Source organism: Polaribacter sp. Asnod1-A03 (assembly GCF_045063585.1).
GTDB lineage: Bacteria > Bacteroidota > Bacteroidia > Flavobacteriales > Flavobacteriaceae > Polaribacter.
In genome coordinates this window covers 3,217,111-3,332,453 of the sequence record NZ_JBEFOE010000009.1, presented here as the reverse complement: position 1 = coordinate 3,332,453, position 115,343 = coordinate 3,217,111, and the positions used below count along the sequence as shown (strand labels likewise).

At 28.8% G+C, this 115,343-nt stretch carries 112 protein-coding genes (1 of these 112 running past the window's edge); 54 read left to right on the top strand and 58 right to left on the bottom strand.

The annotated features are described in order from the left end of the window. Window positions 1-41: 41 nt before the first annotated feature. Together ACJJVY_RS14900 and ACJJVY_RS14895 are read right to left on the bottom strand one after the other, a co-directional pair. Window positions 42-1,772 carry a T9SS type A sorting domain-containing protein gene (locus ACJJVY_RS14900; protein WP_405610528.1) on the bottom strand — a complete coding sequence of 577 codons (1,731 nt, stop codon included), beginning with the start codon at window positions 1,770-1,772 and terminating at the stop codon, window positions 42-44. Between the two features lie 103 nt (window positions 1,773-1,875). After that, window positions 1,876-3,351, bottom strand: a complete 1,476-nt coding sequence (locus ACJJVY_RS14895) for a Na+/H+ antiporter NhaC family protein (RefSeq protein ID WP_405610525.1) — start codon at window positions 3,349-3,351, stop codon at window positions 1,876-1,878. An 89-nt stretch (window positions 3,352-3,440) separates the two neighbouring features. Between ACJJVY_RS14895 and ACJJVY_RS14890 the strand changes: the two genes are divergently transcribed. Then, window positions 3,441-3,983: a pyridoxamine 5'-phosphate oxidase family protein gene (locus ACJJVY_RS14890; RefSeq protein WP_405610522.1), complete on the top strand. Its 543-nt coding sequence runs from the start codon at window positions 3,441-3,443 to the stop codon at window positions 3,981-3,983. Window positions 3,984-4,033: 50 nt separating this feature from the next. Here ACJJVY_RS14890 and ACJJVY_RS14885 read toward each other — a convergent pair whose 3' ends face one another. After that, window positions 4,034-7,312: a S8 family serine peptidase gene (locus tag ACJJVY_RS14885; RefSeq protein WP_405610519.1), complete on the bottom strand. Its 3,279-nt coding sequence runs from the start codon at window positions 7,310-7,312 to the stop codon at window positions 4,034-4,036. 81 nt (window positions 7,313-7,393) lie between these two features. Here ACJJVY_RS14885 and ACJJVY_RS14880 point away from each other — a divergent pair, with 81 nt between their 5' ends. Further along, window positions 7,394-9,040, top strand: a complete 1,647-nt coding sequence (locus tag ACJJVY_RS14880; RefSeq protein WP_405610516.1) for a glycerol-3-phosphate dehydrogenase/oxidase — start codon at window positions 7,394-7,396, stop codon at window positions 9,038-9,040. Between the two features lie 150 nt (window positions 9,041-9,190). Beyond that, entirely contained in the window at window positions 9,191-9,526 is a 336-nt protein-coding gene (locus tag ACJJVY_RS14875) for a hypothetical protein (RefSeq protein WP_405610513.1), read from the top strand. A 37-nt stretch (window positions 9,527-9,563) separates the two neighbouring features. Here the strand turns inward: ACJJVY_RS14875 and ACJJVY_RS14870 are convergent, their stop codons facing one another. After that, window positions 9,564-10,268: a TIGR04283 family arsenosugar biosynthesis glycosyltransferase gene (locus tag ACJJVY_RS14870; protein ID WP_405610510.1), complete on the bottom strand. Its 705-nt coding sequence runs from the start codon at window positions 10,266-10,268 to the stop codon at window positions 9,564-9,566. A 22-nt stretch (window positions 10,269-10,290) separates the two neighbouring features. Between ACJJVY_RS14870 and ACJJVY_RS14865 the strand changes: the two genes are divergently transcribed. Continuing rightward, the gene (locus ACJJVY_RS14865) at window positions 10,291-11,052 is read left to right on the top strand and encodes a DUF547 domain-containing protein (protein ID WP_405610507.1); all 762 of its coding nucleotides are present in this window, start codon (window positions 10,291-10,293) and stop codon (window positions 11,050-11,052) included. An 11-nt stretch (window positions 11,053-11,063) separates the two neighbouring features. Here ACJJVY_RS14865 and ACJJVY_RS14860 read toward each other — a convergent pair whose 3' ends face one another. The 4 genes from ACJJVY_RS14860 to ACJJVY_RS14845 are packed head-to-tail and all read right to left on the bottom strand — an operon-like array spanning window position 11,064 to window position 15,450. Beyond that, window positions 11,064-12,404 carry a kelch repeat-containing protein gene (locus ACJJVY_RS14860; RefSeq protein ID WP_405610504.1) on the bottom strand — a complete coding sequence of 447 codons (1,341 nt, stop codon included), beginning with the start codon at window positions 12,402-12,404 and terminating at the stop codon, window positions 11,064-11,066. Between the two features lie 34 nt (window positions 12,405-12,438). Beyond that, window positions 12,439-13,707, bottom strand: a complete 1,269-nt coding sequence (locus tag ACJJVY_RS14855) for an MFS transporter (RefSeq protein ID WP_405610501.1) — start codon at window positions 13,705-13,707, stop codon at window positions 12,439-12,441. A 44-nt stretch (window positions 13,708-13,751) separates the two neighbouring features. Then, window positions 13,752-14,411 carry a hypothetical protein gene (locus ACJJVY_RS14850; RefSeq protein WP_405610498.1) on the bottom strand — a complete coding sequence of 220 codons (660 nt, stop codon included), beginning with the start codon at window positions 14,409-14,411 and terminating at the stop codon, window positions 13,752-13,754. Between the two features lie 43 nt (window positions 14,412-14,454). Continuing rightward, window positions 14,455-15,450: an NAD(P)H-dependent glycerol-3-phosphate dehydrogenase gene (locus tag ACJJVY_RS14845; protein WP_405610495.1), complete on the bottom strand. Its 996-nt coding sequence runs from the start codon at window positions 15,448-15,450 to the stop codon at window positions 14,455-14,457. 98 nt (window positions 15,451-15,548) lie between these two features. Here ACJJVY_RS14845 and dut point away from each other — a divergent pair, with 98 nt between their 5' ends. Together dut and ACJJVY_RS14835 are read left to right on the top strand one after the other, a co-directional pair. After that, the gene (dut, locus tag ACJJVY_RS14840; RefSeq protein WP_405610492.1) at window positions 15,549-15,980 is read left to right on the top strand and encodes a dUTP diphosphatase; all 432 of its coding nucleotides are present in this window, start codon (window positions 15,549-15,551) and stop codon (window positions 15,978-15,980) included. 22 nt (window positions 15,981-16,002) lie between these two features. Next, window positions 16,003-16,155 (top strand): PspC domain-containing protein, encoded by a 153-nt coding sequence (locus ACJJVY_RS14835; RefSeq protein ID WP_405610490.1) that lies wholly within the window; start codon window positions 16,003-16,005, stop codon window positions 16,153-16,155. 4 nt (window positions 16,156-16,159) lie between these two features. Here the strand turns inward: ACJJVY_RS14835 and ACJJVY_RS14830 are convergent, their stop codons facing one another. Next, complete coding sequence (locus ACJJVY_RS14830; RefSeq protein WP_405610487.1) at window positions 16,160-16,699, bottom strand: GNAT family N-acetyltransferase; 540 nt, start codon at window positions 16,697-16,699, stop codon at window positions 16,160-16,162. A gap of 75 nt (window positions 16,700-16,774) precedes the next feature. Beyond that, window positions 16,775-17,782: a recombinase RecA gene (gene recA, locus ACJJVY_RS14825; protein WP_405610484.1), complete on the bottom strand. Its 1,008-nt coding sequence runs from the start codon at window positions 17,780-17,782 to the stop codon at window positions 16,775-16,777. Window positions 17,783-17,894: 112 nt separating this feature from the next. On the opposite strand from recA, the gene ACJJVY_RS14820 reads away from it, so the two are divergent. Continuing rightward, window positions 17,895-18,686 (top strand): aldose 1-epimerase, encoded by a 792-nt coding sequence (locus ACJJVY_RS14820; protein ID WP_405610481.1) that lies wholly within the window; start codon window positions 17,895-17,897, stop codon window positions 18,684-18,686. 1 nt (window position 18,687) lies between these two features. Continuing rightward, the gene (locus ACJJVY_RS14815; protein ID WP_405610478.1) at window positions 18,688-19,257 is read left to right on the top strand and encodes a pseudouridine synthase; all 570 of its coding nucleotides are present in this window, start codon (window positions 18,688-18,690) and stop codon (window positions 19,255-19,257) included. 155 nt (window positions 19,258-19,412) lie between these two features. Here the strand turns inward: ACJJVY_RS14815 and ACJJVY_RS14810 are convergent, their stop codons facing one another. Genes ACJJVY_RS14810 through rpiB form a run of 4 tightly spaced genes read right to left on the bottom strand, consistent with a single transcriptional unit; the run spans window position 19,413 to window position 21,551 of the window. After that, the gene (locus tag ACJJVY_RS14810; RefSeq protein WP_405610475.1) at window positions 19,413-19,589 is read right to left on the bottom strand and encodes a hypothetical protein; all 177 of its coding nucleotides are present in this window, start codon (window positions 19,587-19,589) and stop codon (window positions 19,413-19,415) included. Window positions 19,590-19,620: 31 nt separating this feature from the next. Then, window positions 19,621-20,643: a putative zinc-binding metallopeptidase gene (locus tag ACJJVY_RS14805; RefSeq protein ID WP_405610472.1), complete on the bottom strand. Its 1,023-nt coding sequence runs from the start codon at window positions 20,641-20,643 to the stop codon at window positions 19,621-19,623. A 16-nt stretch (window positions 20,644-20,659) separates the two neighbouring features. Continuing rightward, window positions 20,660-21,100: a GNAT family N-acetyltransferase gene (locus ACJJVY_RS14800; protein WP_405610469.1), complete on the bottom strand. Its 441-nt coding sequence runs from the start codon at window positions 21,098-21,100 to the stop codon at window positions 20,660-20,662. 16 nt (window positions 21,101-21,116) lie between these two features. Then, window positions 21,117-21,551: a ribose 5-phosphate isomerase B gene (gene rpiB / locus ACJJVY_RS14795; RefSeq protein WP_405610466.1), complete on the bottom strand. Its 435-nt coding sequence runs from the start codon at window positions 21,549-21,551 to the stop codon at window positions 21,117-21,119. A 569-nt stretch (window positions 21,552-22,120) separates the two neighbouring features. Between rpiB and ACJJVY_RS14790 the strand changes: the two genes are divergently transcribed. Next, window positions 22,121-23,587: a T9SS type A sorting domain-containing protein gene (locus ACJJVY_RS14790; RefSeq protein ID WP_405610463.1), complete on the top strand. Its 1,467-nt coding sequence runs from the start codon at window positions 22,121-22,123 to the stop codon at window positions 23,585-23,587. A 3-nt stretch (window positions 23,588-23,590) separates the two neighbouring features. Here ACJJVY_RS14790 and ACJJVY_RS14785 read toward each other — a convergent pair whose 3' ends face one another. After that, a complete protein-coding gene (locus ACJJVY_RS14785; protein ID WP_405610460.1) occupies window positions 23,591-23,764 on the bottom strand; it encodes a hypothetical protein in 174 nt (57 codons plus the stop codon). A gap of 483 nt (window positions 23,765-24,247) precedes the next feature. Between ACJJVY_RS14785 and rnr the strand changes: the two genes are divergently transcribed. The 3 genes from rnr (at window position 24,248) to ACJJVY_RS14770 (ending at window position 27,492) form a co-directional block, all read left to right on the top strand. After that, window positions 24,248-26,467, top strand: coding sequence for a ribonuclease R (gene rnr, locus ACJJVY_RS14780; RefSeq protein WP_405610457.1), 2,220 nt, complete (start codon window positions 24,248-24,250; stop codon window positions 26,465-26,467). Window positions 26,468-26,552: 85 nt separating this feature from the next. After that, the gene (locus ACJJVY_RS14775; RefSeq protein ID WP_405610454.1) at window positions 26,553-27,245 is read left to right on the top strand and encodes a head GIN domain-containing protein; all 693 of its coding nucleotides are present in this window, start codon (window positions 26,553-26,555) and stop codon (window positions 27,243-27,245) included. Between the two features lie 61 nt (window positions 27,246-27,306). Then, complete coding sequence (locus tag ACJJVY_RS14770) at window positions 27,307-27,492, top strand: twin-arginine translocase TatA/TatE family subunit (protein WP_405610451.1); 186 nt, start codon at window positions 27,307-27,309, stop codon at window positions 27,490-27,492. Window positions 27,493-27,679: 187 nt separating this feature from the next. Here the strand turns inward: ACJJVY_RS14770 and ACJJVY_RS14765 are convergent, their stop codons facing one another. The 6 genes from ACJJVY_RS14765 to gltX form a co-directional block, all read right to left on the bottom strand. Further along, the gene (locus tag ACJJVY_RS14765; protein WP_405610448.1) at window positions 27,680-28,567 is read right to left on the bottom strand and encodes a LytR/AlgR family response regulator transcription factor; all 888 of its coding nucleotides are present in this window, start codon (window positions 28,565-28,567) and stop codon (window positions 27,680-27,682) included. A gap of 10 nt (window positions 28,568-28,577) precedes the next feature. Then, window positions 28,578-29,459 (bottom strand): LytR/AlgR family response regulator transcription factor, encoded by an 882-nt coding sequence (locus ACJJVY_RS14760; RefSeq protein WP_405610445.1) that lies wholly within the window; start codon window positions 29,457-29,459, stop codon window positions 28,578-28,580. Between the two features lie 21 nt (window positions 29,460-29,480). Further along, window positions 29,481-29,798 carry a heavy metal-binding domain-containing protein gene (locus ACJJVY_RS14755; protein WP_405610442.1) on the bottom strand — a complete coding sequence of 106 codons (318 nt, stop codon included), beginning with the start codon at window positions 29,796-29,798 and terminating at the stop codon, window positions 29,481-29,483. Window positions 29,799-29,800: 2 nt separating this feature from the next. Further along, window positions 29,801-30,730 carry an SPFH domain-containing protein gene (locus ACJJVY_RS14750; RefSeq protein WP_405610439.1) on the bottom strand — a complete coding sequence of 310 codons (930 nt, stop codon included), beginning with the start codon at window positions 30,728-30,730 and terminating at the stop codon, window positions 29,801-29,803. Between the two features lie 146 nt (window positions 30,731-30,876). Further along, on the bottom strand, window positions 30,877-31,431 hold the full coding sequence (locus ACJJVY_RS14745) for a hypothetical protein (RefSeq protein ID WP_405610436.1): 555 nt from the start codon (window positions 31,429-31,431) through the stop codon (window positions 30,877-30,879). Window positions 31,432-31,433: 2 nt separating this feature from the next. Then, window positions 31,434-32,954: a glutamate--tRNA ligase gene (gene gltX / locus ACJJVY_RS14740; protein WP_405610433.1), complete on the bottom strand. Its 1,521-nt coding sequence runs from the start codon at window positions 32,952-32,954 to the stop codon at window positions 31,434-31,436. Window positions 32,955-33,047: 93 nt separating this feature from the next. Between gltX and ACJJVY_RS14735 the strand changes: the two genes are divergently transcribed. Beyond that, window positions 33,048-33,605, top strand: coding sequence for a hypothetical protein (locus ACJJVY_RS14735; RefSeq protein WP_405610430.1), 558 nt, complete (start codon window positions 33,048-33,050; stop codon window positions 33,603-33,605). On the opposite strand, the gene ACJJVY_RS14730 is transcribed toward ACJJVY_RS14735, so the two are convergent. After that, window positions 33,602-34,438, bottom strand: a complete 837-nt coding sequence (locus ACJJVY_RS14730) for a hypothetical protein (protein ID WP_405610427.1) — start codon at window positions 34,436-34,438, stop codon at window positions 33,602-33,604. The two genes, ACJJVY_RS14735 and ACJJVY_RS14730, sit on opposite strands and share 4 nt — an antisense overlap. A 111-nt stretch (window positions 34,439-34,549) precedes the next feature. On the opposite strand from ACJJVY_RS14730, the gene ACJJVY_RS14725 reads away from it, so the two are divergent. The 4 genes from ACJJVY_RS14725 to ACJJVY_RS14710 all read left to right on the top strand — a co-directional run bounded on the left by ACJJVY_RS14725 (window position 34,550) and on the right by ACJJVY_RS14710 (window position 41,203). After that, complete coding sequence (locus tag ACJJVY_RS14725; RefSeq protein ID WP_405610424.1) at window positions 34,550-37,894, top strand: DUF4175 family protein; 3,345 nt, start codon at window positions 34,550-34,552, stop codon at window positions 37,892-37,894. Between the two features lie 2 nt (window positions 37,895-37,896). Next, window positions 37,897-38,310, top strand: coding sequence for an rRNA maturation RNase YbeY (gene ybeY / locus ACJJVY_RS14720; RefSeq protein ID WP_405610421.1), 414 nt, complete (start codon window positions 37,897-37,899; stop codon window positions 38,308-38,310). A gap of 45 nt (window positions 38,311-38,355) precedes the next feature. Then, window positions 38,356-40,233, top strand: a complete 1,878-nt coding sequence (gene mnmG / locus ACJJVY_RS14715) for a tRNA uridine-5-carboxymethylaminomethyl(34) synthesis enzyme MnmG (protein WP_405610418.1) — start codon at window positions 38,356-38,358, stop codon at window positions 40,231-40,233. 112 nt (window positions 40,234-40,345) lie between these two features. Then, window positions 40,346-41,203, top strand: a complete 858-nt coding sequence (locus tag ACJJVY_RS14710) for a class I SAM-dependent methyltransferase (protein ID WP_405610415.1) — start codon at window positions 40,346-40,348, stop codon at window positions 41,201-41,203. Between the two features lie 808 nt (window positions 41,204-42,011). Here the strand turns inward: ACJJVY_RS14710 and ACJJVY_RS14705 are convergent. From ACJJVY_RS14705 to panB, 6 genes are all read right to left on the bottom strand, one after another. Then, a complete protein-coding gene (locus ACJJVY_RS14705; protein WP_405610412.1) occupies window positions 42,012-42,410 on the bottom strand; it encodes a DoxX family protein in 399 nt (132 codons plus the stop codon). A gap of 34 nt (window positions 42,411-42,444) precedes the next feature. Continuing rightward, entirely contained in the window at window positions 42,445-42,597 is a 153-nt protein-coding gene (locus tag ACJJVY_RS14700) for a hypothetical protein (RefSeq protein ID WP_405610409.1), read from the bottom strand. Window positions 42,598-42,628: 31 nt separating this feature from the next. Next, the gene (locus ACJJVY_RS14695) at window positions 42,629-43,018 is read right to left on the bottom strand and encodes a VOC family protein (protein ID WP_405610406.1); all 390 of its coding nucleotides are present in this window, start codon (window positions 43,016-43,018) and stop codon (window positions 42,629-42,631) included. 2 nt (window positions 43,019-43,020) lie between these two features. Further along, entirely contained in the window at window positions 43,021-43,479 is a 459-nt protein-coding gene (locus ACJJVY_RS14690; protein WP_405610403.1) for a DUF1801 domain-containing protein, read from the bottom strand. A 25-nt stretch (window positions 43,480-43,504) separates the two neighbouring features. Continuing rightward, window positions 43,505-44,443, bottom strand: coding sequence for a 2-hydroxyacid dehydrogenase (locus ACJJVY_RS14685; protein WP_405610400.1), 939 nt, complete (start codon window positions 44,441-44,443; stop codon window positions 43,505-43,507). A gap of 310 nt (window positions 44,444-44,753) precedes the next feature. Further along, complete coding sequence (gene panB, locus ACJJVY_RS14680) at window positions 44,754-45,572, bottom strand: 3-methyl-2-oxobutanoate hydroxymethyltransferase (RefSeq protein WP_405610397.1); 819 nt, start codon at window positions 45,570-45,572, stop codon at window positions 44,754-44,756. A 268-nt stretch (window positions 45,573-45,840) separates the two neighbouring features. Between panB and ACJJVY_RS14675 the strand changes: the two genes are divergently transcribed. The 3 genes from ACJJVY_RS14675 to ACJJVY_RS14665 all read left to right on the top strand — a co-directional run bounded on the left by ACJJVY_RS14675 (window position 45,841) and on the right by ACJJVY_RS14665 (window position 47,494). Then, the gene (locus ACJJVY_RS14675; RefSeq protein ID WP_405610394.1) at window positions 45,841-46,407 is read left to right on the top strand and encodes a sigma-70 family RNA polymerase sigma factor; all 567 of its coding nucleotides are present in this window, start codon (window positions 45,841-45,843) and stop codon (window positions 46,405-46,407) included. Window positions 46,408-46,410: 3 nt separating this feature from the next. After that, window positions 46,411-46,674, top strand: a complete 264-nt coding sequence (locus tag ACJJVY_RS14670; protein WP_405610391.1) for a hypothetical protein — start codon at window positions 46,411-46,413, stop codon at window positions 46,672-46,674. Window positions 46,675-46,852: 178 nt separating this feature from the next. Next, window positions 46,853-47,494, top strand: coding sequence for an O-methyltransferase (locus ACJJVY_RS14665; RefSeq protein ID WP_405610389.1), 642 nt, complete (start codon window positions 46,853-46,855; stop codon window positions 47,492-47,494). 39 nt (window positions 47,495-47,533) lie between these two features. Here ACJJVY_RS14665 and ACJJVY_RS14660 read toward each other — a convergent pair whose 3' ends face one another. Then, on the bottom strand, window positions 47,534-47,815 hold the full coding sequence (locus ACJJVY_RS14660; RefSeq protein ID WP_405610386.1) for a twin-arginine translocase TatA/TatE family subunit: 282 nt from the start codon (window positions 47,813-47,815) through the stop codon (window positions 47,534-47,536). A gap of 93 nt (window positions 47,816-47,908) precedes the next feature. On the opposite strand from ACJJVY_RS14660, the gene ACJJVY_RS14655 reads away from it, so the two are divergent. Together ACJJVY_RS14655 and ACJJVY_RS14650 are read left to right on the top strand one after the other, a co-directional pair. Continuing rightward, window positions 47,909-49,174, top strand: a complete 1,266-nt coding sequence (locus ACJJVY_RS14655; RefSeq protein ID WP_405610383.1) for a D-alanyl-D-alanine carboxypeptidase/D-alanyl-D-alanine-endopeptidase — start codon at window positions 47,909-47,911, stop codon at window positions 49,172-49,174. Between the two features lie 19 nt (window positions 49,175-49,193). Next, complete coding sequence (locus ACJJVY_RS14650) at window positions 49,194-49,925, top strand: zinc-dependent peptidase (protein WP_405610380.1); 732 nt, start codon at window positions 49,194-49,196, stop codon at window positions 49,923-49,925. Between the two features lie 13 nt (window positions 49,926-49,938). Here ACJJVY_RS14650 and ACJJVY_RS14645 read toward each other — a convergent pair whose 3' ends face one another. Then, window positions 49,939-50,403, bottom strand: coding sequence for an RNA methyltransferase (locus tag ACJJVY_RS14645; protein ID WP_405610377.1), 465 nt, complete (start codon window positions 50,401-50,403; stop codon window positions 49,939-49,941). Further along, on the bottom strand, window positions 50,403-53,012 hold the full coding sequence (gene mutS, locus ACJJVY_RS14640) for a DNA mismatch repair protein MutS (RefSeq protein ID WP_405610374.1): 2,610 nt from the start codon (window positions 53,010-53,012) through the stop codon (window positions 50,403-50,405). The genes ACJJVY_RS14645 and mutS overlap by 1 nt, the downstream gene beginning before the upstream one ends. 88 nt (window positions 53,013-53,100) lie before the next feature. Between mutS and ACJJVY_RS14635 the strand changes: the two genes are divergently transcribed. From ACJJVY_RS14635 to ACJJVY_RS14625, 3 genes are read left to right on the top strand one after another with little or no spacing between them, the layout of a single operon-like run. Further along, a complete protein-coding gene (locus tag ACJJVY_RS14635) occupies window positions 53,101-53,634 on the top strand; it encodes an RNA methyltransferase (protein ID WP_405610371.1) in 534 nt (177 codons plus the stop codon). 54 nt (window positions 53,635-53,688) lie between these two features. Continuing rightward, complete coding sequence (locus ACJJVY_RS14630) at window positions 53,689-55,734, top strand: tetratricopeptide repeat protein (protein ID WP_405610368.1); 2,046 nt, start codon at window positions 53,689-53,691, stop codon at window positions 55,732-55,734. Continuing rightward, window positions 55,724-56,401 carry a response regulator transcription factor gene (locus tag ACJJVY_RS14625; RefSeq protein WP_405610365.1) on the top strand — a complete coding sequence of 226 codons (678 nt, stop codon included), beginning with the start codon at window positions 55,724-55,726 and terminating at the stop codon, window positions 56,399-56,401. Before ACJJVY_RS14630 ends, ACJJVY_RS14625 begins: the two co-directional genes overlap by 11 nt. A 392-nt stretch (window positions 56,402-56,793) precedes the next feature. Here the strand turns inward: ACJJVY_RS14625 and mgtE are convergent, their stop codons facing one another. The 5 genes from mgtE to ACJJVY_RS14600 all read right to left on the bottom strand — a co-directional run bounded on the left by mgtE (window position 56,794) and on the right by ACJJVY_RS14600 (window position 61,454). After that, window positions 56,794-58,146 (bottom strand): magnesium transporter, encoded by a 1,353-nt coding sequence (gene mgtE, locus ACJJVY_RS14620; RefSeq protein WP_405610362.1) that lies wholly within the window; start codon window positions 58,144-58,146, stop codon window positions 56,794-56,796. Between the two features lies 1 nt (window position 58,147). Then, entirely contained in the window at window positions 58,148-58,939 is a 792-nt protein-coding gene (gene rsmA / locus ACJJVY_RS14615; RefSeq protein WP_405610359.1) for a 16S rRNA (adenine(1518)-N(6)/adenine(1519)-N(6))-dimethyltransferase RsmA, read from the bottom strand. 134 nt (window positions 58,940-59,073) lie between these two features. After that, entirely contained in the window at window positions 59,074-59,259 is a 186-nt protein-coding gene (locus ACJJVY_RS14610; RefSeq protein ID WP_405610356.1) for a hypothetical protein, read from the bottom strand. A gap of 2 nt (window positions 59,260-59,261) precedes the next feature. Next, window positions 59,262-59,591 (bottom strand): DUF4286 family protein, encoded by a 330-nt coding sequence (locus ACJJVY_RS14605; RefSeq protein WP_405610353.1) that lies wholly within the window; start codon window positions 59,589-59,591, stop codon window positions 59,262-59,264. A 93-nt stretch (window positions 59,592-59,684) separates the two neighbouring features. Then, entirely contained in the window at window positions 59,685-61,454 is a 1,770-nt protein-coding gene (locus tag ACJJVY_RS14600) for a tetratricopeptide repeat protein (protein WP_405610350.1), read from the bottom strand. Window positions 61,455-61,578: 124 nt separating this feature from the next. On the opposite strand from ACJJVY_RS14600, the gene ACJJVY_RS14595 reads away from it, so the two are divergent. Then, the gene (locus ACJJVY_RS14595) at window positions 61,579-61,722 is read left to right on the top strand and encodes a hypothetical protein (RefSeq protein WP_405610347.1); all 144 of its coding nucleotides are present in this window, start codon (window positions 61,579-61,581) and stop codon (window positions 61,720-61,722) included. A gap of 115 nt (window positions 61,723-61,837) precedes the next feature. Here ACJJVY_RS14595 and serS read toward each other — a convergent pair whose 3' ends face one another. Together serS and ACJJVY_RS14585 are read right to left on the bottom strand one after the other, a co-directional pair. Beyond that, window positions 61,838-63,112, bottom strand: coding sequence for a serine--tRNA ligase (gene serS, locus ACJJVY_RS14590; protein WP_405610344.1), 1,275 nt, complete (start codon window positions 63,110-63,112; stop codon window positions 61,838-61,840). A gap of 59 nt (window positions 63,113-63,171) precedes the next feature. Continuing rightward, entirely contained in the window at window positions 63,172-64,104 is a 933-nt protein-coding gene (locus ACJJVY_RS14585) for a bifunctional riboflavin kinase/FAD synthetase (protein ID WP_405610341.1), read from the bottom strand. A 194-nt stretch (window positions 64,105-64,298) separates the two neighbouring features. Between ACJJVY_RS14585 and ACJJVY_RS14580 the strand changes: the two genes are divergently transcribed. Both ACJJVY_RS14580 and ACJJVY_RS14575 read left to right on the top strand, forming a co-directional pair. Then, window positions 64,299-67,115, top strand: a complete 2,817-nt coding sequence (locus ACJJVY_RS14580; RefSeq protein ID WP_405610338.1) for a TonB-dependent receptor — start codon at window positions 64,299-64,301, stop codon at window positions 67,113-67,115. Between the two features lie 13 nt (window positions 67,116-67,128). After that, complete coding sequence (locus tag ACJJVY_RS14575) at window positions 67,129-68,769, top strand: G-D-S-L family lipolytic protein (protein WP_405610335.1); 1,641 nt, start codon at window positions 67,129-67,131, stop codon at window positions 68,767-68,769. A 78-nt stretch (window positions 68,770-68,847) separates the two neighbouring features. Here the strand turns inward: ACJJVY_RS14575 and ACJJVY_RS14570 are convergent, their stop codons facing one another. Beyond that, window positions 68,848-70,062: an aminotransferase class V-fold PLP-dependent enzyme gene (locus ACJJVY_RS14570; RefSeq protein ID WP_405610332.1), complete on the bottom strand. Its 1,215-nt coding sequence runs from the start codon at window positions 70,060-70,062 to the stop codon at window positions 68,848-68,850. 100 nt (window positions 70,063-70,162) lie between these two features. Between ACJJVY_RS14570 and ACJJVY_RS14565 the strand changes: the two genes are divergently transcribed. Next, entirely contained in the window at window positions 70,163-71,482 is a 1,320-nt protein-coding gene (locus tag ACJJVY_RS14565) for a serine hydrolase domain-containing protein (protein ID WP_405610329.1), read from the top strand. 74 nt (window positions 71,483-71,556) lie between these two features. Here the strand turns inward: ACJJVY_RS14565 and sufD are convergent, their stop codons facing one another. The 6 genes from sufD to ACJJVY_RS14535 form a co-directional block, all read right to left on the bottom strand. After that, a complete protein-coding gene (gene sufD, locus ACJJVY_RS14560; RefSeq protein ID WP_405610326.1) occupies window positions 71,557-72,870 on the bottom strand; it encodes a Fe-S cluster assembly protein SufD in 1,314 nt (437 codons plus the stop codon). Window positions 72,871-72,971: 101 nt separating this feature from the next. Continuing rightward, window positions 72,972-73,721, bottom strand: coding sequence for a Fe-S cluster assembly ATPase SufC (gene sufC, locus ACJJVY_RS14555; protein WP_405610323.1), 750 nt, complete (start codon window positions 73,719-73,721; stop codon window positions 72,972-72,974). A 19-nt stretch (window positions 73,722-73,740) separates the two neighbouring features. After that, on the bottom strand, window positions 73,741-74,592 hold the full coding sequence (locus ACJJVY_RS14550) for an N-acyl homoserine lactonase family protein (RefSeq protein ID WP_091896843.1): 852 nt from the start codon (window positions 74,590-74,592) through the stop codon (window positions 73,741-73,743). A 10-nt stretch (window positions 74,593-74,602) separates the two neighbouring features. Then, a complete protein-coding gene (gene sufB / locus ACJJVY_RS14545; protein ID WP_405610319.1) occupies window positions 74,603-76,051 on the bottom strand; it encodes a Fe-S cluster assembly protein SufB in 1,449 nt (482 codons plus the stop codon). 13 nt (window positions 76,052-76,064) lie between these two features. Further along, on the bottom strand, window positions 76,065-76,394 hold the full coding sequence (locus tag ACJJVY_RS14540; RefSeq protein WP_405610316.1) for a HesB/IscA family protein: 330 nt from the start codon (window positions 76,392-76,394) through the stop codon (window positions 76,065-76,067). A 132-nt stretch (window positions 76,395-76,526) separates the two neighbouring features. Continuing rightward, window positions 76,527-78,437, bottom strand: coding sequence for a M1 family aminopeptidase (locus tag ACJJVY_RS14535; protein WP_405610313.1), 1,911 nt, complete (start codon window positions 78,435-78,437; stop codon window positions 76,527-76,529). A 105-nt stretch (window positions 78,438-78,542) separates the two neighbouring features. Here ACJJVY_RS14535 and thiL point away from each other — a divergent pair, with 105 nt between their 5' ends. Then, window positions 78,543-79,592 carry a thiamine-phosphate kinase gene (thiL, locus tag ACJJVY_RS14530; protein WP_405610310.1) on the top strand — a complete coding sequence of 350 codons (1,050 nt, stop codon included), beginning with the start codon at window positions 78,543-78,545 and terminating at the stop codon, window positions 79,590-79,592. Window positions 79,593-79,660: 68 nt separating this feature from the next. Here thiL and ACJJVY_RS14525 read toward each other — a convergent pair whose 3' ends face one another. Further along, a complete protein-coding gene (locus ACJJVY_RS14525) occupies window positions 79,661-80,440 on the bottom strand; it encodes an alpha/beta fold hydrolase (RefSeq protein ID WP_405610307.1) in 780 nt (259 codons plus the stop codon). A 92-nt stretch (window positions 80,441-80,532) separates the two neighbouring features. On the opposite strand from ACJJVY_RS14525, the gene ACJJVY_RS14520 reads away from it, so the two are divergent. Then, entirely contained in the window at window positions 80,533-82,083 is a 1,551-nt protein-coding gene (locus ACJJVY_RS14520; RefSeq protein WP_405610304.1) for a serine hydrolase, read from the top strand. Between the two features lies 1 nt (window position 82,084). Continuing rightward, window positions 82,085-83,350 carry a branched-chain amino acid transport system II carrier protein gene (brnQ, locus tag ACJJVY_RS14515; protein ID WP_405610301.1) on the top strand — a complete coding sequence of 422 codons (1,266 nt, stop codon included), beginning with the start codon at window positions 82,085-82,087 and terminating at the stop codon, window positions 83,348-83,350. A gap of 128 nt (window positions 83,351-83,478) precedes the next feature. On the opposite strand, the gene ACJJVY_RS14510 is transcribed toward brnQ, so the two are convergent. The 3 genes from ACJJVY_RS14510 to ACJJVY_RS14500 all read right to left on the bottom strand — a co-directional run bounded on the left by ACJJVY_RS14510 (window position 83,479) and on the right by ACJJVY_RS14500 (window position 85,439). Then, window positions 83,479-84,279, bottom strand: coding sequence for a DJ-1/PfpI family protein (locus tag ACJJVY_RS14510; RefSeq protein WP_405610298.1), 801 nt, complete (start codon window positions 84,277-84,279; stop codon window positions 83,479-83,481). Between the two features lie 7 nt (window positions 84,280-84,286). Beyond that, window positions 84,287-84,775 carry a RidA family protein gene (locus ACJJVY_RS14505; protein WP_405610295.1) on the bottom strand — a complete coding sequence of 163 codons (489 nt, stop codon included), beginning with the start codon at window positions 84,773-84,775 and terminating at the stop codon, window positions 84,287-84,289. A gap of 88 nt (window positions 84,776-84,863) precedes the next feature. Then, window positions 84,864-85,439, bottom strand: a complete 576-nt coding sequence (locus ACJJVY_RS14500) for a Crp/Fnr family transcriptional regulator (RefSeq protein WP_405610292.1) — start codon at window positions 85,437-85,439, stop codon at window positions 84,864-84,866. 167 nt (window positions 85,440-85,606) lie between these two features. On the opposite strand from ACJJVY_RS14500, the gene ACJJVY_RS14495 reads away from it, so the two are divergent. After that, window positions 85,607-85,855: a hypothetical protein gene (locus tag ACJJVY_RS14495; protein WP_405610289.1), complete on the top strand. Its 249-nt coding sequence runs from the start codon at window positions 85,607-85,609 to the stop codon at window positions 85,853-85,855. Between the two features lie 286 nt (window positions 85,856-86,141). Here the strand turns inward: ACJJVY_RS14495 and ACJJVY_RS14490 are convergent, their stop codons facing one another. The 4 genes from ACJJVY_RS14490 to ACJJVY_RS14475 form a co-directional block, all read right to left on the bottom strand. After that, window positions 86,142-86,513: a rhodanese-like domain-containing protein gene (locus ACJJVY_RS14490; RefSeq protein ID WP_405610286.1), complete on the bottom strand. Its 372-nt coding sequence runs from the start codon at window positions 86,511-86,513 to the stop codon at window positions 86,142-86,144. Next, the gene (locus ACJJVY_RS14485) at window positions 86,510-86,812 is read right to left on the bottom strand and encodes a DUF3817 domain-containing protein (RefSeq protein ID WP_405610283.1); all 303 of its coding nucleotides are present in this window, start codon (window positions 86,810-86,812) and stop codon (window positions 86,510-86,512) included. The genes ACJJVY_RS14490 and ACJJVY_RS14485 overlap by 4 nt, the downstream gene beginning before the upstream one ends. Beyond that, complete coding sequence (locus ACJJVY_RS14480; protein WP_405610280.1) at window positions 86,813-87,277, bottom strand: hypothetical protein; 465 nt, start codon at window positions 87,275-87,277, stop codon at window positions 86,813-86,815. A gap of 70 nt (window positions 87,278-87,347) precedes the next feature. Beyond that, window positions 87,348-88,262 carry a helix-turn-helix domain-containing protein gene (locus tag ACJJVY_RS14475; protein ID WP_405610277.1) on the bottom strand — a complete coding sequence of 305 codons (915 nt, stop codon included), beginning with the start codon at window positions 88,260-88,262 and terminating at the stop codon, window positions 87,348-87,350. A 181-nt stretch (window positions 88,263-88,443) separates the two neighbouring features. On the opposite strand from ACJJVY_RS14475, the gene ACJJVY_RS14470 reads away from it, so the two are divergent. From ACJJVY_RS14470 to ACJJVY_RS14445, 6 genes are all read left to right on the top strand, one after another. Next, window positions 88,444-89,283, top strand: a complete 840-nt coding sequence (locus ACJJVY_RS14470) for a helix-turn-helix domain-containing protein (protein WP_405610274.1) — start codon at window positions 88,444-88,446, stop codon at window positions 89,281-89,283. Between the two features lie 520 nt (window positions 89,284-89,803). Beyond that, the gene (gene trxA / locus ACJJVY_RS14465) at window positions 89,804-90,118 is read left to right on the top strand and encodes a thioredoxin (protein ID WP_405610271.1); all 315 of its coding nucleotides are present in this window, start codon (window positions 89,804-89,806) and stop codon (window positions 90,116-90,118) included. Between the two features lie 302 nt (window positions 90,119-90,420). Further along, entirely contained in the window at window positions 90,421-90,969 is a 549-nt protein-coding gene (locus tag ACJJVY_RS14460) for a carboxymuconolactone decarboxylase family protein (RefSeq protein WP_405610268.1), read from the top strand. A gap of 35 nt (window positions 90,970-91,004) precedes the next feature. Beyond that, window positions 91,005-91,361 carry a cupredoxin domain-containing protein gene (locus tag ACJJVY_RS14455; protein ID WP_405610265.1) on the top strand — a complete coding sequence of 119 codons (357 nt, stop codon included), beginning with the start codon at window positions 91,005-91,007 and terminating at the stop codon, window positions 91,359-91,361. 151 nt (window positions 91,362-91,512) lie between these two features. Then, window positions 91,513-92,292 (top strand): alpha/beta fold hydrolase, encoded by a 780-nt coding sequence (locus ACJJVY_RS14450; RefSeq protein WP_405610262.1) that lies wholly within the window; start codon window positions 91,513-91,515, stop codon window positions 92,290-92,292. A gap of 79 nt (window positions 92,293-92,371) precedes the next feature. Further along, window positions 92,372-93,376: a sugar kinase gene (locus tag ACJJVY_RS14445; RefSeq protein ID WP_405610259.1), complete on the top strand. Its 1,005-nt coding sequence runs from the start codon at window positions 92,372-92,374 to the stop codon at window positions 93,374-93,376. A 70-nt stretch (window positions 93,377-93,446) separates the two neighbouring features. Here ACJJVY_RS14445 and ACJJVY_RS14440 read toward each other — a convergent pair whose 3' ends face one another. After that, on the bottom strand, window positions 93,447-94,736 hold the full coding sequence (locus ACJJVY_RS14440; protein WP_405610256.1) for an aminopeptidase P family protein: 1,290 nt from the start codon (window positions 94,734-94,736) through the stop codon (window positions 93,447-93,449). Between the two features lie 226 nt (window positions 94,737-94,962). Further along, a complete protein-coding gene (locus ACJJVY_RS14435; protein ID WP_405610253.1) occupies window positions 94,963-96,288 on the bottom strand; it encodes a DEAD/DEAH box helicase in 1,326 nt (441 codons plus the stop codon). Between the two features lie 163 nt (window positions 96,289-96,451). On the opposite strand from ACJJVY_RS14435, the gene ACJJVY_RS14430 reads away from it, so the two are divergent. Continuing rightward, entirely contained in the window at window positions 96,452-99,280 is a 2,829-nt protein-coding gene (locus ACJJVY_RS14430) for a glycosyl hydrolase (RefSeq protein ID WP_405610250.1), read from the top strand. Window positions 99,281-99,339: 59 nt separating this feature from the next. Here ACJJVY_RS14430 and ACJJVY_RS14425 read toward each other — a convergent pair whose 3' ends face one another. Both ACJJVY_RS14425 and ACJJVY_RS14420 read right to left on the bottom strand, forming a co-directional pair. Continuing rightward, window positions 99,340-100,263 (bottom strand): ABC transporter ATP-binding protein, encoded by a 924-nt coding sequence (locus ACJJVY_RS14425; protein WP_405610247.1) that lies wholly within the window; start codon window positions 100,261-100,263, stop codon window positions 99,340-99,342. A 166-nt stretch (window positions 100,264-100,429) separates the two neighbouring features. Next, a complete protein-coding gene (locus ACJJVY_RS14420) occupies window positions 100,430-102,508 on the bottom strand; it encodes a M13 family metallopeptidase (protein ID WP_405610244.1) in 2,079 nt (692 codons plus the stop codon). 216 nt (window positions 102,509-102,724) lie between these two features. Between ACJJVY_RS14420 and ACJJVY_RS14415 the strand changes: the two genes are divergently transcribed. Beyond that, a complete protein-coding gene (locus ACJJVY_RS14415; RefSeq protein ID WP_405610241.1) occupies window positions 102,725-103,777 on the top strand; it encodes a flavin-containing monooxygenase in 1,053 nt (350 codons plus the stop codon). Window positions 103,778-103,797: 20 nt separating this feature from the next. Here the strand turns inward: ACJJVY_RS14415 and ACJJVY_RS14410 are convergent, their stop codons facing one another. Next, window positions 103,798-105,861, bottom strand: coding sequence for a prolyl oligopeptidase family protein (locus ACJJVY_RS14410; RefSeq protein WP_405610238.1), 2,064 nt, complete (start codon window positions 105,859-105,861; stop codon window positions 103,798-103,800). A gap of 126 nt (window positions 105,862-105,987) precedes the next feature. Here ACJJVY_RS14410 and trxA (ACJJVY_RS14405) point away from each other — a divergent pair, with 126 nt between their 5' ends. The 13 genes from trxA (ACJJVY_RS14405) to atpB all read left to right on the top strand — a co-directional run. Next, window positions 105,988-106,347, top strand: coding sequence for a thioredoxin (trxA, locus tag ACJJVY_RS14405; protein WP_405610235.1), 360 nt, complete (start codon window positions 105,988-105,990; stop codon window positions 106,345-106,347). A gap of 299 nt (window positions 106,348-106,646) precedes the next feature. After that, complete coding sequence (locus ACJJVY_RS14400; RefSeq protein ID WP_165731545.1) at window positions 106,647-106,985, top strand: PadR family transcriptional regulator; 339 nt, start codon at window positions 106,647-106,649, stop codon at window positions 106,983-106,985. Window position 106,986: 1 nt separating this feature from the next. Next, entirely contained in the window at window positions 106,987-107,646 is a 660-nt protein-coding gene (locus ACJJVY_RS14395) for a hypothetical protein (RefSeq protein ID WP_405610231.1), read from the top strand. Between the two features lie 4 nt (window positions 107,647-107,650). Beyond that, on the top strand, window positions 107,651-108,298 hold the full coding sequence (locus ACJJVY_RS14390; protein ID WP_405610228.1) for a hypothetical protein: 648 nt from the start codon (window positions 107,651-107,653) through the stop codon (window positions 108,296-108,298). 3 nt (window positions 108,299-108,301) lie between these two features. Further along, on the top strand, window positions 108,302-108,979 hold the full coding sequence (locus tag ACJJVY_RS14385; RefSeq protein WP_405610225.1) for a hypothetical protein: 678 nt from the start codon (window positions 108,302-108,304) through the stop codon (window positions 108,977-108,979). 2 nt (window positions 108,980-108,981) lie between these two features. Further along, complete coding sequence (locus ACJJVY_RS14380) at window positions 108,982-109,689, top strand: hypothetical protein (RefSeq protein WP_405610222.1); 708 nt, start codon at window positions 108,982-108,984, stop codon at window positions 109,687-109,689. A gap of 51 nt (window positions 109,690-109,740) precedes the next feature. After that, window positions 109,741-111,207 (top strand): DUF5687 family protein, encoded by a 1,467-nt coding sequence (locus tag ACJJVY_RS14375; RefSeq protein ID WP_405610219.1) that lies wholly within the window; start codon window positions 109,741-109,743, stop codon window positions 111,205-111,207. A 6-nt stretch (window positions 111,208-111,213) separates the two neighbouring features. Continuing rightward, entirely contained in the window at window positions 111,214-111,909 is a 696-nt protein-coding gene (locus ACJJVY_RS14370; RefSeq protein WP_405610216.1) for an ABC transporter ATP-binding protein, read from the top strand. A gap of 107 nt (window positions 111,910-112,016) precedes the next feature. Continuing rightward, window positions 112,017-114,263, top strand: coding sequence for a tetratricopeptide repeat protein (locus ACJJVY_RS14365; RefSeq protein ID WP_405610213.1), 2,247 nt, complete (start codon window positions 112,017-112,019; stop codon window positions 114,261-114,263). 2 nt (window positions 114,264-114,265) lie between these two features. After that, window positions 114,266-114,685, top strand: a complete 420-nt coding sequence (locus tag ACJJVY_RS14360) for a polymer-forming cytoskeletal protein (protein ID WP_405610210.1) — start codon at window positions 114,266-114,268, stop codon at window positions 114,683-114,685. Further along, the gene (locus ACJJVY_RS14355; RefSeq protein WP_405610207.1) at window positions 114,651-114,869 is read left to right on the top strand and encodes an AtpZ/AtpI family protein; all 219 of its coding nucleotides are present in this window, start codon (window positions 114,651-114,653) and stop codon (window positions 114,867-114,869) included. The genes ACJJVY_RS14360 and ACJJVY_RS14355 overlap by 35 nt, the downstream gene beginning before the upstream one ends. Then, entirely contained in the window at window positions 114,862-115,248 is a 387-nt protein-coding gene (locus ACJJVY_RS14350) for a DUF6168 family protein (protein ID WP_405610204.1), read from the top strand. The genes ACJJVY_RS14355 and ACJJVY_RS14350 overlap by 8 nt, the downstream gene beginning before the upstream one ends. 83 nt (window positions 115,249-115,331) lie before the next feature. Further along, window positions 115,332-115,343, top strand: the beginning of a protein-coding gene (gene atpB, locus ACJJVY_RS14345) for a F0F1 ATP synthase subunit A (RefSeq protein ID WP_405610201.1). It continues 1,122 nt past the right edge of the window; only the first 12 of its 1,134 coding nucleotides appear in the window; it begins with the start codon at window positions 115,332-115,334; its stop codon lies beyond the right edge, outside the window.

Here is a 115,343-nt window from a genome sequence, read left to right as displayed (position 1 = left end):
TACTTTAACTAAAAATTATTGCTGGAATATCTAATTGAAAATTATTTTTTGATAATTTTTAAAGTTTGTTGTTGGTTATTTTCTTTAATTATTTGTAAAAAATACAACCCTTTATCAAGATGATTTATACTAACTTCTTTATTTTCTGTTAATTTACCAGATAAAACGGACTTTCCACTAACATCAAAAATAAAATATCTTGACCCTTTTAAATTTAGTTCGCTAGAAATTAAAATAACATCTTCTGAAGGATTAGGATACACTTTTAAACCGTTTATAAATTTATTGTCTGGGTTACTTAACACTTGGTTCATGTTAGTAGTTACCAAATAATTATCTCTATAACCATTTGAAGTTATTTCTAAATCTTCAGTCTCAAAAGGACTAATATCTACATTGCCGCTAAAAGATCCAGCAAGTAAAATATCATCATTAATATTAATAACCAATGTTTGACCATCTACTGAGTTAAGACCTCCATATTGATAAGCTCCTAAAAATTCGCCTGAATTGTCTAGTGTGACAAGGTAACTTTCTAAAGCTTTTGAAGTATTTCTTGTTAAACTATAATCACCTACTGTTAATGTCTCAGAAAAAAAACCTCCTACATAGATGTTATTATTAGAGTCTGTATCTACTGTATAGCCAAAAACAGAATCTGTTCCACCATCAATTTCTTTAATCCATGATATATTTTCATTTGTAAAATCAACTTTAGCCACATAACCTTCATAATTTGTATCAGAATCTATACTCATTTCATTATCCGTACCTTCATTTATTACTAAAATACCTCCATAGTAACCTGTAACATAAGCATAACCATCTAAATCTAAAGCTATAGATGTTCCTGTATTTTCAGAATCTGCTTCACCAACTTCTACAACATCTATAAAATCACCAGAAGAATCCAACTTTAAGGCAAAAGAACTATTATAACCTTCATTAACATTTATAGTTACTGGATCTCCAAAAAACATAGGAGTATAAAAAGTAGCTGTAGCACTAATTCTACCTGTAACAAATACATCTCCAGAATCAGAAACATCCAAACTCATTCCTAAATCAGCATCTTCACTTCCCATGTGTTTCATCCACAAAAAAGAACCATCTGCATAATACTTCATAACAAAAATATCCGATCCACCGTATGATGTAATAACAGAAGTACCTGCTGCGTGAGAAATAGAAATAGAATCTGAAAAATACCCTGTTAAATAAATATTTCCATTAGCATCAACATCTATTTCAGAAACACTTTCAAAACTATTTGTTGATGAACCAAAAGATTGTGCCCATATAAAATTACCATTTTCATCTAATTTTATAATAAACATTTCATAATTAGCTGCACTAAGTATATATTCCCCTTCTCCTGGATCTGCATCAAACTCTCCTGCGTCAAAATAACCAGCTATAATAATATTACCACTAGCATCAACGGCAATACTTTTTGTGATAACAGAATGGTAATCATCTATATCATCATCATTTGGTTGAGCTAAAGATTTTGCCCAAAGAATTTTACCAGTAGCATCTGTTTTAGTAACAAAAGAATTAAAGTAACCAATAGCATTTAATTCTATATTAGAAAATGTAGAATTTTCTGCAAAATATCCTGTAGAATAAGTATTTCCATTCGCATCAATTGTTGCTGATTTTAAGACATCTTCAGAGGCACCTCCAAAATGTTCTACCCAATTAACAGATTGAGATTGCAAAAATGAAATAAATAAAAAGTAAAATAAATAAAAAGTAATTTTTTGTTTCATGTTATGATATTAAAATTAATAATACACAAATGAAATGTTTTTATTCTTTTAAAGCTTCTTATTGGAAGCAGTGATACTCTTTTTAACTATAAGAAAGATCTTTTTAACCTAAAAATCCAATAACTAAATACAAAATTACCGTAATTACACCACCAATTAAGGCATAAGGCAATTGTGTTTTTACATGGTCTATATGATCACTTGCAGAAGCCATTGACGATATAATAGAAGTATCAGAAATTGGCGAACAATGATCTCCAAAAATTCCTCCTCCTAAAGTTGCGGCAACAACTATTGTAATATCTGCTCCATGAATATTTGCCATCGGTACAGAAATTGCCAACATAATTGCAAAAGTTCCCCAAGAAGTTCCGGTAGAAAATGCAATAAAAGAACTAATGATAAAAACAACCGCAGGCAACAATTCTGGCGATAACCATTCCTTAGTTGCATTGGCAACATACATTCCTGTTTCTAACTCTTTACAAGCATCACCAATAGCAAATGCTAACAACATTAACAACGCCAAAGGCATTAGCTCACTAATCCCTTTTAAGGTTAAATTAACAGCTTCTTTGGGTTTCATAATTCCTTGTATAAAATACATAATCATTGCCACTAAAAGCGATGTAATTACGGCATATAAAACAGAAGAAGAACCAGACCCCTCGCCTATTGCTAACGAAGCATGATTTAAAAATGATGTAGCTTCTTTTACAGCATCCCAACCTGTGTAAATTAAATTGATAGGCATCATACAAACCATTACCATCAAAGGCACAATCATATTATATGCTTTTGCTTTAATTCCTTCTTTTGGCGGATACGATGTTACCTCATCAGAAACCATTGGCTTAGAACCTTCGTTCATTAACAAACCGGTTTCTTTGGTTCTTTGTTCTGCTTTTTTCATCGGCCCAAAATCCTTCTTTGTAAAAATGACAATAAACACAATAGCAATTGCCAACAACGGATAAAAGTTATAGGCAATAGAACTCATCATTACAGAAAAAGGTTTATCAATTCCTTGTGTTAACAATAAGCCCATTATAAAAGCTCCCCAAGCATTAAACGGAATTAAAATTGATGATGGCGCAGAACTAGAATCTGCTATATAAGCTAATTTTTCTCTAGGTATTCCTAATTTATCAAAAATGGGTCTGTATAAAGTACCAACGGTTAACGAACTAATACTAGTTTCTACAAACAAAAACAACCCTGTTAAAGTTGCCAAAACTTGCACCATTATTCTACTATAACCCGATTTCTTATTTTCGAATTTTACCAATTGTTTATTTAAAATATTGATAAAACCTTCTACTCCTCTAGAATATTGTATAAAAATTAGCAACGCTCCTACCAAAGCACTAAACATTATAGTTCTTGTATTTCCTGCAGATTGAAAAACATTTACCATTCCTTCAATCATTGCCAATGTTCCTGATAACGGATTCCATCCTTCAATAATTAACCAAGAAAACCAGATACCAAATAGTAAAGCAATATAAACTTGTTTGGTTCTTAATGCTAAAATGATTGCCACAATAGGTGGTATTACTGATAAAAATCCATATTCCATAAAAAAGTATTTAAGATTGCTAAAGGTAATAATTATTACTTCACATTATCAATCGTTATTTTGTAAATTGTCATCAAATAATTACGATTATGTCAAAATTCTATACTAAAATCACCTCTAGACTTCAAAAATTTATTGAAGCTCAAAAAATATTCTTTGTTGCAACTGCTCCAAAATCTGGTAGAATTAACTTATCTCCAAAAGGTATGGATTCTTTTAGAATAGTTGATGAAAACCGAGTTTTGTGGCTAAACGTTACTGGAAGCGGTAACGAAACTGCTGCACATTTATTAGAAAATAATAGAATTACCATTATGTTTTGTGCTTTTGAAGGTGCACCCAATATTTTACGTTTGTACGGAAAAGGAAAAGAAATAAAAGAAGGAGATGCTTCTTGGAAAGATTTAATTAAATTGTTTCCAGAAACTCCAGGAACACGTCAAATATTTGATATAACTATAGAATCTGCTCAAACTTCTTGTGGAATGTCGATTCCGTTTTACGATTATAAAGGAGAAAGAAACGAGCTAAATAATTGGGCAAGCGAACAAGGTAAAGAAGGCATTAAAAATTACTGGGAGAACAAAAATCAAACAAGTATTGATGGTTTACCAACAAAAATATTAGAATAAAAAAAGCCAGAATTTACATTCTGGCTTTTTAAAATATCAATTAAAAATTTCTATTCAGCAACTATAATCTTTTTAGTTGCTTTTTTATTTCCTTGTTGTATACTTAATAAGTAAACTCCAGAAGAAATGTTATTTGTACTTATTTCTTTATTAAAAACAGTACCAGAAGATTTATCAATAGAAGTAATTATTTTTCTTCCTTGTAAATCAAATAACGAGATAATTACATCATCTCCATTAGCATTGTTTAACTGTACATTTAAAATTCCTCTTACTGGGTTTGGCCATAAAGAAAATTCATTTAAAGAAAATTGATCTACTTCTAATGTAGTTTCTTCTATAGAAACAATTTGGTTTGCTAACCATCCTTTAGCACTATTTGTAACATCAACTTTAAATGTATCTGTAAAAGAATTAGTTTCAGAATTTGTAAATGCTATTATACCAGCAGTAATGTCTGCTTGTGTAAAAGTATCACCTAAAATTAAAGCAGTTGCATCTTTTACAAGGGCTCCCTTACTAGTTAATTCTACTAAAGTATAAATTTGTTCTTCTTCTGTTTCAGAAGCTGTAGATGCATTCATGTTACTTGCAGTAACTACATAATTAGAACTACCACCTAAAACTAGATTTGTACTAGAAAAAGAAGGTACACTTGTATTTTCTACTGTAGAGCAAATTGTTACAGAAGCAGAGTTTATTGCCCCTCCATTTGATTCAACATTATCCACAACTATTAATTTCCACTCTCCAAACGCATTTTCTCCAAGAAATGGATCACTCATATTGTTTTCTGGTGCAATAGTTCCTGTAATTGCAGGATCTGTTGTACTACAAACTAATTGAGCTCCATCATCATCAAAAGTAACATTTGTAAGGTTATCTGTATCGTCACAAGCTCCAGAAAGTAAAACAACACTTGCTCCACTAGGAGATTCTAATGAAATTGTTAAGTCTTGAACACTTGTGTGTGTAATATCTAAAGTAACAATCACCTTATTAATAAATAAGTTATCTGTAACGTTAATTGGTACATAAGCTGTATTTGGTGCTGTAAAAGGATTTATGCTAGCTACAGAAAAATCTGTTGCTGTATATACATTAGAACAATCTGTTATACCTGTTTGAAAGCTATTCGCTGTAGAATAATCTCCTTCTCCACATCTATTAATTGGTTTAATTCTCCAATAGTATACAGAATTTGTAATTAGCCCATCTACACTTGCATTAGTATCTATAACTTTATCAGTAAAAATAATATTACTAAAAGATGCTGAATCTGATACCTCTACTAAATAAGTTTCTGCATTTAAATTTTCTTCCCATTCTAAAGTTACTTTTCTAGAAATACTTTTTTCTCCATTTGCTGGAAATTCTAAAGAAGATGGGTTATCACTAAAATCTTGATGATAAACTACCAATGTAATTTGTCTTGTTTGTGTTTCAGTACCGTTATCACCTATTATTTGAATATCATAAGGGCCAGCAGGTACATTTGCTAAACCATCAATAGTAACATCAAAACTACCATCTTCACTTAAAGAGTTTTCAGAAAAAACAATAGACATGTTTTCATGAGTACCAGAAGTAGTAAATTGAGTTGTTCCTGAAACTGCTTGTCTATATTCAAAATTAAATAAAGCATCAGAATCAGAACAAACTTTTTGTTCTGATGTATCTGCTAAAAAGTTAAACTCACCAGAAATACCTGTTACAATTAAAGAGAAATTTTGAGCTTCTTCTAGAGTTCCTTTGTGAGTAATTGTAATTGTATATTCTCCTGATGCATCAGCAACATCAACTCTTTCAAAAGGATCTACTAAATTATCTCCTTTGTCATTTGTGTCTAAACCTGTAAGTCTCCACGGCATATACTCATTTTCTCCTTGTGTAATTCTAATATCTAAATCATTTACCAGAGCTGCTGTTGGATCATTAGAAACACCTGTATTTGCAACTCCTGGTTTGTCTGTCCAAGAAATAGATGCTAATAAAGGATTAAATCCATCAGATTTAACTTTTAAAGTATAAGTACCTCCGTTTGTTAAAGTTTCTTCAGAAATCCAAGATTCAAAACCTTTTTTAGTAATTGTTTCTGCTGCTACTTTAGTATTCATTAAACCCCAACCAGAATGAGCATCTGGCCCAACCATATCTGCATCATCTGCTGTATGCATTGCTAATCCTTTTAAGGTAGCTGCTTTCATAAAACTACCATAAGTTTCATTATAATATTGTTGTAATAATAATAAAGAACCTGTTACATTAGGTGCTGCCATAGAAGTACCTGTAAGTTCACCATATTCATCATCTGCAGATTCCATAGAAGAATATAACTCTAAACCATTACCCATAATATCTGGTTTTATTCTTAAATCATCTGTTGGTCCTTCGGAACTACTAGGATTTCTTAAAATAGAAGCTAAACTACCATCTGCGTTTATACTTGCATCTTCCCCATTAGCAACAACTAATGTATTTTTAGAAGTTTTATCTCCGTTTAATTTATCAAATAAATTATTGCCTCCTAAAGGGTCTGCATTTGCAGTACTATTGTCTCCATCATTTCCTGCAGAAGCAACTTTTAAATAATAAGGTGCATTATATAGTAATTCATCCCATTCCCTAGCATCTGAACCGTAAGCACCAAAAGTCCAATCGGCAACATCATCTGCACCATAACCATAAGAATGGTTAGATAATAACATACCTGCTGCTGCTGCTGCAGTTGCTTCAGATAAATCGCTATTCCAATCATTACCAATACCTTTTGCTTGTGGTGCCATACCTTTTGCCAGCGGATCAAAACCAGAAGCAATAATAGTACCCATAACATGTGCACCATGATAGTTTAACACTTCAGTACCATCTCCAATAGAAAATCTATCTTCTCCTCCTATTCCATCATATTCTTGGTGTGTTGTTCTTGCCAAACCACCATCCCAAACATAAGCAGTCATTCCTTGGCCTTCTATATCTAAACCTAAACCACCATCTTTATGTAAAAAATTGGTTCTTGTAGATATTGCAGCATCTACATTATCCGTTTTGTAATATAAAGGCTTCCCTTCTTTAGAAACTTTCATTATCTCATAATAAGATCCGTTAGAATCTGTATATGAAATTTGCCAACCTTTTTGTTTTGCTAAAAGAATTGCTTCATCTTTTTCTAATAAAAATTTTGAAGAGTATTCTTCCTTGAGTTCTTGTAATTTTACTAAATTGTAATCTTTAGTAATTTTTTGTTTTTCACTATCATTTTGACCGATTAAAGAAAAACTAATTAAAAATAAAGGTAAAGAGAGGGCTTTAAGGTATTTGTGTTTCATGCTATTATTTTAAACTTTTTTATTGTTTACTAGCAAATATATACTTTTATTTATTTTTTTATTAAAACTTTAACTTTTATAATGAATAGCTTCTCATACATAGACAGAATAAACATCAAAAAAGAATTAAAATCAAATGAATTTGATTTATTAATAATTGGTGGTGGAATTACAGGTGCAGGAATTGCATTAGACGCAGCTTCTCGCGGAATGAAAGTTGCTTTAATAGAAAAAAACGACTTTGCTTCTGGAACTTCTAGTAAATCTACAAAACTTATTCACGGTGGTTTACGCTACTTAAAACAATTCGATTTTTGGTTGGTAAAAGAAGTAGGTACAGAACGTGCAATTGTGCATAAATTAGCACCACATTTAGTGGTACCAGAAAAAATGATTTTACCTTTAATTGAAGGTGGAACTTATGGTTCTTGGTTAACTTCTATCGGACTAAAAGTATATGACGTTTTGGCTTCTGTAGAAGGCGAAGATCAACGTAAAATGCTAGATAAAGACGAGGCTTTAGAAAAAGAACCTTTGTTACCAGAAAGTATTTTAAACGGTGCTGGATATTACGCAGAATACAGAACAGACGATGCACGTTTAACCATAGAAGTTTTAAAAACAGCTTTAAATTATGATGCAAAAATCATCAATTATACACAAGCTTCTGAGTTTATTTATGAAGATGAAATTGTTGCGGGTGCTATTGTAAAAGATAATTTAACCGACGAGTATTTTGGAATAAAAGCCAAATATGTTGTAAACGCAACAGGACCTTGGGTAGATGATTTGCGAAAAACAAATCACTCTAAAACAGGAAAACGTTTACACTTAACAAAAGGAGTGCATTTGGTGGTTGATCATGAAAAATTACCTGTAAAACAATCTGTTTATTTTGATGTTCCTGATGGTAGAATGATGTTTGCTATTCCAAGAGGAAAAGTTACCTATTTTGGTACAACAGATACCAATTATCAAACAGATAAAAACAATGTTGATGTTAATATGGTAGACGTTATGTATTTAATTTCTGCTGTTAATAATATGTTTCCAGAAATTAATCTTACATTAAACGATATTCAATCTTCTTGGGCAGGTTTACGTCCTTTAATTCATGAAGAAGGAAAATCTGCTTCTGAATTGTCTAGAAAAGATGAAATTTTTGTTTCTGATTCTGAATTGATTTCTATTGCTGGTGGTAAGTTAACAGGTTACCGTAAAATGGCAGAACGTATTGTAGATTTGGTTGTAAAAAAATACAAACGAAAATTTGAGGTAGAATTTGATGAAATAAAAACCAAAGAAATAGTACTTTCTGGTGGTAAATTTAAAGACACTAGTGAAGTACAAAGTTATACAGATGCCATTCAGAATCGAATAGCAGAAGTAGATTTTGATAGAAAAGATGCTGAATATTTAGTACATAATTACGGAAAACAAACAGATATTATTTTGCAAAAGTTTGATGATTTAATGCACGATAATATGCAAGAAAAAATGATAAAAGCAGAAGTTTGGTTTGCTATTAATTATGAAATGGCTTGTACACCAACAGATTTTTTTATGCGTAGAACAGGGCGTTTATTTTTTGACACGCACAGCGTGTTTTTATATAAAAAATATGTAACTCAACTATTTGAAAATGAGCTTAATTTAGATGAAATTACCAAACAAAAAAATATTACTGAATTAGATAAAAAATTAGCTTCAATTTTAACATTCAATTAAAAAATAAATTATATTTGATATAGATATTTTTAATCTTAAGGCTTATGAAAATATAGTTCTAGTTACCTCAAAAAAAAGCAACTTCTTTTAAGAAAAAGAAGTGCTACTATATTTATTCAATAAAAAAAACAACCTTAAAATTATAAATTAATGAAAACATTACACAATGTAGCATTTGTGCTATTTATTTCTGCATCTCTATCTTTTACTACAAAAACATCAATAATAGAAAATACTTTAACAGCAACTTATAAAGGAATTTCTGAGCAGTATTTTTATAAATTTGTTGATGAAAAAAAAGTAGAACATCTATTTTATGATTTAGATGAAAATGTAGCGTTTAGTTTAGATGATGATGCAAATATTGGTAAGAAATTTACTTTAACTTGGAAAACGAAACAAATAGAAGAATATGATGATGAAGGAGACGAAACTGGAGAGAAAACTACAGTAAAAACAATCTTATCTATTCAAGAAAAAAAATAGTTTTAAAACCGTTTGTAATAATTACAAACGGTTTTTTTTATACATTTTCTCGTAGTAAACTTTTATATGTTTTTCTCAACTTTACAGGAGAATAACCTAATCGATATTTTAAAAAAACATAGCCATTAATTAAATTTACTTTTAACCAAGAATTATCATCGTATTTTCTTGCACTAACTGTGGCTTTAGATTGTATTATTTTAAAAGGAATTTTCTCTTTTCTAATTCTATCCATCATTTCAAAATCTTCCATAATACAAAAGTCTTCATTATAACCATTAAAACTATTAAAAACCTCTTTTGTAAAAAACTGACATTGGTCTCCTCCTCCTGCAAATAAGCCGTCTTTAACAGTAAACTTACTATTTATGTCTAATAAAAAAGTTTTTCTATCAAAATTATAAGCAAAAAAACCTGCTCTATTTCCATCTTTAATACTCGTGGTAACTTGATGATAAAAATCTTCTGGTAAAATTACATCTGCATGTAAAAACATTAAAATATCTCCTTTTGCTATTGCTGCTCCTGCATTCATTTGAGTAGCTCTACCCTTTTTAATACAGTCTAAATAAATAATATTTTTATATTTTTCACATATTTTTTTACTTTCATCGGTAGTTTCTGGCGAGTTTGCAATAATTATTTCAACAGAAAATTTGTTAGCTTGTTCAGATAAAAACGACAACCTTTTAGAAAGGTTCTCTTGCTCATTGTAAACGGGTATAATAATACTTATCATCATACTTAAACATACGAAATATTTTATGAAACAGTTTTTTATATTACTCATTTTTTTATCGAATACATTTCTTTTTAGTCAACAAAACATTAATTATCAAAAAGTCTCTGAAACTTTACTACAAAATATTATTGATGAAAAATCTTATGAAAAAGAAATAAGAATTTTAGAAAAAAGTACTTTAAATGAATTAGTTACAGAATTAAAAACAGACAAGCAAAAAATTGCTTTTTGGGTAAATATTTACAATGCTTTTATTCAAATATCTTTATCAGAAAACCCAAAATTATATGACGATAGAGGTGCTTTCTTTGGTGATGAAAGAGTTAAAATTGCCGGAGAAACTTTATCTTTTGATGATATAGAACACGGAATTATAAGAAAGTCTCGAATGAAAATTAGCTTAGGTTATTTAAGAAAATGGTTTAGACCAAAATGGGAACGTAAGCTACGTGTAAAAGATATTGATTGGAGAATTCACTTTGCTTTAAATTGTGGAGCAATAAGCTGCCCCCCTGTTGCTGTTTATACTTCTAAAGATTTAGACAGAGAATTCGGTTTTATGACAAAAGAATATTTAAAAGAACAAACTTCTTATGATGAAAAAACAAAAACAGCAAAATCAGTAGCATTAATGTCTTGGTTTAGAGCTGATTTTGGAGGTAAATGTGGTGCCAAAAGAATTCTTTTTGAATATAAAATTACTCCTGAAAAACCAAAAAAATTAGATTTTAGAAGTTATGATTGGACTTTGTCTTTAGGAAATTTTAGAACAATTCCTGAATAAAATTTAACTTGTTATAAAGTTTTAGTATTGATAGGTTCTGTTTTAAAAAACTCTGCTGCTTCAATTGTAAAAAACCCTTTTGATGGGTATTTTCTATATTCATTTATATAATGATAACCACCTATTAGGTATAAGTTTTCATTAAAAAAATGCATTTTAGCATCTTTTAAATTTAAATCTATTGTAAACTCTTTTAGCTCTCTTGTTTTCGGTTCAAAAGTTATAATTTTTCCATTTTCGTTTAAGTAAATAAACTCTTTATCTTTTGTAATTGCTGGGTTTTTCATCCCTTTAAAAAGATTACCTTCTTTTTTCCATCTACCTGTTTTTAGATCATAAGATTCTATATCTGTTAAGTTTTTTTTATTAAAACCACCAAAAAAATACAATTTATCACCAAAAATTATTCCGGTTACTTCTTTAGCTTTTGGCATTTTGGTTAGTAAATACCAATATCCTGTTTTTATATCGTATAAATGAATATCATCAGAATAAAGAATTTTTCCGTTTTTAAGTTGTTTTGTAGAACCACCAAAAACTAATATTTTATCATCATGTAAAACACTACCAAAATTTACTGCTTGGTGAGGATTTGTTTGGTCTTTTGTAATAGATAAATCTTTTAAAGAAACTAACTCAATATCATTAGCCAATAACTCTCTCGTTTTCTTTTTAGATAACTTTTTACCACCAATTAAAAATACAGTGTCTTTATAAGAAACCGCATTGTAATAGGCTCTTTCTAACACCTTTTCTTGTATAATATTCCATCTTTTACTTGTAATGTTATAGATTTGTAAATCGCCTATAAAATTGATGTAATTAGAAAATTTTGGTTTTGTTAAAAACTTCATTATTGCTGCTTCATCTGAAGAAGAAAGTTCGCTTAAAGCTTCTCTATTTTGGTCGTGAAAATTAGTAATATCACCACCAAAAACATAAATTTTATTGTTATTTAAAACAGATGCAAAAGAATAAGTTCCTCTAGGTAGATCTTCTAACCTTTTAAACTGAATAGCATTTTGTAGCTTTTTATTTGCATTGATATTAAAACCTTCTAAAATTTCTTGTTTTTCTTGAAGATATACCAAAAGTGGTTTTGTTGATTTTGTATAGATTACTTTTTTAGTCTCGTATTTAATATGAGAGACCGAAAATTCTATACTTTTTTTACCTTTTAAATCAAATGAAAACTCTCCTTTTTGATTGGTATAAATAGTTTCATCAATAAAAAAAATATGGGCTCTTTCTATTGGTGTTTTAGTTTCTAAATCTAAAATTGTACCTTTAATTTTTTGTGAAAAGCATACAATAGAAAACAGTAAAAAAGAAATTGTAAAAAAAGATTTCATGCTAGTAGTTTGGTTTTATTTTTAAGAACAATAATTATGCCTCTTTATCATTTTCTTCTATATCTTCTGTTAAATCTAAATTTCTTAACGTTGGGTTTAAACTACCAGTTGCAACCACGGTAATTAATGTCATACTTCCACCAAAAACAACTGCTAAAACTGGTCCTAATAATTTTGCTGCTAAACCACTTTCAAAAGCACCAAGTTCATTTGAAGAACCCACAAACATAGAGTTTACAGAAGAAACTCTACCACGCATATCATCTGGAGTTTTTAATTGTAAAATTGTTTGACGAATAACCATAGAAATACCGTCTGCAGCACCACTTATAAACAATGTTAAAATACTTACCCAAAAGATAGAAGATAATCCAAAAGCAATAATACTAAGTCCAAAAACAAATACAGAAATCAACATTTTTTTTCCCGTATTTTTGTTGATAGGAATATAGGTTGTTAAAAACATGGTTACAATACTCCCCATAGAAATAGAAGCATTTAAAACCCCAAAACCTTCTGGACCGACTTTTAAAACATCTTGTGCAAAAACAGATAAAATTGCTACAGTACCACCAAATAAAACAGCAATCATATCTAAAGTTAAAACCCCTAAAATTGCTTTGTTTTTAAACACAAATTTTACTCCCGCTTTTAAACTTTCTTTCATCGGTTCTCCAATTTTTTTATTTAAAATTGGTTTCTTTTGTATTAAAAAAGTAAATATTAAAGATAGAATTACTAGTATAAAAACTAAACAAAGTGTTTTATCAACACCAATCCAACTAATAAAAAAGCCACCAAAAAGTGCACCAGAAACCGAGGCAGTTTTCCAGGTACTTGTGCTCCAGGTTGCTGCATTATGATATATTTTTTTAGGAACTAATAAGGCTACTAAAGAAAAAATGGTAGGTCCGAAAAACGATCGTAAAAATCCACCAAAAAAAACCAAACCATAAATAGAATATAAAATTGAATTTGTAGACCAATTAGCAACAATACTATCAGAAGTTAATAAAAAAAGGCCTAAACTAATTAAAGAGAAAGCAGCTGTACAAATGGCTAATAAGTTTCTTTTTTCGTTTTGATCTACAATATGACCTGCAAATAAAGCCATTGTAAATGCTGGAATAATTTCCATTAGACCAATAATACCTAAAGAAAGTGGATCTTTTGTAATAGAATATACTTGCCATTCTATTACAATAAATTGCATAGACCAACCAAAAACAAGTAAAAATCTAACAAATAAAAATATATTGAATTCTCTTATTCTTAAAGCTGCATAAGGATCTTGCTTTGCCATTTAATACTATTATAAATTAGATTTTAAATGTAGTAAAAATAGTGTTAGCTTAATTTCATATCCATTAAAATTGCAAAGGTTTGGTTAATATCTTCTTCTTTTACAACAATTGTCATTTCGTTAGTAGTAGAAATAATTTCTTGTAAAGGGATATCTGCCCAAGCTAATTGTTTTAATATAAAGTAATAGATACCAGATTGCTCTAAATTTTCTTTTGGTAATTTAATAGTAATCGATGCTAACTCTAACATACTGTTAGTTAACATTTCTTGCTCAAAAATTTCTTCTACAAAAGGTCTTAAATTTTTACTGGTAACAATATTGGTTTCGAAAATTCCTTGAGAAACTGTTAAAAAATAATCAGAATTTTCTGAACATTTTGTTAGAATTTTTGCAATTTCTCTTAATAAAGAAGGTGTATTTTTAAATGTAAAATCACATAAATCAGAACGTACTATAACATCACCTAAATCTAATGCTAGCTTTTTAATATTTCTTCTAATACGTAACTCGCTTGCAGGAGAAAGTCTGTTAATAGCCATCATTACTGCACCTACTTTTATATCTTTCTTTAATACTGCAGATACTTCTGGTAAAATAATTCTTGCTAAAGAAGAAACATTTATCAACTTTTCATTTAAAGCTTCTTCTATAAAAGGTGTTTTTCTAATAGTACTTTCTACAACTTCTTGTATTGTTTTCATGACAAATGTTTAATATTAATTAACAATGTTCAAAATTAAACATTTAATCTAATTTATCAGTCAACTTTTTAAATTCTTTTTTAGGGTTTTTATTTTCATACAAAACATTATAAACAGTATCTATAATTGGGGTTTTTGTATTATTTTCTTCTTTAATAATGTAAGCACTTTTGGTAGCATAATAGCCTTCTGCAATCATACTCATTTCCATTTGTGCAGATTTAACAGTATAACCTTTACCAACCATATTACCAAATTGTCTATTTCTACTAAAAATAGAATAACCTGTAACTAATAAATCTCCTAAATAAGCAGAGTTGTTTATGTTACGTTTCATTTTATGTACTTTTTTAATAAAACGTTTCATTTCTCTAATGGCATTACTCATTAAAACTGCCTGAAAATTATCTCCATAACCCAAACCATGTGCAATACCAGCTGCAACAGCATAAATATTTTTTAACATTGCTGCATATTCTGTACCTATAATATCATCAGAAATCTTTGTTTTTATATACCAACTTTGTAGCGCATTTTCTATACATATTGCCTTTTTTTCATCTTGACAAGCAACTGTTAAATAAGACAAACGTTCCATTGCTACTTCTTCTGCATGACAAGGTCCGGTAATTACACCAATATTATCTAACGGAATATTAAATTCTCTATTAAAATGCTCGCCAACAATTAAACCTGTTTCTGGCACAATACCTTTAATAGCAGAAAAAATAGTTTTATTCTGTAGAGACTCTGTTAGTTTATTAAGCTCGCTAGTTAAAAAAGCTGATGGTATGGCAAAGATTAATATATCGTAATTTTTAACCATAAAATTTATATCATCAGATAAATCTAAACGTTTTGCATCTAGCTCAGCTGAACTTAAATATTTAGGGTTATGGTCATTTTCTTTAATATGCTCTATTGCAAGCGTATTTCTCATATACCAACCAACAGTTTCTAAGTTTTCTATCAACATTTTAACAATTGCAGTTGCCCAACTTCCACCACCTAAAACCGCTATTTTCTTTTGTTTACTCATTAAAATTAGTTTATTGCATCAAAAGTAATAAAACTATTAAGTTATAAAGAATCCATAGTTGATTTATTATATTTGTTAACAATCTATTTATATTAAAAATGAACGTACAAATAATTAATAAATCTAAACACGCAACACCTGCATACGAAACTGAAGGTGCAGCAGGTATGGATTTAAGAGCAAATATAGAAGAGCAAATAACTTTAAAACCTTTAGAAAGAGCCATTGTAAAAACGGGTTTATTTATTGCTTTACCTGTTGGTTTTGAAGCACAAGTAAGACCAAGAAGTGGTTTGGCTGCTAAAAAAGGAATTACTGTTTTAAATGCTCCAGGAACTGTAGATGCAGATTATAGAGGAGAAATTGGAGTAATTTTAGTTAATTTATCTAATGAAGATTTTGTTATAAATGATGGAGAAAGAGTTGCACAATTAGTAATTGCAAAACATGAAAGAGCCGTTTGGAAAGAGGTTGATGTTTTAAGTGAAACAGAACGTGGTTCTGGAGGTTTTGGTAGTACAGGCGTATAATTTATAAACAACAAAAATAATTATGATTTTAGGTGTATGTGAATGGCTAAGTACAAAAACTCAATTTTCAGCAAAAAATATTAGAATACTATTAGTTCTGTTAGTTTTATTTGCAGGTTTAGGTATTGGAGCTTATTTAATTTTATGGTTAGTAAAAATATTATCTAAGGAATAATTTATTATTCTAAAATTTTATAAACTTGACTCATTTTTCTTACTTTATCATACAATAAATCATAAGGTAAAAAAGTATGAGAATGATATTTATACCCTTGTTTTTTATAAAAATTAAAAGCTTGTGGCTGTTCATCCATAGCATCTAACCAGATAATTTTATATCCTTTTTCTTTACATTTATCTTCTAACCAAAGAAGTATTTTTTTACCAATTCCGTTTCCTTGTGTTTTTTTATGAAGATAAATTCGGTGCAATTTTACTTGTTTTTCTTCGGATAAATCCTCTAATTTTTCATCCCAAATAATTCTAAAATTACCAACAATTTCATTATCAAAAATGATAAAATAATAATCGGCAGTTTTAACAGATAACTCTTTTAGAATATTTTCTTTTGAGTATTGAGAGTTTACATACCAAGCTCCTTTATCTTTCCAAAAATGACTGTAAGCCAACGGATAAACTTCTTTCATCAAATTAAAAAGTGTTGATGAATCAGAACTTAAAATAGTTTTTAATTGTATATTTTTAGATAAATAAATCATACTATAAAAAATAAAAAACTGCCATAGATTAGTAAATCTATAGCAGTTTTAATATAACAGTTTAAATTTTACTACTTACTCTTGAGTTTCTATAGCAACTTTAATTTTACCTTCTAGTTCTTCTGCTAACTCTGGGTTGTCTTTTATCAATCCTTTTACAGAATCTCTTCCTTGACCCAATTTAGTGTCTCCGTAACTAAACCAAGATCCACTTTTCTTTACAATACCTAATTCTACAGCAATATCTAAAATTTCTCCTACTTTAGATATTCCTTCTCCATACATAATATCAAATTCTGCAATTTGAAATGGTGGAGCTACTTTATTTTTTACGATTTTAACTTTTGTACTGTTACCAATAACTCTGTCTCCATCTTTAATTTGCGTTCTTCTTCTAATATCTAAACGTACAGAAGCATAAAATTTTAATGCATTACCACCTGTTGTAGTTTCTGGATTACCGAACATTACCCCAATTTTTTCACGTAATTGGTTAATAAAAATAACTGTACAGTTAGTTTTAGAAATTGTACCTGTTAATTTACGCAATGCTTGCGACATTAAACGTGCATGAAGTCCCATTTTAGAATCTCCCATTTCTCCTTCAATCTCAGATTTTGGAGTTAATGCAGCAACAGAATCAATAACAACAATATCAATTGCACCAGATCTAATTAAATTTTCTGCAATTTCTAATGCTTGCTCTCCATGATCTGGTTGAGAAATGATTAAATTTTCTATATCTACACCTAAATTTTCTGCATAAAAACGATCAAATGCATGTTCTGCATCAATAAAAGCAGCAATTCCTCCTGCTTTTTGTGCTTCTGCAATTGCATGTAATGTTAAAGTTGTTTTACCTGAAGATTCTGGACCATAAATTTCTATTACTCTTCCTCTTGGATAACCACCAACGCCCAATGCCAAATCTAGTCCTAAAGAACCAGATGAAATTGCATCTATATCATCAACAGTAACATCACCTAATTTCATTACAGAACCCTTACCGTAAGTCTTATCTAACTTATCTAGTGTAAGTTGTAATGCTTTTAACTTTGCTGTTTTTTCTTTATCTGCTGCCATAAATCTTCCTAATTTTATTTTTAAATAAGTGCCACAAGTTACAAAAATATAAATCTTTTTTCCTAAAAAATAAATTACATTTTTATAGTATTTTTACGTAAAATTTAAAACAATGAGTTCAAAAATTTTATTAAAAAATACGAATAGCAACGTTACAATTGAAAAAGGAGAATTAATAAGTTTTCTAAAAGATAACAAAGAGTACATACACCAAAAAGGAAATAAAGGTTGGCGAAATTCTGATGACGAAATGTTTCCAGTAATTGGCCCAACTGCTAAAAATAATTTTAGAGTTCATACTAAAAATGGCGATGCAATTTTAGATCAGCACGGTTTATTACGCGAATTAGAATATTCTTTAGTTTCTTCGGATGAAAATTCGGCTAAATTCATCAAAAAATACACTAAAAATACACTTGTTAACAATAGCAAATTTCCTGTAAAATCTACTGAAGAAAACCTTTCTTGGCCTTTTGATTTTACTTTTGAAAAGTTTTTTACCTTAGAAAATGATGTTTTAAAGATTGAGTTTATCATCAATTCTGATGAAGGAATGCCTTTTATGTTGGGGTATCATCCTGCATTTATGTTGTCTGATACTGGTAATGAAACGTTAGAATCTGGTACAGAAAAAATTACTTTAAAAGATGTTTATAAAGCGGGTTCTAATGCTTTTCCGGTTTTAGGAACTAATAAAATCACCTTAAAAAATATTAATAGAAACGATTTAGAAATTACAACCAAAGGTTTTAATAATTTTATGTTGTGGACGGAGGTAGATAACATGCTTTGTATTGAGCCAATTACCCAATATACTTCTTATACAGATCAAAAATTTTCTGAAGAAAACATGTCTTTATCAACAGGAAAAAACAGTTTTTCTGTAACTATAAAAGTAGTATAATTTGGCAGAAAAACACCGTCATTTCATAATTCACAAACCTTGGGGAATGATTTCTCAGTTTGTAAATCCCGCAAAGCGGAAAAAAAAATTATTAGGAGAATTATATGATTTCCCAGAAGGAACCATGGCAATTGGTCGTTTAGATGTTCCGTCTGAAGGCTTACTTTTATTAACAACAGATGGCAAAGTATCCGCAGAAATTAGAAGTAATAAATACGAAAAAGAATATTACGTACAAGTTGATGGAATTGTTACGGAAAAAGAAATAGAGCAGTTACAAAACGGGGTAGAAATTGGCATTAACGGTAAAAAATACCTAACAAAACCTGGTAAATCTTTTATAATTGATGATCCTAAATTTCCATTAAGAAGTCAAAAAATTAGAGACGAAAGACACGGACCTACAAGTTGGTTTTCTATTATTATTAGAGAAGGTAAATTTAGACAAGTTCGTAAAATGACGGCTGCTGTTGGTTTACCAACTTTACGTTTAATTCGTGTTAGAATTGGTGAAATAAAATTAGAAAATTTAGAAGTTTCTGGTGTAAAAGAGGTAAATAGTTTTATGTAACATATATTACAAAATTAGAAATAAGATTTTTCTAATTTTGTAATATGAATGATTCTAACACAACTTTATACATTGTAGCAGCAGTAATTATTTTACACTTTTTAGTTGGTTTTGGTTATCTTATTTATAAAATGACCAAAAAGAAGGATAAATAATTATTTGTTCGTTTTCTTTTGATATTTATCAAAATACAAAGCACCTAACAATCCCACTCCTACGATTATACCACCTAAACCATCAAAAAAAACCTGAGTTTTTAAAATAGTATATATGGATAAAAAAATGGATGCAATGCTAATTGCTATTATAAAATACTGAAGTGGTTTACTCATAATTATTTTATTTACAATGTTTTATAAAAAATTAAGTCAAATTTACATTTGTATTAAACAACAAATTATGTATAAATTCTAATTTTTTATAAACTGGTTTTGGTATTACAAAAGGATAAATATCTGGTAAACCCATCGATCTATTCAAACTATTTGCTGCAGATGTTAAAGAGATACTTGCTTCAAATATTTTTTTAAAATTTTTAATTTTATAAGGATTTTTAAACTTTAATACTCTGTTATTTAAAACTAGATTCTTTTTATTTTTAATAGAAAAACCTATATAATTTGCGGTCTCTAAAGTATCCATTATATGTAAATAATGAGCCCAAGTTTCTGCCCAATCTTCCCAAGGATGAGAAGCTGCATAACTACTTATAAACTCTGAATTCCAATTTGGTTTTGCTCCATTTTTATAATGATTTTCTAATGCCACTCCATAATCTAAACGCTCATCACCAAACAAAGACCTAAATTTTTTAATATTGTTTTCTTTAAATAGTAAAGGCCAATAATAATGCCCAATTTCGTGTCTAAAATGCCCTAATAGCGTTCTATAAGGCTCATTCATCTGTTTTCTTAATAGCTCTCTATGTACAGAATCTGCTTCTTTAAGTATAATTGTAACAACTCCATTTGCATGACCAGTTCTTTTATTTTCATCATTATTTTCTGATAAAAAATCAAATGCAAGACCTTTTTCATGTACAATTTTAGAGTCTATCGGTAGTTTTAACTGTACTAATTGATAAACCAAACGATGTTTGGCAAGTTCTAACCTTTTATATTTATCAAAAGCATCAATATCTGCTTTGTTTGGTATTTTTCTATTTAAATTGCAAGCAACACAAAATTTACTATTAGAAGATGTATCTATTACCCAATTACAACTATTATGGTTGTAATTAAAACAATAAGTTAGATTTGATGCAAGATCAGGTATAGAAAAATTATTAATCAAATAATTATAACCTAATTTACTCTTACATTTTTCGCAACTTTCGTTTTCAAAAAATATAATATGATTGCATTTTGGACAATTAAATAGCTTCATAATTTTTATAATTTATTTATTTTCTATACATTCTAATATGCGGAATACCATCTTCTAAATACTCCTTTCCTACTTGAATAAATTGATGAGATTCATAGAACTTTTTTAAATATTTTTGAGCAGAAATGGTAATTTTATCAACCTTAAAATAATTTTTTATCGCTTTTATAGAGGCTTTCATTAAATCGTGACCATAACCATATTTACGCTCAGAAACTGCAACTACTACTCTACCAATACTTGCAGCTTCAAAATAATCTCCTGGTTTAAAAATACGTGTGTAAGCTATAATTTTATCCTCTTTTAAACCAAAAACATGTAAAGATTTTTGATCTTTAAAATCAATATCTTGATACACACAATCTTGTTCTACCACAAAAACTTCTGAGCGTAATTGTAATATTGCATACAACTCTTCTGTAGTTAATTCTAAAAAAGATTTTATTTTGATATTCATTTATAAAAAGAAATTTTTATCCTGCACAAGAAATTTTACCAACTCTGTTTTGGTGTCTTCCGCCTTCAAACTCTGTAGCTAAAAAAATATCTACAAAACCAATTGCTTGTTGTAAAGACACAAAGCGTGCAGGTATTGTAAGTACGTTTGCATTATTATGTTGTCTTGTTAGTGCTACTAATTCATTATTCCAACAAAGTGCTGCTCTTATACCTTGGTGTTTATTAGCAGTCATTTGCGCTCCGTTACCAGAACCACACAAAATAATTCCCATTTCTGCTTTACCAGTCTCTACAGCATCTGCTGTTGGATGTATTGCGTCTGGATAATCCATAGAATCGTTTGTATCGGTACCAAAATTTAGCACTTTATATCCTTTTTCTTCTAAATGTTTTATAATTTCGAATTTATATTCTGTTCCTGCGTGATCGTTACCAATGGCAATTGTCATAATAAATTGATTTTTATTGTATTGTAAGTCGCAAAAATACAGAAACTAAGGGTTATCAACAGTTATAAACAATCAAAAAAATAGCTTTTTTAATAACAGTTTAATTTTTAACTCTTTATCTATATTAAGCAAATGTTAAGAAGTATCAGTAAAGTCTTAAAACTTTTTTTGGTAAATTAAAATATTATTACAATACAAGCTACCTATTGATATATGCAACTTTTTTTATGAGTTTTTGATAAAAGTTTATCAACATAAAATTTACAATTTGTTTACATAGATTTTAATGTTAACTATTAAGAATTTCTGGTTAACTACTGTTTATAACTATTGTTAATAACTCGATATTTTAGTTGATTTTAAAGCTTTTAAACTACTCATAACATGTAAATGCTTTTTAATAACTCAAATATTAAAATAAAAAAGTAAAAATTTATAGTAGCTATTCACAGACTATTATAAACATCATTGTTTTTTAAAAATTTATAAAAGAAAAATTATTATTATATAGAATGTTTATAAGTAGGTAAATTTAAAATTATATTTATCTTCACTTTAAAAATTAAAATATGAAAAAATTATTACTTTTTATTTTATTTCCTTTCTATCTTTTTGGACAAACTCAAATTGGACAAGATATTGATGGGGAATCTGCAGGAGATTTTTCTGGGCATTCTATTAGTTTAAGTTCAGATGGAAATATTTTAGCTATTGGAGCTATTGATAATGATGGAAATGGAATTAGCTCTGGTCATGTGCGTATTTTTAGAAACAATAATAATGTTTGGGAACAAATAGGGAGTGATATTGATGGTGAAGGATCTTATAATCAGTTTGGTGTTTCAGTAAGTTTAAGTTCAGATGGAAATACTTTAGCTGTTGGGGCTCCATTAAATAGTTTAACTGGTGGTGGATTTGAATCTGGTCATGTTAGAATTTACCGTAATAATAATGATGTTTGGGAACAAATAGGAGATGATATTGATGGACCAGAAAGTAGTTATTCAGGTAATTCAGTAAGTTTAAGTTCAGATGGTTCTATTGTTGCTATTGGAATACAAAATTATTCTGATAATACTAATTTTTTACCTAAAGTAGGTCAAGTACGTATTTACCGAAATAATAATAATACTTGGGAACAAATTGGAAATAATATTAATGGTCAAACTGCTTATGATTATTTTGGTGAAGTAGTAAGTTTAAGTTCAAATGGTAATATTATTGCAATTGGAGCAAGTAATAATGATACAAATGGATTATCATCTGGACAAGTTAGGATTTATAAAAATATAGATAATTATTGGACTCAAGTAGGTAATGAAATTAATGGTGATAATATTGGTGCTTCATTTGGATCATTTATTAGTTTAAGTTCAGATGGAAATATTTTAGCTATTGGAGGATCTATGGTAACTGAAAATGGTGATTTTACAGGTAAAGTAAAAGTTTATAAAAATATAGATAATAATTGGGTTCAATTAGGTAATGAATTTATTGGAAGTCCAGCTAATAGATTAGGTTCTTCTGTTGAATTAAATTCAGATGGAAGTATTATTGCAATTAGCTTAGAATATGCTAATTTTTTTAAAGGATTAGTTAAAATTTATAAATTTATAGATAATAATTGGATTCAATTAGGAAATGATATTATTGGTGAGTCAGAATCTGATCAATTTGGTTCCTCATTAAGTCTAAGTTTTAATGGGAATATAATAGCTATAGGAGCTATTTATAATGCGGAAAATGGTACAGATTCTGGTCATGTAAGAGTTTATGATTTAAGTGTAGTATTAAGTACTGAAGAAAGTAATGTGTTTAATTTTTCTATGTATCCAAACCCATCTAAAAATAAATTTAATATTGAGTTATCAAGCGAATTAATAATTAAAAAAATTGAAGTTTTTAATAGTATTGGTCTATTAGTAAAAACTGCACAGAAAAAAGAGATAACAACTTCAAGTTTTGCAACTGGCATTTATTTTGTGAGAATTACAACAAATAAAGGAAAAGCAATAGAAAAGCTAATAATAGAATAAAAATTAAGCAGTTTTCTTTTCTGTTTTTAAAAGATATAGAGTGTCTTTTTGTATTTCTACGCTTTTGTTTACAACTTCACTTTTATTTAAAGAGGTATTTACAGTTATTACAGTAGCATAAATGCCTGCAATAAATATAAAAAGGAATAAAGCAATAATTTTACGTAAATTTTTCATCAGTAATGGTAACTTCTTTTTAATAAAGACGTTTAATTTTATAAAACGTTACAATAAATTTAAGATTTTTTTAACTTTTTTCATTTAATTTTATGGTTTATTATTACTTAAAACCTTTGGATAATAGCCACTGTTAAAGTTTTTTGTATACATTTGCAGTGTTATTTTGTTATTTACATTTTGAATGTAACTTCTTCACCAATTAAAATAACGTTTCTAAATCGTTTTAAGATAGCTTTGTATATCAAGTTTTACTAAAGTATTTAGAAAAATTACATCAAAAAAAAGAAAAGTCTAAACTGTTATTATTAAAGATAAATTTAAAATTTACAGATTTTTTTGTAATTATTTATCACAATAATCAGACTTAAAAACAAACAACTAAAAGAAAACTAAACACAATTTTTATTGATAACTGTTTTTTAATACAGATTAAGATTTAATAATTGTATTTTAGTATCAAATAAATAGAAGTAAGAATTAATGACAAGAAAGAAAAAAAGAATTTTTAAAAAGAAAGGTAATGTTGTAAAAGACTTGACCAAAAATATATTTAGAATTTTAAATGAAGACAGCGAAAAGTTTTATAATTATAAACAAATAGCTGCAAAATTAAAAATTTCTGATACTGATGGAAAAACCCAAATAGTAAAGAAATTGGCAGAATTAACTGCAACCAAAAAAATTAAAGAAATAGATAGAGGTAAGTATCAAATAAATAAAGATAGAAAATATTCTGTAGGAGTTTTAGATATTACATCTAATGGAAACGGATATTTTGTAACGGATGATTACGAAGACGATATTTTTATACCAAATATTAACTTAGGTAAAGGTTTACATAACGATACTGTTAAAGCATATGTATACAAAAAACGAAGCGGAAAAAAATTAGAAGCAGATGTTGTAGAAATTATAGAACGTTCTAAAACTGAGTTTGTAGGTGTTTTACAAAAAAATAAAAACTTTGGTTTTGTTATACCAGATAACAACAAAATGTATGCAGATATTTTTATCTCTCAAAATAAAATGAATGGGGCAGAAGATGGAGATAAAGTACAGGCAACTATTACAGATTGGCCGCAAAATTCTAAAAACCCGTTTGGTAAAATTACTACTGTTTTAGGTAAACCAGGAGATCATAACACAGAAATGCATTCTATTTTATTAGAATACAATTTACCTTATGAGTTTGAGCCAGAGGTAGAAAAAGAAGCAGAAAATTTACCAATAGAAATTACCGAAAAAGAAATTTCTAAACGTAGAGATATGCGTAAAGATTTAACTTTTACCATAGATCCAAAAGATGCTAAAGATTTTGATGATGCATTATCATTCACAAAATTAGAAAATGGTAATTACGAAGTAGGAATTCATATTGCAGATGTATCACATTATCTACAACCAAAAACTATTTTAGATGATGAAGCTTATGATAGAGCAACATCTGTTTATTTAGTAGATAGAGTAGTGCCAATGTTACCAGAAATGTTAAGTAATGGTGTTTGTTCTTTAAGACCAAATGAAGAAAAATTAACTTTTTCTGCAGTTTTTGAAATCAACCAAAAAGCACAAGTAGTAGGGGAGTGGTTTGGTAGAACTGTAACGTATTCAGACCAACGTTTTGCATATGAAGAAGCACAATCTATTATAGAAAATTGTAAACTTTCTGATGATATTCAGCCTTATACAATGCCTTTAGAAACTTCAATTATAGATAAAGAATACCAAGTTACTCCAGAAATTGTAGAAGCAACTTTACAATTAGATAAATTGGCAAAAGTTCTTCGTAAAAAAAGAATGAAACAAGGTGCCATTTCTTTTGATAGAGTAGAGGTAAAGTTTAATTTAGATGAAGAAGCAAACCCAGTAGGTGTTTTCTTTAAAACTTCTAAAGATGCTAATAAATTAATTGAAGAATTTATGTTGTTGGCAAATAGAAAAGTAGCAGAATTTATTGGTTTTTCTAAAGGAAAAGCAACTAATAAAACCTTTGTATACAGAGTACATGATGAGCCAGATGTAGAAAAATTGGCATCGCTACAAAACATTATAAGTAAATTTGGATATAAAATTAATACAGACACAAAAGAATCAACCTCAGAATCTTTAAATCAGTTATTAAATGATGTAAATGGTAAAGCAGAATCTAATATGATAGAAACTTTAACTATACGTTCTATGTCTAAAGCGGTCTATACAACTCAAAATATTGGTCATTATGGATTGGCTTTTGATTATTATAGCCATTTTACGTCGCCTATTAGACGTTATCCTGATGTAATGACACATAGATTACTTCAACATTATTTAGATGGCGGAGAATCGCCAAAAGCAGATTTGTATGAAGAAAAATGTAAACATTCTTCTAAAAGAGAAGAATTGGCATCTAAAGCAGAAAGATCATCTATAAAATACATGCAAGTTAAATACATGCAAGATCATAAAGATGAAATTTTTGATGGTGTAATTACTGGTGTTACAGAATGGGGTATTTATGTAGAAATTTCTTCTAATAAATGTGAAGGAATGGTTAGAATTAGAGATATAAAAAGTGATTATTATATTTTTGATGAAAAGCAATATGCTATTGTTGGGCAGTCTACAAAACATTTATACCAGTTAGGTGATGATGTTAAAGTTAGAGTTAAACATACAGATTTAGAAAGAAAGCATTTAGATTTTTCGTTAATTGAAGATTAAAATTTTAATAGTTTTGTAATAATATATCAATTATATGGTTTATATAATGGTATAAATTTTGATTTTAACCACATAAATATTAATAATGATGAAAAAAATAATTTATATATGTGCTTTATTATTTAGTTTTAATTTATTAGCACAATCAACGGTAACAAAAGTTTTAGGTGATTATTCAGTTTTAAAAGTTTATAACGGAATAAAGGTAGAGTTAATAAAATCTATTGATCAAAAATTAGAAATTACTGGAGAAAAATCTGAAATGGTAAAAATTAAAACTGTAGACAATACTTTAAAATTGACTTTACCTTTTTCTTTAAAGCCAGAAAATAACTCTGCAGATGGTAAAGTTTTAGTAAAACTATTTTATAATAAAGATATTGATGTAATTGATGCTAATGAAGGTGCTACTATTACCAGTACAGGTTTCACACAAAATAAATTAGAAGTAAATGCCCAAGAAAGAGCGCTTATAGATTTATTTGCAACTATAAAGTATCTTAAAGTTAGAACTTCTTCTGGAGGGATTGTTAAATTATCTGGTACAGCAGATAACCAAGAAGTAGATGTAGACTTGTATGGTATTTATAACGGTTATGATATGAAAATTTCTGGTAATTCTAATGTAAAAGCTGGTACAGGTGCAAAAGCAGAAGTTTTAGCAGGAGAAACTTTAAATGCAAAAGTTGGTTTTGGTGGATCTATTTTTTATAAAGGAAACCCAGAAGTTATTAAAGATAAAAAAGTAATAGGTGGTACAATTCAAAAAAGGAATTAGGCTTTTAAATAAATTACTATAATAACCTTTTTTGTATCTTTGTTTTTTAAAATTATATAAAATGAACAGTTTGGCTATACATTTTGGATTTGTAAGTGGTCCTCAGATCGCAATAATAGTTGTTGTAATCTTATTATTATTTGGTGGTAAAAAAATACCAGAATTAATGAAAGGTTTAGGTGGTGGAATTAAAGAATTTAAAAACGCTGCTAAAGAAGATGATGATAAATTAGAAGATAAAAAATAAGAATATTTACTTATTTTTTTAATTATAAAAAGCTCAATTTGTATAAACAAGTTGAGCTTTTCGGTTTCTTAAATTAAAAATTCCCCCAAATTTTCAATTTAATATTTAAGCAGTGCAAATATAGTTTTCAAAACTATATTTATTAAAAATTTGTTATAAATAGGAAGATTTGGGATAAATGGGAAACCTATTTTAGTAAGTTTTTTAAAGAATTTTTAGAAAAACTTCTAGAAACAGGTATTTCGAACGGAATTACATCAGAAATTAATAAATAACCTCTTGCGTTTCCTTTAATATCTTTTATAAACTTAGTATTTATTATATAAGATTTATGACAGCGGATTATATTATTGTAAGTTTCTAACTCTTTATTTATATTAGTCAAAGTTATTCTTAGTATTGTTTCCTTTATACCTTTTTTATGATCTGATAAAAGAAAAAAACTAGCATAATTACCTTGAGAAGTAATATAAACTAAGTCTTTAATTTTAAAATTAATTTGCTCCTTTTTATTATCAGAATATATTGTTATATACTCTTGTAATATTAATTTTTTATGCTCTTTTTTTTGTTTTTTTATTAAAATATTAATTGTTTTTACTGCTTTTTTTTCTCTTTTTTCTCTGATGTTTTTTTCATTTAGAAAAATAAAAATTACTACCGGTAATGTACCTACCAAATAAGAGTAAAATAAATATCGTAAATAACTTATAGTTCCAAAAGAATGAAAGCTTTTAAGTAAACTACCAAAATACCAAAGGCAACTACCAGTTACGAAAATACCTATTATTATTAAAAATAAATTTCTACCAATAGTCCAATTATCTTCATGAAAATAATTTTTAAATAAAATTGGAGGAACAGAAAGAATAAAAAAGATACCTAAAAAGGTAACAAAGCCTATAAAAGCTGTGTATTGTAATACTATACCAACAAATGAAGCTAGATAAAAAGGTTTAAAAATATATAGAAAGAGAAAAACAAATAATCCCATAGATATGCTAACTTTAACCTTAAACTTAAAAGAAGGATTAAAGTAATATGGTGTAGAAAGCCAAGAATATATCTTTTTCATAAAGAATAGATTAGTAAATTAATTTTTCTAAATCTTCTTTTTTAAAATTTCTAGAAACTGGTATTTCTATTAAAATTTTATTAGATTTTAAGAAATATCCTCTTGCATTTCCAGAAATAGCATTAATGAAATAAGTATTTACAATATAAGATCTATGACAACGAATAACATTATTATAACTTTCTAATATTTCATTTATTTTTGTTAATGTTATTCTTAGTATAATTTCTTTTAAATCTTTTTTATATTCCGTTAAAAGAAAAAAACTAGCATAATTTCCTTGAGAAGTAACGTAAACTAAATCTTGAATTTTAAAATTAATAGTTTCTTTTTTATTTTCTGAGTATATAGTAATAGATTCTTTTATGATTATTTTTTGCTCTTTTTCTTTACTCTTTTTTAAAATATTAATATCCTCTGCTCTTTTTTTTCTTTTATCTCTAACATTTCTTTCATTAAAAAAAATGAATAAAATAACAGGAAATGTACCTAAAAGATAAACAAAAAGTAAATATCTAAAATAAGCGATACTACCAAATCCATAATAACTTCTGTATAAGTTACCTAAATACCAAAGAGCACTTCCATTAATAAATAATCCTATTTTTATTAAAAATAGATTTCTACCAATAGTCCAATTATCTTCATTAAAATAATTTTTAAAAAATAGAGGAGGTATAGTGAGTACAAATAATATTACTAAAAAACTAATAAGACCTATAAATGAAGTGTATTCTAATATTAATCCAACAAATGAAGCTATGTAAAATGGTTTAAAAAGGTATAAAAAGAGGAAAACAAATAACCCCATAAATACACTTACTTGAAATTTAAATTTTAAAGAAGGATTAAAATAATAAGGTGTAGATAGCCAATTAACTATTTTTTTCATAAAAAACTAATAATCAATATACTATATTTTTACCGCAGTTCCAGAAGCTGTTACCATCAACATGCCACCATTAGGTCCAACAGTTTCGTAATCTAAATCTACACCTACAATAGCATTTGCACCTAAAGACAAAGCTATTTCTTTCATTTCTTTTAAAGCAGAATCTTTGGCTTCTCTTAAAACCTTTTCATAAGAACTAGATCTACCACCAACAATATCTCTTATCCCTGCAAAAAAGTCTTTAAAAATGTTAGCACCTATAATTGTTTCACCAGTTACAATTCCTAAATATTGGGTAACGGGTTTATTTTCTATAGTAGGAGTTGTTGTAATAATCATAATTAATCGTTTTTTTCTTTAAGTTTTGCATTTTTCATAGCTTCTCCTATTTGATTACTTGCGGTAAAACTAGCAACCATATCGTTTAACATTTGGCTACCTGCTTGTGGTGAATTAGGTAATAATATTAAATTACTATTTGTTTCTTGTCCTATAGATTGTAAGGTGTCATAATGTTGTGTTACAACAATTAAAGCAGAGGCTTCTTGACTATTTATACCTACTTTATTTAATACTTCTACACTTTCTTCTAAACCACGTGCAATCTCTCTTCTTTGGTCTGCAATACCTTGTCCTTGTAAGCGTTTGCTTTCTGCTTCTGCTTTAGCACGCTCTACAATTAAAATACGTTGTGCATCTCCTTCATATTGTGCAGCAGTTTTTTCTCTATCAGCAGCATTAATCCTATTCATAGCTTCTTTTACTTGAGCATCAGGGTCTATATCTGTAACTAATGTTTTAATAATATCATAACCATAAGTCATCATTGCATCGTTTAATTCTGTTTTTACTGCAATAGCAATATCGTCTTTTTTTACAAAAACGTCATCTAATTTCATTTTTGGTACTTCTGCTCTTACAACATCAAATACATAAGAAGTTATCTGATCGTGCGGATAATCTAATTTGTAAAAAGCATCGTAAACTTTGTCTTTTATCACTTTGTATTGTACAGATACTTTTAATTTTACAAATACATCGTCTTTAGTTTTTGTTTCTATAATTACATCTAATTGTTGAATTTTTAAACTTAATCTACCTGCAATTCTTTGTACTCCCGGAATCTTTAAATGAAATCCAGATTGACGAATACTTGTAAACTTACCAAATGTTTCTATGATTGCCGCAGTTTGCTGTTTAACAATAAAATAAGAAGCAAAAAGTACAAGCCCAATAAGAATTATTACGATAATAGGTACTGTCATAGTCATTTTTTTTAAGTGAAAAATTTATTATTTGTAAATATAGTAATTTTTAATCTGTTAATTATTTAACCAAATTTTACCAAAGTGTTATTTTTTCCACAAAAAAACCTGTTAATATTATTAACAGGTTTTTTTAAATATAGATTATATAGTTATTCTATTTCAGGTTCAAAAATTTTATAGATTTTTTTATTGTACTTAATCCATTTATTATATTTTTTTTCTGAAAGTAAACTTTTCATAGAAGCAATTAATTTATCGTCTTCTACTTTAAGTGTGTTAGAAAATGGTTTTAAATCTTCTATCATTTTCTTTTGAACGTTTACTTGATCGGAATAATCTCCAGTTTTTCTTGCATTTTTCTGAAAATTATCAATCATATCTTTACTACTTTTAATTAAGAAACTATTTATTCTAGTAATATCTTTAGTGTCTTTATTATATTTAGTTAAAATTTTAGAAAACTCTTTTCCTTCTTCTGATGATAATTTTACTCCAGATTTTTTAGCAGCTTTTTCAATATCATAAGTAACAATACCTAAGTATTTTTCTATAGGAAAATCTGGTTCTGCTGCTTTTTGCTCTATTTGTGGTTGCATCATTTGTCTTTGACGCTGTCTGCTGTTATTTCCATAACCATATCCACTATATTGTGCTTGAATATTAAAAGCAAAAAATAAAATTAAAAGAAGGATTAAATTTTTCATAATTATAGTTTTTCGATTGCGTTTTCTAGTCTTTTTAAAGTTTCTTCTTTACCAATCATTGCAATAATATCAAATAAATGTGGTCCTGCTAATTTACCAACCAAAGATAAACGTAAAGGTTGCATTACTTTACCAAAACCAATTTCTTTAGCAGTAATCCATTCTTTAATTTCTTTTTCTGTGTTTTCTGATGAAAAATCTTCTATATTAGAAATTATGGTAATTAATTCTTGCATTAATTCAGGTGTTCCTTCTTTCCAGTTTTTCTTACTTGCTTTTGCATCGTAATCTGTTGGAGTTTCAAAAAAGAAACTAGATAAATCCCAGAAATCATTTACAAAAACAGCTCTTTCTTTTATAGATGAAACTACTTTTAAAACAAATTCTTTGTCTTTTGTAATTCCTTTTTTAGCTAAAATAGGTAAATATAAATCTGTCAATTCTGCATCAGACTTTGTTTGCATATATTGTTGATTGAACCATTTTGCTTTATCTGGACTAAATTTTGCTCCTGATTTACTAACTCTTTTTAGATCAAAAGATTGTATTAATTCTTCTAAAGAAAAAAGTTCTTGTTCTGTACCAGGATTCCATCCTAAGAAAGCTAACATGTTTATAAAAGCATCAGAAAAATAACCATCTTCTTTATATCCACGAGAAACATCGCCAGTAACTTCATTTGTAAATTCTAAAGGAAAAACAGGAAAACCTAATTTATCTCCATCTCTTTTACTTAATTTACCTTTACCAACTGGTTTTAAAATTAATGGTAAATGTGCAAATTTTGGTGCATCCCAACCAAAAGCTCTGTATAATAAAACGTGTAATGGCATAGAAGGTAACCATTCTTCTCCACGAATTACGTGTGTAATTTCCATTAAATGATCATCAACAATATTTGCTAAATGATAGGTTGGCATTCCATCTCCTTTAAATAAAATTTTATCATCTAAAGTATTGGTATCAATTTTAATATTACCACGGATTTCATCTTCCATTCTTAAAAGCTCATCTTGTGGAGATTTAAAACGGATTACATAATTTTCGCCAGCGTTTATTTTAGCTTGTACTTCATTTTCAGTTAAAACTAAAGAATTTACTAAATCTCCGCCATTTCTATTATGCCAATTATAAATAAAGGTTTTTCCTTCTGCTTCATGTGCTTTTCTGTGTGCATCTAATTGCTCAGAAGTATCAAAAGCATAATATGCCCAACCAGAATTTATTAAAATATCCGCATATTCTTTGTATAACTCTTTACGTTCTGATTGTCTATATGGACCAAATTTTTCATTGGTGTTTGGTCCTTCATCAAAAGGAATATTACACCATTTTAAGGCATCAATAATATATTGTTCTGCATTTGCAACATAACGAGTTTGGTCTGTATCTTCTATACGTAAAACAAAAGTTCCGTTATTTTTTTTAGCAAATAAATAATTATATAAAGCTGTTCTTACACCACCAATATGCAAAGGTCCTGTAGGACTTGGGGCAAAACGAACACGAATGTTAGATTCCATTTTTTTCTATTTTTTGATAGCGCAAAGATAGTTTTTAAAAGAGAAAACAGAAATTAGAGAAAAGAAAAAAGATTGTATTTTTATAAGATGAAAATGAAAAACCATTGTGATTTATGTGATCATCAAAAATTAAGTTTACAAAAAGGTAATTTATGTGGTTTAACTGATAAAAAACCTGAATTTAATAAGACTTGTACTCAAATAAAATTTTGTGATAATTTATTAGATATTTTAGAAAATATTATTGTTGATATTGAAGATTACAAACTTTCAAAAAAAGATGTTTTTAATAATCTTATTTTAGGAAGTATTATTGGTATTTCTTTGTTGATATGTGGTTATTTAGTTTTTAATTATTTTTTTAATAATAGTTATAGAGTTTCTTATGATCATAGTCCTAGAGCTTTTTTTAATTATATAGCTTTTCTAATAATTACCTCTGGTAGTTTTATTTTTTCAGGTTATTCCTTTATTAAAAAAGCAATAGTTAATTTTCGTGAACATAAAAAATATTTAATAATTTTAGAAAATTCTAAACTAAAAATTGATAAAGTTCTAAATTTATACAATCAAAAATATAAGTATAAAATCGAATTTGATAAAGAAGTTCATGGAATTCAAGAAATTGAAGTCAATATTGAATTAATCTAAAACTTTTTATAAATCCCCACAGATAAAGCAACTTGTTTAGCAACATTATTCCCAAAAAAAGCGGCTGGTAAACTTGCAGTAAGTCCAAAATCGTTTTTTAACTCTCCAATAGCTTTTACTCCTACAACTCCGTATTCTTGATTATTAACATATAAAGAAGTAATTAAGTTTTTATCAGATAAAAGAACTTTTCCATTTTCAAAAGACTTTTCTATATCTAAGAAACCTATCAACCAAATATTTTTAAAAATTTTATTACCAAATTCTCCTCCAATTTTAAAGTTAGAACTGTAATTGTTAGTTCTAATTTTAGCTCCGATAAAAGTTTGTAAATAAGAGTTACCAAAACTTTTTCCAACAGAAAATAGGGGAGTAAACGTAATTGCATTGTAACCAGTTCTTATACCTGAGTCTTCATCAAAAGAACTTGTATTAGTTTCTATAGATAATTGACCCGAAAGCAACCAATCTTTTTTATAGAAATTATGTTTTACACCAATTTCTATATTTCCTAAAGCAGTTTTATTGTTTTCAATTGAATTACATGGAGTAGTTATGCAATTTATATTTTGTTCAAAAGAAATTGATTTTAAAGGAATATTTACTAATAAAGTTGTGTTGTTTGTAATTCCGTATTCATTATAAAGTTGTACTGTATGGTCTGATATTTTTCCGTTTATTGAATAATCAGGATCACCAAAAAATTCATCATAATTACTTATTGACGTAAAAGACAATTGTGTGTAAAATTTTCCTTTTTCTTGTGTCCAAGGTCCTTGCGCAAATGCAGATATACTAATTAATAAAAAAAGAAGTTTAGTTATTTGTTTCATTTTAGTTAATTTTTAACTTTAGTTGTACTTATTATTAATTACTTACAAAATTGGTTTTAACAATTATTTGGTTGTGTATTTATGTAAAAATGGTACTTTTAATTATTAATGATGACAGAATTTAAGAGAATAGAGGAGAAGTTACATCAATTTACCAGAAAATATTACACTAGTGAATTGATAAAAGGAAGTATTTTATTTATTTCCTTTGGATTATTGTATTTGTTATTTACCCTATTTCTAGAATATTTTTTATGGTTAAAGCCATTTGCTAGAACTGTTTTATTTTGGCTTTTCTTATTAGTAGAATTATTTTTATTAGTACGATTTATTTTTATTCCAATTTCTAAATTAATAGGTTTAAGAAAAGGAATTAGTTTTGAAGATGCGTCTAAAATTATAGGGAGTCATTTTCCTGAAGTAGAAGACAAATTATTAAATATTTTACAGTTAAAGAAAAGTAGCAATCAATCAGATTTATTATTAGCAAGTATCAATCAAAAATCAGAAGAATTAGCACCAATTCCTTTTGTAAAAGCCATTGATTTTAAAAAGAATAAAAAATATTTAAAATATGCTGTAATACCAGTTTTAATCTTACTAATTAACTCATTATCAGGTAATAATAATAATTTAACTCAAAGTTTACAACGTGTTGTAAATCATAATATTAGTTATAATCCACCTGCACCTTTTTCTTTTTTATTAAAAAATGAAGATTTAAAAGTTGTTCAAGGAAAATCAATTTCTATTTTGGCAGAGACTTATGGAAATGTATTACCAAATGAAGCTTCTATCAATTTTAATAAAGAAAAATATTTTTTACAAAATAATGGAAACGGAACTTTTTCTTATGTATTTTCTGATGTACAAAAACCAATTCATTTTTTTATTGAAGCAAATGGTATTGTATCTCAAGAATACATTATTAAAGTGATTAATACACCTACTATTAATACCATTTATTTAGATTTAAATTATCCTAAATATCTTAAAAAAAAGAATAATAAAATAGAAAATTCTGGTAATATTTCTGCTCCTGAAGGTACAACTATTACGTGGAACGTTTTAACAAATCAAACTGATTCTTTATCATTTATAAAGAATGATAAAAGAGAATTTTTTAAATTGATTGACAAGAATATTTTTAAATTTTCTAAAAATATTTATAATAACTTTAATTATAAAATTACTTCTTCTAACAAAGATTTAAAAGATTTCGAAAATTTAGATTTTTCTATATCTGTTATAAAAGATGAATTTCCTTTTATTTCTGTTGAATCAAATTTTGATGAAACAAAAAGAGGAACATCGGAATTTGCTGGACAGATTTCTGATGATTACGGAATACAAAAATTACAGATTTTTTATTATGATGAAAATTATCCTGAGGTTAAAAGTGATTTTCAATTAGCTATTTCCAAAGAAAATATTCAAACTTTTTTTTATCAATTTCCTGATGGTTTAAATTTAAAAGAAGGAATAGAGTATGAGTTTTATTTTCAGGTTTCTGATAATGATGCTGTAAATGGAAGTAAGAAATCTAAGAGTAAAATATTTAACTATAGAAAAAGAGATAAACAAGAAATAGAGCAAGAGCTTTTACAAGAACAAAAAAATACTATTAATAATATAGAATCTTCTATACAAAAACAATTAGAGCAACAGAAGAATTTAGAAAAAGTTCAGAAAGATTTACAAACTAAAAAGAAGATTAATTGGAATGATAAAAAGAAAATTGATCAATTTCTTAAACGTCAGAATGATTATAATCAAATGATGGAAAAACAAACAGACCAATTACAAGAAAATCTTGATGAGCAATCTGAAGAGAATGAAAATCTACAAAAGAAAAAAGAAGAATTAAAAAAGAGAATAGAAGAACTTAAAAAACAAGATAGACAAAAAAAGCTATTAGAAGAAATTGATAAAATGGCAGAGAAACTAAATAAGGAAGATTTAGTTAAAAAAGCAAAAGAATTATCGCAACAAAATAAACAACAAGAAAGAAGTTTAGAAAGAATATTAGAGTTAACAAAACGGTTTTACGTAGAGCAAAAGACAATGCAAATTGCTAATAAAATTGAAAATTTAGCAAACAAGCAACTAGGTTTAAGTAATCAAGAAGATGAAAATATTCTTAAAAAACAAAAAGAAGTAAACAAAGATTTTCAAGATATTAAGAAAGAACTAAATGATCTTAATAAAGATAATGAGAAGTTAAAGTCACCTATGGAACTTCCGGATGTTGATGAAGAAAAAGATAATATTGATTTAGAATTACAAAAATCTGAAGAAAATTTATCAAAAGAAAATAAGTCTAAAGCAAAAAAAAATCAGAAATCATCTTCTCAAAAAATGAAAAAGATGAGTAGTAAAATGCAACAATCTATGTTAGAAATGGAAGCAAACTCTATTGAGGCTAACATAGAAGATTTGCGTAAAATTTTAGAAAACTTACTAAATTTTTCTTTTCAACAAGAAAACTTAATGAGCAAGTTTCTAGAAATATCTACTACACATCCTGACTTTGGTAAAGATTTAAAAAAGCAAAATGAGTTAAAATCTTACTTCGAACATATAGATGATAGCTTATACGTTTTGTCTATGCGTGTACCCAAAATATCATCAAAGATTAAAGAAGATCTTTCATCTGCACATTATAATTTAGATATGTCTTTAGATAATTTTTCTGAAAATTTATTTCCTAACGGAGTTTCAAATCAACGTTATGTGATGAATTCTGTAAATAGTTTATCTGATTATTTGAGTGATATTTTAAATAATATGCAAAACTCTATGTCTATGAAAAAAGGACAAGGAAAACCTGGAAAAGGAAATGGTTTTAGTTTACCAGATTTGATAAAGAAACAAGAGGGTTTATCAAAAAAAATGAAAGAAGGAATGCAAAAAGGAGAAGGAGAAAAAGTAAATAAACCAAATAAAAATGGTAAATCAGGAGAAGAAGGTAAGTCTGGAAAAAATGGAAACAAAAAAGGAAAAGGCGAAGGTGATCTAAAAGATGATTTAAATGGTAAATTATTTGAAATTTTTAAACAGCAAAGTCAATTAAGACAAGAGTTAGAAAATGCAATAAGAGAAGGAGAGAAGGGTAATTCATTACCAAACTCATCAGCAAAAAAGGCATTAAAAACAATGGAAGAATTAGAAAATGAAATTCTAGAAAAAGGATTTAATTCTAATACAATTCAAAAAATGCAAGATTTAAACTATCAATTATTAAAATTAGATAAATCAGTTTTAGAACAAGGTGAAGATAAAAAAAGAAAATCTAATACCAATTTAAAAGAAATAAATAGACAAAATATCAAGGCTCTTCAATTTAAAAAGCTGTTTTATAATCAAACAGAGATATTAAACAGACAATCATTACCTTTGCAGCAAAATTATAAAAATAAAGTTAGAGAGTATTTCTCTAATTTCAAGACATATTAGATATGATTACTTTTAATTACGAGACCGATTTTAAATTAGAAGAAGAAAATATTTTAGAACATTGGATAGATTCTGTTGTGGAAAATAACGAGTTTACTATTGGTGAAATAAATTATATTTTTTGTGATGATGAGTATCTTCATAAATTAAATGTAGAGTTTTTGCAACATGATACACTAACTGATGTTATTAGTTTTGATAATACTTTAGGTAAATTGATTAGTGGAGATATTTACATTTCTATTGAAAGAGTAGAGGATAATGCTAAAGATTTTAATGTTTCTTTTAAAGAAGAATTACAAAGAGTAATGATTCATGGTGTTTTACATTACATGGGTTACAAAGATAAATCTGTAGAGGAAAAAGAAGTAATGAGAAATGCGGAAAATAATGCATTATTGCTAATAAATAATTGATATTCAGTTTAATAATATAAAAAGTTTCACGTGGAACGTTAAGTAATGAGTTTATTTACAACAACATATGATGTAATTGTAGTAGGAGGAGGGCACGCTGGTAGTGAAGCCGCTGCTGCTGCTGCAAACATGGGTGCACATACTTTATTGATTACAATGAATTTGCAAAATATAGCGCAAATGAGTTGTAATCCTGCAATGGGAGGAATTGCAAAAGGACAAATAGTTAGAGAGATTGATGCTTTGGGTGGTTACAGCGGGATAGTAACAGATAAAACTGCTATTCAGTTTAAGATGTTAAATAAATCTAAGGGGCCTGCAATGTGGAGTCCGAGAGCTCAATCTGACAGAATGCAATTTTCGGAATGTTGGAGAACTATGTTAGAGCAAACTGAAAATTTAGATTTTTATCAAGATTCTGTAAATGGATTATTGTTTGATGAGAATAAAATTATCGGAGTTAAAACAACTTTAGGTTTAGAAATAAAAGCAAAGACTGTGGTAATAACTGCAGGTACTTTTTTAAATGGATTAATCCATATTGGTGATAAAAGTTTTGGTGGTGGTAGAGCAGGAGAAGGAGCATCAACAGGTATAACAGAAGACTTAGTTGCTAAAGGTTTTGAATCTGGAAGAATGAAAACAGGAACTCCACCAAGAGTTGATGGTAGATCTTTAGATTATTCTAAAATGATAGAACAACCTGGTGATGAAATTACAGAAAAGTTTTCTTATTTGCCAACTACAAAACCATTACAAAAACAACGTTCATGTTGGTTAACGTATACCAATTTAGATGTTCATGATTTGTTACGAACAGGCTTTGATAGATCGCCAATGTTTAATGGTAGAATCAAATCTACAGGTCCAAGATATTGTCCTTCAATAGAAGATAAGATAGATCGTTTTGCAACAAAAGATAGACACCAAATGTTTATTGAACCAGAAGGATGGACTACTTGTGAAATGTACGTAAACGGATTTTCTACATCACTTCCAGAAGATATTCAAGACAAAGCCATTCGTTCTGTTGCCGGTTTTGAAAACGTAAAATTCTTGAGATATGGTTATGCTATAGAGTACGATTATTTTCCACCAACACAATTAACACATTCTTTAGAAACTAAATTAATTGATGGTTTATTTTTTGCTGGTCAGATTAACGGAACAACAGGTTATGAAGAAGCAGCTGCACAAGGTTTGATGGCGGGTGTAAATGCAGCTTTAAAAGTGCAAGAAAGAAAACCTTTTATTTTAAAAAGAAACGAAGCATATATTGGTGTTTTAGTTGATGATTTAATTACAAAAGGTACAGAAGAGCCATATAGAATGTTTACTTCTCGTGCAGAATATAGAACTTTATTAAGACAAGATAATGCGGATTTAAGATTAACACCTATTGGTTTTAAGTTAGGTTTGGCGTCTCAGGAGCGATTAGATAGAGTTATCAAAAAGCAAGAAAAGGCAGATTTGTTAGTTCAGTTTTTAGAGAAAACAAGCGTTAAGCAAGAAGAGATAAATCCTATTTTAGAAGCAAAGAATTTAGCTTTGATTAACCAATCTATGAAGCTTTATAAAATTGCAGCAAGACCACAATTAGAATTTTCTGATTTTAAAAATATAGAAAAATTAAAAACTTTTTTATTAGAAAAAGAGATTGATAAAGAGGTAATAGAACAAGCTGTTATTCATTTAAAATATTCTGGTTATATCGCGAAAGAAAAGAGCAATGCAGATAAATTAAATAGGTTAGAAAATGTAATGATTCCTGCTACGTTTGATTATCAAAAAGTAAAATCTTTGTCTTTTGAAGCTAGAGAAAAACTAACGAAAATACAACCAACATCTATCTCACAAGCTAGTAGGATTAGTGGAGTTTCACCAAGTGATATTTCTGTTTTATTAGTTTATATGGGTAGGTAATAATATTTTTTCATAAGATGTTCCTCGTGGAACATCTTATGAAAAGTTAAAGTAAAAACACTAATTATAATTCCTGCTTTGGCAGGAATTTCATTTTTTGAGATTAATATAAATGAATAAGAAAATCGATTTTTATAAAGATTTACAACCTTTTTTAGCATGTAAAGATTATACCGTTTCTAAAGAAATTTATGAACTTAAAAAGAATGTAGAGTTTGATATGTTGGTTACAGTTCCTGTGCCAAGAAACTTAGGAGATTATTATAAAAGTGAAGACTATATTTCTCACACAGATTCTAAAAAATCGTTGTTAGATAAAGTGTATCAATCTGTAAAAAACATCACTTTAAAAAGGAAATTGAAATTGATTAATTCTTTTAAAACATCATCTAAAAATATTTTAGATGTAGGAGCAGGAACAGGAGATTTTTTAAAAGTTTGTAAAAATAATTCTTGGAATGTTAATGGAACCGAACCAAGTTTAGAAGCTAGAAATATTGCTTCTATAAAAGGCGTTTTATTAAAAGAAAATTTATCAGCATATAAAAATGTAAAGTTTGACGTAATTACACTTTGGCATGTTTTAGAGCATGTAGAAAATTTAGAAGAATATATTTCTACTTTAAATAATTTACTTGCAGAAGATGGTAGATTGATTATTGCTGTTCCAAATTATAAAAGTTATGATGCAATTTATTATAAAGAATTTTGGGCTGCTTTTGATGTACCTAGACACTTATGGCATTTTTCTCAAACATCAATTTCTAAGTTATTTTCTCTAGAAAATATGACTGTAGAAAAAACACTGCCAATGAAATTTGATGCGTATTATGTTTCTCTTTTAAGCGATAAATATATGTCAGGAAAAATGAATCCTATTAAATCTTTTTATAGAGGTTTCTTATCAAACTTAAAAGCAAAAAGAACAAAAGAGTATTCTTCTTTAATCTATATTCTTAAAAAGAAATAGAATCTTTTTCTTGTATTGATGCTTAAGTTTAGAACATAATAGATCGTTTCAGAACATTTTTTTAATCTTTTCAAAATATTACCTTTTATTTGTAATAGTAAGAATAGATTTATTTACTTTAAATTAAAAGTTTGCTACTATTAAAAGAATAAGTTGTTTTAAAATTTTATTTAAAACCAGTTGTAAATTTATTTACAACTGGTTTTTTTGTTTTAATTATATCTTTTTCATCAAAATAATAGGCGTTGTTCCTCGTGGAACAATATTTTTTTATTTGGAATATTAGATAAATTTAGTTTAGATTTTTTAAAATGTATCTAGGAAGTGGAGTAGAGGAGAACAGTTTTTACTACGCTTTTTCTAAAGGCAAATTTTAAAATCAACTTTAAAGAATTTATATTTTATATAGAAGAATTTTTTTTAAAAGTAAATCTAATTTAATTTTTGTTGTTTGTAGAAAATAAAATAGATTCTAAAATCATGAATTAATTTTCATCAGTATTTCTTTTTTGATATTTTTTATAGATAAATATTTTTTGGATCGATTTTTTGTAAGGAGAAATCTATTTCTGAAAAAAAATCTAAAAAATGATTTATGACGATAATTTAGAGTGAAAAGCTAAAAAGTTTTACTTCTTATAATTTACAAGCTTAAAAAGTAATAAAAATGATTTTAAAAAGCGCTGTTAATAGTTAAAATAAGTAATAAGATAAATACCTTAGAGAAAAAAGAAAACCTCTTAAAATTAATGTTTTAAGAGGTTTTTTAATAAATTATGTTTATTGAAGCTTTATTTTATTATCAATATTATTTATTTAATAAATAAACACCGAAAACGGTTATCAAAAAATAAACACCTAAAGACATCGCTCCTGGATAATCTTTTGCAAGTCGTTGACCAATGAGCATAAAAATTAAACTGACCGCAGAAAGCTCAATTCCGAGTAAAGCGATTTTTTTTACTTCTGTTGTGTAAATTTGATAAACTCCAATAATCATTAAAATAGATGCAACAATTTCTAGAACTAAAAGAACTGCTAATAAAAAAGGAACATTATTTTTTAAAGGTGAATTTTTAAAATGACCTTTTATAAAAATTACATTTCCATTCCAATCAGAAATTTTTTCAAAAGAAGAAATTACATAAGTGATAATTAAAAAGATTAAAATTAATATTTCTGTCGGATGATTAGAAAGTAGTTTCATTTTGGATGCTTTTTAATTATTGCAAATATTCTTTTTAAACCGTTTCTAAAGCTTCGTATGCATATTCTGCATTCTCTTTTTGCTTTTCTTTTAAAGCTTTATCAAAATTTTCTCTTGCTATTTTTCTAACTGCCGAAAATGAATGTTGTCTCTCTCTGTCGTACAATAATGTTTTTTTGTAAATCATAAGTATTTGTTTTTTCTGTTAATTAATTGTTTTACTCACTAAAAGCTTGGTCAATTGGTTCCCATAGCTCTATTTTATTTCCTTCGTTGTCTAATATCCAACCGAATTTACCATAATCGTATTCTTGTATTTCTCCCACAATTGTAACTCCTTCTTTTTTTAGTTCTTTTAATAATTCAACTAAATTTTCTACCCTATAATTAAACATAAAGTCTTTTTTAGAAGGTTCAAAATAATTAGTATCATTAGAAAACGGACTCCATTGTGTAGAGCATTTATTACCATCTTTATCTTTCCACCAAAAAGTACAACCCCAATAATCTGTATTAAAACCTAAATGATTTCTATACCACTCTTTAGATGCTTTAGAATCTTTAGACTTAAAAAATATTCCACCAATCCCTGTTACTCTATTTTTCATCTTTATTTCTTTTTAATATTAGTTTCGTAAATATCTATCCATTCTTTAACCGAAATTTTTTGACACAATTCTGTAATTAAATCAAATGGAATTTCTTCTATTTTTTTAAATCGAATACAACTTTTACCCATATCTAATTTTCGTTTGCAATGTTTTGGATATTCGTTTACAAACCAATTATGAATCTCTGGTACAGCATAAATGCCATTATGATATAAGTTAATGGAGTTTTTTTGTGATGCAAAACTCATAAAAGGCAAAGGTTCTTCTGGTTTACAATGATAACCATTAGGATAAATTTCATGTGAAACATAATAGCCTATTATACCGTATTGAATACCTTCTGTAAAACCCTTTGGTAGGTTTTCTTTAATTGTTTTTCTAAGTTGATTTAAAGTGTTTTTACGCGCTTCTGGAGCTTGATTGATATAATCTTCTGGAGAAATAGCTTTGTATTGCATAACATCTTATTTTGATATCTACAAGTTAGCAAAAATTTGCCTTAATTTTATCTACAATTGTTTGTGCAAGTCTTGCTTTACTTTCAATGGTCCAACCTGCAACATGCGGACTTAATAAAACATTTTCTGAATTGATTAAATATTGAAAAGCTTCTGGCATTTTATGATCGGAAAATAAGTTTTCGAAAGAAGATTTTTCGTACTCTAAAACATCTAAACCAGCTCCTAAAATTTTACCACTTCTTAAAGCAGTAACTAAATCTTTGGTAACTACAGATGTTCCACGTGCAGTATTTATCAACCAAAAATTCTTTTTAAAATTGTTGATAAAACCTGTGCTTATCATGTTTTTTGTTAATTCTGTTTGTGGCGTATGTAAACTTAAAACATCTGCTTTTTCTTGTAATTCAGCTAAAGAAACTTGTTTGCAATTAGCATCACCAATATTTGGTTTTAAATCGTAACATAAAACTTCAACATTAAAACCACGTAACTTTTTAGCGAATGATTTTCCCATATTTCCATAACCAATTAAACCAATAGTTCTTCCGTCAAGTTCAATTCCGCGGTTTTCTTCACGTAACCATTTTCCGTTTCTAACTTCGTTATCTGCTTTATTTAATTTATTAAAAAGTGATAATAACATTCCTAAAGAATGTTCTCCAACAGCATTTCTATTTCCTTCTGGAGCAGCAATTAGTTTTATGTTTTTTGATACTGCGTAATCACAATCAATATTTTCTAATCCTGCACCAACACGTCCAATAAATTTTAGGTTTATGGCTTTGTCTAAAAAAGCTTTATCAATTTTAAAACGACTTCTAATGATAAATCCATCATACAAATGAATTTTGGCTTCAATTTCTGGTTTAGTAGATGTATAATCTTCATCATTTGTAAAACCTAAACTATTTAATTGATTTATTAAAAGTGGGTGATTCGTATCTAAATGTAGAATTTTCAAATTATAAATATTTAAACAATTAGAGTTAGAATAAAAATTTAGCTAACCCATTTTGTAATTAATAAAAATAGCGCCATTAATGGTAAAATGAAATACACCATAAAGCTAAAAACTTTTAAAACTAAATCAAATAAGGGTAAAAGATTTTCATTAATTTTTTAGATAAAGTTTCTGACATATTTTTTTAGAACAAATACGTATGAGTAAAATAACGAAAGTGTAAATAAAATATAAAAAGTAAACTTTATTTTTTCAAATAAACTCATTTGATAAACTTTATTCTTTCCCTACAGAAAGACTAGAATGAGTTTTAATACTGTTCTTTCTCATTAGGGAAATCGCCACTTTTTACATCTTCAATATAAGTTTCAAAAGCCCCCGTCATATCCTTATATAAATCTAGATATCTACGTAAAAAACGTGGATGAAATTCGTGTGTCATTCCAATCATATCATGGGTTACTAAAACTTGTCCGTCAACACCATTTCCAGCACCAATTCCTATTACCGGAATCGAAATTGCTTCAGCTACTTTTTGTGCTAATTTAGCAGGTACTTTTTCTAAAACTAGCGCGAAACAACCTAAACGCTCTAACATTAAAGCATCTTCCATTAATTTTTCTGCTTCTTCTTCTTCTTTTGCTCTAACAGTATAAGTTCCAAATTTATAAATAGATTGTGGTGTTAAACCTAAATGTCCCATAACAGGGATTCCTGCATTTAAAATACGTTTAATAGATTCTTTAACTTCTTTACCACCTTCTAATTTTATAGAATGTCCGCCAGATTCTTTCATAATTCTAATTGCAGAACGTAGCGCTTCTTTAGGATCCGATTGATAACTACCAAAAGGTAAATCTACCACAACTAAACATCTACTAATTGCTCTTACAACAGAACTTGCATGATAAATCATTTGATCTAAAGTAATTGGCAAAGTAGTTTCATGCCCCGCCATAACGTTAGAAGCAGAATCACCAACTAAAAGAACGTCTATACCAGCACCATCTAATATTTTTGCCATCGTAAAATCGTAAGCAGTTAACATGGAGATTTTTTCTCCATTTTTCTTCATATCCACAAGAGATTTTACGGTAACCTTTTTGTATTCTTTCTTTGCTGCTGACATATTTTTTTATGTTTTTTTGTGGGTGTAAATGTACGGATTATCCTTAAATATTTTAGAGGTATATATTTAGTTAATCTTAAATTAAGAATAATAAATTATTTATTTAAAAATATTTAGTCTTAAAAATTGTAATACTTGTAAATATTAAGAGAAATTGGCCTTTTTCTAAGCCATGTTTGTAATATTTATCAATTATAATAGTTGTAAGACTATAAGCTGAGTAATAAAGAATAAAAAATAACGTTATATTTGGTTTTTATTATTGAGTATGATGGAAGAGCAAATTGTATTAAATACAGACAAATGGATTGATAATTACGCAGATTATATGTATAATTATGCTGTTGTTCGTGTTAATAATAGTGATTTGGCAAAAGATTTGGTACAAGATACATTTTTTGCAGGATTAAAATCTGCTAAGAATTTTCAAGGAAAATCAACAGAAAGAACTTGGTTAGTTTCTATTTTAAAAAGAAAAATTATAGATCATTACAGAAAAATAAATTCTAAAAAAGGGAAAGCTGAAGTTAGAATGAATTTTTATGATGAAGGAGAAAATGAAGGAAATTGGTTAGAAGAAAGAGTACCACAAAGTTGGGATAATCAATCGGAAAAATCAATTGAAAATGAAGAGTTAAAAAGTCAGTTAGAATCCTGTATAGATGGTTTGCCAGAAAAATATGGCATGGTATTTAGAATGAAAACCATACAAGAGTTTGAAACTGAAGAAATTTGTAAGGAGTTAGATATTACAGCGTCAAATCTATGGGTTATCATACACAGAGCAAGAACACAACTTAGAAAGTGTATGGAAGATAATTGGTTTAATATTTAGAAAATGTTTAAAAGATTAAAACTTACTTGCGACGAAGCAACTACCATATGTGATAAAAATCAATATGGAGAAGCAACATTATTAGAAAAATTAAAACTGAATATTCATTTTATAACATGTAAAATTTGTTTTAAATACACTAAACAAAACATGACGTTGACTAAGATATATAAAGGGCATGCTAAAAGTTGTAAAGAATTAAAATCTTGTTTGAGTACAGAAGAAAAAGAAGTTTTAAAAAAAGAATTACAAAATATAAAAGTATAAAGATTTTTTAGTGATTTTGTAAAATCACATTTTTTTGATTTTTTGTTAGATTGAAACGGAATTTATAGAAATATAGATTCCGTTTTTTTGTATTTTTGATATTCCTCTACTCTCGAGCGCAGTTGAGAGTTTTTATAGAAATTTAAAAAGGTTTTGTCTGCGCACAACCAAATAAAAAATGCATTTTTTACCAGAAAATATAGATAATTACGCTGTAAATCACTCTCAAGAAGAACCAAAAATTTTACAAGAATTAAGTAGAGAAACTTGGCAAAAAGTACTTAACCCAAGAATGTTAAGTGGTGCTTTTCAAGGACGAATTTTATCTATGATAACCAAATTAATTCAACCAAAAAACATTTTAGAAATTGGTACTTACACAGGTTATTCTGCACTGTGTTTGGCAGAAGGTTTATCATCCGAAGGAAAAATTATAACTATTGATAAAAACGAAGAACTAGAAACTCTACAAAATAAATACTTTGAAAAATCTGGTTTTAGAAATCAAATAGAACAATATGTGGGTAATGCTCTAGAAATTATACCAACTATTGATAGAAAATTCGATTTGGTGTTTATAGATGCAGATAAATCTAACTACATTAATTATTTTCATTTAATTATTAATAAAATGAATTCTGGTGGAATTATTTTATCCGATAATGTTTTATGGAGCGGAAAAGTAGTAGAAAAATTAGATCCAAAAGATAAAGACACAAAAATACTTTTAGAATATAATAAATTATTAAATTCTGATGATAGAATAGAAACTGTTTTATTGCCAATTAGAGATGGCTTAACAATAAGTAGAGTAAAATAAGTTTAGAAAATAAGGGATAAAAAAATAAACGATTACTTATTATCTATTACGTTTTATAGGACCTGTAAGATCATCAATATTATCTTTTACTTCAGAAATTTGTTTGTTAATATCTTTAGTAAGGTCTGTATCAATTCCGTTTTTAGTAGCGCTATCGTTAATTTCTTTTTTAATGTCATTTGTAGCATCTTTAATTTGACGCATACCTTTACCTAAACCTTTAGCAATTTCAGGAATCTTATCTGCACCAAAAAGCATTACCACAATTAACATGATAACCATAATTTCTGGACCACTAATAAATAAAAAAGTTGTGCTCATACAATTACAAAGGTAAATATTTATTCAAGATATAAAGTTCACAAATTAAATTATTTGTAATTTAGAAATTATAATTATTAAAAAAGTTAACGTATGCTTAAAAAAGTACTCATTTTTCAATTATTACTTGTTTTTTTAATAAGTTGTAAAACAGCTAAAATTACTAGAAATATTGATAGAAAAATAAACACTTCTTTTTTTGATAATCAATTTACAGGCATTTATATTTATGATGTAGAGGCAGATAAAGTTTTATATAACTACAATGGAAACAAATACTTTACACCAGCAAGTAACACCAAAATATTTACACTTTTTACAGGTTTAACTATGTTGCCAGATTCTATTCCGGCTTTTAAATATGCTGTAGATAAAGATACAATTACGATACAAGGTACAGGAGATCCTACTTTTTTACATCCATTTTTTAAAGATAGTACAGCTTTAAAAATGGTAAGAAAATATAAAAAAGTAAATATTTTAATGAATAATATTGTTGATAAACGCTATGGACCTGGTTGGGCTTGGGAAGATTTTGATAGCTATTTTAGTCCAGAAAGAAGTGCTTTTCCTATGTACGGAAATGTACTAGCAATCGAAAATAAAGATTCTATAAATATAGCACCGAACTTCTTTAAAAAAGACTTAAAAATTACAGAAAAAGGATATGGAAGAAAAGAACTTTCTAATAGTTTTTATTTTGATAAAAACCGAACTAAAGAAACCGAAATTCCGATGATTATAGATAGTAAATTAATCAGTAATCTTTGGAATGATATTTTGCCTAATAAAGTTGACATCATTTATAAAACGCCTTTAAAACCTAGTACAATTGAATATAGTATCCCTACGGATACTTTGTACAAAAGGATGATGGAAGTAAGTGATAATTTTTTAGCAGAACAGATTTTAATTTTGGCAGCATCCACAATTTCTGATACTTTAAATACTACTTCTGCCAAAAAATTTGTGTTAGAGAATCAATTAAAAGATTTAGAACAAAAACCACGTTGGGTAGATGGTTCTGGGTTGAGTAGATATAACTTATTTACACCAAATTCTTTTGTTGAAGTATTGACTAAAATGTACCAAAAAATACCCGAAGAAAGATTATTTCAATTTTTTCCTATTGGTGGCAAATCTGGTACTTTAAAAAATTGGTACGCAGGAAACCCAACACCATATATTCACGCAAAATCGGGTACTTTGGGTAACAATTATAATTTAAGCGGATATTTAATTACAAACTCTGGCAAAGTTTTAATTTTTAGCTATATGAATAATCATTATATGCATTCTAATTCTGATGTAAAAAAGAAAATGCAAACTGTTTTTGAAGAGTTAAGAGAAAATTATTAGTATTTTATAAAAGTTAAATTTGAAAATAAAGTATAAAATATTAGCTCCTCTTTTTAGAAAAAAATCTAAACTTGAATGTCATCAGGTTTTATTGAAATCAAATTCATATTACAGAAACCTATCTGATGTTCACAAAGCCAATTTTCAATTAAGAACATTGTTATTTATTTCTACCACAAATTTCAGTTCAGAACCTGGTTTTTTGGTAAATAAAAAAATGAAGATTATTATTTCAAGTGCTTTTGTTCAAATTACATTTGGACTAAAAACAGATACTTTAAAGAAGTTTAATGATGTATTTGTTGCACCAAGTGCTTACTCTTATAAGAATAATAAAGCAGTTTTTAAAGGTGATGTAAATATTGCAACTAAAAAGGTAAATATGTCTTGGCCAGCGATAGAAAAAGGTTTTAAAATTACGGATGATGCACTTAATTTATCTATTCATGAATTTGGACATTGTTTAATTTTTGAGAATCACACAAGATCTTATTTTTCTAAAATATTTAATAATAGAGATTTTGAAAATTGGAAAAATCATGCAGAAACTAAATTCAAAAAAGTAAAAGCGAAAGAAAATAAAGTTTTAAGAGATTACGCAGGCACTAATCTTATCGAGTTTTTTTCAGTTTCTTTAGAAACATTTTTTGAACAAGCAGCACATTTTGAAAAAAATGAACCAAAATTATATGCAAGTATGACTCAATTATTAAAGCAAGATCCAAGAAATAAAAAGGATCCTATTTTATAGAATTCGTTGAGGTTTAATCCACTTTAAAATTAAACTTCGCTTGTCTATCGTACATAATAATACTTCCTGCTACAGAAACGTTTAAGCTTAATTCAGATTTAAATTTCACTAAATGATGCGATTTTTCAATAGCTAATTTAGACATTCCATGATCTTCTGCACCTAACAAATAAACGCAACGTCTTGGATGTGTAAAGGTTTCTAATTGTACCGCTTTTTCATCTAACTCTACACCAACTAACATAGCACCTTTGGGTAAGTTATTAAAGAAATCATCGAAAGTTTCGTAATGAAAATAAGGCATAGCACCAGTTGCTTTATGCGTATCGCAAGCTTGTTTTGCATAACGATTGCCAATGGTAAAAATAAAACTTGCACCCATATTTTGTGCAGAACGCCAAAGAACTCCTAAGTTTTCAGGTGTTTTTCCATTCTGAATTCCGATACCGAAAAAACCTTGTTCTAAATTATTTACCATTATTTTTTAATTAGCATTCGCTTAATTTCATTCAATTTCATCAATGCTTCAATAGGTGTTAAAGTATCAATGTTAGTAGCTAAAATTTCTTCTTTAATATTTTCTAACAAAGGATCATCTAACTGAAAAAAGCTCAATTGTATTTCTTCATTTTGTTCTTGTTTTAAAACATCTTTAACTTCGGCACTTTTGTTATTTTTTTCTAGTTTGGCCAAAATTTTATTCGCTCTATGAATTACCATATTTGGCATTCCAGCTAATTTTGCAACATGAATACCAAAACTATGATCTGAACCACCAGGAATTAATTTACGCAAGAAAATAATGGTGTTTTCTAACTCTTTTACAGACACATTAAAGTTTTTAATGCGCTCAAAACTGGTAGTCATTTCATTTAATTCATGATAATGCGTAGCAAATAATGTTTTGGCTTTGGTTGGATGCTCGTGTAAGAACTCTGAAATTGCCCATGCAATCGAAATTCCGTCATAAGTAGACGTTCCTCTACCAATTTCATCTAAAAGAATTAAACTGCGCTCAGAAACGTTATTTAAGATAGATGCTGTTTCGTTCATTTCTACCATAAAAGTAGATTCTCCCATAGAGATATTATCACTTGCACCAACACGTGTAAAAATTTTATCTACAATTCCAATTTTTGCATTTTGTGCAGGAACATAACTTCCCATTTGTGCTAATAAAACAATTAATGCTGTTTGCCTTAAAATTGCCGATTTACCAGACATATTCGGCCCAGTAATCATAATTATTTGTTGCTGGTTTCTATTCAACACAACATCGTTTGCAATATAGGTTTGATCAATTGGTAGTTGTTTTTCAATAACAGGATGACGACCGTTTTTAATTTCTAAATCAGTGCTTTCATCCATAATCGGACGCACATAATTGTTGTCAATTGCCAAAACAGAAAAAGACAATAAACAGTCAATTTTTGCAATAATTTGCGCATTTTCTTGTACTTTTTGTACAAATTGAATGATATATTGTAGTAATTTAGAGAAAATCTCTTGCTCTAATTTCGCTATTTTTTCTTCAGCACCCAAAATTTTAGTTTCGTATTCTTTTAGTTCTTCTGTAATATATCTTTCTGCAGAAACCAAAGTTTGTTTACGAATCCATTCTTCTGGAACTTTGTCTTTATGTGTATTTCTAACCTCAATATAATAGCCAAAAACGTTGTTAAACGCAATCTTTAAACTAGAGATTCCAGTTCGTTCCGTTTCACGTTTTAGCATGTTATCTAAATATTCTTTTCCGGAGTTAGAAATTGCGCGTAAATCGTCTAATTCTTGATGAACGCCAGTAGCAATTGCATTTCCTTTGTTGATGTTTACAGGAGCTTCATCAAATAAAGTTGTTGTAATTTTTTCAATTAAATCTTGGCAAGTATGTAATTGATTTCCTAAATCTTTTACCGCTTTATTTTTGCTATTTTCTGCGGATGCTTTTATCGGTAAAATTGCTTTTAAAGAATCTTTTAAAAGTACAATTTCTCTTGGAGATGCTTTACCAGTGGCAACTTTAGAAATTAATCTTTCTATATCTGAAACTTGTTTTAATTGATAGGTTACAGTTTGAGAAAATTCATCAGAATCTATAAAAAACTTTACCAATTCATGACGATTTTTAATCTCGTCAATATTTTTTAAAGGAAGTGCCAACCAACGTTTTAATAAACGTCCTCCCATTGGAGAAATCGTTTTATCAATAACATCTAAAAGTGTAACTGCATTTATAGAATTTGGATTGTAAAGCTCTAAATTTCTGACGGTAAAACGATCCATCCAAACATAATTATCTTCAGCAATTCTGCTAATATGTTGAATGTGTTTTAGTTGATTGTGTTGTGTTTCAGACAAATAATACAATACTGCACCAGCAGCAATAATTCCGTTTTTAACATCCTGAATTCCAAAACCTTTTAAACTTTTTACTTCAAAATGATTGTGTAAAGTTTCGTTTGCATATTCTTTTTGAAAAACCCAATCGTCTAAGTAAAACGTATAATATCTGTTTTCAAAAAGTTCTAAAAATTGTTGTTTGTTTTGCTTTTGAACTAAAACTTCACTCGGACTAAAATTTTGCAACAATTTATCGATGTATTCTGCATTTCCTTGCGCCACTAAATATTCACCAGTAGAAACATCTAAGAACGAAATTCCGAGTTGTTTTTTATCAAAATGAACTGCAGCTAAAAAGTTGTTTGTTTTGGTTTGTAAAACTTCGTCGTTTAAAGAAACTCCTGGAGTTACTAATTCTGTAACACCACGTTTTACAATGGTTTTGGTCATTTTAGGATCTTCTAACTGATCGCAAATGGCAACACGCATTCCTGCTTTTACTAACTTTGGTAAATACGTATTTAAAGAATGATGCGGAAAACCAGCCAAAGCAGTTTCAGTTTCACTTCCGGCCCCACGTTTTGTTAGTGTAATTCCTAAAACTCCGGCGGCTTTTTTAGCGTCTTCACCAAAAGTTTCGTAAAAATCTCCTACTCTAAAAAGTAACATTGCATCAGGATATTTATTCTTGATTGCATTGTATTGTTTCATTAAAGGAGTTACCTTTTTTGGTTTCGGTTTTGCCAAGTTTTTAGAAATTTTCAGTTAGTTTTGCGAAGATAAAAATTAGTAAGCAGTTATCAGTAGCAGTTTACAGTGAACTTATTCACAAGATATGAGGAAATTAAAAAATAATGAGTTAGGTAGAATTTCGGTTGATGAATTTAAAACCGTAGAAAAAACGCCTTTAATTGTCGTTTTAGACAACATTAGAAGTTTAAATAATATTGGTTCTGTTTTTAGAACTTCGGATGCTTTTCTAATTGAAAAAATATACTTGTGTGGTATTTGTGCAACGCCGCCAAATAAAGACATTCATAAAACTGCTTTGGGCGCAACAGAATCTGTAGCTTGGGAATATGTAGAAGATACATTGACTTTAGTAGAAAAATTAAAAGCTGAAAACGTAAAAGTTTTGGCTATTGAACAGGCTGTAGATTCTACAAAATTAGATACTTTTTATCCGAAGAAAAATGAAAAATATGCTATTGTAATGGGTAACGAAGTAAAAGGTGTGCAACAAGAAGTGGTAAATGCTTCAGATTTTTGTATTGAAATTCCGCAATTGGGTACCAAACATTCTTTAAATATCTCTGTAACTACAGGTGTTGTTATTTGGGATTTATTTCAAAAAATGGGAAAATTATAACTTGTTTTCAATATTAAATTCTATTTTTAGAATTAAATGAAAATCACCTATAAAATGATAATTAAAGGTAGGGAATTTAAAGAATTTATTAAAAAAAGTAACTATTTTAACAATAAGAAAAGAATAATTCTTTTTTTCTTACTAACTACAAATATTACTGTTTCTGCTCAAGATAAAGTTTATAGTAAAATAAAAGATTCTACAATTACTTTATTAAATGAATATGTAAAAACAAAACAACAAGATATACCTAAAAAGGCATTTTTATTAGCAGAACAAACAAAGGCAGATACATTACTTAAAAATACATACATAAACTTTGGTATGAAAAGTTTTTTTGCCAAAGATTTGCCTATTTTAACTTTATCAGAAAAAAAATTAAAACAATTTTATCTTAGAACAAAAGATACAGCTGCTTTAGCAAAACACCTTTATTTTAAAGGGCTTTATTATAAACTTCAATTTAAGCCAGATAGTAGCTTTTATTATTACAATGAATCTAAAAACCTTTCTGTAAAGTTAAAAGATTCTTTAGAAGCAGCAAGAAGATTACTTTCTATGGCTGCACTTCAGTACGACGAGAGAGATTATTTAGGTAGCGAAAGTTCTATTATAGAAGGTTTACGTTTTGTAGAACCTAATATTAAAAGTAAAGATTTTAAAGAACCTCTTGGTAAAGTTTTTTTTACAGGTTTATTATATGAAAGATTAGGTAATGTTTTATACCTAACAGATAGACAAGAAGAGGCTAGAAAAAATTATTTAAAATTTTTCAAAATTCAAAGTAAAACTCCTGGCTTAGTAATAAAATACGAAAAAGCTAGGTTATACAATCATTTGGGTAATACTTATGAGTTAGAAGGAGATTATGAAAAGGCAATAGAATACTTAAAAAAAAGTCTTGCTATAGATAGTTTAAAATTTAAAAGTTTATATAGATATGAGGCTGCTTTAGGTAGTTTGTCTTACAATAACTTAATTTTAGGTAACAATCAATTAGCTTTAAAAGGTTATTTAGAAGTTTTAGAATCTAGAAAAAAAAGAAATTATAAAAGAGGTTTGGTTATTACTCATTCTAATTTAGCAGAATTTTATGATGTAAATAACAATACTAAAAAAGCAATATATCATGCTAAAAAAGGACTAGAAGTAGCTAAAAGTATTAGTTATAATAGATATACTTTAGAGAACCTTGTAAGATTATCTAAAATAATAAAAGGAGAAAAAGGAAGATTATTTTTAGAAGAACATTATATTTTAAATGATAGTCTTTTTAAAAGAGAACGATTTTTAAAAAATCAATTTGCAAAAGTAAGATACGAAACAGAAAAAAAAGAGGCTGAAAATATTTATTTAAAAGAAGAAAATATTAGAAAAGAACTAGAAGTAGAAACAGAAAGACAACATAAAACAATAGGTTGGTTAATAACTAGTTTTTGTATTATGTTGATGGTTTTTGGTGTTAGTATTGTTTTTAATAGACGAAAAAAAATGTTATTTAACGCTAAGTTAAAACAAGTAGAAGTAAGAGAGAAAGAACGTAAACAGATAGCAAAATCTTTGCATGATGAGGTTGCTGGTGATATTAGAATGTTGCATTTAAAACTATCTAAATCTAGCCAACTAGAAGAGGCAAAAAGTTTAGATATTATTAAAGAAAATGTTAGAAATTTATCACATCAATTAAGTAGTGAAAGCTTTAATGATGTTTCTTTTAAAGATCAAGTGATTAATTTAGTTTCTGATTTTTTTGAAATTAAATTTAGAGTTTTAATAGAAAAAATAGATGATATTAATTGGAAAACAATTGACAATTCTATAAAGAGAATCTTATTTTTATCAATAAGAGAAAGTATTCAAAACACAAAAAAACACTCTGAGGCTACAAAAGTTATTGTATCATTTTCTGAAAGAAAGAAAAGTCTTATTTTAAAGATAAAAGATAATGGTAAAGGTTTTGATGTTAACGAAAAGAAATCTGGAATTGGATTAAAAAACATGAAGGAAAGGGTAGAGGAAATAAATGGTGCATTTACAATAGATAGTATTTTAGATGAAGGAACCGAAACTGTAATTGAAATTCTTAAAAATGGAAACTAGAACAAGAATTTTAGTTGTTGATGATCATCAATTGGTAATACAAGGTATTTTATGTTCCTTAAAAGAAGTTGGTGATTTTGATGTAGTTACAACTAATAATTGTGATGATGCTTTTCAATTAATAAAAATGCATCAAAATAATAATCCGTTTCATTTATTATTTACAGATTTAAGTTTTGATAATTCTACGGAAGAAACCAATTTAGATGGAGGAGAAGAGTTAATAAAAGCAATTAAAAATAATGATTTTGATATTAAAATTGCTGTTATTACTGGCCATACAGAAACTAATAGAGTCTATAATGTTATCAGTAATTTAAAGCCAAATGCATATTTATTAAAAAGTAAATGCGATGCTGTAGAAATAGGTTTTGCTGTAAAAAAAATGTTAGCAAATGACTATTATTATACACACGAAATTCATCAGAAAATAATGCGTAGAAACATCATTCAAATTCAAATGGATGATGTAGCAATACAAATATTAAAAGAATTACCTAACCATCCTAAAATAGGAAATTTAGAAGGAATTATTAAAAAAGATGATGGGACGCTTATAAAATTGAGATCTATAGAAACAAAATTAAGTAATTTAAGAACAGATTTAAATGCAAATAATAATACCGATTTGGTGTTGAAAGCTAAAGAGTTAGGTGTTATAGATTGATTTTTTATTGCGGAAATTTTCGTTTTAAATTACGGTTATTTACAAACTAATTTTTTTTAGTTTATTAATTTAGCATTGTATTATTTCCCTCAATAATGCGATAAAACTTAATTGTAGATGTAAACCAAGTTAGGTTTATAATCAAAGATTAGAAGAAAAGCCTTTCTGATATTTTCAGTAAGGCTTTTTAAATTTTAAAATTTCATTTTGCGGAAATCTTCGTTTTAAAATACGGACTTTAACAAAGTATAAGTATTTAACCCTTTTATATTTGTAGTATACTACTGCTAATAGTATAAAAAAAAGGGATCAATTGCAGACATAGAAAGGGTTGTGTCTAAAATTAGAAGAAAAAGAAAAAAAGTCTAACTGAAAATTTAGTTAGGCTTTTTTTAAAACCCTAAAACTAATCTTGCAATACTAAAGTAAATTATAATTCCTAAAATATCATTACTTGTAGTAATAAATGGCCCCGTTGCTAAAGCAGGATCAACACCTCGTTTATCTAAAATAATCGGAATAAAAGTACCAATAATAGAAGCGATAATTATTACTGAAATTAGAGATATTGCTACCGTAATTCCTAAATTTAAAGGAAATCCTAAAACTAACATTCCTGCAGACATTAATAAAGCTGCTAATACCACACCGTTTAATAAACCTTGTGCTATTTCTTTTAATAATCTTTTAAATAAAGAACCTTTTAAACTATCGTTAGCCAAACCTTGTACAATAATTGCAGAAGATTGCACACCAACATTACCAGCCATTGCAGCAATTAAAGGAGTAAAGAAAAATAATTCTGGAAAACGATCCATAGCACCATTAAAACTACCTAATACAGAAACAGAAACAAAACCACCAAAAAGAGCTAAAATTAGCCAAGGTAATCTTGCTTTTGTAAGCTCCCAAATAGTATCATTCACTTCTACGTCTTGAGAAAAACCTGCAGCCATTTGGTAATCTTTATCAGCTTCGTCTTTTATTAAATCTACAATATCATCAATAGTAATTCTTCCTAATAGAACATGGTTATCATCTACTACAGGTATGGCTTCTAAATCGTATTTAGCCATAACTTTAGCAACTTCATCATCATCTTCATTAACATTTACATAGGTTACTTTAGGTATGTATATTTCAGCAATTTTTTGTTCGTTTTTTGCTGTAATTAAATCTTTTAAAGAAAGACGTCCAATTAATTTTTCTTCTTTGTCTACAACATAAATAGAGTGTACTCTGGTAACTTCTTTAGCTTGTCCTCTAATTCTTCGTAAGCAACCTGCAACGGTCCAAGTTTCATAAACTTTTACTAGTTCTTTTGCCATTAAAGAACCTGCAGAATCATCTTCATAAGAAAGTAATTCTTTTATATCTGCCGCATGCTCAACATCTTCTAAAGCATTTATTACACGTTCTTGGCGTTCCTCTGATAGTTCTCCAATAATGTCTGCAGCATCATCGGTATCCATTTCTTTAATTTCTTCTGCAATTTCTTTTGCAGAAAGGTTTTCAAGAATTTTTTCACGAATATCTTCATCTAATTCTGTAAGAATTTCTGATGTTTTTTCACTGTCTAAAAGCTTAATAATATAGATAGCATCATCAAAAGAAAGCTCGTGTAAAACTTCGGCAATATCAGCATAATGGACTTCCTTAAAAATCTTTTTTATTTTGGAGTCATCATTAGAATTAATGAGTATTGTTAAGTTTTCTAGAAATTCTGGTGTGATATCAAATACCATTTTATGCTAGTTTTTTTGTCAGTTCTATAAAATCATTTACTGATAATTGTTCTGGTCTTTTGGTAAATATAACTTCTTCTTTTAAAGCATCAGAAAGTTGAAAAGATTTTAAACTAGAACGCAACATTTTTCTACGTTGATTAAATGCGGTTTTTACAACTCTAAAAAAAAGTTTTTCATCAACAGGTAATGTATAGTTTTCTTTTCTAATTAATCTTATTACACCCGAATCTACTTTTGGTGGTGGATTAAAAACAGTTGGCGGAACCGTAAAGAGATATTCTACATCATAAAAAGCTTGTGTTAAAACAGAAAGTATCCCATAAATTTTACTTCCTTCTTTTTCTGCAATTCTCATAGCAACTTCTTTTTGAAACATGCCTGCAAATTCTGGTACAAACTCTCTATTTTCTATCGCTTTAAAAACAATTTGTGTAGAAATATTGTAAGGAAAATTACCAATAATTGCTACTTGTTTTTTATTAAAAATATCTTGAATATTTTTCTTTAAAAAGTCGCCTTCTAAAATGGTAAAGTGGTCTTTAGAAGTGTCTAATTTTAGATGTTCTAACCGAAAAGTATCTTCTAAGTAACTTACTGATTCTCTGTCTAATTCCATAACAGTAACCTTCGGTTTTTTCTGTAATAAGTATTTTGTTAAAACACCCATTCCTGGGCCAATTTCCAAAACATTATCATACCCATTTTCTGTTAAAGCATCAGCAATGTTTTTTGCAATAGTTTCATCAGTTAAAAAATGTTGCCCTAAGTGTTTTTTTGCTTTTACTGTCACAGTGATAGTTTTTATCCTTCTTTAACAAATGTACTGTAAATTATGCAGAATAGTAGGTTGCATAGCTGTTTTAAAAATGAATGGAAAGTGTTTATAAAATATAGAGATATTTAATAAAATTAAGTTTAAATATCTTATGTGTTTTTAAGACTAAAAGGAAAAATTATTAAAGACAATCCTATTCCACACAGAAGGCCAGCAATGGTTTCTTGTGGCTCAATTCCCCATTTTAAATAAGTTAATAAAGCTCCAAAAAACAATAATAGAAAGCCAAGTAGCATTAATTTTTTTCTGTTTTTATAGATCTTTTGGTTTAACATAATTAATTGCTAATGTTTGTAGGATAAAATTCTTTTATCAACTTTAATTCGGTTCTAAAAGATAACATTTTATCACCAAATTTCTTAAGACTTTTTAGTTGTAAAGTTTCTGCATGTTCTTTATAATACTCTTCTAAATCTTCTCTTGTATTTGCGGTGTATTGTACAGAATAAGTTTTACCACCCATTTCTTCATTAACTAGAACTTCGGTAAGTTTTGCTGAGGTAAATTTCCCCGTATTTAATACGTTTAAAATTTGAGTTTCCATCCAAGTTAACCATTCTTTATGTAAAGAATCTTCGATATTTATTGTTACATTATATATATACATTGTAATCTTTTTTAGTGATTTGTTTTAACTGTATGCCAAACTGTTTCTTTTTGGGTAAATTTTACACAGTAAAGAGTTATAGTATCATTAAAGCTAAATTGTATCTCCTCTTATTTTTCGATACTTTTTTCTGGCATCCACCAAAAAAATACTAGAAGAATAATCAAAAATAATCTTTTGATAGTATTCTGATGCTTTTTCTGGATTATTTAGATGATTATTATATAATTCTGCCAATTCAAAATAAGCATCATCAATTAAAATACCATCGGGTTTTAATAAAATTACTTTTTCTAAATTAGAAATTGCTGCATCGTATTGGTTAAGCTTTATAAAAAGTTTTGCTTGTTCAAACAGTGCTTCATCTTCAATTGGTTGCCCTTTAAAGTTTTGATTAATAATATTTAGAGTGTCTACTGCTTGTTGTGTTTTATTTTGAAAAGCTAATAGTGCAGCTTTAGAATATTGAATAAGCCCAGATGGAATAGAGTCTACCGGTTCGTTATCTGTTATGGTTAAATACAATTCTAACGCGTCATTGGCAATTAATTGAGTTGTAGAACCTTTTAATATTTTTAATTGTGCTTTAGCCCAAGTAAAATCTCCTTTAAAATAACTTGTTTGTGCAACTTTAAAACGTGCTTGTTGTGCTAATTCATGATTTTTTAATTGGGTTTGAATTTGAGAAAAATAGATTAATGCTTTGTTATATTTCCCTGTAAATACTAAAATATCTCCTAATTTTAGCTTAATTCTTGCTTTATCAAACTTAGAATTCGTAAAGTTTAATGCTTCTTCTAAAACGGATTTAGCTTCGGTTGGATTGCCTTTTTTAAAAGTTAAAAAATCTGCATATTCAACTTGTATATTTATTGTTGATGTATTTTTTCCGAATTGATTAAAAAGCGATAAAAACAATTTTTCTGTTTCGGGATTGTTAGTAGCAACAGCTATTTTTACAAGAAATAAAGACGCTTCAATTTTTTCTGTTTGTAAGGTTTCTTCTTTAAGAATAAAAGTAAAAGCCTCTTTTGAAGTATTATAATCTTTGTTTTCAAAAGCTATTTCTCCTAAATCAAAAATAGTATTTAGGTTTGTAGGATTTCTTTTGTACAAAGCTTTTTCTTGAATAAAAGCTTTGTTATAATCTTTCTGTTGTATAAAAAGCCAACTCAATAAAACATTCCAAACATCTTTTGGGTTACTTGCAGATTTTCTTAAAAGTGCTTTTCTAAATAAAATATTTGCTTCATTTTCTGTATCATCTGTAATATATCTGCTTGTAAACCTTTTAACTAAATTATAATTTTCTATGTTTTTGTCTACCAGGTTAAGATAAGATTCAAACATTTTTTTTAAATCACCTTTTTCTCCATAAATCTGCCCAATTCTAAAGCTGTAATCAGCTTTATCATTTTTAGCCATTGTTTTTTCATACGCTAAAATTGCATTGTCTAAAAGATTATAATCTTTAAAAATTCTACCAATAAATCCACCGTAATAACTGTTTTTATCAATAGAATTTAGTGCTTTAGTATAGTTTTTTTGAGCTAATTCTGGTAATTGTTGTTTTTGATAATTATAACCTAAATAAACATAAAAAAATGTTTGATCAGGATTTTTATCAAGTGCATCTTTAACAATTTTTTCTACTTCGTTAAACTTATCGGTTTCTTGATAACAAGAAATTAATCTAGTTAAGTAAGTAGTGTTAAAGGGATTTTTAGCATATAAATTTTTAAAAATTTGAGTCGCTTTTTCATATTCTCCTTCTCTGTAATAATCTTCTGCCAAAAAATAATCGTTTTGAGAGAAGCTAATACCAGTTATAGTAAGAAAAATAAGTAAAAAAAGTTTTTTCATCAATATCAAAGATAATCAACCTAAATGTTAAATTTTTATTAAACAAGCTGTTTTAGAAAGTTTTAGTGTAACGTTTTGGCACGGAACTTGTCTATAGTTTAAACAACTAATAAAACTTAAAATTATGAATACATTTTCTAAACAATACGAAATTGCAAAACAAAACTCAATTGAGTTTATGAAAAATGGACAAATTAGTGCTTATTTTAATGCACTTTTAGAAATGAATAAATATAAGAGATTAATGGTAGCTGTGGTTGCTAACTAAGTTTGGTTTGCAATTAACAGTTGCTGCTTGCAGTAATATTAGAACTGCAAACCGCTACTGAAATCTATTTTTACAAACTTGAGTACTGAGTACTGTTGTAAACTGAATACTAGAATTAATTTATAATATCAAAACCACAATAAGGGACTAATACTTCTGGAATTTTAATTCCTTCTGCTGTTTGGTAGTTTTCTAAAATTCCTGCTAAAACACGTGGTAAAGCCAAAGAACTACCATTTAATGTGTGTGCTAATTCACTTTTACCCTCTTTGTTTTTAAAACGAAGCTTTAATCTATTTGCTTGAAAAGTTTCGAAATTAGAAGCAGAGCTAATTTCTAACCATCTATCTTGCGCAGTAGAAAACAATTCAAAATCGAACGTTAAAGCAGACGTAAAACCTGTATCACCACCACACAAACGTAAAATTCTATAAGGTAATTTTAACTCTCTTAAAATATCTTTAATATGTTCCACCATTCCGTTTAAGGCTTGGTAAGAATTATCTGGATGTTCTATTCTTACAATTTCTACTTTATCAAACTGGTGTAATCTATTTAAACCACGTACGTGTGCACCATAACTACCAGCTTCTCTTCTAAAACATGGCGTATAACCTGTAACTGTTATAGGAAAATCTGTTTCTTGTAACAAATTACCACGAAACATATTAGTAATAGGAATTTCTGCAGTTGGTATTAAATACAAATCATCTACTGTAGAATGATACATTTGCCCGTCTTTATCTGGTAATTGCCCAGTTGCTGTTGCAGAATCTGTGTTTACCAAATGTGGTACTTGTACTTCTGTATAACCGGCATCGGTATTTTTATCTAAAAAATAGTTAATTAAAGCACGTTGTAATCTTGCTCCTTTTCCTTTATAAACCGGGAAACCAGCTCCAGAAATTTTTGTACCTAATTCAAAATCGATGATGTCATATTTTTTTGCAAGTTCCCAATGCGGTAATGCATTTTCACCTAAATCAGGTATAATTCCTTCACTAAAAATATTTTCATTATCCTCTTCAGATTTTCCTGCTTTTACAGAGGTGTGAGGTACGTTAGGTATTTGATATAACAAACCTTGCAACTCTTCTGCAAAACCATTTAAAGCTTCAGATAATTCTTTAGACTGATTTTTAAGTTGACCTGTTTTTTCTTTTAAAATATTTGCTTTTTGTACTTCTCCAGATTTAAAAAGACCACCAATTTCTTTGGATAATTTATTAGACTCTGCTAAAACATCATCTAGAGAAACTTGTGTTGCTCTTCTATTTTCATCAGCATTTAAAACTTGCTCAATAATTGTTTCTGCATCTGCAAAATTACGTTTTGCTAACCCTTGTAAAACGGTTTCTTTGTTGTCTCTAATAAATTGTACTTGTAACATTTTTTTGTATGTTTTAAAGGACAAATATACAGTAAGCTTAAGACTTGGGCAATGTAGAATTATAGATTGTTTTTAATATAATTTCTGGCTATTTCTTCGTCTTTTTTTAATTGATTAATTAAAGTTTTTAAAGAACTAAATTTTTCTTCGTCACGTAAAAAATAAAGCAATTCTATGGTAAGATTTTTATCATACAAATCTTGATTAAAATCAAAAAAATGGACTTCGATTGTTTGATGCTTTCCATCTACCGTAGGTCTATTTCCAATATTCATCATACCAAAAATAGTTTTATTATCAATGCTAGATTTTACAACATAAACACCTGTTTTAGGGATTAATTTATAAGTTTCTTTAATATCTATATTTGCGGTAGGGAAACCTATTTTGCCACCTAATTTTTTACCATTTACAACATTGCCATTTAGCATAAAATTATACCCTAAATAATCATTGGCAGTTTTTAAATTTCCGGTTGCTAAAGCACGTCTAACTTTTGTAGAACTTACAGAAACATCATCTATATCTTGTGCCGGAATTTCTTCTACTACAAAATCGTATAAATGACTGTATTCTGTTAATTGAACAATATTTCCTTCTCTATTTTTACCAAAATGATGATCGTAACCAATAATTAATTTTGATATATTTAATTGATTTACTAGAATATTACGCACAAATTCTAAAGCAGTCATTCTAGAAAATTCTCTGCTAAAAGGATGAATGATTAAATAATCTAAACCAGTTTTTTTAAGAAGAGATGCTCGTTCTTCTATGGTATTAATTAATTCTAAAGAATTGTCTTTTTGGAGCACCATTCTAGGGTGTGGAAAAAAAGTTAACAGAACAGATTTTCTATTTGCCTTTTTTGCCTCTTTAACTAATTTTTCAATTATCTTTTGATGTCCAAAGTGTACTCCATCAAAAGTACCAATAGTAACAAATGTTTTTTCTTTAGTAGAAAATTTAGAAATATTTTGAATTGTATTCAAGAAAAATAAAATTAATTGCCTTACAAATGTACAATAAGTAATTGTTTAATTTTATGAAGAAAAGTAGAGTTTTATGGGTTTTGATATGATAATTTTAACCCTATATTTTATCAATAAAACAAAAAAACGTACAAAATATTAAATAATTCAAAAAAAATTGTATTTTGCATAATAGTTAACAAATAATTTACATTATGATAAAAAAGATTTTACTTATAGCATTTATAGCTTTTAGCAGTTTAACAATGGTTGCGCAAACCGTAGTTACTGGTACGGTTAAAGATGCAAAAACAGGAGAGTTACTTCCTGGAGCAAATATTAAAATTTCAAGAAAAGCAGTTGGTACAACAACAGATTTCGATGGAAATTTTATCTTAAAAACAGAAGATAATCCTCCATTTATATTAGAAATTTCTGTGTTAGGTTTTCATACAGAAAAAGTTGAAATTACTAAGAATGATCAAAAAGTAACAATAAATTTAGTAGAGAATGAAACATCTTTAGATGAAATTGTAGTTTCTGCTTCTAGAACACCAGAACGTATTATGGAGTCTCCTGTTACTATAGAAAGAATGGATTCTAGAGCTATTAAAAATACATCAGCTCCATCTTTTTATGATGGTTTAGAGAATTTAAAAGGTGTAGATATTAACACCAATAGTTTAACATTTAAATCTGTTAATACACGTGGCTTTGCAACATTTTCTAATACAAGATTTATGCAGTTGGTAGATGGTATGGATAATTCATCACCAGCATTAAATTTTGCTTTGGGTAATTTATTAGGAATGTCTGAGTTGGATGTAAAAACGGTAGAATTATTGCCAGGAGCTTCATCTGCATTATATGGAGCAAATGCTTTTAATGGAATTATGTTTATGACAAGTAAAAGTCCTTTTGAAGATCAAGGAATAAGTGTATCTTTAAAAGGAGGAATTACTAGCCAAGAAGCTGCGGGTAACAACGAATTTTATGATTTAAACATTAGAATGGCACATGCTTTTTCTGATAAATTGGCTGTAAAAGCTACAATTGCTTATTTAAAAGGAGAAGAATGGCATGCAACAGATTATAGAAATACCCTAAATGGAAAATATACTTCTGGTGATAGAGATTCTGATAGAAATTACGATGGTTTAAATGTTTATGGAGATGAAGTTTCTACAAACTTAAAAGGTGTTGCAGAAACATTAGAAGGTTTAGGAATTTTGCCAACAGGAGCAGCTGCTTTAGTACCCAGTGAAAATGTAAGTAGAACAGGATATAATGAAAGAGATTTAATGACTTATGAAGCTAAAAGTTTAAAATTTGTTGGTGCAATAAATTATCGTCCTTTTGGTGATGATCGTTTAGAACTTATATGGAATTCTAAAGTTGGTATTGGTAACACAATTTATCAAGGAACAAATAGATATAACATAAAAGATTTTTTAATGGAGCAACATAAATTAGAAGCAAGAGGTAAAAACTTTTTTGTTAGAGGATATATGACGAGTGAAGATGCAGGTAATTCTTATGATACTCGTTTTGCTGCCATTAATGTAAACAGATCTTGGAAAGATGATAATACTTGGTTTGGGGAATATACAGGTGCTTATGTACAAGGTACTTTAGCGGGTTTAACTTCGGATGAAGCACATGCAGTTGCAAGACAAACAGCAGAAACTGGTAGATTATTACCAGGTACAGAAGCCTTTAAAGAAGCTTTTGATAAAGTTATTGCAGACCCAGATTTAACTACTGGTGCAAAATTTCAAGATAACACAAAATTATATCATGCAGATGCAAATTATAATTTAAGAGATTATATAAGTTGGGCAGAAATACAAATAGGAGGTTCTTATAGATTGTATTCTTTAAATTCTAACGGAAGTATTTTTACAGATTATGATGGAGCAATTGATTATAATGAATACGGTTTTTACTTGCAATCTCAAAGAAAATTTTTAGAAGAAGAACGTTTAAAAGTAACAACTTCTATACGTTATGATAAAGCACAAAATTTTGATGGTAATTTTTCTCCGAGAATTTCATTTGCATATGCAGCCGGCGAAAACAAAAATCAGAATTTTAGAGCATCTTTTCAAACAGGTTTTAGAAACCCAACAACACAAGATCAATACATTGGTTTAAATGCAGGTAGAGGGTTTTTAGTAGGTTCTGCTCCAGATAATTTAGATAGATATTCTACTCCAGAATTAACTGTAAGTGGTTCTGGACAAGCTTTTACGGGCTCAAGTACAATATCTTTAAGCGGAAGGTCTGCTTACGAAAATGCATTTTCTCAAACCTCTGTAGAGGCTTTTGCGGCAGATCAATCTAGTTTGCCAACAGATGCTAATATAGCTTTAGTAAAACCAGAAAAAGTAACTGCTTTTGAGGTTGGTTACAGAGGTATTGTAGCAGCAGCAGATTCTAACATTGCTATAGATTTAAGTGTGTATTATAATAGTTATGAAGATTTTATTGCTAATAAGAATGTGGTAGTTCCTTTTTATGGTGAAGTAGGGGATAATTCTTTATCGCTGCTCGCACTTGGTAATGGAGATTATACCGGTTTTCAAACATATACAAATTCAGCTGCAGATATAAGTTCTTATGGAGCAACAATCGGTTTAAATACTAAGGTTTTTAAAGATTTTAATTTAGGTTTAAATTATACGTATGCTAAATTTGATTTTGATCAAGCATCAGATCCAGATTTTGAAGCAGGTTTTAATACACCAGAACATAAAGTTAAATTACAATTTGGTAAAATAGAATTATTTAAAAACTTTGGTTTTAATATTAATGCTAGATGGCAAGATAAATATAGATGGGAATCTACTTTCTTAGATGCAACAATAGTTGCTAGAACTGTAATAGATGCACAAGTTAACTATAGTGTGCCATCAATAAAATCTATATTTAAATTAGGTGGAGCAAATTTAACAGGTAAAGAATATTTAAGTGCACCAGGTGTTGGAGCAATAGGTTCTCAATACTACCTATCTTGGACAATTAATAATTAAAAAATAAAATTTCATGAAAAATTATAAATATATAGGCTTGTTTCTTTTATCATTAAGCATTATTTCTTGTGATGTAAATAATGAATTAGGAACAATTGCTGCAGAAGAAGAAACACAAGTAGAATTAAACACAAATGGTTTAGATTTTTCTAATTACATTTCTATTGGAGCTTCATTTACAGCAGGTTTTACAGATAACGCTTTGTTTATAGCATCGCAAGAAAATTCTTTTCCTAATATTTTAGCCAGTAAATTTGAAACTGAATTCAATCAACCTTTAATGAATGATAATATTGGTGGATTGCTTTTAGGAGGATATCTTGTTCAGTCTCCAAGGTTATATTTTGATGGTTCTGGTCCTGTAACATTAGATGCAACACCAACAACAGAAATTACAAATTCTGTAAGCGGAAGTTTAAATAATTTTGGAGTTCCAGGAGCAAAAAGTTTTCATCTTGTAGCAGAAGGTTATGGAAGTGTAGCAGGAGTTGCTTTAGGTTCTGCAAACCCTTATTATGCAAGATTTGCCTCCAGTTCAACAGCAACAGTTCTTGGAGATGCATTGGCTCAAAACCCAACATTTTTTACGTTGTCAGAAATTGGAGGAAATGATGTTTTAGGATATGCCCTTTCTGGTGGAACAGGAGTTGATCAAACAGGTAATTATGATCCTACAACTTATGGTGTATCAGATATTACAGATCCAAACATTTTTGCAAACGTTTTTAATAGTATAATAACTAATTTAACAGCTAATGGAGCAAAAGGTGTTGTAGCAAATTTACCATACATAACAAATTTGGCTCATTTTACAACAGTACCTTATAATCCTTTAGATCCTAATAATGTAGATTTTGCAGCTCAAATACCAACATTAAATACTGTTTATGGAGCTTTAAATCAAATTTTTAATGGATTAGGAGAAACAAGTAGAGTAGTAGAGTTTTCGACAACAAGTGCCAATTCTGTGGTAATTAAAGATGAAGCTTTAACAGATTTATCAACAACTATTACTGCTATTTTAGCAGATTCTTCAAATACCACTTTTATTGGGTTTGTACAATCTATGGGTTTACCTGCAGAAGCGGCTCCGCTGGTGGCGCAGTTATTAGGAGCTCAATATGGACAATCTAGACCAGCAACAGAAGACGATTTATTAGTTTTACCAAGTAGCGCTGTAATAGGAGAAATAAACCAAAGTTCTGTAGAAAGTTTAATGGCTATTAACCCGCTCGTTACAGAGGCTTTAGCGGGACAATTTTCTGCTGAAGGGGTAACATTACCTTTAGAAGATAAATGGGTAATTACACCAGAAGAACAATTAAAAATTAAAACAGCTACTGATGCTTATAATTCTATTATAGAAACCACAGTAAATGCGAATGATAATTTGGCTTTAGTAGATTTTAAAGCGATCTTACAAGAAGCTTCTGATGGTATAGCTTTTGATGATTATACTATGACTACAAATTTAGTTACTGGTGGACTTATAAGTTTAGATGGCATACATTTAACGGCAAGAGGTTATGCGTTAATGGCAAATAGATTTTTAGAAGCTATTGATACTGAGTTTGGATCTAATTTTACATCTGCCACAAATGGTTTGGCAAAGGCAGGTGATTATCCAACAAATTATTCTCCTGCGTTGAGGTAATTTTACATAAAGTTTTATAAACTAAAAAAGGTTGAGAATTAAATTCTCAACCTTTTTTTTAATTATATCTAATCATTTTTAAGACAACATCATTGCTGCTCTTTTAACACCAGCTATTAAAATATCAATTTCTGCTTTGGTATTGTAAAAAGAAAAAGAAGCTCTAATTGTTCCTGGTATTTTGTAAAAATCCATAATAGGTTGTGCACAATGATGACCAGTTCTTACAGCAATACCTAATTTATCTAAAATAGAACCCATATCATACGGATGAATTTTATCAATATTAAAAGAAATTACTGCTGTTTTTTCTTTGGATGTTCCGTAAATTTTTAAACCTTCAATTTTTAACAACTCTTGTGTTCCGTATTCTAAAAGCTCATTTTCATATTCAGCAATATTATCAAAACCAACAGCATTCATATAGTCTATTGCAGCTCCAAAAGCAATTCCTCCACAAATATTTGGTGTTCCTGCTTCAAACTTATGAGGCAAACCAGCATAGGTAGTTTTTTCAAAAGTTACCGTATCAATCATTTCTCCACCACCTTGGTAAGGAGGCAATTTTTCTAACCATTCTTGTTTTCCGTATAACAACCCAACACCAGTTGGTCCACATAATTTATGAGCAGAAGCTACATAAAAATCAACATTTAAAGCTTGTACATCAGGTTTAATATGCGGTGTCGCTTGTGCACCATCAATTAAAATAGCTGCATTTACTTTGTGTGCCGCATCAATAATTTCTTTAATCGGATTTACCGTTCCTAATGCATTAGAAACATGATTACAAAACACCAATTTTGTATTTTCATTCAATAAATCACGATACACATCCATTTGTAAAGAACCGTCTTCATTCATCGGAATTACCTTTAAAATAGCTCCTGTTTTTTCGCACAACATTTGCCAAGGCACAATATTAGAATGGTGTTCTAAAGCAGAAACAATAATTTCATCATCTTTCTTTAGAAGTGAAGCAAATCCTGATGCAACCATATTTATACTATCGGTTGTACCAGAAGTTAAAATAATTTCATAAGCTTCTTTTGCATTAAAATGATGCTGAATTTTAATACGCGCTTCTTCGTACTTATCGGTTGCTTCTTGACTTAATGTATGCACACCTCTATGAATATTGGCATTGTAATTACTGTAATAATCTACAATGGCATCTATAACAACTTGAGGAGTTTGAGAAGTGGCAGCATTATCAAAATAGACTAAAGGTTTACCGTGAATCACTCTTTTTAGAATCGGAAAATCTGCTCTAATTTTATCAACATTTATCATACAAAATCATTTTAAAACACAAAGATAAAGGTTGATTTTTTAAACTTGTAAAAAAGCCAATATGATTTTCTTATTTTTACATAACTAAACCCTTTTTCTGATGAAAGCAATTAAACGAATTCTTCTTCTATTACTTATAGTTGTTTTAATAGCAATAATTTATAATTATCCAAAGTTGAATATGTTGTCTGGTTATTCTGCTAAAAATATGGCTTCTTCTGTTTTTGTTGCTGATAGAAGTTTAGCGTTTACAGATGCAACCGATAATAATTTTTCTCCCGTTAATTTAGCTTCAGATGAGGTTGATATAGAAAATAAAATTGCTACTTCTTCTGCTTTTGGGTTATTAACTAGAAAAGCGGTTTATAGAAAAGGATTAGGATCTGTTTTAACGTTGACCGCTGAAGATGAAACTGCCGATTATTTAGTTCCTAAAAGAGCAAAACCAGATAATTTAACACCGTATCCTTATGGAAATGCGCCACAAAAAGATACCGTTTTCGTAAATTTAGATTATGATAAAATAGATAAATCTGTCAATTTTTTGTTTGATTCTATCAACAAAACGAGAGCAGTTTTGGTTATTTATAAAGATAAAATTGTTTTAGAAAAATATGCAGACGGATTTACAAAAGATTCAAAATTATTGGGTTGGTCTATGACAAAGAGTTTGTTAAGTACTGTTTTTGGCGTAATGCAGCATCAGCATAAAATAAATGTGTTAGATAAAGCACCAATTACTTCTTGGCAAAATGATGAACGAAAAAACATTACCATCAATAATTTATTACAAATGAATTCTGGTTTAGAGTGGGATGAAAATTATACCACAATTTCTGATGCGACTAAAATGTTGTTTTTAGAACGCGATATGACAAAAATACAAGAAGAAAAACAGTTGGTTGGTAAACCAAATGAAAGTTGGAATTACTCTTCTGGAACTAGTAATTTATTATCAGGAATTTTAAGAAGTCAGTTTAAAACACATCAAGAATATTTAGATTTTTGGTACACAGATTTTATTGATAAAATAGGAATGAACTCTATGCTTTTAGAAGCCGATTTAAGCGGAAATTACGTTGCTTCTTCATATTCTTGGGCAATTACAAGAGATTGGGCAAAGTTTGGTCTTTTATACTTACATAATGGAAATTGGAACGGAACACAGCTTTTTACAAAAGATTGGGTAAATTATATTACCACGCCAACACCAACTTCTAACGGAACATATGGAGCGCAATTTTGGTTAAATACAGAAAATGAATTTAAAGATGCACCAAAAAACATGTATTTTGCTGATGGTTATCAAGGGCAAAGAGTGTACGTTTTACCAGATCAAGAAATGGTAATTGTACGTTTTGGATTAAAAAACTTTGATGAAAATACTTTTTTGAAAGGTGTTATAGAAAGTGTTAAATAGATAAAACTGCTTTTAAACACAAAAAAACCACGCAATTTGCGTGGTTTATATTTATTAAAAAAGTAATGATTTATTTACAAATCAAAACCAATATTTACGTTTAATTTTTCTGCAATTAACTTTGTAATTCTAGATTTAACTTCGGGTATTTTTACACTTTCTAAAACAGTATTAGCAAAAGCAAACATCAATAAAGCTTTACCTTCTTTTTGAGGAATACCACGTTGTTGCATGTAAAATAAAGCATCATCATCTAATTGACCAATAGTACAACCGTGAGAACATTTTACATCATCAGCAAAAATTTCTAGTTGAGGTTTTGCATTTATCGTTGCTTTATCACTCACTAAAATATTATTGTTTTGTTGATAAGCATTTGTTTTCTGTGCTTCTTTATCTACAATAACTTTTCCGTTAAAAACAGCCGTAGAACGCTCGTCATAAATACCTTTGTAATCTTGGTGAGATTCGCAATTTGGCTCTATATGATGCACTAAAGTATGATGATCTACATGTTGTTTTCCTTCAATAATAGTAACTCCTTTTAAAATAGAATCTATATGTTCTCCGTTTTGATAAAAGTTTAAGTTGTTTCTTGTAATATTTCCTCCAAAAGAAAATGTGTGTACAGAAACAATACTATTCGATTTTTGATCTACATATGTATTATCAACCAAAGAAGCGTTTATGTTATCATTTTGAATTTTGTAAACATCTACAGTAGCACTTTTTGCAGCAAAAATTTCTGTAACTGCATTAGATAAAACTGCGTTTGATGTTAAACTTTGATGACGCTCTATAATTTGTACATGTGCATTTTCTTCTACAACAATTAAATTTCTTGGCTGTACCATGGTAGAAATATCTGCACAAGTAGAAAAATTAATAATTTGTATAGGTTTTTGTACTTCTACATTTTTAGGAATATGTATGTACGCTCCTTCTTTTGCAAAAGCGGTATTTAAAGACGTTAAATTGTCTTGTTTAGCCACTTTGTTAAAATACTTTTCTATTACAGGTTTGTATTTTGGTTTAGAAAAAGCTGCAGACATTAAACAAACGTCTATGGTATCGTGTGTTGTTTCAGATAAAAACGGACTGTATTTACCATCAATAAAAACTACTTTATAAGTGTCTATATCGTGTATAAAATACTTTTTTACATCCGCTAATTCTACTGCAGTACATTTATTAGGAAAAATACTGTAATCTTCTTTTAAAATTGAGTTTAAAGAAGTGTATTTCCAAGCTTCCAACTTTTTGGTTGGAAAACCTAACTTTTCAAAATTTTCTAAAGCTTCTGTTCTAATTTCATGAACATCAGAATTGATGTCTACTTCATTTTCAAAAGCTACGTATGATGATAATAATTTATCTTTTAATCCCATTGTTTTTTAGTTTGAAAGTTGAAAGTTGAAAAGTTTTAAACGTTAATTACTCAACCTTTTAAACTTTAAGAACTTTATAAACTTTAGGAACTTTTTTACTTCTAAACTAATTCCTGTTTAATCCAATCGTATCCTTTTGCTTCTAATTCTAAAGCTAAAGATGCGTCACCAGTTTTTACAATTTTTCCATCGTATAAAACGTGCACAAAATCAGGAACGATATAATCTAATAAACGTTGGTAGTGTGTAATTACAATTACTGCGTTGTCTTTAGATTTTAACTTGTTTACACCGTTTGCAACAATACGCAAAGCATCAATATCTAAACCAGAATCAGTTTCATCTAAGATGGCTAATTTTGGCTCTAACATTGCCATTTGAAAGATTTCGTTACGTTTCTTTTCTCCTCCAGAAAAACCTTCGTTTAAAGAACGCGATAAAAATTTACGGTCTATTTCTAATAATTCAGATTTTTCGCGAATCATTTTTAACATGTCTTTTGCAGGCATGTCTTCTAAACCTTTTGCTTTTCTAGTTTCGTTAATAGCCGTTTTAATAAAGTTTGTTACAGAAACTCCAGGAATTTCTACCGGATATTGAAAAGATAAAAACACCCCATTATGTGCTCTTTCTTCTGGTGCTAATTCACTAATGTCTTCACCATTTAATTCAATATTTCCGTCTGTAACTTCGTATTCTTCTTTACCTGCAATAATGTTTGCTAAAGTACTTTTTCCGGCACCATTTGGTCCCATTATTGCATGTACTTCACCTGCTTTAACTTCTAAATTCAATCCTTTTAAAATTGATTTATCTTCTATATTTGCGTGTAAATTGTTAATTTTTAACATCTTTTTTATGCTATTTGCTTTAAGCTTTAGGCTCTAAGCTGTTTAATAATTCTTCTAATTTTTTGTATGCTATTGGTGAGTGTTGAATAATAATTTCTGCATTTTTTTCTTTTGCAAAAGTTTCAAACTTATCCATACTTTCTAAGGTTTCTTTTGCATCATAATTAAATGAAGGCACCCCTTTTGTTGCTCTGTTTTCTTCAAAATGATATAAATCTCCTGTTAATAAAACTGGTTTTTCTAAACCAGCAACTTCAACATATAAAGATTGATGTCCTATTGTATGACCCGGAGTATATTTTATAACTACCGTTCCGTCTCCAAAAACATCATAATCTCCTTTAATTTTTTGTACATTTTTTAATGCTGCTAACGCAGGATTTTTAGCTTTTAATGTATCACCAAGGTTTGCATTGTATTCGTTTTCTTGTACAATCCATTTGGCATCTTTCATATAATTTGCATGTCCTGTATGATCAAAATGAGAATGAGACATGGCAAAATAGTTGAAATCTTCAATCTTAAAACCAATTGTTTTTAATTGATTAACCAAAGAATCTGGTCTTTGAATTCTAAAAACACCACTTGGTTCATCAAAAGGTTCTGGTTGTACTAATTGTTCTGGCAAACCAGCATCCCACATTAAGTTTCCTTTTGGATGAGAAATTACATAATAAGCGTCTGTAAATTGTTTTGTTTGCCCAGTGTATGTTGTGTCTTGAGAAAAAGCTTCTAATTTTTTTACAAAAATAGAACCACCTACTAATTGATATAATTTTACATCAGCTTTAGCGGTTTCTTCTACTTTTTTCTCAGTTTTTTTACAACTTACAATTGCTAAACCTAAAAATAATATGATTATTTTTTTCATGATTTTTATTTTATCCTACAGAACCTTCTAAAGAAATTTCCAATAATTTTTGAGCTTCCACAGCAAACTCCATTGGTAATTTATTTAAAACTTCTTTACTAAATCCGTTTACAATTAGTGCGATTGCTTTTTCTGTATCGATACCACGTTGGTTACAGTAAAACAATTGATCTTCACCAATTTTACTTGTAGTTGCTTCGTGTTCTATTTGTGCCGATTTATTTTTAGCTTCTATATAAGGAAACGTGTGTGCTCCACATTCGTTACCCATTAATAGAGAATCACACTGAGAAAAGTTACGTGCGTTTTCTGCTCTAGAATTTATCTGAACCAAACCTCTATACGAGTTTTGAGATTTTCCTGCAGAAATACCTTTAGAAATAATGGTAGATTTTGTGTTTTTACCAAGATGAATCATCTTAGTTCCTGTATCTGCTTGTTGATAATGATTGGTTACTGCAATTGAATAAAATTCTCCTACAGAATTGTTTCCTTTTAAAATACAAGAAGGATATTTCCAAGTTACCGCAGAACCTGTTTCTACTTGTGTCCAAGAAATTTTTGCATTTGTTTCGCACAAACCTCTTTTGGTTACAAAATTAAAAACACCACCTTTTCCGTTTTCATCACCAGGAAACCAGTTTTGAACCGTAGAATATTTAATTTCTGCATCGTCCATTGCAATTAATTCTACAACGGCAGCGTGTAATTGATTTTCATCTCTTTGTGGCGCTGTACATCCTTCTAAATAAGAAACATAACTACCTTTATCTGCAACAACTAATGTTCTTTCAAACTGACCAGTTCCTCCTTCATTAATTCTAAAGTAGGTTGATAATTCCATTGGACAACGTACACCTTTAGGAATGTAGCAGAAAGATCCATCAGAAAAAACAGCTGAATTTAATGCTGCATAAAAATTATCTGAAGTTGGTACAACAGTTCCTAAATATTTTTTAACCAATTCTGGATGTTCTTGAATTGCTTCTGAAATTGGCATAAAAATAATACCTTTTTCACCCAATGTTTTCTTAAAAGTAGTGGCTACAGAAACAGAATCCATTACAATATCAACCGCAACATTGGCTAGTTTTTTTTGTTCATCGATAGAAATTCCTAATTTCTTAAAAGTTTCTAATAAATCTGGATCTACTTCGTCTAAAGAATTTAATGTTGGCTTCTTTTTAGGAGCAGAGTAATATGCTATTTCTTGAAAATTTGGTTTTGGGTAATTTACATTTGCCCAATCTGGTTCTTCCATTTTTTCCCAAACTCTAAAAGCTTCAATACGCCAATCGGTCATCCATTGTGGCTCATTTTTCTTTTTAGAAATTGCACGAACTACGTCTTCATTTAACCCTTTTGCAAAGGTTTCACTTTCTATATCTGTATAAAAACCATATTCGTATTCTTTGGTTTTTAATTCTTGTTCTAAATCTTCTTCTGTATACTTTGACATGTTTGTCTAATTTTTAAAGTGAAAATGATTCTCCACATCCACAAGTTCTGTTGGCATTTGGGTTGTTAAAAACAAAACCTTTTCCGTTTAAACCTCCAGAATATTCTAATGTTGTTCCTACTAAGTATAAAAAACTTTTTTTATCTACAATGATTTTTACATCATTTTCTTCAAAAACTTTATCGTTTTCTTCTTTTTTATTATCAAAAGTTAAATCATATGACAAACCTGAACAACCTCCACTTTTTACGCCAACGCGAACAAAATCGGTTGCTGCGTTAAAGCCGTCATCAGTCATTAGTTCTATGACTTTCTTTTTTGCTGTGTCTGAAACTTTTATCATAATTTTATAATAGATTAAATCTAAATTGTGTGCAAATATACGATATAAGTCGTATAAATTCAGTAAACTTTCATTATGATAGTTAATAGATTAATTAGTTTTATTGATGATGTTTTTTAAGTTGATAGAATATCAATTTTTGATAATTTTTTTACGAAAAATTCCAGAAGAAGTTTCTACAGTAACTATGTATACTCCTTTATTTAATTCTGATAAATTTACTTCATTTTTTGTAGACTCTAACATTTTTTGGCTTAACAAATTGTAAACTTTTACTTTATGGATTGTTGTTGTGTTTACAGTATTTATACTAAGAATATCATCAACAGGATTTGGATAAATGGTTAAAAAATCAGAAGTATGATTGGCAGGAGTGTTTAAAGTTGAGCTATTATTTTTAGATATTAAATGAGAATCAGGATCAAAATCAACAGAATCTACTGTAAAAGAAACGTCTTCAGTAAAAGTTTGTTCATTTTGTGTATTGTCTAAAATTAAATCTAAAATTTCTCCGTTTGTTCCGTTTAGACGGATAGGAACATTGGCTTCAAAAAACGAAACAGAGGCATCACTTTGAGTTTGATTTAAAGTAATATTTACCGAATTTGTTTCTGTTTGATACCAATTTAAATTATAACTTGGGTAACCTTCGTTGTAAATCCAATCATTAAAAAATTCAGTTAAATTAAGATTACTTTCTGTTTCTAAATGTACAATTAAATCTGGCGTTTTTGCATAGCCATACGCTAGATTTTCATCAGAAAGATAATTTTTTAATCCTTTAAAAAAAGCAACATCACCTAGTTTTTTACGCAACATGTGTAAAACCATTGATCCTTTATTATAACTTAATCTGCTATTAAAAATTCTGCTAACACTTGTGGTATCAGCATCAGAAAGATAAACCGCACCATTTGTAGAAGTGGTAATGGAATTAATTTTATTGTAACGCCAGTTTTTAAAAGCGTCATCGCCATCTAAATTTTCTACAGTTAAACCCGTAAGATAAGTTGCAAAACCTTCGTTTAACCAAATATCTTTCCAGCTTCCGCAGGTAACTTTATTGCCAAACCATTGGTGTGCTAATTCGTGTGCAATTAAATCTCTATTAAAACTTCCCATAAAAGAAACAGTTGTATGTTCCATTCCGCCTCCCCAACCAAATTGAGCATGTCCGTATTTTTCATTATCAAACGGATAATTGCCAAAAAGGTTGATAAAATTATTCATAATATCAACCGTAATTTCTGTGCTGTTTTTTGCGTAAGTTATATCTTCTGGATACACATAATTTACAATCGGAAACGGATTTCCGTTATTAGAAACTGAGTGAGAATAAGTTTCGTAATTGGTAACTGCAATGGCAATTAAATAAGCCGGAATTGGATATTGATGTTTAAAATGTGTTGTCTTTTTTCCGTTATTAATTGTTGCACTTTGTTCTAATCCGTTAGAAACCGAAGTGTATGTTTCTGGAGCAGTTATGTATACATCAATGGCATCAATTTTATCATTCAAATCTTGTTTGCAAGGCCACCAACCTAAAGCTCCGTATGGCTCAGAAAGAGTCCAAAGAACAGGTGTTCCGTTATGTGTATTTACTTCAAAAGAACCAAAACCGTTGCTTGTTGGGTTTCCACTGTAAGTGATGGTAACAGAAGTAGATTCATTGCTATTTATAGTGTTTTGTAGTGTGATGATTAATTCGTCATCAGAATTTTGAGTAAACGCTAAAGTATTGTTGTTTTGAGTAACATTACTTACCGTCATATTATCATCCAAATCAAAAATAACAGTATTCATATTTTGTAAAGCGGTAAAAGTTGTGGTTACTTTTCCGGATATTGATGCGATTGCAGGATCTACAGAAAACTCTAATTTATGATAGGAAATGTCGTAATTAGAAGTATTAGAATTTGCTTTAAACTCCATTTTTTTAGAAGCCGATTTTGCTTCTGCTTCAGAAATAAGTGTTGTTTTTTGAGCCTTTATGGATAAAAAACCAATTAAAAAAACAAGTAGCGTTGTGGTAAATTGATTCATGCTTAGAAAGATAGATTCTCAAAAATACCATTAAAAAGACAAAATAATTAAATATCGATGTAAAAGTAATTCTGTCCTTTTTTAGAATGTAACTATCTTTGCAAAATGTTAGAAGATAAGAATACAGAAAAAACATCGTTAGCCCAACTAGGTGAGTTTGGTTTAATCAATCATATTACACAATATTTTAAAATCAATAATCCATCTACAATTAAAGCTGTTGGAGATGATGCTGCGGTTTTAGATGCATCAGAAAAACAAACTTTAGTAACTACAGATTTGTTGGTAGAAGGAGTGCATTTTGATTTAAGTTATATGCCGTTAAAGCATTTAGGTTACAAAGCCGTAATGGTTAATTTATCGGATGTGTATGCAATGAATGGAGTTGCAGAACAAATTACCGTTTCTATTGCAGTTTCTAATCGTTTTCCTTTAGAAGCAATTGAAGAATTGTATGCCGGAATTCAGTTAGCTTGTGAAACTTACAATGTAGATTTAATTGGTGGAGACACGACTTCATCAACCAAAGGAATTTTAATTTCTGTAACTGCTATTGGTAAGGTTGATAAAGGAGAAGCTGTTTATAGAAACACCGCAAAAGAAACTGATTTAATTGTGGTTTCTGGAGATTTAGGAGCTGCTTATTTAGGTTTACAGGTTTTAGAAAGAGAAAAACAAGTTTTTAAAGTAGACCCAAATAATCAACCAGATTTAGATAATTACACGTATTTAATTGAACGTCAATTAAAACCTGAAGCACGTAAAGATATTGCTGGTTTGTTAAAAGAGTTAGAGGTAAAACCAACTTCTATGATTGATATTTCTGATGGACTTTCATCAGAACTTTTTCATATTTGTACACAGAGTAAAGTTGGTTGTAAAATTTATGAAGATAAATTGCCTTTAGATCCTCAAGTAATTTCTACATCAGAAGAATTTGATATGGATTCTACGATGATTGCTTTAAGTGGAGGAGAAGATTACGAATTACTTTTTACATTACCAATTGCAGATTTTGATAAAATAAAAGGGAATCCTAATTTTTCTGTTATCGGTCATGTTACTCCAGAAAACCAAGGTTTAAGTTTAGTTACAAGATCTGGTCAAGAAATGGAATTAAAAGCACAAGGCTGGAATCCTTTAAAAGGAGAATAAAGATATTTTATAAAAGGTGAAAAGGCGCAAGTTTTAAATTTGCGCTTTTTGGTTTTATAAAGTTTATTTTAGCACTTTTTTACAAAATCTTTTAAAATGGTAATTAATTCGTCTTTGTTTTCTATGTGCGTCATATGTCCGCAAGGTAAAACAACAAAATCAGAATTAGTTTCTTTGGCTTCTTTAATAGAATTTTGATAGTTTAAAACCGGATCTTTTTCGCCAATAATTAATAATTTTTTAAAAGTACTATTTTTTAAAAAAAAGGTTGAATCTGGGCGGTTTTTCATACCTTCTTGTGCTGCAATATAACCTTGTAAAGAAGTTTTTAGTGCTTCGGTTTTTACTTTGGAAATTTCCTCTTTAAATTTTGCTGAATTTTTTTGGTAAAACAAATTTGAAACAGACATGTTTACCATATTTTCAAAATTATTTTGAACTAATTTATTTGCTCTAATTCTTATTTTTTTACGTTCTTCAGAATCTTTATAAGAAGTTGAATTTAATAAGCACAAACCCTTTATATTATTAGAATTAATTTTGGAAATAGATAAAGAAATATACCCTCCTAAAGAATGGCCAACCAAAATATATTTTCTAATTTTTAAATTCTTTAAGACAAAATTAATTGTTTCAGAAAATAATTCCATAGAATGGATGTAGCCCAAACAATCAGACTGTCCATGACCTAACAAATCCAAAGTAATTACTCTGTTTCTCTTAATTAATTCTGGAGTAATTTTATCCCACATGGAGGCATTTTCTAAAAAACCATGAATTAGAATAATTGCAGTTCCTTTTCCTTGATCTGTATAAAAAATATTAGCGTTTTTGTAATTTAAAATCATGCGAACAAAGATACTGTTTGATTCGTTTTTTGAAATCTAAAATATGATAAAGTATTTACTATATTTGGTGTAAATTCAACACAATACATCTTATGTTTTTTAAAAAAGTAACACTTCTTGTCCTTTTCGTTATTTCATCAAATTTACATGCACAAATATCAGAAAAGAAACTCGATCATTTAGTAAAAGAAACGTTGTCAACTTTTGATGTTCCGGGTATTTCTGTAGGAATTTTAAAAGACGGAGAAATCGTGTATGCGAAAGGTCACGGAGTTCGTTCTTTATCCAACAAAAAAGACATGAATGACAATACTTTGGTTGGTGTTGCTTCTAATAGTAAGGGTTTTACCTGTTTTGCTTTGGCAATGATGGTAAATGCAGGAAAATTAAATTGGGATGATAAAGTAAGAAAATACATTCCAGAATTTCAAATGCACGATGCTTGGGTAACAGAAAATTTTACGGTTAGAGATTTGGTTACACACAGAAGTGGTTTGGGTTTAGGTTCTGGCGATTTAATGTTTTTTCCTGAAGGAAATGATTTTACGGTAAGAGATGTTATCAATAATGTAAAATATTTAGCGCCTCAAAGTAAATTTAGAACCGATTTTAAATATAATAACAACATGTTTATTATTGCGGGTGAAGTTTTAAAACGTGTTAGCGGACTTTCTTGGGAAGAATTTATTGAAACTAAAATTATGAAACCTGTTGGAATGACGAGTAGTAAAGCATCTTACAACAGAGTTACAAACAGAACAAATATTATTGATGCGCATACAAGAGCAGACGGAAAAGTAATTCAAATTCCGCATGATTGGAGCGAAACAGCAAACGCAGCTGGCGGAATTATGAGTAACGTAAATGACATGCTTACTTGGGCCAACTTTTTAATGAATGATGCCGTTACTAAAAATGGAAAACGTTTGTTAAGTGAAACTCAATTTCATGAACTTTGGCAGTTACAAACGCCTTTAAAAGTGGCTAAAAACGATCCTTATAATTCAAATTTTAGAGGTTACGGTTTAGGTTGGTTTTTAACGGATGTAAAAGGCGGACACAAACAAGTATATCATACAGGAGGATTAATTGGTACCGTAACGCAATTTACGATGATTCCAGATTTAGATTTAGGGATTATTGTGTTAACAAATCAAATGAATGGAAACGCTTTTAACACCATTACAAATACCATTAAAGATGCTTATTTAGGATATAAAAATAGAGATTGGCTAAAAGATTACGGAACAAAAAACGCCAATTTTTTAAAATATAATGATAGTATAAAAGCAAGTGTTTTTAGTAAAGTTGCATTAGCTAAAGCTGATAAAAGTTTGCCAAATCCAAAACAGATTGTGGGTACTTATAAAGATGATTGGTTTGGAAATATCATTATTACTCATAACGGAACTAAATACACTATAAAAAGCGAACGTTCTTCTACCTTAGTTGGTGAGTTGTTGCCATATAACCAAACAACTTATGTTGCAAAATGGAACAACAGAAGTTATGATGCGGATGTTTTTGTACAATTTTCTTTTGATGAAACAGGAAATGCTACTGGTGCAAAAATGAAATTTATAGCACCAATTACAGATTTTAGTTTCGATTTTCATGATTTAGATCTTAAAAAAGTAAACTAATTTGAACAAAACAAAAGAAATTTGGATAGCGGGTTTTGCACTTTTTTCGCTTTTTTTTGGAGCAGGAAATTTAATTTTACCGCCAACTTTAGGGGGTAAATCGGGTGCAGATTGGTGGATTGTTGTTTTAGGTTTTATTTTAACCGCAATCGTGATTCCTATTTTTTCCATTTTTGCACACGCAAGATTACAAGGTACTTTGTACGATTTTGGTAAAAAAGTTTCTCCGGTTTTTAGCACCATCTTTTGTTTTTTAATATACATTATTGCAGCTGCAATTCCAGGTCCAAGAACTGCAGCAGTTACACATGAAATGGCAATTCAGCCGTTTTTTGATACACCGCCAATTTTAACAAGTATTATTTACTTTAGTTTGGTGTTTATTTTTGCGGTAAATCGTTCAAAAATTATCAGTTTAATCGGTAAATTTTTAACGCCAATTATAGTTACAATTCTATTAGTTATTATTGCAATTGCTACATTTACTTCTCCAGGAACTGTAAATCCATCAACCTTTAAAAATCCTTTTATAGATGGAGTTTTAGAAGGATATCAAACTTTTGATGCCATTGCTGGTGTTGTTGTTGGTGCGGTAATTATTATTTCTTTAGACTTGCGCGGTCACACTACTTTTAATGCTAAAAAAGAGTTGGTTACCAAAGCAGGAATTATCTCTGGAGTTGGTTTGTTATTAATTTACGGAGGCTTAATTTTAAGTGGTTCTTTATTCTCTTCAACTTTTGCAGAAAATGCTTCTAGAATCGAAGTTTTATCAGGTTTAAGCACACAAACTTTAGGAAACTTGGGCACCACATTTTTAAGTGTTTTGGTAGCTTTGGCTTGTTTTACAACGGCTGTTGGTATTGTTACAGGAACAGCAGATTATATAAAAGGAATTTGCAACGATTCTAAAATTGCCTATATAATTACAGCTACAACTGGCTCAATTGTAGGAATTATTGTTGGTAGTTATAATGTTGGTTTTATTATAGATGTTGCTGTGCCAGCATTAATGTTTGTGTATCCAATAACTATTGTATTGATTTTACTAAATGTTGTGCCAGAAAAATACGCTTCTAAATTGGTTTTTAGAGGAGTTGTAATTGTTACGTTTATTTTTAGTATTCCAGATTTTTTAGGATTTATTATTCCAAGAGAAAATTTAACCGGAATTAAAAGCATTATTCCTTTAGCAGAACACAGTTTGGGTTGGGTAATTCCTGCCTTGTTGGTTTTTATTGGGTTGAATTTGAGGAAAGTTTGCTAACAATTAGTATATAAAAAGTAGCGGATTTAACTCACCTGATTTTCGATAGGTAAGATAATTAATTAAAAGAAAAAACGGTTTAAGGCATCACGCCTAAACCGCTATTTTATATATTATTATGTGGCGCTTTATCTTTTCATTGTTTCTAAATATCCTGTTAACGCTTCTAAATAAAGGATGTTAAAAGCGCTACTTGAAAATGGATTCTGACTCGTAACCAAATATCTATCCTTTATAGCAAAGCTAGCTTTTGGCAAACCGCTTCTGTATTTCAACCCTAATTTTCTTAGTTGTTTGGCTATTTTCCTGTTTTTTGGTTTTCCTTTCATTATAAATTTTTCAATTACAAATTCTTCAAAAGGTGATACAGCATTAACTTTATATCCAAGGTATGGGTTTTCTTCTTCTGTAATTGTCAAAATAAGGATAGGAGCGTGACAAATAAGTCCAGTTGGTTTGTTTGCTCTTGCAAAATGTTTTAAAAGAATAGGAATATTTTTATCTTCTATTAAATCTATCATTAAACCTTGTCCACCCGGAATAATAATTCCTACATAATTACTTTGGTTTTCAATTGCATTTTCAAGTGTAATGGGATTATTATATAAACTGTCTTTTTCTATAAATGCTACGGCTTCATTCTTAACTTCTAATAGTTCTTTCCAATATTTATTGTTAATACTTTCTTCATCAATCGTTGCTACAATACCATTTGGTGTGGCAAATTCCACACTATACCCATTTTCAGAAACAGATTTATATGCCAAATAAAATTCATTTAAAAAGACTCCTGTTTGTCGTAGTTTTTGTCCTTTATTCAGTTCTAAAGTGTCTGCTGCGCTCAAAACAAAAAGAATTTTTTTGTTTTGAGCTGAAAGTGAAGTGTTCGTAATCATTGTAATTGTTATAATTAAAATTAGTTTTTTCATTTTAAGATTATTTAGCTGCGATAATTTCGATTTCTATCTGGCAATTTGGTGCCGTAGCTAATAAAGGTAGAGGGACAATTGTACTGGCAGGAAAGTCTTTTACTCTCCATTCTTTAGATGCTACATCTATAAGAATCTGTTTTTTTTCGAGTGTAAAATCTACAATATAAACAGTTTGTTTCACCACATCATCTAATGATAATCCGGCCGTTTCTAGTGCTGTTTTAACATTAGAAACAGTCTGTTTAACTTGTTCTTCAAAATCTTCTGAAACCAATTTACCTTCTATATTTGAAGCCCATTGACCTGAGAAATAATACATTTCTTTCCCTGCTGGAACTTTAACAACATGAGAGAAGCCATTGTATTTAGGATTGAATAATCCTTTTGGATTAATAAAACTGTTTTTTTCTTGAGCCATACTATTATTTTTTTGAGTGTTTAAGTTTTCTGATTTCGTGCACGAAAACAATATTGACAATATTGCAAACGACATTATTTTTCCTATCATTATTTTAGTGGTTTAATTATGATACAAAGGAAGTACACATAAGATTTGTATACATTTACATATGTCGATAAAATTAGCTCTTGTTATTTTTGGTTCTAATTCGACTTAGTTGTGTTGGTGTTATACCAAGGTATGAGGCAATATGATATTGAGGAATTAATTGTTCTAATTGAGGATGTTCTTTTTGAAAAATAGCATATCGTTTGTTTGCTTCTAACAATACAATTTCTACTTCTCTTTTTTCTTTGTCAACAAAATAGTTTTCAGCAATTTTTCTTAAAAGTCTTTCTAAATCTTGATGTTTATCTAATAAATCAGTTAATTTTCTATAGTTTCCTATTAGTAAATCACAATCAGTTAATGCTTGCTGATTTATAGTATTAGGTAGTTGTGTAACCAAAGAAGAATAACCACCGATCATATTGTTTTTCGTGAAGAAATGTTTGTTATATTCTACTCCTTCATTATTACGATAGAATGCTCTAACAACACCTTGTTTAAGAAAACCAAAGTTTTTAGCTACTTCACCTTCTTTTAAAAAAAACTCACCTTTTTTTAATGAATGCTCTGTAAAAAGATTTTTTATTTCATTCCAAGTATTTTCTTGAATAGGAGAAATAGTATTAAGAAAATTATAGAGGTCTTTCAAATTAGATTTCGTATTTTTTTAATGACACATAATTTAAGACGATTTTATTTTCTATGACTTAAAATCGGTGTTAGCGAAGTTATTCTAAAATGAGTTTATGAACAAAATAAATTATTAAGATAAGTTTCCACAATTTTTTACGACCAACAAACAAAACAGTATAAAAATTGGCAGTACAAGACATTACCAAGTATTCTTTTAAAGACACTTTTTCTGTAAGTACCGTAGCTTTTGAAAAAGCTTGTACTATAGAGCATTCTGTACAACAAAATGTCTATTCTATTTATTGGATTCAAGAAGGAAAAGGAACCTATAACATCGATTTTGAAAGCTATACTTTTGAAGATAATGTGCTGTTTTTTTTATCATCAGGACAAGTTTTTACGGTAGATTCAGAGCAAATAAAAACCGAATAGAAAATCTGCTAGGATTTTGTAAGTAAGCTGGAAAGTAATAAATTAAATACATTGTTACCCACTGGATTTATTCTAATTCCTCGCAATGAAAATCGAATACTTTGAATAAGAAAATAATTAAATTAGGGATACTTTCCTTCATCTCAATTCTAAAAATATGGTCACAATCCTCAAGGTCAAAATTCCATTTTGAAAATGGAAAAAGTTTGTCAATATATGGTTTTAACTCCTGAATTTCTATTTCAGTATTTACAGAGGTTTTAAATACATAAATCATTCCTTCAAGCTATATTTTTTCAATTATGGTCTCTAAGTCAGACATCGAACCACCATTAAAAACTTTTTTAAAACCTTTATCTTTTAAAATGTTTTTTACCTCCACACTACTCAATCCGTGTGAGCAATATGTAATATATGTTTTGGTTGAATCTAATTCAATATAACGTTCTCTCATTGTCCCCAAAGAAATATTTATCGAACCTTCAATATGACTTTTTCTATATTCACTAACTGTTCTCACATCAAGAATAATAGCACCTTTTGTAATCTTTTTTCTTAAACCTTTGTCTATAGTATTGTAGCGATAAATTCTATTGAAGACAAAGAACAACATTATAACTGCGAGAAAAACACTGATTATTATATAAACTGTTTTCATAATTTACTTAAAATTTTATAATCAATATAAAAAGTTCCAAATGGTATAAGGCATGCAATTAACACTTTCCAGGTGGTGGTTTTAAATTTCCAATTGTACTCTGTACCTACACTTATGGTGTTAAAGATGAATAATAAGAACAATAAACCGTGAATTGAACCTAAAACTGAAGATATTGAGGTTATTCCGTATATGCTTTTGAGCGGTATTGACACAAAAACTAAGATTAACAAGGAAAAGCCTTCTAAAAATGCGAGCAAACGCAATCTGCCTAAACTTGAATTGAAAAATTGTTTCATTTAAAATGTTCTTAAAAGTGGTCTAATAGCCAAAGGAGAAAATGGCCAAGGAATTGCAACAAAGATTATAATTAATGCAACTAAAAAGTAAGTTAACATTGTTTTGAATTTTTCCAGATCTGTTTTCTTTCGTTTTGCTTTTGCTGAACCTATCGTAACAATAACAATTGCAGAAATCATCAGAAAAAAATGAAACAGTCCAAAAAATGTCAAATTCCAATTATGGATTAAGTTTTTAAAATCTGAAAAGTAATAGTTTACAATAGGACTTTTGATATATACAAGTATACCCAAACTAAGCTGAATATGAGCTATTGTTGCTGTGTAATGACGTACTTTATCATCTATTTTTGTAAAGTTGGATTGAGAACGAAACCCTTTGTACGCTCTAAAAATTGCATAGCATAAAGACAGAATGACCAACCACCTGAAGAGTGAATGCAATACAAGAACGGTAGAATACATAACCTTTAATTTTATTGTTGCAAAGATCGTAGGTTACGCTATGTTTTAAATAGAAGTATTTATTCCGTTGTTAGGACTTTTCAATCAAAATTCTAAAAGCCTTAGGTGAAACACCTTCACTTTTTTTAAAAAACCGTATAAAATAGGATACATCTAAATATCCCATTTCATAAGATATTTCACTAATAGATAACTTAGATTGATAGAGCAGGTATTTAATTTCTATGAGTTTAATTTCATTGATAATTTCGGATGCAGATTTAGAAGTGATTGCTCTTACTGATTTGTTTAAGTGGTTGGGACTTATGTTCATCAGTTTTGCAAAGTCAGCTACCTTTAGATTATCCTTTGCCTTTTCATTTGCTAGAATTCTAAATTGGGCGGTAATGTGATAAGGTGCATTCTGCTCAGGGTGATTTTTTAATCCGTAAAAGGTTTTCAATTCTGTTAATAATGCATAAAGGTAAGCGTGAACAATATCAGGATTGGTTTTTTCATTTCTTTTAAATTCGGTAGCTAACCTTTCAAATACATTGACAATGGTATTCTTTGAATTTTGATCGATTTGAACAATTGGATAATTACCGTTATTTAAAAAATGGAAATCAGTAACTAACGAACGATTTCCAAACTCTCTAACAAGTATATCAGGATGAAAATGACAGGTATAGCCTTTAACATTTTTAGAAATATCTTCTGTTGAAAATACGGCACCTGCTTGTATAACTAAGATATTGTTGGGTAAGATTGTATATTCTTTAAATCCAATTTTAGTTTTATATGAGCCTTCTGTGACAAAAATAAAAGTGTGACTTTCTTCCCTTGAAGGAGGTATTGGTTTAAAAACTCTTTCAATTAGTTCTTCAATTTTTAAACAAAAAAAATCTTCAACACTCTTTTCAAAAAGCTTATTAAGTTCCGGACTTGCGTTGAAGTATTCTTTTCTGAAATCTTCTGAGTTGTATGTTTTTATTTCAGACTTCACATTTTCTATTTTAGTGAGATATTTTTCTTAGCTTGTGCCTAAGTTAAGACGATTATGTGTTGTTTTAATGACTTATAATCGACAATAGCGAAGTTATTTTAAAATGAGTTTATAAACAAAATAAATTATTAAGATAAGTTTCCACAATTTTTTACGACCAACAAACAAAACAACATAAAAATTGGCAGTACAAGACATTGTAAAATATTCCTTTAAAGAAACCTTTTCCGTAAGCACTGTACAGTTTGAAAAAGCGTGTACTATAGACCATTCTGTACAACAAAATGCGTATTCTATTTATTGGATTCAAGAAGGAAAAGGAACCTATAACATCGATTTTGAAAGCTATACTTTTGAAGATAATGTGTTGTTTTTTTTATCACCAGGACAAGTTTTTACTGTAGATTCCGAGCAAATAAAAACTGCCTATAAACTTACCTTTGTAAGAGATTTTTACTGCATACAAACCCACGATACAGAAGTGGCGTGTAACGGAATTCTATTCAACAATATTTACGAAACTCCGTTTGTGAAACCTTGTAAAAAAGACACGGTAAAACTCAATTTTATTTTAGAAAGTTTAATCGAAGAATTCCAGCAAAACGAAACCGCGCAATACGATATGTTACAATCGTATTTAAAACAATTTATTATTTCTGCAGTTCGTGTAAAAAAAGAAAATCATGTTATAAAAGAAGACACAGAAACCCGTCTTTTTAAAGATTTTAGTTTGTTGGTAGAACAGAATTTTAAAACCATGCACGCTGTAACCGATTACGCAAATAGATTAGGCCTTTCGCCAAAATCGATTACCAAACACTTTCAGAAATTAGGCGCAAAAACACCCTCAGATTTTATTAAAAATCGTATTTTGTTAGAAGCAAAACGCTTGCTTATTTACACAGATAAAACGGTAAAAGAAATTGCTTTCGATCTTGGTTTTAACGATCCTGCGTATTTTACACGCTTCTTTACCAAAGCAATTTTAAAATCGCCACTTCAGTTTAAAAAGGAGTATTAGCTGTTTATATTTCACCTCAACTTCATTATAAGATTTCTCTTAAATACTAATTAACAGTGTTCATTTCGTTTTTTTTCATCCAGCTTTGTCATTTCGACCTTTTGAGAGAAATCTCATAAAGTTTGGTTGGTCTTGTATTATCACTGTTATGAGATTTCTCCTATTGTCGAAATGACAAGTCTGTGGTTTATTGTTCTAGCTTCACTCAATATTTTTTTAATTTACTTGGGCGTGCCCTTTCAGGTCAGGCTTTCGCAACTCGCTTTTTTTACTTTGTTTTCGATACAAATTTGTTCATCCTTCACAAATTCACTCAAACTAACAGTAAAAAAGAGCTCAAACAACTTGCTTTATCCTTCACGCGTGCTTATTTGCCAACTATTTTTTTCTTGTCCAAACAGTAGGAACTTTTGTCCATTTTTAAACTTGTGTTTGGGTTGCATCTTTGTAGTGTGTAACAAGAACAACACAATAATAAATTATTCATCCTGCGTTAGCAGCAACTAAAAAATAAGAAAAAATGGAAATTCAATTAGATCAAATAAACGTAAAAAATATCTTAGAAAATAACAGTAATGTATTGTTCGATTTTTATGCAGAATGGTGTGGACCTTGTCAAACTTTATTGCCAACAATACACAAATTAGCAGACGAATTAAAAGATGATGTAACCATCAAAAAAATAAATGTTGATGAATATCCAGAATTAGCTGCAAAATTTAATGTAAGAAATATACCAACTCTTATTTTCTTTAAAAACGGAGAACCTAAAGATAGACATACAGGTTTAATTACAGAAAGAAATTTAAGAAGTAAAATAGATAGACTAAAATAAGTACTGCAATCATCAAAAAAAAAGCAACTTTTTAAAGAGTCCAAATCAAAGGAACTTTTGTCCAATTTTTGAAGTCACTATCGGTTGCATCTTTGCAGTATCAAACAATAACAAGTAAAAATTATCAATTATGAAAACAATAGAAAACGCACATTGCCCAAATTGCTGGGGATATCAAACATATGATGAACAACATCCAGAACAACAATTTTGCGAATTAAAAGCGTAATAAAAAATAAGATTTAAAAATAGTAATAATTACAAGATGCTGAAACAAGTTTAGCACTAGAAAAATAGAAATTATGAGCACATTTAACGTACCAACAAAAAACGAAGTATCAGAAAATAATCAAGCAATCTTTAATCAATTAGAAAAAGGATTAGGTTTTGTACCCAACTTATATGCCTCTTTTGCACACAGTGAAACTGCATTAGGTAACTTTTTAGCAATAGGACAAGGTAAAACAAGTTTTTCTGCCAAAGAAAAAGAAGTAATCAATTTAGCGGTAAGTCAAGTAAACGAATGTGTTTATTGTTTATCTGCACACACGGCAATTGGTAAAATGAATGGCTTTACAGAAGATCAAATTTTAGAATTAAGAACAGGAAATGCTTCTTTTGATTCAAAACTAGATGCTTTATCAAAATTTGCAAAATCTGTAGCTATTAATAGAGGAGCTGCAACAGCAGAAACTGTAGAAAACTTTTATGCAGCAGGTTATACAAAAGGAAGTTTAGCAGATGCAATTTTATTAATTGGCGAAATTACAATTACCAACTATTTTCATAAAACAACAGAAGTTCCTGTAGATTTTCCGGTAGCACAATCATTAGAAATAGCAACAATATAATTAACAAATAGTACATAAATTAAACATTAGAAATTATGAGAAAATTAGTAGCAGTAGTAGTTTTAGTATTAGGTTTTGCATTTAACACAAATGCACAAGAAGTAAAAACAGTTTCTTTAGAACAAACAAAAGGAGAGTTTACTCAGAAACAAATTACATTATCTGAAGGAACTTATATTTTTGAAGTTGCAAACAACAATGTTGGTCATAATGTAGGTTTTGTTTTAGCGCCAAAAGCAGATGTAAAAGCACACATTAAAAATGCATATGTTACTGCACAAGTAAAAAATAACACCAAAGAAACTTCTAAAAAAGTAGCACTTAAAAAAGGAGAATATGTGTATTTCTGTCCTTTAAACCCAACACCACAATATACTTTAATAGTAGAATAATTTTTTTAATTCAAATGATGATTGGCGAGCAGAAATGTTCGCCTTTTTTTGTTTTTATGTAGATTATTTTAAATTATATAAGGACAATAAAAGGTGAAAAAAACAATCAAAATTAATTGTACTATTTTAGCATTCTAATTTTATATATATTTTGTTAAATTACTATTCATATCCGCATGCAACTTCTAAAGAATGGGTTACGTTTGTTCATGGAGCAGGAGGTAGCAGTTCTATTTGGTATAAGCAAGTAAGAGATTTTAAAAAACATTTTAATGTTTTAATTTTAGATTTAAGAGGTCATGGCAATAGTAAGCCAAAATTAAAAGACACGTTTAAAACAAAATATACTTTTGATTCTATTACGCATGATATTGTTGAGGTTATAGATCATTTAAAAATTAAAAAATCGCACTTTATAGGTATTTCTTTAGGTACAATTTTAATTAGAAATTTAGCAGAAAAAAGAGCAGACTTAGTACAAAGTATGATAATGGGAGGCGCAATTATAAAAATGAACTTTCGTTCTCAAGTATTAATGAAAGTGGGTAATATTTTTAAATCTGTTGTGCCGTATATGTTACTTTATAAGCTTTTTGCTTTTATAATAATGCCTAAGAAAAATCATAAAAAGTCTAGATCTTTGTTTGTAAACGAAGCAAAAAAATTATATCAAAAAGAGTTTTTACGTTGGTTTAAGTTAACATCAGAAATAAATCCGCTTCTAAGGTTTTTTAGAGCAAAAGACATAAAAATACCAACTTTATATATTATGGGTGCAGAAGATCATTTGTTTTTACCTTCTATACAAAATATTGTTTCTAAGCATATTACTTCTTCGTTATTTGTTGTTGATAATTGCGGACACGTAGTAAATGTAGACCAACCAGAAGTTTTTAATAAAAAAACTATCAATTTTATTACATCTTTATAAAATAATATAAATTTTTAATAATAAAACATTTATTTAATGATTTTTTATAAAGTATATTTGTTTTACAAAACAATTTCATATGAATCAGATAATTACTTTTGGCGAAGTTTTAATGAGGATTTCACCACGTGGTAACAAAAAATTTATCCAATCTAACAATGTTGAATTTTATTTTGGAGGTACAGAATTAAACGTAGGAATTTCTATTGCAAATTTCGGTGGTGATGTGAAGCATATATCCGTTATTTCTAATGATTTTATAGGAGACACAGCTATTTCTTATCTAAGAAAGTTTGATGTTAGTACTTCTGCAATTGTGCGATCAAATAGACCTTTAGGTGTTTATTTTTTAGAAGTAGGTGCAGTAATGAGACCAAGTTCTATTTCTTACAATAGATCTCATTCTTCTTTCTCTGAAATTCAACCAGAAATGGTAGATTGGGAAAAGGCTTTAAAAAAAGGGAAATGGTTTCATTGGACAGGTATTACACCTGCACTTTGTAAAGGAGGTTATGAAACTTTAAAAGAGGGATTAATTCTTGCGCAAAAAAAAGGAATGTCTATTTCTGCTGATCCAACGTATAGAAGTGGTTTGTGGAAATGGGGAGGAAACCCAAGAGAAGTTTTATCTGAATTAGTTAGTTATTCTACTGTTTTTATTGGTGGAGTTAATGAAATGAATGAGCTTTTAGACACAAATTATTCGTTTTCTAACGAAGATTTCATTGAAGCAAGTAAAGAATTGATGGAAAAATTTCCGTCTATAGAAAAAGTATTCGATAAGATTAGAACTTCTATTAATTCTTCTTGGCACAAGATAAGAGCAAGAATGTGGAATGGTAAAGAGTTTAAAGAAACTCAAGATTTAGATATTACACATATTATTGATAGAATTGGTACAGGTGATGCTTTTGCTGCCGGAATAATACATGGTTTACAACATTTTGATGATTATAAAACGATGGAGTTTGGTAGTGCTGCTTGTGCTATAAAACACACCTATATGGGAGATGTAAATTATGCGAATGAAAGAGATGTTCTTAGCATTTTAGAGGGAAATACTACAGGAAGATTAAATAGATAATCTTATTAGAGAAATTATAAAAAAAGCGAGTTTTTTAAAAACTCGCTTTTTTTATAATTTAGATTGTAAATTAGTTCATTAAATCTTCAATTTCATCAGCTTCAATAGGTATGTTGCCCATTAAGTTAAAAGGTTCTCCTTTTTCTTGTGTAACAACATCATCTTCTAAACGGATACCAAAACCTTCTTCTGGAATATAAATTCCTGGTTCTACTGTAAATACCATATTTACTTCCATCGGTTTGTGTAATAAACCATAATCATGCGTATCTAAGCCCATATGATGAGAAGTACCGTGCATAAAATATTTTTTATATGCTGGCCAATCTTTGTCTTCATTTTGTACATCAGCTTTGTCTAATAAACCTAAACCTAGTAATTCAGAAGTCATAATTTTACCAACTTCAACATGATATTCTTTCCAAAAAGCACCGGGAACTAACATTTTTGTAGCTTCCTTTTTAACTCGATTTACAGCATTATAAACCTCTTTTTGTCTAGCAGAAAACTTACCAGAAACAGGTACAGTTCTAGATAAATCACTTTTATAATTAGCATATTCTGCAGCAATATCAAACAAGATTAAATCGCCAGTTTTACATTGTTGGTTGTTTTCTATATAATGTAAAACATTGGCGTTGTTTCCACTTGCAATAATTGGAGTATAAGCAAATCCTTTAGATCTATTTCTTATAAACTCGTGTAATAATTCTGCCTCAATTTCATATTCCCAAACTCCAGGTTTTATAAAAGGCAAAATTCTACGGAAACCTTTTTCTGTAATATTACATGCATGCTGAATTAAATCAATTTCAATTTGATCTTTAACAGAACGTAGTTTTTGTAAAATAGGGTTACTTTTAGCAACAGAATGTGCTGGATATTTAGCTAATAACCATTTTGTAAAACGATCTTCTCTAGTTTCTGTTTCTACATTTGCTCTATAATGCTCGTTGGTATTAATATAAAAAGTATCTGCATAAGTAGACATTTCAAACAATACTTTTTCTAAGTCTTGTAACCAATAAACAGTTTTAATTCCAGAGGTTTTAAAGGCAGCTTCTTTAGTTAATTTTTCCCCTTCCCAAACCGCAATATGATCATTAGTTTCTCTTACAAATAAAACTTCACGTAAGTCTTCATTAGGGCAATCAGGAAACAAAAATAAGACACTTTCTTCTTGGTCTACACCGCTTAAATAGAAAAGATCTCTATGTTGTTCAAAAGGCATTGTGCTATCTGCACTTATTGGGTAAATATCGTTAGAGTTAAAAATCGCGATACTATTTGCTTTCATTGCTGAAGCAAAATTTTTACGATTTTTTATAAATAATTTTGAATCTATTTTATCGTATTTCATACTGTAAAATTTATGTTGAAACACAAAGGTAGCAATATTTTTGTAGCAATTATTTTAATTACAGAACTTGTTTTTTTGGCGTTCGAGCGGGCTTTTCATTATATCTTTTTGCAAAAAAGCAAAAAGGATATCATTACAATCCCTAACGCAAGGTTAGTTACGGACAAAAAAAATCCTGCAAAGTTTTTGTGACTTTACAGGATAATAATGAATTATAAGTTCGTTTTTAGAAACGTTTCTTTTTAGGAGCTCCTGTTCTTCCTCTTCCAGAAGTAGAACCTGCAGGTTTATTTCCTTTAAAATGAGGTTTTTTCTTTGGTCTATCACCTTGTGAAGAACCACCACCAGAATTAGTCGGTCTTTTTTTCTTACCAAAAGAACCTTTACTTTGCGTTGCTGCTCTTTTTGGAGCTGCAGTATCTGTAGGTTCAAAACCTTCTACAATGTTAGATTTTAATTTTTCTTTTAGTAATTTTTCAATTTCGTTTTGGTACTCTGTTTCTTCGCTACAAACTAAAGAAATTGCTTCTCCAGCTGCTCCAGCTCTACCAGTTCTACCAATTCTATGTACATAATCTTCTGGTACATTTGGTAATTCAAAATTAATTACATGAGGTAATAAAGGAATATCTAAACCACGGGCAGCAATATCTGTAGCTACTAAAATTTTAATTGTATTGTCTTTAAAATTTTTTAGAGCTTTTGTTCTTGCTCCTTGACTTTTATTACCATGAATAGCAGCAGCAGAAATACCTGCTTTTATCAATTTTTCTGTTAACTTATTAGCTCCGTGTTTTGTTCTTGTAAAAACTAAAACCTGATTCCAATTTCCGTCTTTTATCAACTTAATCGTAAACTCAGTTTTTTTGCTTTTGTCAACCTTAAAAACTTTATGAGTTACTTTTTTTGCTGTAGAATTCTGTGGTTCTGCCTCTACAGAAACAGGATTGTTTAAAATACCTGAAGCTAATTTTTTGATTTCAGTAGAAAATGTTGCAGAAAACATTAGGTTCTGGCGTTTTGCAGGCATAAAACTAATTAACTTATTTAAGTCTCTTGCAAAGCCCATATCTAGCATTCTGTCTGCTTCATCCAAAATCAAAACATCAATTCTTTTAAAAGAAACTGCTTTTTGATCATGTAAATCTAACAATCTACCAGGTGTTGCTACTAAAATATCTACACCTTGTTTTAATGTTTTTATTTGTGAAGCTGCTTTTACGCCCCCAAAAACTACGGTAGATCTTATGTTTACGTATTTACTGTATTCTCTAACGTTGTCATAAACTTGTGCTGCTAATTCTCTTGTTGGTGTTAAAACCAATGCGCGTAAAGGTCTATATTTAGGGTGTTTAGTGTCTGCTAAATAATGCAAAACAGGTAATGTAAAACCTGCTGTTTTTCCTGTACCTGTCTGTGCAGAAGCTAAAATATCTTTACCTTCTAAAATATGTGGAATTGCTTTTTCTTGTATTGGTGATGGTTTGGTATATCCTTTCTCTTCAACTGCTTTTACGATTGCCGGAGATAAACCTAAATCTTTAAATGTCATAATAATAATTTTTGAAAGCAACTTTATGTAGTTGTTTCAGCCTGCAAAGATACGTCGTTTAAAATTGTAGTAGAATTTTCTTGTAAATCCTTTTTATGTTAATTTTTTTGATATTGATTTTACAAGTAGTAATTTCAGCTTTTCAAACCAAATTCAAACTCTTATGAAATCTATTTTTACTTTTTTATTACTCTGCCTTTCAGGAGCTTTAGTTGCGCAGTCGCCAACAAACTCAGATGTTATTCAACAATCTTTAGAGAAAAAATCTCAAATGATGCAATCTTCTTTGGTGAAGAATATTGAGTTTACAAATATTGGCCCAATAGTAATGAGTGGACGTGTTGTTGATATGGCTGTAAACCCAGATAATACAACAGAATTTTATGTTGGTTATGCTTCTGGAGGTTTGTTTTACACAAACAATAACGGAACAACACTTACACCAGTTTTAGACAATGCAGCAACTTTAAATATTGGAGACATTGCTGTAGATTGGCAAACCGGAACAATTTGGGTAGGTACAGGAGAAAATAACTCTTCTCGTTCTAGTTATGCTGGTATCGGAATTTTAAAATCTACAGATAAAGGACAAACTTGGACAAATGTTGGTTTGCCAGATACGCATCATATTGGTAGAATTTTAATCAATCCTAACAATGCTGATGAAGTAATTATCGGTGCAATTGGTCATTTATACTCTCCAAATGCAGAAAGAGGAATTTTTAAAACGACAGATGGCGGAAAAACATGGTCTAAAACATTATTTATTGATGAAAATACAGGGGTTATAGATGTAGCTTTTGCGCCAGAAAATTTTAATGTTATGTATGCCGCCTCTTGGGAAAGAGAACGTAAAGCATGGGATTTTGATGGAGACGGAGAAAATTCTGCCATTTATAAAAGTACAGATGCTGGTAATTCTTGGACAAAAATTGCTGATAAAAGCGGTTTTCCTACAGGAAGTGGTGTTGGTAGAATTGGTTTAGCTGTTTTTAATGAAAATACTGTTTATGCTTTGCATGACAGTCAATATAGAAGAAAAGCAAAAGGTAAAAAAGTAGCTTCTTATAATTTATCAAAAGAAGAATTTAACAAGTTAACTTCTGCAGAAGTATTAGCACTTAGAAACGAAACTTTAAATACGTATTTAAAAGAATATGGTTTTAGAGAAAAATTTAGAGCAGAAGGTGTAAAGCAATTATTAAGACCTGGCGGAATGAAACCAAAAGAATTAATGGCTTTTTTAGATGATGAAATGGCTGTAGCTTTTGAAGAGCCAGTAATTGGTGCAGAAGTTTTTAAAACGACTAACGGAGGTAAAACTTGGAAAAAAACACACACGAATTATTTAGACGGAATTTATAGTTCTTACGGATATTATTTTGGTGAAATTAGAGTGGATTTACAAGATGAAAACGGAATTTATATTTTAGGAGTTGGCATTATAAAATCTAAAGATGGTGGTAAAACATTTACTTCTATTAGTAAAGAAAATGTACACTCAGATCATCAAGCATTATGGGTAAATCCTAAAAAATCGGGTCATTTAGTAGAAGGTAATGATGGTGGTTTAAATATTTCTTATGATGATGGAGAAAACTGGATTAAGTTAAATAACTTTCCGGTTGGGCAGTTTTACTACGTAAATGTAGATAATGAAAAAAATTACAATGTTTATGGTGGTTTGCAAGATAACGGTGTTTGGTTTGGTCCAAATAATGCAAGCATAGATAAAAGATGGAAACAATCTGGTCAAAATCCTTTTAAATCTATAATGGGTGGAGACGGAATGCAAGTTCAGATTGATAATAGAAACTCTAATATTGTATATACAGGTTCTCAATTTGGTAGTTATTTTAGATTAGATTTAGAAACAGGTAGCAGAAAATACATTCAGCCAAAACCAGCTAAAAAAGCAAAACCATATCGTTTTAATTGGCAAACACCGATTCTTTTATCAGAACACAATCAAGATATTTTATATTTAGGAAGTAATAAATTACACCGTTCTTTAAATAAAGGTGATGATTGGGAAGAAATTTCTGAAGATTTAACACAAGGAGGAAAAAAAGGAAATGTTGCCTACGGAACGTTAACCACAATTTCTGAAAGTCCGTTTCAATTTGGTTTGATTTACACAGGTTCTGATGATGGAATTATCAGTTTAACAACTAACGGAGGTGGAAGTTGGACAAAGGTTTCTGATAATCTTCCACAAGATTTATGGGTTTCTAGAGTAATTGCATCAAAATTTAAAAAAGAACGTGTTTATGCAACTTTAAATGGGTATCGTTATGATGATTTTACACCATATATTTATATGTCTGATGATTTTGGAAAAACGTGGAAAAATATTGGTACATCAATACCAACTTCTGCAGTAAATGTAATAAAAGAAGATTCTGAAAACGAAAATATTTTATATGTTGGTACAGATAACGGTTTGTATATTTCTTTTGATAAAGGAACTTCTTGGCAAACGTTTAGTAAAAATTTACCAAATGTTGCGGTACACGATTTAGTGATACAGCCAACAGCAAAAGATTTAATTGTAGCAACGCACGGACGTAGTTTGTACAAAACAAATGTTGCAGCATTGCAAAAAATGACATCAGAGGTTTTAGCAAAATCTATAACACTTTTTGATGTAAATGATATTAGACAAAACAGAAGATGGGGAGTTTCTAGAAGTCCGTGGAGAACAGCAAGTACACCAGAAGTTGTAATTCCTTTTTATGCAAATTCTGATAAAAAATTAACAATTGATGTTTATGCTGAAGATGTAAAAATAAATTCAATTTCTGTTGATGGAACAAAAGGTTATAATGAAGCAATTTTTGATGTTTCCTTTTCTAAAAATGGCTTAAAAGACTACAAAAGAGTAAATAAAGAAGCAAAACTTAAGAAAGCAGGTAATGATGCATATTATTTACCAAAAGGTAAATACACTGTTAAAATTGGTGATGAAAAAAGTACGTTTGAAGTAAAATAAAAAGATTATAATTATAGTAAAAGCAGAAACCTATGTTTATTGGTTTCTGCTTTTTTTATTTATAGAAAATGTAGATTGATTATAGAACCTTCTACTAAATTAGAAGAGTGATTAAAAAAAACTTTTTGTTCATTAAAACCTGCTTCAATTAACCAATAAGAACCTTTAAAATAGGTATTTAAAACGGTTGCTTTTGTTTCTGATTTTTCAACAACTTTTATTTGATGTGGATAAAATAAAACGGTTTTATTGTTGATTATAATTTCGTTTACATCATCAAACAAAGCAGCAATGTATTTTTCTTTTGGATGCCTATAAATTTCTTTTGGATTATTGTTCTCTAAAATTTTATTGTCTTTGATGATAATTAGTTGGTCCGCAAAAGAAAGTGCATCGTCTTTATCATGAGTTGCAATAATACAAGCAATATTTTTCTTTTTTAAATAACTAAATAGTCTTCTGCGTAGAGAATTTTTCTTAAAGTTATCTATTTGGCCAAAAGGTTCGTCTAAAAGTAATAGTTGAGGTTCTTTTGCCAAAGCTCTAGCAATGGCAACACGTTGTTTTTGTCCGCCGCTTAAGTTTTTAACCTTTATATCTGCAAAAGCTTTCATTTCTATAACATCAAGTAACTCTTGTGTTCTAAGTTCACTTTCTTCTGGATAAAAACGAGATAAGAATTTTTTAATGTTTTCTGATACAGAAATGTATGGCATTAAATCAAAATCTTGTGCTACATATTTAAAGTTTTTAAAACCAGGAACTAAAAAATGTTCTGGACCTAAAATTTGGGTGTCTTTCCAAAATATTTTGCCTTTATTTAAATCCATTAAACCATAAATAATTTTTAAAAGTGTAGATTTCCCACAACCACTTTCTCCCATTACACAAAGGTGTTCTCCTTGTTGTAATGTAAAATTAAAATCGTTTAAAACAGGTTTGTTTTTATGATAAGAAAAAGAAATATTCTCGACTTTTAACATCTTACAAAAATAAGGTTTCTATTTAGAAAATAGTTCTAGATACATTTTTTTTCGTTCTTCAAAAAATTACTCGAAGAGATATAAAAAAACCGACACTTTCGCATCGGTTTTAATTTTAAAATATAATTTTCCACAAAGAGAATCATACAAAAAAGATCTGCTTACCTTACCAAATCCTTACTCTTTCTTCTGGTTTTAAATACATTTTATCGCCTTTTTTAACATCAAACGCTTCGTAAAAAGCATCTACGTTTTTAAGAGGCATGTAAGCTCTATACATTCCTGGAGAGTGTGTGTTTGTCATGATTAAGTTTTTAAGTGCTTCATCACGCATTTTTGTTCTCCAAATAGTTCCCCAAGAAAGGAAAAAACGTTGTTCTGGAGTATAACCATCAATATCTGCAGGTCTTCCATTTTTGTTTAAGAAAATTTGTAAACCTTCGTAAGCAGCTTGTACACCACCTAAATCTCCAATATTTTCTCCTAATGTATATTCTCCGTTTAAATGCATAGAATCTATTGCAATAATGTCTGAATATTGTTTTACTAATTGTTTACCAATTACAGCAAACTTTTCAGAATCTGTATCTGTCCACCAGTTTTTAAGGTTTCCATCACCATCAAAACGAGCACCAGAATCATCGAAACTATGAGAAATTTCGTGACCGATAACCGCTCCAATTCCACCATAATTTACAGCTTCATCGGCTTTATAATCATAAAAAGGAGGTTGTAAAATTGCAGCAGGAAAAACAATTTCATTATTTACAGGGTTAAAGTAAGCGTTTACAGTTTGTGGAGACATTCCCCATTCTGTTCTGTCTACTTCTTTACCTAATTTTGCCATGTTTTTGTTATAATTCCATTTTGTAACATTTATAGCGTTTTCAAAATAAGAACCACCTTCTTCTAAACCTTTAACTTGTAATTCAGAATAATCTTTCCAAACATCTGGGTATGCAATTTTAACAGTTAATTTGTGTAGTTTTTCTAAAGCTTTTTCTTTAGTAACTTCACTCATCCAAGGTAATTGTGCAATTCTTGCTTCGAAACCAAGCATAACATTGTCAATCATTTCCTTAGCTTTTTCTTTAGCTTCTGGTGGAAACATTTTTTCTACATATAATTTACCTAAAGCTTCTCCAACTGCACCGTTTAAGCTACCCAAAGCACGCTCATCTCTTGCGCGTTGTTTTTTAGCACCACGCATTTCTTTACTATAAAATTCCCAATTTGCAGTTTCTAAATCTGTAGATAAAGAACCTAAAGAACTATTAATAGTGTTCCAACGTAATAATAATTTAATGTCTTCTACAGAACGTTTTGTAAAAACAGTACTCATGGCTTTAAAGTAACCAGGATCTGTAACAATAACTCTGTCTACATCTCCAACACCAATTCCTTCTAAATGTGCTTTCCAATCTATTGCAGGTGCTAATTCTGTTAACTCTGCTACAGACATTGGGTTGTACATTTTACGAGTATCTCTACTCTCTTCTTTGGTCATCATTGGTTCTGCTAAGCTAGTTTCAAAAGCAACAATTGTAGCAGCATTTTTCTTAGCTGTAGCTTCATCGTCTCCAAATTCTTGAAACATTTTACCAACAAATTCTTGGTATTTAGCTAATTTATCTGCAACTTTTGCATCTACGTAGTAATCTCTAGACAAGCCTAAAGAACCACCACCCATATAACCTGCATATTGGCTACTGTTTTTTAAATCGTTATAAACACCAAAACCATAAAAACCACCACCACCATAAGGCGCCATATTTGTAATGTAGTTTTCTACATCTTTCTTAGTTTTAATCTCGTCTATTTTTGCTAAAAATGGCATAACTGGTGCTTTACCTTGTTGGTTTCTAGCAACAGTGTCCATTATTGTTTGGTAGTAATTTACTGCTTTCTCTTGATCTGAATCTATTTCATTTCCGTTTGCATCTTTTACTTTTGGAAAATTTCTTTCTTCAATAGCATTATTTAAAATCGTTAAAACATCTGCATCTGTCTTTTTACGAAGTTCATTAAAACCTCCCCAAGAAGTTTGATCGTCTGGTATTTCTGTTTTGTCTAACCAAGTTCCGTTAACGTGTCTAAAAAAATCGTCTGTAGGCTTTACAGATTTATCCATGTTTTCTACAACAATACCGGCAGGTTTCTCTTCTTTTGGTTTGTCTTGTTTACAAGCTACCATAGTTAAAGAAGCAACGGCAGATGCAAAAAATACTTTTTTAATTGTTTTCATTTTTTTTTTTGATTTAATTAACTTAATTAGTAACAAAAAGTATAATTTGTTACATGTTTTGGTTCTTAATTTTTTGATAATTTAATTATTACTAACAACTGATTATCAAAGGTAAGGAAATGTTTTTTGTATAATGTGTTGATAAAACACGAACTAACTTAATATTTGTATTGTCATTTTTGTAATTATAGTAGCTTTGTTTTTATAAAATTGTTTATGAAGGATTATATAATTATAGGAGCAGGACAATCTGGACTTGCAATTGCTTACCATTTAACCAAACAAAACGCAAATTTTTTAATTGTTGATGCAAATAAAGAAACTGGCGCACCTTGGTTAAAAAGATGGGATTCTCTAAAATTATTTACACCTTCGGAGTTTAATAGTTTACCTGGAATGGATTTTCCGCATAAAAAAGGACATTATGCAAACAAATATGAAGTTGCCGATTATTTGAAATCTTATGTTACTAAATTTAAGATTCCTATTGAATTTAATCATCGAGTAACTTCTTTAAAAAAAGAAAACGATTTTTTTATCTTAACATGTAAAAACAAAAACTTTAAAGCTAAAAATGTAATTATTGCCACAGGTCCTTTTCATAAACCATTTACACCTAATTGTCATAAAAAAGTATCAAAAGATATTTTTCAAATTCATAGCGAACATTATAAAAGTCCAAATCAACTACAAAAAGGTGCAACTTTAGTTGTTGGTGCTGGAGATTCTGGCGTTCAAATTTTAAATGAAATTTCTAAAACGAATAAAAAAGTCTATTTTTCTGGTAACACAGATATTGTTTCGCTACCGCAAGAATTTTTAGGAAAAACATTATGGTGGTGGTTTCGTAAAATTGGTTTTTTAACAGCTAATAAATATTCTTTTATAGGAAAAAAATTAAGCAATAGCGGTCAGCCAGTTATTGGTACAGATGTAAAAACCTTGTTTAAAAAAGAGAATATTACTTGCGTGGGTAGAACGTTAGACGCAAATGAAGAAACGATTATTTTTGAGAAACAAAAAGTACACGACATTAAAAATATTGTTTGGGCAACAGGCTTTAAACCTAACTTTAATTGGATTGAAAATATAGAGTTAGATGAAAATCAATATCCTAAAAATTATAGAGGTGTAAGCGAAATGGAAGGTTTGTATTTTATTGGTTTGCCTTGGTTGTACACAAGAGGTTCTGCTACTTTGGGAGGCGTAAAAAAAGACGCAAAATATCTATGTAACTATATTGCTAAAAAAGAAAAAGATAGTCAATAATGTAGCTACCTTTTTTAAATTTATTTTTTCGCCTTTGGCGGATTTGGTAATTCTTTAAATCCCATATTGAATAACGTAAATCCAAAAATATCTGCAAATTGCTCTATGGTTTTTGCAACCGGAGTTCCGGCTCCATGGCCAGCATTTGTTTCTATTCTTATTAAAGTAGGATTTTTCCCCGTTTGTTTTTCTTGCAATTCTGCTGCAAATTTAAAACTATGTGCTGGTACAACTCTATCATCATGATCTCCTGTGGTTATTAAAGTTGCCGGATATTTTATACCCTTTTTTACGTTATGTACTGGCGAATATCCTTTTAAATATTCAAACATTTCTTTATTGTCATTTGCGGTTCCGTAATCATAAGCCCATCCTGCGCCAGCAGTAAATGTATGATAACGCAACATGTCTAAAACACCAACTGCTGCTAAAGCAACTTTTGCTAACGTTGGTTTTTGTGTTAAAACTGCGCCTACTAAAAGTCCGCCATTTGAACCGCCACGAATTGCTAAAAATTCTGATGAAGTATATTTTTTGTCGATTAAAAACTCGGCAGCAGCAATAAAATCATCAAAAACATTTTGCTTTTTTAATTGCGTTCCGGCATCGTGCCATTTTTTACCATATTCTCCTCCGCCTCGTAAATTTGCAACTGCGTAAATTCCGCCTTGTTCCATCCAAACTACGTTTGCAATGCTAAAAGAAGGAGTTAAACTGATGTTGAAACCTCCATAACCATATATAATAGTCGGATTTTTTCCATCCAAATTCAATCCTTTTTTGTGAGTAATAATCATTGGTATTTTGGTTCCGTCTTTAGACGAATAAAAAACTTGTTTACTCACATAATCATCCGTATTAAAAGCAACTTTTGGTTTCCAATAAGATTGATACGTGCCATCTTTTGGGTTGAATTTATACGAAGAATTTGGCGTATTATAATTGGTAAAAGAAAAATACAATTCTTTGGTTTTTGTTTTTCCGCTAAAACCATTTGCAGAACCAATTCCAGGTAAATTGATTTCTCTAATCAATTCTCCATCAAAATTATATTGTAAAACTTTAGAAACTGCGTCTACCATATAATGCGCAAACAAATAATTTGCACCAGTAGAAATACTTAAAACATGGTCTGTTTCGGGTATAAAGTTTTGCCAATTTTCTGGAGTAGGGTTTGCAAAATCTACGATAACAATTTTTTTATTGGGTGCATTTAAATTGGTTACTAAAAACAGTTTATGGTCTTTGTTATCAATAATATAGGTGTCACTTTCTACGGTTTCTATAATTGGTTTTAATTTACTGTTTTCTTCGGATACATCTTTAATAAATAACTTGTTTCCAGAAGTAGAAACTTGTGCAGTAACTATTAAATATTTGTAGTCTTCTGTAAGATAACCGCCAACATATCTGTGTTTTTCTGATGGAATTTCACCAAAAATAACAATATCTTCTTTTTGAGAAGTTCCTAATTTATGATAATATAATTTGTGTTGATCTGTTTTTGCAGACAACTCACTTCCGTCTGGTTTATCGTAACTAGAATAGTAAAAACCTTCGTTCTTAAACCAAGAAATTCCAGAGAATTTTACATCAACCAAAACAGCTTCTTTTTGCGTTTTAGAAACAACATCAATAATGATAATTTTACGCCAATCAGAACCTCCTTCAGAAATAGAATAGGCAGCTGTTTTTCCATCCTCAGAAAAACTTAACGCACCCAAAGAAGTTGTTCCGTCTTCAGAAAAAGTGTTTGGATCTAAAAAAACTTCGGGTTCTGCATTGTCTTTTGTTCTGTAAATAACATTTTGATTTTGTAATCCATTATTTTTAGAAAAATAAGTGTAATTTCCTTCTATAAAAGGAGTTCCTATTTTTTCATAATTCCATAATTCTGACAAACGATTTTTGAGTTGTTTTCTGTATGAAATCTGATCTAAATAGTTAAAAGTAACTTTGTTTTGCGCTTTTACCCAAGCTTCAGTTTCTGGACTTTTATCATCTTCTAACCATCTGTAATTGTCTACAACATCAACATCGAAATAAGAATCTACAACTGGTTTTTTATTTGTTTTTGGATACATAACTTACTTTTATCAAACATTAAAAGTAAGACAACCTTTTTTAGATTTTGTCTTTTTAGTCAATAATTAACAGTTTGTAATTATCAACCTAAAAAAACGACTACTTTTGTGTAAAACAGATTTATTATGACAGAAAACTTAACGAAAGCAACCTTTTTAGAAAAGGTGTTTAATTTTGAAGAAAATAAAGATTGGAAATTTGAAGGAGATAAGCCGGTTTTAATCGATTTTTATGCAGATTGGTGTGGACCTTGTAAAGCATTGGCTCCTGTTTTAGAAGTTTTATCGGAAGAATATAAAGGTAAAATAGATATTTATAAAATTGATACCGAAGCAGAACAAGAATTATCTGCTGCATTTGGTATTAGAAGTATTCCGTCTATGTTATTTTGTCCTGCAGAAGGGCAGCCACAAATGGCAAACGGCGCTTTACCAAAAGCTGAATTAGAACGCATTATTGCAGATGTTTTAAAAGTAGAAAAGTAAGAAAAAGTACTTTTAAAAGTTTATAAAAAAAATCCTGAGTTTTTAAAACTTAGGATTTTTTTTATTTAAAAACTTATACATAAGATTCTAATGTATAAGAAAATTATGTATATTTGGTGGCAAGGTTAAAGGTAATTGTCAGTTCGAGTGATTTTAAGTAGAAATGAAAACGGAGATTTAAAATTGTATCGAGAACACAATGGCTTTTAAAAGACTTCTCGATACAATTTCGATATAAAATCGAAATCACTCGAAGTGACATTGAAAATAAAAAATTAAATACGATTACACATCAAAAAATGGGAAATCAGAAATTATATAAAGGTTCTTTACAAACCATCATTTTAAAATTATTAGAAACCAATGATAAAATGTATGGCTATGAAATTACGCAGAAAGTAAAAGAATTAACAAAAGGCGAATTAAAAATTACCGAAGGTGCTTTGTATCCTGCATTGCACAAATTAGAAGCCGATGGTTTGCTAGATGTAGAGGTTGCAAAAGTGGGTAACAGACTAAGAAAATATTACAAACTTACAGAAAGTGGTACTAAAGAAACCGCCAACAAGTTGGATGAAATGCAAGAATTTTTAAGAACCATGCAGCAATTGGTGAATCCTAAATTAAGTTTGGAGTAATATGGAAAAGCGCTATGAAATAACCCAAAAACAATTGAATTTTTTAAATGATTTTTTAAAAAGAAAAAAAAGATTCTCTGACCCGGAAGATTTATATGAACTTATGGATCATGTAATTTTAGATTTTGAAGCAACTACAAGAAATGGAAATTTATCTCAGTATTTAGGAGAGCACTCTAGTTTTATTTATAATTATAAAGGAAGTTGTAAAAGCAAAGAAAGTACTATTCATTGGAGATATCAAAAAGAATTATGGCAAATATTTTTTAGTTTCTTTTATCGATTAAAGTATCTTCCAATAACAATTTTAACAATTCTGGTATTTTATTTTTTATTTTTAAAAATTAACCTGTCAACTAAAACTTTAGGAGTAACATTTATTTTAGTAATTACTGTTCCTGCAATTTTTGGGATTATTCTAACATATCATAAAAATAAAACGGTAAGAAAATTAGTACCTTTTAAGTACTTGGCTAATGTAATGTCTTTGCCAAGTATGTTTTTATATCTTTTTTCACCCATTTCAGATTTTTTAAAGGAGAATAGAATTTTATTTTTTTTATATGTTTTAATAGCTTTTGGATTGCATATTTCTGGTGTTTTATTGATTTCTGAAAAAAGAAAAAACATTTTAGAAAAATACAAACACTTGTTAAACTAATGTTATGGAATTAACAAAAGAACAATTACAAAAAGTAGAACATTATTTATATGTAAAACACATTACTTATATAGATTTAAGGATGGAGGTTTTAGATCATGTTGTGACTGAAATTGAAGAAATAATGCGTAAAGAAAATGTTACTTTTCACAATGCATTTGCAACTACAAAACAAAACTGGAATCCACAATTAAAAGAGACAACAAGTATGTTTTTTGGTTTGGGTTTTTGTGCACCTAAAATTGTAATTCAAAAAGCAAAAAAAGTGTATTGGAAACAATATGTGTTTTTATTAGCATCTTATTTTTTACCATTCTTGCTGTTAACTCATTTTAAATTTAAAATAGAAAACCCAACAGAATATAGTTCTTTTATTCTTTTTAAAGGAGTTGTAGTTTTAAGTTTTATGGCTTTTATTTATATGTTGATTTTTAGAAATTATAAAATAGAAACTACTTATGGTTTTATTTTAAAAGCTCAAAGTTTGGGAGCTTTTACAGGTTTAATTGTTTTGGCAATGTTTTTTACACGATTAAGAGAGTTAAACGGAATTAATATAGGTATGTTTTGTTCTTATGTTTATATGACTATTAGTTATTTCCATTTCTACGAAAAACACAAAGAAGCTATCAAAAAATATAAAATTTCATAAACGATGGAATTATCAAAAGAACAACTTTTACAAATAGACAATTACATTTTTTCTTGCGGCATAAAATATTATGATGTTAAAGCAGAAATTGTAGATCATTTTGCTAATATTTTAGAAGAAAAGTTAGAGGCAAATCCTTATTTAGATTTTAAAAGGGAAATTGAAAATATTCATAAGAATTTTAGCGATAGCGGTTTTAGCAAACTTTTAAAAGAGAAAACAAAATCTGTCCACAAAAAGTTTTACAAACAGTCTTTAAAACATTTAATTACGTTTTTTAAACTTCCTAGAATTTTAATTTCTGCAGGTTTATTTTATACTTTGTTTTTGTGGATGAATTTGTTTGAGGATAAAAAAGATTTTTTCTTTTGGGTTTATTCCTCTTTACTATTTGTTACAGTACTAATTTTTTATCAAAATTGGAAAACAAGCAGACAAAATAAAAAGACTTTTTTGATTTTAAATAAAACTAATAACTTTTTACAAATAATAAACTTTTCATCAATATTATTTAATTCAATTACAAATTTTAGAAGTGAAGAGAGTTTTTTAAATCCAATTTATAATAATATTCAGTTAGCAATTTTTGTCTTGTTATTGTTGTTTTATTGGTCTGGAGAATATGTTTTTTATCAAAACAAAAAATTGGTAAAAGAACAATATCCAAATGTAATTGTATAAAAATGAAACTAACAGAAAGTCAAATAGAAGAACTCTACAAGTTCACGAGAAAACACTACGTATATCATTATGATGTACAAACAGAATTGGTAGATCATTTAGCAAATGATATTGAAGAAATTTGGGAAGAAAACCTCAATTTGTCATTTGATGATGCTCGTGATATATCGTTTAAAAAATTCGGAATTTTTGGTTTTATGGATGTAATTGAAGCCAAACAAAAACAAATGAATAAACGTTATTTTAAGATAATGTGGCGTTTTTTTAGAGAATGGTTTACGTTTCCAAAAGTGGTAACAACCTTAGGTCTTTATTTTTTATTTTTTTGTATCCTTAAAATGCCATATGCTAAATATATTTTGTTGAGCTTATTACTTATTTTGGTGATTTTTGATTTAAGAAAACAAACTATTGCTAGAAAAAATCAGAAAAGGAAAACTAATAAAGAGGAAAAGATATTTTTGTTAGAAGAAATGATTAGTGGAGCAAGAAACAGTTTTTCAGGACTTTTATTTATTAACGTTTTTAATATGATGAATGCTTTTAGAGTTTCTTTTAATTCTATGGAAAACCATTGGTTATTTCTTATTTCATTTTCTTTAACTGTAGTTGTTCTTTTGTTTTATGTAACTGGTTTTTTAATTCCTCAAAAAGCAGAAGAACTGTTGCAAGAAACGTATCCAGAATATAAATTGGTAAAAAATTTGTAACAAAATCTATTTTTAAACTACTTATTATCAATCAAACTAAAAAACCTACTTATGATTTCTCGTTTTTTAAATTTAGAATGGAAACAGTTTTTTCGATCTGCTTCTTTCGGAAAAAGTATTTTTCTAAATATTCTTCTGGTGTTCTTTGCACTCTATTTTATAGTTTCTTTTTTAGTACTTGGTGTTGGTGGTTTTTACATTCTTAAAGAACAATTTCCAGAAAAAGATCCTTTAGTTTTGGTGAATTCTTATTTGTTGTTTGCTATTGTTGCCGATTTAATTTTTAGGTACATCATGCAAAAATTACCAGTAATGAATATAAAACCATTTCTTATTTTGCCAATAAAAAGAGACAAAATTGTTCATTTTATTTTAGTAAAATCATCCGTTTCTTTTTTTAACATTATGGGATTGTTCTTTTACGTTCCGTTTGCGATTGTTTTAATTAAAGAAGGATACAATGTTGCAGGAGTATTGGGTTGGTTAGCAAGTATGGTTTTAATTATTCAATCATCTAATTTTTTAAATTTTTTAATCAATAAAAATAATATCGCCTTTGGCGGATTAATAACTTTATTAGTTGGTGGTTATTTAGTAGAACATTTTCAACTTTTTAATTTAGCAGGTCTTGTTGGTAAAGGTTTCGATTTTGTTTATCAAACCCCAATTGTAGCTCTAGTGTTTTTAATACTCTTAATTGTACTTTATATTACAAATTACAAACAGTTAAAAAATGAAGTGTATTTAGATGCTTTAATCTCAGAAAAAGTAGAACAAGCAAACGCATCAGACTTATCTTTTGCGGATAGGTTAGGAGATTTAGCACCTTTTATTAAAAATGATTTGCGTTTAATGTGGCGTAATAAACGTACAAAATCTTCTGTTTGGATGGTTGCTGTAGGTTTGCTTTATGGTTTGTTTTTCTATCCAAACCCAATGTATGCAGATAAAGAGTTTATGTTTGTTTTGGTTGGTATTTTTTCTACAGGAACTTTTTTAATCAATTTTGGACAATTTATTCCTGCTTGGGATAGTAGCTATTACAAAATGTTAATGAGTCAAAATTTTAAATACGAACGTTATTTGAAATCAAAATTTACTATTATGAGTATTAGTGTTGTTGCACTTTTTGTATTGGGTATACCTTATGTTTATTTCGGATGGAAAGTTTTAGCGGTTCATTTTGCTGCCATGATTTATAATGTTGGTGTAAATACACATGTAATTTTATATGGAGGAACTTTTAATAGGAAAAAAATAAATTTAGATGAAAAAGCAGCCTTTAATTTTCAAGGAACAGGAGCAGTGCAATGGTTAATTGGTTTACCTCTAATGATTTTTCCAATGGCAATTTTTGGTTTAATTAATTGGTTAGTTAGTTTTGAAATAGCCGCATTAATTATAGCTGTTTTAGGATTTATAGGTATTGCTTTACACAAAAAAATAATGGCTTTTATTACAAAAAAATACATTACAAATAAGTATGTAATGATTCATGCATTTAATCAAGAAAATTAAAAAAAGATGATACAAACTACTCAGCTTTCAAAAAAATACGGAAAAACAGAAGTTTTAAATATAGATACTTTACAAATTCCTACAGGTCAAAGTTTTGGTTTGGTAGGTAACAATGGAGCGGGAAAAACAACCTATTTTAATATTTTGTTAGATTTGGTTAGACCGTCTTCTGGGGCAATTGTGAGCCATGATATTCAGGTGAATGAAAGCGAAGATTGGAAAAATTTTACAGGTTCTTTTATTGATGAATCTTTTTTAATTGGATATTTAACTGCAGAAGAATACTTTGATTTTATAGGAGATTTAAGAGGTATGAATAAAGCAGATATTACAACATTTATTGCTCAATTTAAAGAGTTTTTTAATGATGAAATTATCGGAAAGAAAAAGTATTTAAGAGATTTAAGTAAAGGAAATCAGAAAAAAGTAGGAATTGTTGCTGCAATGATGGGGAATCCTAAAGTGGTAATTTTAGATGAACCTTTTGCAAATTTAGATCCAACAACACAAATTAGACTAAAAAACATCATTAAAACGCTTACAGAAAATAAAGATATTACTGTTTTAATCTCTAGTCACGATTTAACGCATGTAACAGAAGTTTGCGAGCGAATAGTTGTTTTAGATAAAGGGAATTTGGTTAAAGATATTGTAACATCTTCAGAAACTTTAAAAGAATTAGAAAGCTATTTTTCTGTATAAGCCATCGATTCTTATTTTATTGCTATTTTTACGCTTTATTATACTATTTTTAATAGAAATTAGTTTTAAACAATAGTTCTTAAGTCGTTTAATAAAGATATATCTGTGTGAAATACACCAATAAAATAATTTTAGTCACTGTTACTTTTTCAATATTACTTTCTTGTAGCACAAAAAAAGATACCTTAATTAACAGAAATTGGCACGCTCTAAATACAAAGTTTAATGTATTATTTAATGGTAAAGAGGCTTTTAAAGAAGGTGTAAATAGTATCAATGAAAATTATGAAGAAGATTGGTTTCAGCAATTACTTATAGAGCCAATTAAGTTTGAAGAAGACAAGATTTCAATTCCAACATTTAATTCTAAAATAAAATCTGGTGTAGGTTTTAATAAAAATAGCACTAAGAACCAGAAAGAGCAAGAAGAAAATAAGGCAACTACACCGTTTGGTATTGCAGAAGAAAAGGCTATAAAAGCAATCCAAAAACATGGTATGAATATAGAAGGTATAGAGCGTAATAGTCAGATTGATGACGCATATCTTCTATTAGGAAAAGCCCGTTATTACGATCAACGTTTTATACCAGCAATAGAAGCCTTTAATTATGTTATAGCTAATTATCCTTATGCAAATTTAATAAACGAAACTAAAATTTGGCGAGCAAAAGCAAACATAAGAATAGATAATGAAGAGTTTGCAATAGAATCTATGAAATTGCTTTTGCACACAAAAGATACTGTAGAGGTAGATTTACCAGAAGAAATTAAAGAACAAGGTTATACAGCTTTGGCTATGGCTTATTTAAAAGCAGATAGTTTACAACAGGCTAAAAAATATCTTGCAAAATCTACAGAAACTTTAAATAATAGAAATCAGGGAGCAAGAAATTTGTTTGTTTTAGGTCAGATTTATAGTTCAGAGAACAAAAAAGATTCCGCCTCAATTGTCTTTAAAAAAATTATCGATTTTAAAAAAGCACCATACAAGTATAAAATGCATGCCAATATAGAGTTGGCAAAAAATGCAACAACTGATTCTTCTTCTGTGGCTGTTTTAAAAAAATTGCAGAAATTAATTAAAGAAAGAGAAAATAAGGAGTATTTAGATGAATTGTACTACCAGGTAGGGACTTTGTATGAGAAAAAAGATAGTATTGGTTTAGCTGTTAATTATTACAAACAATCATTAAGAGCTGTTTCTGGTGGTGTAAAACAGAAAACTTTTACTTACGAAAAACTTGGTAACATCAATTTTAAACATTCTAATTACTTAGACGCAAGTGCTTATTACGATAGTATTTTAAGAATTGCTAAAGATACTTTAGATTTAAGAATAAGAAGAATTAAGAGAAAGCATAGAAATTTAGCATCTTTAATTCGTTATGAAAATAAGGTTATAGAAAATGATAGTATCTTAAGAATTGCTTCGCTTTCTAGAGAAGATCAAGAGGTGTTTTTTCAAAATTATATAAATAATTTAAAAAAGAAAGATGAAGAAGCTGCTCAGTTAAAATTGAATCAGCAAGCATTTGGAGGCTCTTTTGGAGGTAGTTCTTTGCAGTCTAATAATAAAGGGAAATGGTATTTCTATAATTCGCAATCATTAAGTTTTGGAAAAACTGAATTTCAAAAAATTTGGGGAAATAGAACGTTAGAAGATGATTGGAGGTGGTCTTCTAAAGTAAGCTTAGGTGTAGCTAATAAAGATTCATTGCAAGTAACTCGAAGGAATTCTCGGTATGATTTAGTAAGTTATCTTGAAACTATTCCTACAAGTCAAGGTGAGATTGATACCTTAAAATTAGATAGAAATAATGCTTTATATGAGTTAGGAGTAATTTATAAAGAACAATTTAAAGATGTAAAATTAGCCATTGAAAGATTAGAAAGAGTAGCTAGTTTAAAGCCTGTAAAGGAATTAATTTTACCAATTAATTGGCATTTATATCAAATATATACTGGCTTAGGGCAAAATATATTGGCAATTAAACACAAAGATATAATACTTACAGATTATTCTAATACTAAGTTTGCGCAAGTCATAAGAAATCCTGATCAACCAATAGAAGAAGAAATATCTGTTAATGAATTAGAAAATATATACAAAGAGATTTATTATTTATACAAACAAAATAAGTTTGAAGAAGTTGTATTAGAAATAGATAAAAAATTGCCAACAATACAGGATTCAAAATTAATTCCTAAATTTGAATTATTAAAAGCTTATGCTATAGGTAAATATAAAGATAAAGAAACTTACAAAATTGCAATGGATTTTGTAGCTGTTAGCTACGCAAATACAGAAGAAGGAAAAAAAGCAAAACAAATAGTTAATCAATTAAGTAAGTAAAAATGTTTGGGGGTAAAAACAAAGAGCCAGAAAAGAAAACTGTTACAGAAAGAAATGTTGTAGCTAAAAATACAGTAATTGTTGGAGATATTAAGTCTGACGGAGATTTTAGAATTGATGGAACTTTAGAAGGTACATTAAAAACAAATGGCCGTGTAATTATTGGTGTAAATGGGTTAATAAAAGGTAAGGTAGAAGCTGAATATGCCGATATAGAAGGTAAATTTATAGGAGAGTTATTAGTTTTAAATACACTTACAGTTAAAGCATCTGCCAATATTTCTGGAGACGTTATAATAGAAAAACTTGTTGTAGAAGCAGGGGCTGCGTTTAATGCCTCATGTGCAATGAAAGGCATCGGTGCGGTAAAAGAATTGAATTCTAATAATGACCAAGAAAAACAATCAGAAAAAATCGCTTAATAAAGCAATACGACTTTCAGGCGCAGGCTTGCAAATGGGCTTAACCATTTATTTGGGGTTTTTGTTTGGAAAATGGTTAGATGTAAAATTTGAAACTTCTTTTTTAAAAGAAACTGTTGCATTATTATCTGTTTTTATTGCTACTTATTCATTAATAAAACAAGCTAATAAAATTAATGATTAAAAATTATATAACCAAAGCTGTTCTATTTGTTGTTTTTTCTTTTTTATGTTTTTTTCTTCATAATTTTCTTTTAGAATATTATCAAATAGTTTTGCCTTTTTCACTAGAAAAAGTATACTTTTTTCATGTTGGCTTTTCTATGCTGATTTATGTGAATTTTTTATTGTTTTTAACTGTTGATAAAATATCAGAGCAATTAGGTTTTATATACCTTGGTGCAATTTTTTTAAAGCTAACGCTATTTAGTGTAGTCTTTAATAAATCAATATTTTCAGAAGAAAATTTAATTTTTTCAACTAAAATTTCGTTGTTAATTCCTACCGTTATTTTTTTATTAACAGAAGCTATCTGTGTTATTAAAATACTAAACAGAAAATAATATTAAAAATTACCTTAAAAAAAGGTTAATATTTTTTAATTATTGCATACCTTTGCGCGGAATTTAGAAAGCGTATTTTAACAATGGAGATTGCA

Bases quoted from the DNA above. Each gene is read 5' to 3' on its own strand.
- ACJJVY_RS14675 (WP_405610394.1), top strand. From the start codon at position 45,841: ATGATGGAAGAGCAAATTGTATTAAATACAGACAAATGGATTGATAAT.
- ACJJVY_RS14690 (WP_405610403.1), bottom strand. From the start codon at position 43,479: ATGCAATACAAAGCTATTTCTCCAGAAGATTATATCAATCAAGCTCCA.
- ACJJVY_RS14445 (WP_405610259.1), top strand. From the start codon at position 92,372: ATGAATCAGATAATTACTTTTGGCGAAGTTTTAATGAGGATTTCACCA.
- trxA (WP_405610271.1), top strand. From the start codon at position 89,804: ATGGAAATTCAATTAGATCAAATAAACGTAAAAAATATCTTAGAAAAT.
- ACJJVY_RS14760 (WP_405610445.1), bottom strand. From the start codon at position 29,459: ATGAAAAAAATAGTTAATTGGCTATCTACACCTTATTATTTTAATCCT.
- ACJJVY_RS14735 (WP_405610430.1), top strand. From the start codon at position 33,048: ATGAAAAACCATTGTGATTTATGTGATCATCAAAAATTAAGTTTACAA.
- ACJJVY_RS14810 (WP_405610475.1), bottom strand. From the start codon at position 19,589: ATGAGTAAACCACTTCAGTATTTTATAATAGCAATTAGCATTGCATCC.
- ACJJVY_RS14520 (WP_405610304.1), top strand. From the start codon at position 80,533: ATGTTTTTTAAAAAAGTAACACTTCTTGTCCTTTTCGTTATTTCATCA.
- ACJJVY_RS14755 (WP_405610442.1), bottom strand. From the start codon at position 29,798: ATGATTATTACAACAACTCCTACTATAGAAAATAAACCCGTTACCCAA.
- ACJJVY_RS14625 (WP_405610365.1), top strand. From the start codon at position 55,724: ATGGAAACTAGAACAAGAATTTTAGTTGTTGATGATCATCAATTGGTA.
- ACJJVY_RS14510 (WP_405610298.1), bottom strand. From the start codon at position 84,279: ATGAAAAAACTAATTTTAATTATAACAATTACAATGATTACGAACACT.
- ACJJVY_RS14525 (WP_405610307.1), bottom strand. From the start codon at position 80,440: ATGATTTTAAATTACAAAAACGCTAATATTTTTTATACAGATCAAGGA.
- gltX (WP_405610433.1), bottom strand. From the start codon at position 32,954: ATGGAATCTAACATTCGTGTTCGTTTTGCCCCAAGTCCTACAGGACCT.
- rnr (WP_405610457.1), top strand. From the start codon at position 24,248: ATGACAAGAAAGAAAAAAAGAATTTTTAAAAAGAAAGGTAATGTTGTA.
- ACJJVY_RS14390 (WP_405610228.1), top strand. From the start codon at position 107,651: ATGGAATTAACAAAAGAACAATTACAAAAAGTAGAACATTATTTATAT.
- ACJJVY_RS14505 (WP_405610295.1), bottom strand. From the start codon at position 84,775: ATGTCGTTTGCAATATTGTCAATATTGTTTTCGTGCACGAAATCAGAA.
- ACJJVY_RS14655 (WP_405610383.1), top strand. From the start codon at position 47,909: ATGCTTAAAAAAGTACTCATTTTTCAATTATTACTTGTTTTTTTAATA.
- ACJJVY_RS14430 (WP_405610250.1), top strand. From the start codon at position 96,452: ATGAAATCTATTTTTACTTTTTTATTACTCTGCCTTTCAGGAGCTTTA.
- ACJJVY_RS14380 (WP_405610222.1), top strand. From the start codon at position 108,982: ATGAAACTAACAGAAAGTCAAATAGAAGAACTCTACAAGTTCACGAGA.
- ACJJVY_RS14540 (WP_405610316.1), bottom strand. From the start codon at position 76,394: ATGATAAAAGTTTCAGACACAGCAAAAAAGAAAGTCATAGAACTAATG.
- ACJJVY_RS14580 (WP_405610338.1), top strand. From the start codon at position 64,299: ATGATAAAAAAGATTTTACTTATAGCATTTATAGCTTTTAGCAGTTTA.
- ACJJVY_RS14395 (WP_405610231.1), top strand. From the start codon at position 106,987: ATGGAAAAGCGCTATGAAATAACCCAAAAACAATTGAATTTTTTAAAT.
- ACJJVY_RS14360 (WP_405610210.1), top strand. From the start codon at position 114,266: ATGTTTGGGGGTAAAAACAAAGAGCCAGAAAAGAAAACTGTTACAGAA.
- rpiB (WP_405610466.1), bottom strand. From the start codon at position 21,551: ATGACAATTGCCATTGGTAACGATCACGCAGGAACAGAATATAAATTC.
- ACJJVY_RS14565 (WP_405610329.1), top strand. From the start codon at position 70,163: ATGAAAGCAATTAAACGAATTCTTCTTCTATTACTTATAGTTGTTTTA.
- ACJJVY_RS14900 (WP_405610528.1), bottom strand. From the start codon at position 1,772: ATGAAACAAAAAATTACTTTTTATTTATTTTACTTTTTATTTATTTCA.
- ACJJVY_RS14415 (WP_405610241.1), top strand. From the start codon at position 102,725: ATGAAGGATTATATAATTATAGGAGCAGGACAATCTGGACTTGCAATT.
- ACJJVY_RS14670 (WP_405610391.1), top strand. From the start codon at position 46,411: ATGTTTAAAAGATTAAAACTTACTTGCGACGAAGCAACTACCATATGT.
- ybeY (WP_405610421.1), top strand. From the start codon at position 37,897: ATGATTACTTTTAATTACGAGACCGATTTTAAATTAGAAGAAGAAAAT.
- ACJJVY_RS14420 (WP_405610244.1), bottom strand. From the start codon at position 102,508: ATGAAAACAATTAAAAAAGTATTTTTTGCATCTGCCGTTGCTTCTTTA.
- ACJJVY_RS14435 (WP_405610253.1), bottom strand. From the start codon at position 96,288: ATGACATTTAAAGATTTAGGTTTATCTCCGGCAATCGTAAAAGCAGTT.
- ACJJVY_RS14830 (WP_405610487.1), bottom strand. From the start codon at position 16,699: ATGATTTATTTATCTAAAAATATACAATTAAAAACTATTTTAAGTTCT.
- ACJJVY_RS14635 (WP_405610371.1), top strand. From the start codon at position 53,101: ATGAGGAAATTAAAAAATAATGAGTTAGGTAGAATTTCGGTTGATGAA.
- ACJJVY_RS14480 (WP_405610280.1), bottom strand. From the start codon at position 87,277: ATGTATTCTACCGTTCTTGTATTGCATTCACTCTTCAGGTGGTTGGTC.
- ACJJVY_RS14410 (WP_405610238.1), bottom strand. From the start codon at position 105,861: ATGTATCCAAAAACAAATAAAAAACCAGTTGTAGATTCTTATTTCGAT.
- ACJJVY_RS14485 (WP_405610283.1), bottom strand. From the start codon at position 86,812: ATGAAACAATTTTTCAATTCAAGTTTAGGCAGATTGCGTTTGCTCGCA.
- ACJJVY_RS14855 (WP_405610501.1), bottom strand. From the start codon at position 13,707: ATGGCAAAGCAAGATCCTTATGCAGCTTTAAGAATAAGAGAATTCAAT.
- panB (WP_405610397.1), bottom strand. From the start codon at position 45,572: ATGTCAGCAGCAAAGAAAGAATACAAAAAGGTTACCGTAAAATCTCTT.
- sufD (WP_405610326.1), bottom strand. From the start codon at position 72,870: ATGGGATTAAAAGATAAATTATTATCATCATACGTAGCTTTTGAAAAT.
- ACJJVY_RS14630 (WP_405610368.1), top strand. From the start codon at position 53,689: ATGATAATTAAAGGTAGGGAATTTAAAGAATTTATTAAAAAAAGTAAC.
- ACJJVY_RS14800 (WP_405610469.1), bottom strand. From the start codon at position 21,100: ATGAATATCAAAATAAAATCTTTTTTAGAATTAACTACAGAAGAGTTG.
- ACJJVY_RS14750 (WP_405610439.1), bottom strand. From the start codon at position 30,730: ATGACTATGACAGTACCTATTATCGTAATAATTCTTATTGGGCTTGTA.
- ACJJVY_RS14835 (WP_405610490.1), top strand. From the start codon at position 16,003: ATGATTTTAGGTGTATGTGAATGGCTAAGTACAAAAACTCAATTTTCA.
- ACJJVY_RS14745 (WP_405610436.1), bottom strand. From the start codon at position 31,431: ATGAAAAATTTAATCCTTCTTTTAATTTTATTTTTTGCTTTTAATATT.
- mnmG (WP_405610418.1), top strand. From the start codon at position 38,356: ATGAGTTTATTTACAACAACATATGATGTAATTGTAGTAGGAGGAGGG.
- ACJJVY_RS14600 (WP_405610350.1), bottom strand. From the start codon at position 61,454: ATGAAAAAACTTTTTTTACTTATTTTTCTTACTATAACTGGTATTAGC.
- ACJJVY_RS14710 (WP_405610415.1), top strand. From the start codon at position 40,346: ATGAATAAGAAAATCGATTTTTATAAAGATTTACAACCTTTTTTAGCA.
- ACJJVY_RS14385 (WP_405610225.1), top strand. From the start codon at position 108,302: ATGGAATTATCAAAAGAACAACTTTTACAAATAGACAATTACATTTTT.
- ACJJVY_RS14765 (WP_405610448.1), bottom strand. From the start codon at position 28,567: ATGAAAAAGATATATTCTTGGCTTTCTACACCATATTACTTTAATCCT.
- ACJJVY_RS14730 (WP_405610427.1), bottom strand. From the start codon at position 34,438: ATGAAACAAATAACTAAACTTCTTTTTTTATTAATTAGTATATCTGCA.
- ACJJVY_RS14370 (WP_405610216.1), top strand. From the start codon at position 111,214: ATGATACAAACTACTCAGCTTTCAAAAAAATACGGAAAAACAGAAGTT.
- ACJJVY_RS14440 (WP_405610256.1), bottom strand. From the start codon at position 94,736: ATGAAATACGATAAAATAGATTCAAAATTATTTATAAAAAATCGTAAA.
- ACJJVY_RS14575 (WP_405610335.1), top strand. From the start codon at position 67,129: ATGAAAAATTATAAATATATAGGCTTGTTTCTTTTATCATTAAGCATT.
- ACJJVY_RS14770 (WP_405610451.1), top strand. From the start codon at position 27,307: ATGAACAGTTTGGCTATACATTTTGGATTTGTAAGTGGTCCTCAGATC.
- ACJJVY_RS14535 (WP_405610313.1), bottom strand. From the start codon at position 78,437: ATGAATCAATTTACCACAACGCTACTTGTTTTTTTAATTGGTTTTTTA.
- mgtE (WP_405610362.1), bottom strand. From the start codon at position 58,146: ATGGTATTTGATATCACACCAGAATTTCTAGAAAACTTAACAATACTC.
- sufB (WP_405610319.1), bottom strand. From the start codon at position 76,051: ATGTCAAAGTATACAGAAGAAGATTTAGAACAAGAATTAAAAACCAAA.
- ACJJVY_RS14790 (WP_405610463.1), top strand. From the start codon at position 22,121: ATGAAAAAATTATTACTTTTTATTTTATTTCCTTTCTATCTTTTTGGA.
- ACJJVY_RS14885 (WP_405610519.1), bottom strand. From the start codon at position 7,312: ATGAAACACAAATACCTTAAAGCCCTCTCTTTACCTTTATTTTTAATT.
- ACJJVY_RS14695 (WP_405610406.1), bottom strand. From the start codon at position 43,018: ATGAAAAATAGAGTAACAGGGATTGGTGGAATATTTTTTAAGTCTAAA.
- ACJJVY_RS14725 (WP_405610424.1), top strand. From the start codon at position 34,550: ATGACAGAATTTAAGAGAATAGAGGAGAAGTTACATCAATTTACCAGA.
- ACJJVY_RS14700 (WP_405610409.1), bottom strand. From the start codon at position 42,597: ATGATTTACAAAAAAACATTATTGTACGACAGAGAGAGACAACATTCA.
- ACJJVY_RS14400 (WP_165731545.1), top strand. From the start codon at position 106,647: ATGGGAAATCAGAAATTATATAAAGGTTCTTTACAAACCATCATTTTA.
- ACJJVY_RS14490 (WP_405610286.1), bottom strand. From the start codon at position 86,513: ATGAAAACAGTTTATATAATAATCAGTGTTTTTCTCGCAGTTATAATG.
- ACJJVY_RS14605 (WP_405610353.1), bottom strand. From the start codon at position 59,591: ATGTATATATATAATGTAACAATAAATATCGAAGATTCTTTACATAAA.
- ACJJVY_RS14350 (WP_405610204.1), top strand. From the start codon at position 114,862: ATGATTAAAAATTATATAACCAAAGCTGTTCTATTTGTTGTTTTTTCT.
- ACJJVY_RS14845 (WP_405610495.1), bottom strand. From the start codon at position 15,450: ATGAGTAAACAAAAGAAAATAGCGGTTTTAGGTGGTGGAAGTTGGGCA.
- sufC (WP_405610323.1), bottom strand. From the start codon at position 73,721: ATGTTAAAAATTAACAATTTACACGCAAATATAGAAGATAAATCAATT.
- ACJJVY_RS14860 (WP_405610504.1), bottom strand. From the start codon at position 12,404: ATGAAATCTTTTTTTACAATTTCTTTTTTACTGTTTTCTATTGTATGC.
- ACJJVY_RS14645 (WP_405610377.1), bottom strand. From the start codon at position 50,403: ATGGTAAATAATTTAGAACAAGGTTTTTTCGGTATCGGAATTCAGAAT.
- ACJJVY_RS14570 (WP_405610332.1), bottom strand. From the start codon at position 70,062: ATGATAAATGTTGATAAAATTAGAGCAGATTTTCCGATTCTAAAAAGA.
- trxA (WP_405610235.1), top strand. From the start codon at position 105,988: ATGACAGAAAACTTAACGAAAGCAACCTTTTTAGAAAAGGTGTTTAAT.
- ACJJVY_RS14850 (WP_405610498.1), bottom strand. From the start codon at position 14,411: ATGAAAACAATACAAGAAGTTGTAGAAAGTACTATTAGAAAAACACCT.
- ACJJVY_RS14880 (WP_405610516.1), top strand. From the start codon at position 7,394: ATGAATAGCTTCTCATACATAGACAGAATAAACATCAAAAAAGAATTA.
- thiL (WP_405610310.1), top strand. From the start codon at position 78,543: ATGTTAGAAGATAAGAATACAGAAAAAACATCGTTAGCCCAACTAGGT.
- ACJJVY_RS14375 (WP_405610219.1), top strand. From the start codon at position 109,741: ATGATTTCTCGTTTTTTAAATTTAGAATGGAAACAGTTTTTTCGATCT.
- serS (WP_405610344.1), bottom strand. From the start codon at position 63,112: ATGTTACAAGTACAATTTATTAGAGACAACAAAGAAACCGTTTTACAA.
- ACJJVY_RS14660 (WP_405610386.1), bottom strand. From the start codon at position 47,815: ATGAGCACAACTTTTTTATTTATTAGTGGTCCAGAAATTATGGTTATC.
- ACJJVY_RS14665 (WP_405610389.1), top strand. From the start codon at position 46,853: ATGCATTTTTTACCAGAAAATATAGATAATTACGCTGTAAATCACTCT.
- ACJJVY_RS14895 (WP_405610525.1), bottom strand. From the start codon at position 3,351: ATGGAATATGGATTTTTATCAGTAATACCACCTATTGTGGCAATCATT.
- ACJJVY_RS14870 (WP_405610510.1), bottom strand. From the start codon at position 10,268: ATGATGATAAGTATTATTATACCCGTTTACAATGAGCAAGAGAACCTT.
- ACJJVY_RS14595 (WP_405610347.1), top strand. From the start codon at position 61,579: ATGAATACATTTTCTAAACAATACGAAATTGCAAAACAAAACTCAATT.
- ACJJVY_RS14460 (WP_405610268.1), top strand. From the start codon at position 90,421: ATGAGCACATTTAACGTACCAACAAAAAACGAAGTATCAGAAAATAAT.
- ACJJVY_RS14355 (WP_405610207.1), top strand. From the start codon at position 114,651: ATGACCAAGAAAAACAATCAGAAAAAATCGCTTAATAAAGCAATACGA.
- ACJJVY_RS14865 (WP_405610507.1), top strand. From the start codon at position 10,291: ATGAAACAGTTTTTTATATTACTCATTTTTTTATCGAATACATTTCTT.
- ACJJVY_RS14875 (WP_405610513.1), top strand. From the start codon at position 9,191: ATGAAAACATTACACAATGTAGCATTTGTGCTATTTATTTCTGCATCT.
- recA (WP_405610484.1), bottom strand. From the start codon at position 17,782: ATGGCAGCAGATAAAGAAAAAACAGCAAAGTTAAAAGCATTACAACTT.
- ACJJVY_RS14890 (WP_405610522.1), top strand. From the start codon at position 3,441: ATGTCAAAATTCTATACTAAAATCACCTCTAGACTTCAAAAATTTATT.
- ACJJVY_RS14425 (WP_405610247.1), bottom strand. From the start codon at position 100,263: ATGTTAAAAGTCGAGAATATTTCTTTTTCTTATCATAAAAACAAACCT.
- ACJJVY_RS14455 (WP_405610265.1), top strand. From the start codon at position 91,005: ATGAGAAAATTAGTAGCAGTAGTAGTTTTAGTATTAGGTTTTGCATTT.
- ACJJVY_RS14820 (WP_405610481.1), top strand. From the start codon at position 17,895: ATGAGTTCAAAAATTTTATTAAAAAATACGAATAGCAACGTTACAATT.
- ACJJVY_RS14610 (WP_405610356.1), bottom strand. From the start codon at position 59,259: ATGTTAAACCAAAAGATCTATAAAAACAGAAAAAAATTAATGCTACTT.
- ACJJVY_RS14805 (WP_405610472.1), bottom strand. From the start codon at position 20,643: ATGAAGCTATTTAATTGTCCAAAATGCAATCATATTATATTTTTTGAA.
- ACJJVY_RS14705 (WP_405610412.1), bottom strand. From the start codon at position 42,410: ATGAAACTACTTTCTAATCATCCGACAGAAATATTAATTTTAATCTTT.
- ACJJVY_RS14550 (WP_091896843.1), bottom strand. From the start codon at position 74,592: ATGAAAAAAATAATCATATTATTTTTAGGTTTAGCAATTGTAAGTTGT.
- ACJJVY_RS14785 (WP_405610460.1), bottom strand. From the start codon at position 23,764: ATGAAAAATTTACGTAAAATTATTGCTTTATTCCTTTTTATATTTATT.
- ACJJVY_RS14775 (WP_405610454.1), top strand. From the start codon at position 26,553: ATGATGAAAAAAATAATTTATATATGTGCTTTATTATTTAGTTTTAAT.
- dut (WP_405610492.1), top strand. From the start codon at position 15,549: ATGAACGTACAAATAATTAATAAATCTAAACACGCAACACCTGCATAC.